Annotated in this window: 86 protein-coding genes, 1 tRNA gene and 1 pseudogene; 55 read left to right on the forward strand and 33 right to left on the reverse strand. The window is 70.1% G+C overall.

What is annotated here, in order from left to right; translation table 11 throughout:
• Positions 1-665: 665 nt before the first annotated feature.
• On the reverse strand, positions 666-1,472 hold the full coding sequence (locus GGQ63_RS20160; protein ID WP_183858424.1) for a putative PII-like signaling protein: 807 nt from the start codon (positions 1,470-1,472) through the stop codon (positions 666-668).
• Between the two features lie 144 nt (positions 1,473-1,616).
• Between GGQ63_RS20160 and fumC the strand changes: the two genes are divergently transcribed.
• The 10 genes from fumC to solA all read left to right on the forward strand — a co-directional run bounded on the left by fumC (position 1,617) and on the right by solA (position 9,403).
• Positions 1,617-3,008, forward strand: a complete 1,392-nt coding sequence (gene fumC / locus GGQ63_RS20165) for a class II fumarate hydratase (protein ID WP_183858425.1) — start codon at positions 1,617-1,619, stop codon at positions 3,006-3,008.
• Between the two features lie 113 nt (positions 3,009-3,121).
• The gene (locus tag GGQ63_RS20170) at positions 3,122-3,343 is read left to right on the forward strand and encodes a type II toxin-antitoxin system CcdA family antitoxin (protein WP_183858426.1); all 222 of its coding nucleotides are present in this window, start codon (positions 3,122-3,124) and stop codon (positions 3,341-3,343) included.
• Entirely contained in the window at positions 3,343-3,642 is a 300-nt protein-coding gene (locus GGQ63_RS20175; protein ID WP_183858427.1) for a CcdB family protein, read from the forward strand. Before GGQ63_RS20170 ends, GGQ63_RS20175 begins: the two co-directional genes overlap by 1 nt.
• A gap of 19 nt (positions 3,643-3,661) precedes the next feature.
• Entirely contained in the window at positions 3,662-3,865 is a 204-nt protein-coding gene (locus tag GGQ63_RS20180) for a DUF4169 family protein (protein ID WP_183858428.1), read from the forward strand.
• Complete coding sequence (locus GGQ63_RS20185) at positions 3,862-4,083, forward strand: ribbon-helix-helix domain-containing protein (RefSeq protein WP_183858429.1); 222 nt, start codon at positions 3,862-3,864, stop codon at positions 4,081-4,083. The genes GGQ63_RS20180 and GGQ63_RS20185 overlap by 4 nt, the downstream gene beginning before the upstream one ends.
• Positions 4,084-4,198: 115 nt before the next feature.
• On the forward strand, positions 4,199-5,332 hold the full coding sequence (gene hflK, locus GGQ63_RS20190; protein WP_183858430.1) for an FtsH protease activity modulator HflK: 1,134 nt from the start codon (positions 4,199-4,201) through the stop codon (positions 5,330-5,332).
• Positions 5,332-6,411: a protease modulator HflC gene (hflC, locus tag GGQ63_RS20195; protein WP_183858502.1), complete on the forward strand. Its 1,080-nt coding sequence runs from the start codon at positions 5,332-5,334 to the stop codon at positions 6,409-6,411. The genes hflK and hflC overlap by 1 nt, the downstream gene beginning before the upstream one ends.
• Positions 6,408-6,593: a DUF2065 family protein gene (locus GGQ63_RS20200; RefSeq protein ID WP_183858431.1), complete on the forward strand. Its 186-nt coding sequence runs from the start codon at positions 6,408-6,410 to the stop codon at positions 6,591-6,593. The genes hflC and GGQ63_RS20200 overlap by 4 nt, the downstream gene beginning before the upstream one ends.
• Positions 6,594-6,670: 77 nt before the next feature.
• Positions 6,671-8,146: a DegQ family serine endoprotease gene (locus GGQ63_RS20205; RefSeq protein WP_183858432.1), complete on the forward strand. Its 1,476-nt coding sequence runs from the start codon at positions 6,671-6,673 to the stop codon at positions 8,144-8,146.
• Between the two features lie 120 nt (positions 8,147-8,266).
• Positions 8,267-9,403: an N-methyl-L-tryptophan oxidase gene (gene solA / locus GGQ63_RS20210; RefSeq protein ID WP_183858433.1), complete on the forward strand. Its 1,137-nt coding sequence runs from the start codon at positions 8,267-8,269 to the stop codon at positions 9,401-9,403.
• A 473-nt stretch (positions 9,404-9,876) separates the two neighbouring features.
• Here the strand turns inward: solA and serB are convergent, their stop codons facing one another.
• Positions 9,877-10,788, reverse strand: a complete 912-nt coding sequence (gene serB, locus GGQ63_RS20215) for a phosphoserine phosphatase SerB (RefSeq protein WP_183858434.1) — start codon at positions 10,786-10,788, stop codon at positions 9,877-9,879.
• On the opposite strand from serB, the gene miaA reads away from it, so the two are divergent.
• The 7 genes from miaA (at position 10,787) to ilvC (ending at position 17,938) form a co-directional block, all read left to right on the forward strand.
• Positions 10,787-11,689, forward strand: coding sequence for a tRNA (adenosine(37)-N6)-dimethylallyltransferase MiaA (miaA, locus tag GGQ63_RS20220; RefSeq protein ID WP_183858435.1), 903 nt, complete (start codon positions 10,787-10,789; stop codon positions 11,687-11,689). The two genes, serB and miaA, sit on opposite strands and share 2 nt — an antisense overlap.
• Positions 11,690-11,817: 128 nt before the next feature.
• Complete coding sequence (locus GGQ63_RS20225; protein ID WP_183858503.1) at positions 11,818-13,320, forward strand: sensor domain-containing diguanylate cyclase; 1,503 nt, start codon at positions 11,818-11,820, stop codon at positions 13,318-13,320.
• Between the two features lie 271 nt (positions 13,321-13,591).
• Complete coding sequence (locus GGQ63_RS20230; RefSeq protein ID WP_183858436.1) at positions 13,592-15,358, forward strand: acetolactate synthase 3 large subunit; 1,767 nt, start codon at positions 13,592-13,594, stop codon at positions 15,356-15,358.
• Between the two features lie 196 nt (positions 15,359-15,554).
• Positions 15,555-16,094, forward strand: a complete 540-nt coding sequence (gene ilvN / locus GGQ63_RS20235; RefSeq protein WP_183858437.1) for an acetolactate synthase small subunit — start codon at positions 15,555-15,557, stop codon at positions 16,092-16,094.
• A 53-nt stretch (positions 16,095-16,147) separates the two neighbouring features.
• The gene (locus GGQ63_RS20240) at positions 16,148-16,495 is read left to right on the forward strand and encodes an AbrB/MazE/SpoVT family DNA-binding domain-containing protein (RefSeq protein WP_183858438.1); all 348 of its coding nucleotides are present in this window, start codon (positions 16,148-16,150) and stop codon (positions 16,493-16,495) included.
• Positions 16,458-16,820, forward strand: coding sequence for a type II toxin-antitoxin system PemK/MazF family toxin (locus tag GGQ63_RS20245; RefSeq protein ID WP_183858439.1), 363 nt, complete (start codon positions 16,458-16,460; stop codon positions 16,818-16,820). Before GGQ63_RS20240 ends, GGQ63_RS20245 begins: the two co-directional genes overlap by 38 nt.
• A 98-nt stretch (positions 16,821-16,918) precedes the next feature.
• Positions 16,919-17,938, forward strand: a complete 1,020-nt coding sequence (ilvC, locus tag GGQ63_RS20250; protein WP_183858440.1) for a ketol-acid reductoisomerase — start codon at positions 16,919-16,921, stop codon at positions 17,936-17,938.
• A 110-nt stretch (positions 17,939-18,048) separates the two neighbouring features.
• On the opposite strand, the gene GGQ63_RS20255 is transcribed toward ilvC, so the two are convergent.
• Positions 18,049-18,435 (reverse strand): BA14K family protein, encoded by a 387-nt coding sequence (locus tag GGQ63_RS20255; RefSeq protein WP_183858441.1) that lies wholly within the window; start codon positions 18,433-18,435, stop codon positions 18,049-18,051.
• A 173-nt stretch (positions 18,436-18,608) separates the two neighbouring features.
• Here GGQ63_RS20255 and GGQ63_RS20260 point away from each other — a divergent pair, with 173 nt between their 5' ends.
• The 4 genes and pseudogenes from GGQ63_RS20260 to GGQ63_RS20275 form a co-directional block, all read left to right on the forward strand.
• The gene (locus GGQ63_RS20260) at positions 18,609-19,514 is read left to right on the forward strand and encodes a PhzF family phenazine biosynthesis protein (RefSeq protein WP_183858442.1); all 906 of its coding nucleotides are present in this window, start codon (positions 18,609-18,611) and stop codon (positions 19,512-19,514) included.
• Between the two features lie 40 nt (positions 19,515-19,554).
• On the forward strand, positions 19,555-19,980 hold the full coding sequence (locus GGQ63_RS20265; RefSeq protein ID WP_183858443.1) for a hypothetical protein: 426 nt from the start codon (positions 19,555-19,557) through the stop codon (positions 19,978-19,980).
• A gap of 383 nt (positions 19,981-20,363) precedes the next feature.
• Positions 20,364-21,941 carry a 2-isopropylmalate synthase gene (locus tag GGQ63_RS20270; protein ID WP_183858444.1) on the forward strand — a complete coding sequence of 526 codons (1,578 nt, stop codon included), beginning with the start codon at positions 20,364-20,366 and terminating at the stop codon, positions 21,939-21,941.
• Between the two features lie 408 nt (positions 21,942-22,349).
• A pseudogene (locus tag GGQ63_RS20275) lies at positions 22,350-22,730 on the forward strand (endonuclease domain-containing protein); the annotation flags it as partial.
• A 139-nt stretch (positions 22,731-22,869) separates the two neighbouring features.
• Here GGQ63_RS20275 and GGQ63_RS20280 read toward each other — a convergent pair.
• Positions 22,870-24,477, reverse strand: a complete 1,608-nt coding sequence (locus tag GGQ63_RS20280; protein ID WP_183858445.1) for an OpgD/OpgG family glucan biosynthesis protein — start codon at positions 24,475-24,477, stop codon at positions 22,870-22,872.
• 266 nt (positions 24,478-24,743) lie between these two features.
• Positions 24,744-26,957 carry an esterase-like activity of phytase family protein gene (locus GGQ63_RS20285; RefSeq protein ID WP_183858446.1) on the reverse strand — a complete coding sequence of 738 codons (2,214 nt, stop codon included), beginning with the start codon at positions 26,955-26,957 and terminating at the stop codon, positions 24,744-24,746.
• Between the two features lie 387 nt (positions 26,958-27,344).
• Between GGQ63_RS20285 and GGQ63_RS20290 the strand changes: the two genes are divergently transcribed.
• From GGQ63_RS20290 to GGQ63_RS20310, 5 genes are all read left to right on the forward strand, one after another.
• Entirely contained in the window at positions 27,345-27,497 is a 153-nt protein-coding gene (locus GGQ63_RS20290) for a DUF3309 family protein (protein WP_183858447.1), read from the forward strand.
• 115 nt (positions 27,498-27,612) lie between these two features.
• Complete coding sequence (locus tag GGQ63_RS20295) at positions 27,613-29,094, forward strand: sensor histidine kinase (protein WP_183858448.1); 1,482 nt, start codon at positions 27,613-27,615, stop codon at positions 29,092-29,094.
• An 11-nt stretch (positions 29,095-29,105) separates the two neighbouring features.
• On the forward strand, positions 29,106-29,549 hold the full coding sequence (locus GGQ63_RS20300) for a response regulator (RefSeq protein WP_183858449.1): 444 nt from the start codon (positions 29,106-29,108) through the stop codon (positions 29,547-29,549).
• The gene (locus tag GGQ63_RS20305) at positions 29,550-30,626 is read left to right on the forward strand and encodes a sensor histidine kinase (RefSeq protein ID WP_183858450.1); all 1,077 of its coding nucleotides are present in this window, start codon (positions 29,550-29,552) and stop codon (positions 30,624-30,626) included. It begins immediately after the preceding gene.
• Positions 30,627-30,704: 78 nt separating this feature from the next.
• Positions 30,705-31,763 (forward strand): zinc-binding metallopeptidase family protein, encoded by a 1,059-nt coding sequence (locus tag GGQ63_RS20310; RefSeq protein ID WP_183858451.1) that lies wholly within the window; start codon positions 30,705-30,707, stop codon positions 31,761-31,763.
• A gap of 114 nt (positions 31,764-31,877) precedes the next feature.
• Here the strand turns inward: GGQ63_RS20310 and GGQ63_RS20315 are convergent, their stop codons facing one another.
• From GGQ63_RS20315 to GGQ63_RS20335, 5 genes are all read right to left on the reverse strand, one after another.
• Positions 31,878-32,141, reverse strand: a complete 264-nt coding sequence (locus GGQ63_RS20315; protein WP_183858452.1) for a hypothetical protein — start codon at positions 32,139-32,141, stop codon at positions 31,878-31,880.
• A 126-nt stretch (positions 32,142-32,267) separates the two neighbouring features.
• The gene (locus GGQ63_RS20320) at positions 32,268-32,483 is read right to left on the reverse strand and encodes a hypothetical protein (protein WP_183858453.1); all 216 of its coding nucleotides are present in this window, start codon (positions 32,481-32,483) and stop codon (positions 32,268-32,270) included.
• A 371-nt stretch (positions 32,484-32,854) separates the two neighbouring features.
• Positions 32,855-36,523, reverse strand: a complete 3,669-nt coding sequence (locus GGQ63_RS20325; protein WP_183858454.1) for a glycosyltransferase — start codon at positions 36,521-36,523, stop codon at positions 32,855-32,857.
• 596 nt (positions 36,524-37,119) lie between these two features.
• Positions 37,120-37,195: transfer RNA gene (locus tag GGQ63_RS20330), tRNA-Lys, on the reverse strand.
• Between the two features lie 106 nt (positions 37,196-37,301).
• Positions 37,302-40,772 carry an acyl-[ACP]--phospholipid O-acyltransferase gene (locus tag GGQ63_RS20335; protein ID WP_183858455.1) on the reverse strand — a complete coding sequence of 1,157 codons (3,471 nt, stop codon included), beginning with the start codon at positions 40,770-40,772 and terminating at the stop codon, positions 37,302-37,304.
• Between the two features lie 159 nt (positions 40,773-40,931).
• On the opposite strand from GGQ63_RS20335, the gene GGQ63_RS20340 reads away from it, so the two are divergent.
• The 3 genes from GGQ63_RS20340 (at position 40,932) to GGQ63_RS20350 (ending at position 43,410) form a co-directional block, all read left to right on the forward strand.
• Entirely contained in the window at positions 40,932-41,525 is a 594-nt protein-coding gene (locus GGQ63_RS20340) for a TetR/AcrR family transcriptional regulator (RefSeq protein ID WP_183858456.1), read from the forward strand.
• A gap of 83 nt (positions 41,526-41,608) precedes the next feature.
• A complete protein-coding gene (locus GGQ63_RS20345) occupies positions 41,609-42,715 on the forward strand; it encodes a nucleotidyltransferase family protein (RefSeq protein ID WP_183858457.1) in 1,107 nt (368 codons plus the stop codon).
• Positions 42,716-42,729: 14 nt separating this feature from the next.
• Entirely contained in the window at positions 42,730-43,410 is a 681-nt protein-coding gene (locus tag GGQ63_RS20350; RefSeq protein WP_183858458.1) for a cyclic nucleotide-binding domain-containing protein, read from the forward strand.
• Between the two features lie 7 nt (positions 43,411-43,417).
• Here the strand turns inward: GGQ63_RS20350 and GGQ63_RS20355 are convergent, their stop codons facing one another.
• Positions 43,418-44,020 carry a GNAT family N-acetyltransferase gene (locus GGQ63_RS20355; RefSeq protein ID WP_183858459.1) on the reverse strand — a complete coding sequence of 201 codons (603 nt, stop codon included), beginning with the start codon at positions 44,018-44,020 and terminating at the stop codon, positions 43,418-43,420.
• A 307-nt stretch (positions 44,021-44,327) separates the two neighbouring features.
• On the opposite strand from GGQ63_RS20355, the gene GGQ63_RS20360 reads away from it, so the two are divergent.
• Complete coding sequence (locus GGQ63_RS20360) at positions 44,328-44,741, forward strand: DUF2155 domain-containing protein (protein ID WP_183858505.1); 414 nt, start codon at positions 44,328-44,330, stop codon at positions 44,739-44,741.
• Here GGQ63_RS20360 and aat read toward each other — a convergent pair.
• The 6 genes from aat to GGQ63_RS20390 form a co-directional block, all read right to left on the reverse strand.
• Complete coding sequence (gene aat, locus GGQ63_RS20365; RefSeq protein ID WP_183858504.1) at positions 44,681-45,349, reverse strand: leucyl/phenylalanyl-tRNA--protein transferase; 669 nt, start codon at positions 45,347-45,349, stop codon at positions 44,681-44,683. The genes GGQ63_RS20360 and aat overlap by 61 nt on opposite strands.
• A 439-nt stretch (positions 45,350-45,788) precedes the next feature.
• Entirely contained in the window at positions 45,789-47,132 is a 1,344-nt protein-coding gene (accC, locus tag GGQ63_RS20370) for an acetyl-CoA carboxylase biotin carboxylase subunit (RefSeq protein WP_183858460.1), read from the reverse strand.
• Between the two features lie 14 nt (positions 47,133-47,146).
• A complete protein-coding gene (gene accB / locus GGQ63_RS20375) occupies positions 47,147-47,635 on the reverse strand; it encodes an acetyl-CoA carboxylase biotin carboxyl carrier protein (RefSeq protein WP_183858461.1) in 489 nt (162 codons plus the stop codon).
• 36 nt (positions 47,636-47,671) lie between these two features.
• Complete coding sequence (gene aroQ, locus GGQ63_RS20380; protein ID WP_183858462.1) at positions 47,672-48,112, reverse strand: type II 3-dehydroquinate dehydratase; 441 nt, start codon at positions 48,110-48,112, stop codon at positions 47,672-47,674.
• A gap of 126 nt (positions 48,113-48,238) precedes the next feature.
• Positions 48,239-48,997 (reverse strand): DsbA family protein, encoded by a 759-nt coding sequence (locus GGQ63_RS20385; protein WP_183858463.1) that lies wholly within the window; start codon positions 48,995-48,997, stop codon positions 48,239-48,241.
• A gap of 47 nt (positions 48,998-49,044) precedes the next feature.
• Positions 49,045-50,436 carry a M48 family metalloprotease gene (locus tag GGQ63_RS20390; protein ID WP_246429906.1) on the reverse strand — a complete coding sequence of 464 codons (1,392 nt, stop codon included), beginning with the start codon at positions 50,434-50,436 and terminating at the stop codon, positions 49,045-49,047.
• A 133-nt stretch (positions 50,437-50,569) separates the two neighbouring features.
• On the opposite strand from GGQ63_RS20390, the gene GGQ63_RS20395 reads away from it, so the two are divergent.
• Positions 50,570-51,727 (forward strand): aminotransferase class I/II-fold pyridoxal phosphate-dependent enzyme, encoded by a 1,158-nt coding sequence (locus GGQ63_RS20395; protein ID WP_183858465.1) that lies wholly within the window; start codon positions 50,570-50,572, stop codon positions 51,725-51,727.
• Between the two features lie 10 nt (positions 51,728-51,737).
• On the opposite strand, the gene GGQ63_RS20400 is transcribed toward GGQ63_RS20395, so the two are convergent.
• Positions 51,738-53,033, reverse strand: coding sequence for an ROK family protein (locus tag GGQ63_RS20400; RefSeq protein WP_183858466.1), 1,296 nt, complete (start codon positions 53,031-53,033; stop codon positions 51,738-51,740).
• Positions 53,034-53,239: 206 nt separating this feature from the next.
• On the opposite strand from GGQ63_RS20400, the gene pgi reads away from it, so the two are divergent.
• From pgi to thiD, 4 genes are all read left to right on the forward strand, one after another.
• Positions 53,240-54,895 (forward strand): glucose-6-phosphate isomerase, encoded by a 1,656-nt coding sequence (gene pgi, locus GGQ63_RS20405; protein WP_183858467.1) that lies wholly within the window; start codon positions 53,240-53,242, stop codon positions 54,893-54,895.
• A 154-nt stretch (positions 54,896-55,049) separates the two neighbouring features.
• Positions 55,050-57,371, forward strand: coding sequence for a xanthine dehydrogenase family protein molybdopterin-binding subunit (locus GGQ63_RS20410; RefSeq protein WP_246429907.1), 2,322 nt, complete (start codon positions 55,050-55,052; stop codon positions 57,369-57,371).
• Positions 57,372-57,447: 76 nt separating this feature from the next.
• The gene (locus GGQ63_RS20415; RefSeq protein ID WP_183858468.1) at positions 57,448-58,398 is read left to right on the forward strand and encodes a DMT family transporter; all 951 of its coding nucleotides are present in this window, start codon (positions 57,448-57,450) and stop codon (positions 58,396-58,398) included.
• A 10-nt stretch (positions 58,399-58,408) separates the two neighbouring features.
• Complete coding sequence (thiD, locus tag GGQ63_RS20420) at positions 58,409-59,206, forward strand: bifunctional hydroxymethylpyrimidine kinase/phosphomethylpyrimidine kinase (RefSeq protein ID WP_183858469.1); 798 nt, start codon at positions 58,409-58,411, stop codon at positions 59,204-59,206.
• Positions 59,207-59,869: 663 nt separating this feature from the next.
• Here the strand turns inward: thiD and GGQ63_RS20425 are convergent.
• Positions 59,870-60,718, reverse strand: coding sequence for a fumarylacetoacetate hydrolase family protein (locus tag GGQ63_RS20425; protein ID WP_183858470.1), 849 nt, complete (start codon positions 60,716-60,718; stop codon positions 59,870-59,872).
• 169 nt (positions 60,719-60,887) lie between these two features.
• Between GGQ63_RS20425 and GGQ63_RS20430 the strand changes: the two genes are divergently transcribed.
• Together GGQ63_RS20430 and GGQ63_RS20435 are read left to right on the forward strand one after the other, a co-directional pair.
• Positions 60,888-61,151 (forward strand): type II toxin-antitoxin system RelB/DinJ family antitoxin, encoded by a 264-nt coding sequence (locus tag GGQ63_RS20430; RefSeq protein ID WP_183858471.1) that lies wholly within the window; start codon positions 60,888-60,890, stop codon positions 61,149-61,151.
• The gene (locus tag GGQ63_RS20435) at positions 61,138-61,419 is read left to right on the forward strand and encodes a type II toxin-antitoxin system YafQ family toxin (protein WP_183858472.1); all 282 of its coding nucleotides are present in this window, start codon (positions 61,138-61,140) and stop codon (positions 61,417-61,419) included. The genes GGQ63_RS20430 and GGQ63_RS20435 overlap by 14 nt, the downstream gene beginning before the upstream one ends.
• Before the next feature lie 3 nt (positions 61,420-61,422).
• On the opposite strand, the gene GGQ63_RS20440 is transcribed toward GGQ63_RS20435, so the two are convergent.
• Positions 61,423-62,202, reverse strand: coding sequence for an SDR family oxidoreductase (locus tag GGQ63_RS20440; RefSeq protein WP_183858473.1), 780 nt, complete (start codon positions 62,200-62,202; stop codon positions 61,423-61,425).
• A 165-nt stretch (positions 62,203-62,367) separates the two neighbouring features.
• On the opposite strand from GGQ63_RS20440, the gene GGQ63_RS20445 reads away from it, so the two are divergent.
• From GGQ63_RS20445 to GGQ63_RS20460, 4 genes are all read left to right on the forward strand, one after another.
• Positions 62,368-62,961: a LysE family translocator gene (locus tag GGQ63_RS20445; protein ID WP_183858474.1), complete on the forward strand. Its 594-nt coding sequence runs from the start codon at positions 62,368-62,370 to the stop codon at positions 62,959-62,961.
• 115 nt (positions 62,962-63,076) lie between these two features.
• Positions 63,077-63,889 (forward strand): UDP-2,3-diacylglucosamine diphosphatase, encoded by an 813-nt coding sequence (locus GGQ63_RS20450; RefSeq protein ID WP_183858475.1) that lies wholly within the window; start codon positions 63,077-63,079, stop codon positions 63,887-63,889.
• Entirely contained in the window at positions 63,886-64,941 is a 1,056-nt protein-coding gene (locus GGQ63_RS20455; RefSeq protein WP_183858476.1) for a glycosyltransferase family 4 protein, read from the forward strand. Before GGQ63_RS20450 ends, GGQ63_RS20455 begins: the two co-directional genes overlap by 4 nt.
• 26 nt (positions 64,942-64,967) lie before the next feature.
• Positions 64,968-65,948, forward strand: a complete 981-nt coding sequence (locus tag GGQ63_RS20460) for a threonine ammonia-lyase (RefSeq protein WP_183858477.1) — start codon at positions 64,968-64,970, stop codon at positions 65,946-65,948.
• 79 nt (positions 65,949-66,027) lie between these two features.
• Here GGQ63_RS20460 and GGQ63_RS20465 read toward each other — a convergent pair whose 3' ends face one another.
• Complete coding sequence (locus tag GGQ63_RS20465) at positions 66,028-66,435, reverse strand: hypothetical protein (protein WP_183858478.1); 408 nt, start codon at positions 66,433-66,435, stop codon at positions 66,028-66,030.
• A gap of 87 nt (positions 66,436-66,522) precedes the next feature.
• On the opposite strand from GGQ63_RS20465, the gene GGQ63_RS20470 reads away from it, so the two are divergent.
• Complete coding sequence (locus GGQ63_RS20470) at positions 66,523-67,710, forward strand: MFS transporter (RefSeq protein ID WP_183858479.1); 1,188 nt, start codon at positions 66,523-66,525, stop codon at positions 67,708-67,710.
• On the opposite strand, the gene dgcA is transcribed toward GGQ63_RS20470, so the two are convergent.
• On the reverse strand, positions 67,679-68,665 hold the full coding sequence (gene dgcA, locus GGQ63_RS20475) for an N-acetyl-D-Glu racemase DgcA (protein ID WP_183858480.1): 987 nt from the start codon (positions 68,663-68,665) through the stop codon (positions 67,679-67,681). The genes GGQ63_RS20470 and dgcA overlap by 32 nt on opposite strands.
• A complete protein-coding gene (dgcN, locus tag GGQ63_RS20480; protein WP_183858481.1) occupies positions 68,662-69,687 on the reverse strand; it encodes an N-acetyltransferase DgcN in 1,026 nt (341 codons plus the stop codon). The genes dgcA and dgcN overlap by 4 nt, the downstream gene beginning before the upstream one ends.
• 205 nt (positions 69,688-69,892) lie before the next feature.
• On the opposite strand from dgcN, the gene GGQ63_RS20485 reads away from it, so the two are divergent.
• From GGQ63_RS20485 to GGQ63_RS20505, 5 genes are all read left to right on the forward strand, one after another.
• A complete protein-coding gene (locus tag GGQ63_RS20485) occupies positions 69,893-70,969 on the forward strand; it encodes an ABC transporter permease (RefSeq protein ID WP_343061235.1) in 1,077 nt (358 codons plus the stop codon).
• Positions 70,969-71,745, forward strand: a complete 777-nt coding sequence (locus tag GGQ63_RS20490; protein ID WP_183858483.1) for an ABC transporter ATP-binding protein — start codon at positions 70,969-70,971, stop codon at positions 71,743-71,745. Before GGQ63_RS20485 ends, GGQ63_RS20490 begins: the two co-directional genes overlap by 1 nt.
• Positions 71,746-71,751: 6 nt before the next feature.
• The gene (locus GGQ63_RS20495; protein ID WP_183858484.1) at positions 71,752-72,897 is read left to right on the forward strand and encodes an MlaD family protein; all 1,146 of its coding nucleotides are present in this window, start codon (positions 71,752-71,754) and stop codon (positions 72,895-72,897) included.
• 35 nt (positions 72,898-72,932) lie between these two features.
• Entirely contained in the window at positions 72,933-73,544 is a 612-nt protein-coding gene (locus GGQ63_RS20500) for an ABC-type transport auxiliary lipoprotein family protein (RefSeq protein ID WP_183858485.1), read from the forward strand.
• 204 nt (positions 73,545-73,748) lie between these two features.
• Complete coding sequence (locus tag GGQ63_RS20505; RefSeq protein ID WP_183858507.1) at positions 73,749-74,501, forward strand: carbonic anhydrase; 753 nt, start codon at positions 73,749-73,751, stop codon at positions 74,499-74,501.
• A 321-nt stretch (positions 74,502-74,822) separates the two neighbouring features.
• On the opposite strand, the gene GGQ63_RS20510 is transcribed toward GGQ63_RS20505, so the two are convergent.
• Positions 74,823-81,440 (reverse strand): apolipoprotein A-IV repeat region-like domain-containing protein, encoded by a 6,618-nt coding sequence (locus GGQ63_RS20510; RefSeq protein ID WP_183858486.1) that lies wholly within the window; start codon positions 81,438-81,440, stop codon positions 74,823-74,825.
• 559 nt (positions 81,441-81,999) lie between these two features.
• Between GGQ63_RS20510 and GGQ63_RS20515 the strand changes: the two genes are divergently transcribed.
• The 3 genes from GGQ63_RS20515 to GGQ63_RS20525 all read left to right on the forward strand — a co-directional run bounded on the left by GGQ63_RS20515 (position 82,000) and on the right by GGQ63_RS20525 (position 84,092).
• Positions 82,000-82,320 carry a 2Fe-2S iron-sulfur cluster-binding protein gene (locus GGQ63_RS20515; protein ID WP_183858487.1) on the forward strand — a complete coding sequence of 107 codons (321 nt, stop codon included), beginning with the start codon at positions 82,000-82,002 and terminating at the stop codon, positions 82,318-82,320.
• Between the two features lie 132 nt (positions 82,321-82,452).
• On the forward strand, positions 82,453-83,481 hold the full coding sequence (locus GGQ63_RS20520) for an NAD(P)/FAD-dependent oxidoreductase (protein WP_183858488.1): 1,029 nt from the start codon (positions 82,453-82,455) through the stop codon (positions 83,479-83,481).
• 80 nt (positions 83,482-83,561) lie between these two features.
• On the forward strand, positions 83,562-84,092 hold the full coding sequence (locus GGQ63_RS20525) for a cupin domain-containing protein (RefSeq protein WP_183858489.1): 531 nt from the start codon (positions 83,562-83,564) through the stop codon (positions 84,090-84,092).
• Here GGQ63_RS20525 and GGQ63_RS20530 read toward each other — a convergent pair.
• From GGQ63_RS20530 to GGQ63_RS20555, 6 genes are all read right to left on the reverse strand, one after another.
• Positions 84,085-84,576 carry a hypothetical protein gene (locus GGQ63_RS20530; RefSeq protein ID WP_183858490.1) on the reverse strand — a complete coding sequence of 164 codons (492 nt, stop codon included), beginning with the start codon at positions 84,574-84,576 and terminating at the stop codon, positions 84,085-84,087. The genes GGQ63_RS20525 and GGQ63_RS20530 overlap by 8 nt on opposite strands.
• A 69-nt stretch (positions 84,577-84,645) precedes the next feature.
• Complete coding sequence (locus GGQ63_RS20535) at positions 84,646-85,677, reverse strand: YcjF family protein (RefSeq protein ID WP_183858491.1); 1,032 nt, start codon at positions 85,675-85,677, stop codon at positions 84,646-84,648.
• On the reverse strand, positions 85,674-87,149 hold the full coding sequence (locus tag GGQ63_RS20540; RefSeq protein WP_183858492.1) for a YcjX family GTP-binding protein: 1,476 nt from the start codon (positions 87,147-87,149) through the stop codon (positions 85,674-85,676). The genes GGQ63_RS20535 and GGQ63_RS20540 overlap by 4 nt, the downstream gene beginning before the upstream one ends.
• A gap of 56 nt (positions 87,150-87,205) precedes the next feature.
• Positions 87,206-87,754, reverse strand: coding sequence for a SixA phosphatase family protein (locus GGQ63_RS20545; RefSeq protein ID WP_183858493.1), 549 nt, complete (start codon positions 87,752-87,754; stop codon positions 87,206-87,208).
• A 77-nt stretch (positions 87,755-87,831) separates the two neighbouring features.
• Positions 87,832-88,329 (reverse strand): BA14K family protein, encoded by a 498-nt coding sequence (locus GGQ63_RS22145; protein ID WP_246429908.1) that lies wholly within the window; start codon positions 88,327-88,329, stop codon positions 87,832-87,834.
• 115 nt (positions 88,330-88,444) lie between these two features.
• Positions 88,445-88,891, reverse strand: coding sequence for a hypothetical protein (locus tag GGQ63_RS20555; protein WP_183858494.1), 447 nt, complete (start codon positions 88,889-88,891; stop codon positions 88,445-88,447).
• Positions 88,892-89,285: 394 nt separating this feature from the next.
• On the opposite strand from GGQ63_RS20555, the gene dksA reads away from it, so the two are divergent.
• Entirely contained in the window at positions 89,286-89,702 is a 417-nt protein-coding gene (gene dksA / locus GGQ63_RS20560) for an RNA polymerase-binding protein DksA (protein ID WP_183858495.1), read from the forward strand.
• Positions 89,703-89,825: 123 nt separating this feature from the next.
• On the opposite strand, the gene GGQ63_RS20565 is transcribed toward dksA, so the two are convergent.
• Positions 89,826-91,232: a flagellar biosynthetic protein FliO gene (locus GGQ63_RS20565; protein ID WP_183858496.1), complete on the reverse strand. Its 1,407-nt coding sequence runs from the start codon at positions 91,230-91,232 to the stop codon at positions 89,826-89,828.
• 401 nt (positions 91,233-91,633) lie between these two features.
• Here GGQ63_RS20565 and cckA point away from each other — a divergent pair, with 401 nt between their 5' ends.
• The 3 genes from cckA (at position 91,634) to GGQ63_RS20580 (ending at position 95,950) form a co-directional block, all read left to right on the forward strand.
• Positions 91,634-94,240 carry a cell cycle histidine kinase CckA gene (gene cckA, locus GGQ63_RS20570; RefSeq protein ID WP_343061238.1) on the forward strand — a complete coding sequence of 869 codons (2,607 nt, stop codon included), beginning with the start codon at positions 91,634-91,636 and terminating at the stop codon, positions 94,238-94,240.
• Positions 94,237-95,487, forward strand: coding sequence for a cytochrome P450 (locus GGQ63_RS20575; RefSeq protein WP_183858497.1), 1,251 nt, complete (start codon positions 94,237-94,239; stop codon positions 95,485-95,487). Before cckA ends, GGQ63_RS20575 begins: the two co-directional genes overlap by 4 nt.
• A gap of 88 nt (positions 95,488-95,575) precedes the next feature.
• On the forward strand, positions 95,576-95,950 hold the full coding sequence (locus GGQ63_RS20580; protein WP_183858498.1) for a hypothetical protein: 375 nt from the start codon (positions 95,576-95,578) through the stop codon (positions 95,948-95,950).
• A 520-nt stretch (positions 95,951-96,470) separates the two neighbouring features.
• Here the strand turns inward: GGQ63_RS20580 and GGQ63_RS20585 are convergent.
• Together GGQ63_RS20585 and GGQ63_RS20590 are read right to left on the reverse strand one after the other, a co-directional pair.
• Positions 96,471-97,391 (reverse strand): pseudouridine-5'-phosphate glycosidase, encoded by a 921-nt coding sequence (locus GGQ63_RS20585; RefSeq protein ID WP_183858499.1) that lies wholly within the window; start codon positions 97,389-97,391, stop codon positions 96,471-96,473.
• Positions 97,392-97,567: 176 nt separating this feature from the next.
• Positions 97,568-98,020, reverse strand: a complete 453-nt coding sequence (locus GGQ63_RS20590; RefSeq protein ID WP_183858500.1) for an Lrp/AsnC family transcriptional regulator — start codon at positions 98,018-98,020, stop codon at positions 97,568-97,570.
• Between the two features lie 109 nt (positions 98,021-98,129).
• Between GGQ63_RS20590 and GGQ63_RS20595 the strand changes: the two genes are divergently transcribed.
• Positions 98,130-99,236: a saccharopine dehydrogenase family protein gene (locus GGQ63_RS20595; RefSeq protein ID WP_183858501.1), complete on the forward strand. Its 1,107-nt coding sequence runs from the start codon at positions 98,130-98,132 to the stop codon at positions 99,234-99,236.
• Positions 99,237-99,420: the final 184 nt, after the last annotated feature.

Genomic DNA, 99,420 nt, shown 5'->3' on the forward strand with positions numbered 1-99,420 from the left:
GTCGGCACCGTCGGTTCCGCCCCCTCTCCCGCTTGCGGGAGAGGGCTTCGCATCTTGGCGAGCGAAGCGAGGTTAGATGCGAAGGGTGAGGGTGCCTCTCTCTTCATCGATGAAGGGAAGAGCCCTCACCCCGGCCCTCTCCCGCGGAGCGGGAGAGGGGGGAACCCGGCGGTCGGGCTGGTCCCTCGACACATCGTCGGGCGCAGGTCCCGCGCAGCCGGTTCCGCCCCCTCTCCCGCCTGAGGGAGAGGGCTTCGCATCTTGGCGAGCGAAGCGAGGTTAGATGCGAAGGGTGAGGGTGCGCCTCTCGTCATCGATGAAGGGAAGAACCCTCACCCCGACCCTCTCCCGCGGAGCGGGAGAGGGGGGAGCCCGGCAGTCGGGCTGGTCCCCTGACAGATCGTCGGTCGCAGGTCTCCCCCATCCGCCCCGCGGCAGAGCGCTTCCGGCCCTGGCGTCGCCGGGCGTGCATGCGACGTGTGTCGCCTCTGATGCCCCTTCCGCCGATCCGGCCGAAGCGCTCGGCCGCTGGTCGATGGACCGTCGAATTCGAACCCCGTAGCGTCCTGCCGGCGCCGCTTCGCCCAGGCCGAGTCCCAAGAGGGCGCTGTCGGTCGCCGAGACGGCCACGGCATCGGGGCGGAGCCGGCGGACCCACGCCGAACCTAACTCTTCAGCGCGCCCCGCTTGGCGATGTCGAGGTCCGAGAGATAGCCGACGATGTCGTCCGAGGGCGCGCCGGTGGTGGTGACGAAGGCGTCGCGGCACGAACCGAGCGCGGTCGACCGCGCTTCCATCGCCTTGCGGACGGCCGCGAGCGTGGTGTTGGGCGCGACGTAGATCGCGGTGTCGTCGAGGATCGGCGCGATGGCAGGATCGCCGAGCAGGTCGGACAGCTTGATGTCAGCCGCCTGCGCGCCGGTCGCGGTCTTGCCGAGAACGAAGCGGTTGACGGTCGAATCGTGAATGACGCCGAGCCCCTTCCTGCCTTTCAGCACGATGACCCGGCTCAGCCCCTTGGCTTCGAACGTCTTGAGGATGTCGCCATAGAGCGGGCGGCCATCATCCTCGGGGGTCGACACGGTGAGCAATTTGTCGGCCGGGATCATCGCTTCTGCGGCCGCGATGCTGGTCAGGCGATCCGGCAGGGCCTCCTGAAGCAGAGCCTTGGTGTTCTGCGCCGCCGATTCGAAATTGTCGCGCGCGAAGTAAAACGCGATGACGGCACCGATCCAGGCACCGAGCAGAGGGAAAATCGCCGCAGAGAGCTTCTCGAGCTGTTCGAAGGCGGACTGGATGACGATCGTGTCGCTGCTCGGCCGGACGATCAGCCAGATCGTCGGACAGACCACCGCGCCGATCAGGATCCCGATCGCGACATAGCCGCCCCAGATGATCCGGTCGGCCACGCGTCCGCGTTCCACGGCGAGCGTTGCCTGGAGCGCGGCACCCGTCTGTCCGTCCTCTGCCATCGGCCCCTCCTCCGATGAGCGGAGGGTATATCATTCGGTTGGATTATCAAGAGTTGCGCCGAGGTCCGGCGCGGCCATGGACGCTTGCCCCTCGCGCGGCCGTGGCTAGAGTGGCGCGGCCTTTGACCTGCTTCGAGAGAGACGATGACGAAGACGCGCGTTGAAACGGACACGTTCGGCCCGATCGAGGTCGCGTCGGACCGCTATTGGGGCGCGCAGGCGCAGCGCTCGCTCGGCAATTTCAAGATCGGCTGGGAAAAGCAGCCGCTGCCCGTCGTCCGCGCGCTCGGCATCGTCAAGCGCGCCGCGGCCGAGGTCAATATGGCGCTCGGCCGGCTCGATCCGACGATCGGCGGCGCCATCGTCGCCGCGGCGCAGGAGGTGATCGAGGGCAAGCTCGACGATCATTTCCCGCTCGTCGTCTGGCAGACCGGCTCCGGCACCCAGTCGAACATGAACGCCAACGAGGTGATCTCGAACCGCGCGATCGAGATGCTCGGCGGCGCGATGGGCTCGAAGAAGCCGGTCCATCCGAACGACCACGTCAATATGAGCCAGTCGTCGAACGACACCTATCCGACCGCGATGCACGTCGCCTGCGCGGAGGAGATCGTCCACCGGCTGATCCCCGCCCTGCAGCAGCTGCGCAATGCGCTGAACGACAAGGCGCAGGCCTGGTCGACGATCATCAAGATCGGCCGCACCCACACCCAGGACGCCACGCCCCTGACGCTCGGCCAGGAGTTTTCCGGCTATACGCGGCAGGTCGAGAACGGCATCGCCCGCATCGAGCAGACCCTGCCGATGCTGATGCAGCTCGCCCAGGGCGGCACCGCGGTCGGCACCGGCCTCAACGCGCCGGTCGGCTTCGCCGAGATGGTGGCGGAGAAGATCGCCGCGATCACCGCGCTTCCCTTCACCTCCGCACCGAACAAGTTCGAGGCGCTCGCCGCGCACGACGCGATGGTGTTCAGCCACGGCGCGATCAACACGGTCGCCGCCTCGCTGTTCAAGATCGCCAACGACATCCGCTTCCTCGGCTCCGGCCCCCGTTCGGGCCTCGGCGAGCTCGCCCTGCCGGAGAACGAGCCCGGCTCCTCGATCATGCCGGGCAAGGTCAATCCGACCCAGTGCGAGGCACTCACGCAGGTCTGCGTGCAGATCTTCGGCAACCATGCCGCGCTCACCTTCGCCGGCAGCCAGGGCCATTTCGAACTCAACGTCTTCAACCCGGTGATGGCCTACAATTTCCTGCAGTCGGTGCGGCTGATGGCGGATGCCGCGGTGTCCTTCACCGAGAACTGCGTCGTCGGCATCGTGCCGCGCGAGGACAACATCAAGGCCGCGCTCGACCGGTCGCTGATGCTCGTCACCGCGCTCGCCCCCAAGATCGGCTATGACGCGGCGGCGAAGATCGCCAAGACCGCGCACAAGAACGGCACCACGCTGCGCGAGGAGGCGGTCGGCGGCGGCTATGTCAGCGACGCCGAGTTCGACGCGGTGGTCCGGCCGGAGGACATGATCGGGCCGAAGTGAACCTCCGATCCGACCGAAGACCCGGGCTCCAGGATGACGGGCCGATCTGATCGGCGGCGGGCTGTCCTCTCGCCTCTCGCGTGTTATCCTCGCGTCCGGCAAGGAGGTCCGCCATGACGGACATTCTCGACACCCGCGTCGACGAGCAACTGGTCGCCGAGGCGAAGCGCCTCGGCATCGATGTCGGCAGCGTGACCAATCGCGCGCTGCGGGACCAGATCGACAGGGTGCGCTTTCGCGAGGCGTGGCGCACGGCGAACCGCGAAGCGATCGCGGAGGCGAATGCCGAACTGGCGCGAAACGGCCTGTGGTCCGATGGGCTGCGGACGTTCTGATGCGGCAGTTCGACGTCTGCCGCCTGCGTCGAGACGACGAGACGCTCGTGGTGTTGTTGCAGCACGACGTGGCGGACGGACTGGACACGCGGATCGTCGCCCCGGTTTCCTTCCTGCCCTATCGGGACCTCGTTGGCGCGGTGCGGCTGGCGGTCGATGTCGCAGGCCGCACCGGCGTCGTGCTGGTCGACCGGCTCGCCGCCATCGAGTGCCGGAGCCTCGGGCCGGCCGTCGCCTCGATCGCCCATGAGCAAGACCGCCTGAAGCGGGCCATCGACCTGCTGTTCCTCGGTATCTGAGGCCGGAGCCTGACCCGCCATGACCGCCGACATCGTCAATCTGCGCGCCGCCCGCAAGGAGAAGGCGCGTGCGGCGCGGCGGGCCGAGGCGGCGCAGAACCGGGCGAAATTCGGCCGCTCGAAGGCGGAGCGCACGCTCGACGAGGCGCAACAGGAACGGGCGGCGCGGCGGCTCGACGGCCATAGCCTCCGGCCGGACGACAAGGGGGATGGCGGGGTGTGACGAAACGCTCGCTCTCGATCGCCGGGCACCGCACCTCGATCTCGCTCGAGGCGCCGTTCTGGGACGCGGCGAAGGCGATCGCGGCCGGGCACGGCCAGTCGCTCGCCGCCTTCGTCGCCGCGATCGATGCGGCGCGCGATCCGGCGGTCAACCTCTCCTCGGCCATCCGCATCGCCGTACTCGCGCATTATCGCGATTGCGCGGCTCCGGACCGTTGATCCGGAGCCCTCCGGTTCCCACTTTCCCAAGGCCGCGCATGGGCGCGGCTTTCGCTTGCCTCGCGGGCGGGGGGCCGCTACGCCTTCCGGGTCGCGCAAAGAACAAGGACGACAGATGCCCTGGAGCAACCAGACGGGCGGCGGTGGATGGAAGGGAGGCAATGGCGGCGGCCCATGGGGTCAAAGCCCGCGGGGCGGCGGAAGTTCCGGACCGCCCGACCTCGACGAAATCCTGCGCCGGAGCCAGGACCGTCTTCGCCGCGTGCTGCCGGGGGGCGGTGGCGGCACCAATCCCGCGCTCTTTGCGATCGTGGTGATCGCGATCGCCGCCTTCCTCGGCTACTCCTTCTTCACCTTCCGCGTCGAACCCGATGAGGTCGGCGTCGTGCTGCGCTTCGGCAAGGTCGAGCGCGAGCAGCCGCCGGGCCTCAACTGGCGTCTGCCCTATCCGATCGAGACGGTCGAGACGCCGAAGGTCACCCGCACCAATTCGGTGTCGGTCGGCATCGTCATGGTCGACGGCGCCGGCGGCGCGCAGGGCCGCGACGTCGAGGCGGAGAGCCTGATGCTGACCGGCGACGAGAACATCGTCGACATCGACTTCACCGTGTTCTGGCAGATCAAGGACGCGCGCGACTATCTCTTCAACATCCAGAATCCGGACGGCACCGTGAAGGCCGCCGCCGAGAGCGCGATGCGTGAAGTCGTCGGCCGCTCCGATATCCAGCCGATCCTCACCCAGGCCCGCCAGATCACCGAGACGCAGGTGCAGGATCTCCTGCAGGAGACGCTCGACGAATACGGCGCCGGCATCCAGATCAACCAGGTGCAGCTGCAGAAGGTCGATCCGCCCGCCGAGGTCATCGACGCCTTCCGCGACGTCCAGGCGGCCCGTGCCGACCAGGAACGCCTGCAGAACGAGGCGCAGACCTATGCCAACCGGGTGATCCCCGAGGCGCGCGGCCAGGCGGCGCAGATCGTCCAGGCGGCCAACGCCTATCGCGACCAGACGATCGCCGAGGCGCGCGGCCAGGCCGACCGCTTCGTCAAGGTGTTCGAATCCTATCGGGCGGCGCCCGACGTCACCCGCCGCCGCATCTATATGGAGACGATGGAGAAGGTGCTCGGCACCACGGAGAACGTGCTGATCGACGAGCGCGGCGCGGCCGAGAACGTCGTGCCCTATCTGCCGCTCGAGCCGCTCAACCGGACGCCCGCCGCGGCGCCGGCCACCGGAGGGCAGCCGTGATGCGTACCGTCTTCGGAACCGTCGGCGCGATCGTCGCCGCGGCGATCCTCATCGTGCTCTACCTTTCCTTCTTCATCGTCGACGTGCGGCAGCAGGCACTCGTCCTGCGCTTCGGCAATCCGGTCCGGGTCGTCACCGAGCCGGGTCTCGCCTTCAAGGTGCCGCTGATCGACAATGTCGTCTATATCGACAAGCGGGTGCTCGATCTCGACTCGCCGCCGCTCGAGGTGATCGCGTCGGATCAGAAGCGTCTCGTCGTCGACGCCTTCGGCCGCTTCCGCATCGTCGATCCGCTCTTGTTCTACCAGGCGGTCGGCACGGTGGACGTCGCCGAGACGCGGCTCTCCTCGGTGCTCAACTCCTCGGTCCGCCGGGTGCTCGGCGAGGTCACCTTCCAGGCCCTCGTGCGCGACCAGCGTGCGGCGCTGATGGACCGCATCACCCAGCAGGTGAATGGCGAGGCGCGCCGCTTCGGCATCTCGGTCGTCGACGTGAAGATCCGCCGCGCGGATCTGCCGGCGCAGAACAGCCAGGCGATCTTCCAGCGCATGCAGACCGAGCGTCAGCGCGAGGCGACGGAGATCCGCGCCGAAGGCGAGGAGGCGGCGCGCACCATCCGGGCGCAGGCCGACCGCCAGGCGACGGTGATCGTCGCCGAGGCGAACCGGCAGGCGGACGGGCTGCGCGGCGACGGCGAATCGCAGCGCAACACGATCTTCGCCGAGGCGTTCTCGCAGGACCCCGACTTCTTCGCCTTCTATCGTTCGATGGAAGCCTATTCGAAGGGGATCGGCACCGCCAAGACGCGCCTCGTGATCTCGCCGAAGTCGGAGTTCTTCCGCTACTTCGACAATCCGGCGGGCGGCGCTGCCGCGCTCGACCGGCCGGCGACGACATCGCAGGTGCCCGCGCGCGCCGCGGCAGGGGCCGGTTCGCCCGCTCCCGCCGAGGCGCCGTCGCCACCCGAGGCGCCGTCGCCGCCCGAGGCGTCGCCCGCTCCGGCTGAGGCACCGCCGGCCGAGCCCGCGCCCGTCGCGCCGCCGGCCGAAGGGCAGGCGGTGCCTGCGCCGGCCCAGTGAGCGAACTCGCCGTCGCGATCGGGCTGGTTCTGGCGATCGAGGGGACGCTCTATGCGGGCTTCCCCTCGGCCGCCAAGGCGATGATGCGCCAGGGCCTCGCGACGCCCGACGCGACCCTGCGCGCCGCCGGCCTCGCCGCGCTCGTTCTCGGCTTCGTCATCGTGCGGCTCGCCAAATGGTGACCGCATTGTCGGGAGAAGCTCGTGCCAGCCTCGCCGGCCGCGCTGCGGCCGGCGAAACCCTTGCGGAGGATTGGCTGATGGCCATGATGAAGACTGTGATCCGTCGGCTCGGGCTCGCCGCGGCGGCCGCCGGCGTGCTGGTGCTCGCCGCGCCGATCGCGCCGCCGGCGCTGGCGCGCGGTCCGGATTCCGTCGCCGACCTCGCCGAAGGGCTGATCGATTCGGTCGTCAACATCTCGACCTCGCAGACCGTCGCCGGCAGCCGCGGCGTGCCGCTGCCCGAGGTGCCGGACGGCTCGCCCTTCCAGGAATTCTTCGACGATTTCTTCAACCGGCAGCAGCAGCAGCCGGACAGCACGCCGCGCAAGGTCCAGTCGCTCGGTTCCGGCTTCGTCATCGACGCGTCGGGCATCATCATCACCAACAATCACGTGATCGAGGGCGCCGACGAGATCACCGCCAATTTCAACGACGGCACCAAGCTCAAGGCGACCGTGCTCGGCCATGACAGCAAGACCGATCTCGCCGTGCTGAAGGTCGAGCCGGCAAAGCCGCTCAAGGCGCTGAAGTTCGGCGATTCGGAGAAGCTGCGCGTCGGCGACTGGGTGATGGCGATCGGCAATCCGTTCGGCCTCGGCGGCACGGTGACGGTCGGCATCGTCTCGGCCCGCAACCGCGACATCAATTCCGGGCCGTATGACAATTTCATCCAGACCGACGCCGCGATCAATCGCGGCAATTCCGGCGGCCCGCTGTTCAACATGGACGGCGAGGTGATCGGCATCAACACGGCGATCATCTCGCCCTCCGGCGGCTCGATCGGCATCGGCTTCGCCGTGCCGTCCTCCTCGGCGATCAATGTCGTCGCGCAGCTGCGCGAATTCGGCGAGACGCGGCGCGGCTGGCTCGGCGTGCGCATCCAGCAGGTCACCGACGAGATCGCCGAGAGCCTCGGCCTCGGCCAGGCACGCGGCGCGCTCGTCGCCGGCGTCACCGAGGACGGCCCCGCGGCCGCCGCCGGCATCCAGCCGGGCGACGTCATCGTCTCCTTCGCCGGCCGGCCGGTCGTCCAGATGCGGGACCTGCCGCGCCTCGTCGCCGACGCCGAGATCGGCAAGGCGGTCGAGGTGGTGGTGGTGCGCAAGGGCGCCGAGGTGACGCTGAAGACGACGCCCGGGCGGCTCGAGGAGAATGACGAGGCCGCCGCAGCGGCGAGCTCGACGCCGCCGGCGGAGCCCGCCAAGCCGGCCGACCTCAAGGTGCTCGGCATGACCCTCGTCGACATGACGCCGGCGCTGCGCACCCAGTACGGCATCGCCCAGGCCGTGAACGGCGTCGTCGTCACGGCGGTCGAGCCGGGCTCGAGCGCCGCCGACAACGGCATCGAAGCCGGCAATGTGATCGTCGAGGTGGCGCAGGAGACCGTCGGCACGCTCGAGGACGTGCAGAAGCCGATCGAGGCGCGCCAGAAGGAGGGCGGCAAGCTCGTCCCGGTGCTCGTCGCCAACAAGGACGGCGACTTCCGCTACGTGGCGCTGCGCCTCGGCAACTGACCGGAACGGCGGCGCTGCGGCCTCATCCGAGGCTGCGGCGCCGCGCCGGCCCTCGTCGCGATTGACAAGGCGAGGCTTTCGCGCTGCACCATCCTTCCGGCTGAGAGAAGGACGGGCGGGATGGCGCAGCTTCATGACGTGATCGTCGTCGGCGTCGGCGGCATGGGTTCCGCCGCCTGCTGGCAGCTCGCCCGGCGCGGGCTGCGCGTGCTCGGCATCGAGCGCTTCGATATCGGCCATGCGATGGGCTCCTCGCACGGGCTCAACCGGATCATCCGCCTCGCCTATTTCGAGCACCCCTCCTATGTGCCGCTGCTGCGCCGCGCCTATGAGCTGTGGCGCGAGACCGAGCGGCTGCTCAGCCAGCGGCTCCTCTACGTCACCGGTTCGATCGATTCCGGCCCGGCCGGCAGCCGGGTGATCGAGGGCTCGCTCGCCTCCTGCCGCGAACACGACCTGCCGCACGAACTGCTCGATGCCGCCGAGACGGGGCGCCGTTTTCCCGGCTACCGCCTGCCCGAGGGTCATCTCGCCCTCCATCAGCCGGATGGCGGCTTCGTCGCTTCCGAGCGGGCGATTCTCGGCCATGTCGCGCTCGCGATCGGGGCGGGGGCGACCATTCACGGCCGCGAGAAGGTGCTCGCCGTCGAACCGAAATACGGCCGGGTGGAAGTCGTCACGGACCGCGCCCGCTACGAGGCGGGCCGCGTCGTCGTCGCGGCGGGCGGCTGGATCTCCGATCTGGTGCCGGAACTGCGCGACGGCCGCGCGGTGGCCGAGCGGCAGGTGCTCGGCTGGTTCCTGCCGAAGCGCCCGAGCCTCTTCACCATGGACCGCTTCCCGGTCTCCAATCTCGAGACCGAACTCGGCCATTTCTACCAGTTCCCGATCTGGGGCGTGCCGGGCTTCAAGATCGGGCTCTATCACCATCGCCATGAGACGGGCCATGCCGACGCGCTGTCGCGCGAGCCGACGCCGGCCGACGAGGCGCTGCTGCGCGCCGGGATCCGGCTCGCCTTCCCCGAGGCGGACGGCCCGACGCTGCGGCTTTCCGCCTGCCTCTTCACCAACACGCCGGACGAGCATTTCGTCGTCGACACGGCGCCCGGCGCACCGGAGATCGTCGTCGCCTCGCCCTGTTCGGGCCACGGCTTCAAATTCTCCTCGGTGATCGGCGAGATCATCGCCGACCTCGCCACCGGCCGCGACAGCCCGTTCGACCTGTCGCTGTTCCGGATGGGCCGGCTCGCGGCCTGAGGGCGCTCTTCGGGGGGAAGAAGAGCCCTCACCTTGGCGAAGGAAGGAAAGACCCTCACCCCGGCCCTCTCCCGCGGGGCGGGAGAGGGGGAACCCCAGCGTTGCGCTCGTTCTCCCCGCGCATGCTCGGTCGCAGGTCCGCGCAGCCGGCGCCGCTTCCCTCTCCCGCGGGGCGGGGAGAGGGGATCCCAAGCGTGGACCTCGCCTTTTCGACGCGTCTCGGCGTCAGGTCCGCGCAGCCGGCGCCGCCCCCTCTCCCGCTCGCGGGAGAGGGCTTCGCTTCTCGGCGAGCGAAGCGAGCCTAGACGCGAAGGGTGAGGGTCCTTTGGCTGGCCGGTTAAAGGCGGGAAGAAAGACCCTCACCCTACCCTCTCCCCACTCGGCTCGGCTGTTGCCGAGCCGAGCGCGGAAAAGGCGAAGTCGGCAACAGCCGACTTCGCCCGCGGGAGAGGGGATCCCGACCGTCGCATCGTCTATTCCGTCCAGGCGGCGCGGCGGTAGCCCTGGGCGTAGAGGAGGGCGGAGAGGTCGCCGCTCTTGATGCGGGCGGCCGCCTCGGCCGCCACTTTCGGCTTGGCGTGATAGGCGACGCCGAGGCCGGCGGCGCGGATCATCGCGAGATCGTTGGCGCCGTCGCCGATCGCGAGCGTCTCGGCGCGCGAAAGGCCGAGCCGGTTCGACAGTTCGATCAGGGCCGAAAGCTTCGCCTCCTGCCCGAGGATCGGTTCCTCGACCCGGCCGGCGAGCTTGCCGTCGGCATGGACGAGCACATTCGCCCGGTTCTCGTCGAAACCGATGCGCGCCGCGACCGGGCCGGTGAAGAGGGTGAAGCCGCCGGAGACGAGTGCCGTGTAGGCGCCGTGCGCCCGCATGGTGCGCACGAGCGCCGTGGCGCCCGGCGAGAGCGTGATCCGCTCGGCGAGCAGGGTGTCGATGACGCCGAGGGGAAGGCCGGCGAGCAGCGCCACCCGTTCGCGCAGCGCCGGCTCGAAGGCGATCTCGCCGCGCATCGCGCGCTCGGTGATCGCCGCGACATGCGGCTTCAGCCCGACCATGTCGGCGAGCTCGTCGATGCATTCCTGGCCGATCATGGTCGAATCCATGTCGGCGATCAGCAGCCGCTTGCGGCGGCTCGCGAGCGGCTGGACGATCACGTCGACCGGATCATCGGCGACGATCGCCTCGAGGAGGCCGGCGATCGCCGCGGCTTCCGCCGGCGCGGCCGTGAAGAGGAGGTCGACGGCGCGGCCCTCGTCGAGCGTCTCGGCGCGCAGGTCGGGACGGTCGGCGCGTGCCCGGCCGAGCGCCCCGGCGAGCGCCCCGGATGCGCCCGCGCGTGCTATCAGGGTCGCGACATGGGCGGCATCTTCGGCTTGGGACGGCATGAACTCGATCGACCTCGATGCGGCGCGGAGGGCGCGCGCGGTCCTGATAGCGGGGCCGACCGCGAGCGGCAAGTCGGCGCTGGCGCTCGAACTCGCCGAGCGGCTGGGCGGCACGGTGGTGAACGCCGATTCGATGCAGGTCTATGACGGCCTGCGCATCCTGACCGCGCGTCCGGGCCGAGAGGAGGAGGCGCGGGTGCCGCACGCGCTCTATGGCCATGTCGATCCGGCGCGCCGCTATTCGGTCGCGCAGTGGCGGGAGGACCTCGCCGCGCTGCTGCAGAGCCTTCGGACGGAGGGACGGCCCCCCGTCGTCGTCGGCGGCACCGGCCTCTATTTCATGGCGCTGACCGAGGGGCTCGCCGCCGTGCCGCCGATCGACCCGGCGATCCGCGATGCGGTCGCGGCGCGGGCGGCGGAGGAGCCGCTCGCCGCGCTCCATGCCGCGCTCGCCGCGCGGGATCCGGAGGGCGCGGCGCGCATCCGGCCGACCGACCGGACCCGTGTGCTGCGCGCCCTCGAAGTGGTCGAGGCGACCGGCCGGCCGCTCGCCGCCTGGCACGCCGAAGCCGGCGCGGCGCCGCTCGTCGCGCCGGCCGAGGCCTTCCGCCTCGTTCTCGATCCGCCGCGCGACCTCCTCTACCGCCGGATCGGCGACCGCTTCGCGGCGATGCTCGAGGCCGGCGCGCTCGGCGAGGTGGAGGCGTTCCTGGCGCGCGGGCTCGATGCCGAGCTGCCGGCGATGAAGGCCGTGGGCTTGCGCGAACTGGGGCTCGCGCTCGCCGGCGGGATCGGAATCGAGGAGGCGGCGGCGCGCGCCGCGATGGAAACCCGCCGCTATGCCAAGCGTCAGGGCACCTGGCTGCGCAATCGGATGGCGGATTGGCCGCGACTTCGGTAAAGATGACAGGGCTACGACGCGGCATCACCATCCCGAATCAGCAGAGTTGACGAGAGTCGGCGCGCTCGGGTGCGGGACGGCGAGGCCGCGGACGTCCCCGTCTGTCGCCCTCGAGTATCGCGATGCCCATGCTGCGGAGCCCGGAGAAGGCCCTGTACGTCGATCCCCCCGCCGCACCCGGTCTCGCGATCTTCGATCTCGCGCCGATGTCGCTCTGGCTGGAAGACTATAGCGGCGTCAAGGCCTTGCTCGATTTCTGGCGGGATGGCGGGGTGACCGATCTCGCCGCGCATCTGCGCGCCGACCCGGAACGGGTGAAGAGCTCCGCCCGCGAAATCCGGGTCGTCGACGTCAACCGGGCGACGCTCGAGCTCTATGAGGCGCCGGATCGCGACACGCTGGTGGCCCGGCTCGGCGACGTGCTGCGCGACGACATGCTCGGGACGCATGCCGAGGAGCTCGTGCAGCTCTGGAACGGCCGGCTCGATTTTATGAGCAACGCCGTCAACTATACATTGTCGGGCCGGCGGCTCGATACGCAGCTGAAGGGCCGCATTCTTCCGGGTTATGAGCACGACTGGAGCCGTGTTCTGGTGGCGATCGACGACGTTTCGGAGCGCGAGCGTTCCCGGCGCCGGCTGGCGGCGAGCGAGGCCTATGCGCGCGGCCTGTTCAGCCATTCGCCGGTCTCGCTCTGGGTCGAGGATTTTTCGGCCGTCAAGCGGCTGCTCGACGATGCCCGGGCGCGCGGCATCAGCGATCTGCGCGTCTTCACGGACGTCCATCCGGAATTCATCCAGCGCTGCATGAGCGAGATCCGTGTGCTCGACGTCAACCGGCACACGCTCGAGCTGTTCCGCGCGCCGGACCTGCAGACGCTCCTCTTGCGCCAGCGCGACATCTTCCGCGACGGCATGGAACAGCCCTTCCGCGAGCAGCTGATCGACCTGTGGAACGGCAAGCTGTTCCAGAGCCGCGAGGTGGTGAACTATTCGCTCGAGGGCGACGAACTCTATCTCCACCTGCAGTTCTCCGTCCTGCCGGACCATGAGACGGACTGGTCGCTCGTCCAGGTCGCGCTGACCGACATCACGGCGCGCAAGAAGGCGGAGGCCTATCTCGAATTCCTCGGCAAGCACGACGTGCTGACGAAGCTCCACAACCGCTCCTTCTATGTCGACGAACTGTCGCGGCTGGAGCGGAAGGGGCCTTGGCCGATCTCGGTGATCATCGCCGACCTCAACGGGCTCAAGGACACCAATGACCGGTTCGGCCACGCGTTCGGCGACGATCTGCTGCGGCGGGCGGGCGAGGTGCTCGGCAAGCTCGTCGAGGCGCCGCGCTATGCCGCGCGCATCGGCGGCGACGAGTTCGCCATCCTTCTGCCCGGTGCGGACGAGGCGGAGACGCGCAAGGTGATCGAGGATTTCGACCGGCTCCTCGATCTCAACAATCACTTCTATTCGGCGATCCCGCTCTCCTTCGCGGTCGGCGCGGCGACCGCGCACGGCCGCGGCGAGCGGCTCGAGGAGATCGTCAAGCGGGCCGACGCGCTGATGTACGAAAGGAAGCGGCTCCATCATGCGGAGCGCGAGCAGGGGGCGGCGCGGCGCGCTTCGACCCTCGACTAATTTCCGCAAATATGGGCTTTCCTTCGCGCAATTTTCTTCCCCGGGGCTTGACCCGGTGAAGGGCGTGGGACTATGGTCCCGCCAGTTCCAGAACAGAGGGCCGGACATGATCCGCCGCTTCATTCTCGTACTTAGAAGGCGCACGAACGCGATGGCATGAGCCGTCGACCCGATCGTGCGCTGAAATGGGCCCTTCGAGGGCCTTTTTTATTGGCCGTTTCAAAGGATTGCGGCGCGACCGGCAAGCCGGCCGCCGCGTGGAGTGAAGGCGATGACGCGACAGATGACGGGCGCGGAGATGGTCGTCCAGGCTCTGATCGATCAGGGCGTCGAGCATATTTTCGGCTATCCGGGCGGCGCCGTGCTGCCGATCTATGACGAGATCTTCCAGCAGGAGAAGGTCCAGCACATCCTCGTCCGCCACGAGCAGGGTGCCGGCCATGCGGCCGAGGGCTATGCCCGCTCGACCGGCAAGGTCGGCGTCGCGCTCGTCACCTCGGGGCCGGGGGCGACCAATATGGTGACCCCGCTCACCGACGCGCTGATGGATTCGATCCCGATGGTCTGCATCACCGGCCAGGTGGCGACCCATCTGATCGGTTCGGACGCCTTCCAGGAATGCGACACCGTCGGCATCACCCGGCCCTCGACCAAGCACAACTGGCTGGTCAAGGACGTCAACGATCTCGGCCGCATCCTGCACGAGGCCTTCTATGTCGCGCGGTCCGGCCGGCCCGGCCCGGTCGTCGTCGACATTCCGAAGGACGTCCAGTTCGCCACCGGCACCTATCACGGGCCGCAGAATGTCGAGCACAAGACCTATCATCCGCAGGTCCGCGGCGACATCGGCCGGATCCGCGCCGCGGTCGAACTGATGGCGCGCGCGAAGAAGCCGGTCTTCTATACCGGCGGCGGCGTCGTCAATTCCGGTCCCGAGGCGACGCGGCTGCTGCGCGAGCTGGTCGCCGCGACGGGCTTCCCGGTGACCTCGACGCTGATGGGGCTCGGCGCCTATCCGGCTTCGGGCGAGAACTGGCTCGGCATGCTCGGCATGCACGGCACCTATGAAGCGAACAACGCGATGCACGATTGCGACGTGATGATCGCGATCGGCGCGCGCTTCGACGACCGCATCACCGGCCGGCTCGACGCCTTCTCGCCGGGCTCGAAGAAGATCCACATCGACATCGACCCGTCCTCGATCAACAAGAACGTCCGTGTCGACATCGGCATTCTGGGCGATGTCGCCCATGTGCTCGAGGACATGCTGGCGATCTGGAAGGAGAGCGGCCACAAGGCGGACGAGAAGGCGCTCGCCGGCTGGTGGGGCGAGATCGACCGATGGCGCGCCCGCCGGAGCCTCGCCTACCGCCAGTCGGGCGAGACGATCATGCCGCAATACGCGATCCAGCGGCTCTACGAGAAGACCAGGGACCGCAAGACCTTCATCACCACGGAGGTCGGCCAGCACCAGATGTGGGCGGCGCAGTTCTACGGCTTCGAGGAGCCGAACCGCTGGATGACCTCGGGCGGCCTCGGCACGATGGGCTATGGCCTGCCGGCGGCGATCGGGGCGCAGACCGCGCATCGCGACGCGCTCGTCATCGACATCGCCGGCGATGCCTCGATCCTGATGAACATGCAGGAGATGTCGACCGCCGTGCAGCACGAGCTGCCGGTCAAGGTCTTCATCCTCAACAACCAGTATATGGGCATGGTCCGGCAGTGGCAGCAGCTCCTGCACGGCAACCGGCTGTCGCATTCCTATACCGAGGCGCTGCCCGACTTCGTCAAGCTCGCCGAGGCCTATGGCGGCATCGGCATCCGGGCGGAGAAGGCCTCCGAGCTCGACGACGCGATCGATGCGATGATCGCGGCGAAGGGGCCGGTGCTGTTCGACTGCCGCGTCGCCAATCTCGCCAACTGCTTCCCGATGATCCCCTCGGGCAAGGCGCACAACGAGATGCTGCTGCCGGAAGACGCGACCGACGCGGCGATCGCCGAGGCGATCGACGCGGAAGGCCGCGCCCTGGTGTAGGGAAAGGAAGGCGAGGCCCTCACCCCCGAGCGGGGGAGGCCCTCACCCTAACCCTCTCCCGCAAGCGGGAGAGGGGATTATGGTGCTCTGGTTCCGAGGCCCCGCGAAAGCGAAGAGCCTCCCTCTCCCGCTCGCGGGAGAGGGCCGGGGTGAGGGCCCGGAACGAAACGAACGGGAAGCTGGAGACGGAAAGACGATGCAGCCGGGGTCGGTCTACGCGATCAAGGAGGGCAAGGATCGAACCGAGCAGCACACGCTGTCGATCCTCGTCGACAATGAGCCCGGCATTCTCGCCCGGGTGATCGGCCTCTTCTCGGGCCGGGGCTACAATATCGAGAGCCTGACGGTTTCCGAGACCGAGCACGAGAAGCACCGCTCGCGCATCACCGTGGTGACGAACGGCTCGCCGGCGGTGATCGAGCAGATCAAGGCGCAGCTCGAGCGCATGGTCCTCGTCCACCGCGTCACCGATCTCACCGTGACCGGCCGCTCGATCGAGCGGGAACTCGCGCTCATCAAGGTGCGCGGCTCCGGCGACGCGCGCGTCGAGGCGCTGCGGCTCGCCGACGCCTTCCGTGCCCGGGTGATCGACGCGACGACCGAGAGCTTCGTCTTCGAACTGACCGGCCGGACCGACAAGATCGACCAGTTCCTCCTCCTGATGCAGCCGCTCGGCCTCGTCGAGGTGTCGCGCACCGGCGTCGCGGCGATCGCCCGCGGCCCGGAGGCGATGTAGCTGGCGGGGGAACCGCCCCGGATATACATCGTCTATCCGAAGGAGGGCCGATCATGCGCGTCAAGCTGGCGAAATGGGGCAACAGCCTCGCCGTGCGCATTCCGAAGAAGCTCGCCGAGCGGCTGGACCTGAAGGAAGGGACCGAGCTCGACGTCGACGTCGCGGGCCTGCGCGGCCTGCGGATGGCGGCGGTGGGCGGCGCGGCTCCGAAGACGCTCGACGAATTGTTCGCCGAGGCCGAGCGGACCGGGCCGCTCGAGCCCCCGGCGCTCGTCGACTGGGGTCCCGACCGGGGCAATGAGCGATGGCCGGACGAGGACTGGAGCGACATCGCGCCCACGGATGAGGAAATGAGAAGCCTCCATGCCAACGATCAACGGACGCGTTCCGGAAGCCGGTGATCTGATCTGGATCGACCTCGGCGCGCCCGTAGGTCACGAACAGGGCGGCCGCCGACCGGCCGTGGTGCTTACACCGGCGGCCTACAACGCGCGCTCCTCGGTCCTCGTCGTCTGTCCCATCTCGCGGACGGGTGGTCCTTGGCCGTTCAAGGTCGCATTCGCCATTCCCGGATCGGTGGCCGGATATGTCCTGTTCCACCAGCTTCGGGTCATCGATCCCGTGGCGCGGCCGTGTAAGCACTCCGGCCGGATTCCCGAGGATGCGTTCGCCGAGGTCCGTCGCGGACTGGTCGGCCTGTTCGAACTGGGTGAGGGACTGACCTGACGTTGCCAGCCCGTTCCTCTCCCGCTAGAAACGCCCCGGATTTTCGCCGTCACCGTCCCCAAAATCCCGAACCAAACATCGAAAAGGGAAGAACCCCCATGCGCGTCTATTACGATCGCGATGCCGATCTCAACCTCGTCAAGTCCCGCAAGGTCGCGATCATCGGCTATGGCAGCCAGGGTCGCGCGCATGCGCTCAACCTCAAGGACTCCGGCGTCCAGAACGTCGCGATCGCGCTGCGCCCGGGTTCGACCACCGCGCTGAAGGCCGAGGCCGACGGCTTCAAGGTGCTGTCGGTGGCCGAAGCCGCGGCCTGGGCCGATCTGATGATGATGGCGACGCCCGACGAGCTGCAGGCCGACATCTATCGCGACCACATCGCCGACCACATCCGCGACGGTGCGGCGATCGCCTTCGCGCACGGGCTCAACGTGCATTTCGGCCTGATCGAACCGAAGAAGACCGTCGACGTGATCATGATCGCGCCGAAGGGCCCGGGCCATACGGTGCGCGGCGAATACCAGAAGGGCGGCGGCGTGCCCTGCCTCGTCGCGATCCATCAGGACGCCTCGGGCAATGCGCTCGACATCGCGCTCTCCTATGCCTCGGGCGTCGGCGGCGGCCGGTCGGGCATCATCGAGACGAACTTCAAGGAAGAGTGCGAGACCGATCTGTTCGGCGAGCAGGTCGTGCTCTGCGGCGGCCTCGTCGAGCTGATCCGGGCCGGCTTCGAGACGCTCGTCGAGGCGGGCTATGCCCCCGAGATGGCCTATTTCGAGTGCCTCCACGAAGTGAAGCTGATCGTCGACCTCATCTATGAGGGCGGCATCGCCAACATGAACTACTCGATCTCCAACACCGCCGAGTGGGGCGAATACGTCACCGGCCCGCGCATCGTCACCGACGAGACGAAGGCGGAGATGAAGCGCGTGCTGAAGGACATCCAGACCGGCAAGTTCACCTCGGACTGGATGCAGGAATACAGGGCCGGCGCGGCGAAGTTCAAGGCGACCCGCCGCCTCAACGACGCGCACCAGATCGAAGAGGTCGGCGAGCGGCTGCGCGGCATGATGCCGTGGATCGCCAAGAACAAGCTGGTCGACAAGACCCGCAACTGAGGTCTGCGCGCGGCCGGCTCCTGCGAACGGAGCCGGCTGCCGAAGGCCGATCGAAAAAAGCCCCGCGGGAGCGATCCCGCGGGGCTTTTTGCCGGCTTGCGTCGTGCCGATCAATCGTAGGGGCTGATGCAGCGCCGCTCGTAACCGTCATAGCCGATGAAGGTGTCGCTGCGCGGATCGTAGCTGCGGTAGCGGTCGAGGCACCAGTCCACATGGTCCCGCCAGGCGGCGCGCGCATAACGCGGCGGCGGATAATCGCGGGCGTAGCGGGGCGGCGGCACCTCGCGGTCATAGCCGGGCGATGCGGCGAGGGCGCCGATGCCGAGGCCGAGAATGGCGCCGGCGGCGAGGCCGGCCGCGAGATCGCCGCCGCCATGGTGGCGATGATGATGGCGGTCGTGGCGCCAGTAGGGATCGGCCGAGGCCGAACCCGCCGTCGCGGCGATGGCGGACACTCCGATGAGGGCGGCGAGGGCCGCTGTGGCGATCTTCTTCATTTGCCTCTCCTGCGGGAGAACGAATGCTGATCTTTTACGTCCCGGAAGCTGAACGGCGGCTGAATGCATCCTGGCGCAGGCGTGGCGAAAACGCGGCGCCGGGTCGGGGGTGCCCTCGTGATCCCGCGCGGACGGCGTGTTAGAGGGAGGCCTTCAGCAATCCCGGAGGATCCATGAGCCGCCGCCGCTATGTCGTTCTCGACGTGTTCACCGACCGGCCGCTCGCCGGCAACGGCCTCGCCGTCGTGCTCGATGCGGAGGATCTCGACACGGCGCGCATGCAGGCGATCGCCGCCGAGTTCAACCTCGCCGAGACCGTCTTCGTCCTGCCGCCGGAACGGCCGCCGGTGCACGCCGCCAAGGTGCGGATCTTCACGCCGCAGCACGAAATGCCCTTTGCCGGGCATCCGACGGTCGGCACCGCCGTGCTCCTCGCGCTCGACGCCGCGCGGCCGGAGGCTGCGACCGGAGCGGCGGTGATCGTGCTCGAGGAGCCGGTCGGGCCGATCCGCTCGGCCGTCGCCGTCGAGGGGCAGGGGATCGGCTATGCCGTCTTCGACGTGCCGCGCGTGCCGGAACCGGTCGGCGCGGCGCTCGACCGCGAGGCGGTCGCCGCGGCGCTCGGCCTGCTGCCGGCCGAGATCGGCTTCGAGAACCACCGCCTGTCGTCGTTTTCGGCCGGCGCGCCCTATGTCTTCGTGCCGGTTCGCGACCGCGCGGCGCTGTCGCGCGCCATGCCGATCGGGCCGGCCTGGAAGCGCGCCTTCCCGACGGTTTCCTCCGCCTATCTCTACACCCGCGACACCGTCTCGGCGGAGAGCGCTTTCCACGCCCGCATGTTCTGGGGCGGCACGACCGAGGACCCGGCGACCGGCTCGGCGGCCGCGGCGCTCGCCGGTGTCGTCCACGCCTTCGACCGGCCGCCGGCGGGCACCCACCGCTATGTCATCGAGCAGGGCTTCGCGATGGGCCGGCCGAGCCTGATCACGCTCGAGATCGACATCGAGGGCGGCGCGATCGATGCGGCGCGGATCGGCGGGCGGGCGATCGTCGTGGCGCGGGGCGAACTGCTCCTTTGAACTCTTCCATGCTAGGGTCTCCTTGCGCACGGAGGGGGCCATGGCCGACGACATCCTGCTGATCCTGCATTTCGTCGGGCTCGCGCTCGGCTTCGCCGGCGGCATCGCCTCGGGCCTCTCGATGCGGCTCGCCCGCGCGGCGGAGCCGGAGGGTGCCGCGGCGCTCCGGCAGATCCCGCCGATCGCCGCGAAGATCTCGGCGGCCGGCCTCGTCCTCCTCTGGCTGACCGGGGTCATTCTGGTCTTCACGCGGTGGAACGGCTTCGGCGCGCTGCCGGTGCTGTTCTGGGTCAAGTTCGCCTTCGTGCTGGCGCTCACCGCGCTCGTCGGCGTCGTCGAGGCGACGCATGCGCGGCTGAAGCGGACGGGCGACGCGGCGCTGCGCGGTCGGCTCGCCAAGCTCGGGCCGCTCTCCGGCCTCGCAGCGCTCGGGGCGCTGATCTTCGCCGTCCTCGCCTTTCACTAGCGAGCGACTTCTCACGAGCGAGCGACTTCGCCTTTCGCGAGCGGCGTCGCACGAGCGGCTTGCGCCCGCGCCGCGCCTTCGCTTAAAAGATTTCCCGTCCGGCCTTTCGCGCCGGGCCAGTCAGTTCTCCGGCGGGTCTTCCGCCGATCCGACGATGCCGATGACCAGGACGGAACGCCCCTTCGCCGCCGCCGCCACGCCGACCCCGGTCGGCGCGCCGGCGTGCGCCTGCGTTCTCCTTTCCGGCCTTCTTCTCCTTACGAGCCCCTGAGCGCCGGCCGGCCGCATCTGCGGACGGGCGTTCAGGGGAGCGACGACGACGAACCCAGAGCTGCACGCCCGCGCTGAGCGACTCGCGACCGGGCGACCCGAGAGGAAGACCGATGACCACCGAAGCCGGCTCCGCCGAAACCTCGTCCGCGCGCGAGCGCATCTACATCTTCGACACCACGCTGCGCGACGGCGAACAGTGCCCCGGCGCCTCGATGACCTTCGAGGAGAAGCTCGAGGTCGCCGAACTGCTCGAGGAGATGGGCGTCGACATCATCGAGGCGGGTTTCCCGATCGCGAGCCAGGGCGATTTCGAGAGCGTGCTCGAGATCGCGAGGCGGGCCGGGGACGTGACGATCGCCGGCCTCGCCCGCGCCATTCCGGCCGATATCGCGCGCGCCGGCGAGGCGGTGAAGCCCGCCCGGCGCGGCCGCATCCACACCTTCGTCTCGACCTCGCCGATCCATCTGGCGCATCAGATGAAGAAGTCGGAGAGCGAGGTGCTCGAGATCATCGCCCGCACGGTGGCGCAGGCGCGCAACCTCGTCGAGGACGTCGAGTGGTCGGCGATGGACGCCACCCGCACGCCGGTCGAGTATCTGGTGCGCTGCGTCGACACCGCGATCCGCGCCGGCGCGACGACGATCAACCTGCCCGATACGGTCGGCTATGCCGTGCCGGAGGAATATGCCGCGATGTTCCGCGAGGTGCGCGAGCGCGTGGCCGATTCCGACAAGGCGATCTTCTCGGTGCACTGCCACGACGATCTGGGCCTCGCGGTCGCCAATTCGCTCGCCGGCATCGCCGGCGGCGCGCGGCAGGTCGAATGCACCATCAACGGCCTCGGCGAGCGCGCCGGCAATGCGGCGCTCGAGGAAGTGGTGATGGCGATCCGCACCCGCGGCGACGTGATGCCCTACGAGACCCGCGTCGAGACCCGCATGCTGACCCGCGCCTCGAAGCTCGTCTCGAACGTCTCCGCCTTCCCGGTCCAGTACAACAAGGCGATCGTCGGCCGGAACGCCTTCGCGCACGAGAGCGGCATCCACCAGGACGGCATGCTGAAGAACGCCTCGACCTACGAGATCATGACGCCCGAAACGGTCGGCGTGAAGGCGACCTCGCTCGTCATGGGCAAGCATTCCGGCCGCCACGCCTTCCGCGAGAAGCTGAAGGAGCTGGGTTACGAACTGGGCGACAACCAGCTCGAAGACGCCTTCAAGCGGTTCAAGGATCTCGCCGACCGCAAGAAGCACGTCTATGACGAGGACATCGAGGCGCTGGTCGGCGACGAGGTGGCGGTCGCGGCCGAGCGCGTCCGGGTGCTCGCGCTGACGGTCATCGCCGGCACGGGCGGACCGCAGAAGGCGATCATCACCCTCGACATCGAGGGCAACCACGTCACCAAGGAGGCGACCGGCAACGGCCCGGTCGACGCCACCTTCAACGCCATCAAGGCGATCGTGCCGCACGAGGCGAGGATGTCGCTCTATCAGGTGCACGCCGTCACCGAAGGCACGGACGCGCAGGCCGAGGTCTCGGTCCGGCTCGAGGAAGGCGACAAGGCGGTGACCGGCCGCGGCGCCGACCCCGACACCATGGTGTCCTCGGCGAAGGCCTATATCTCGGCGCTCAACAAGCTGACCGCCAAGCGCGGCCGCCAGCACGCCCAGGCCGCTGCGAGCGCCTGAGCGCCCTCAACCCAACCCTCTCCCCACTCGGCTCGGCTGTTGCCGAGCCGAGTGGGGAAAAGGCGAAGTCGGCAACAGCCGACTTCGCCGGCGGGAGAGGGGGCGGGTCGCTCTCCTGGGGCGCGCGTCGCTCTCCTTTCGCCGCTGATGAGTCACGGTCAGACGGCCGGGTTCCCCTCTCCCGCTTGCGGGAAAGGGCTTTCGGACTCGGCGCCGCAGGGCGCGCAAGCGGCCGAGATGCCTAGGGTGAGGGCCGCTCATTTCGCCCGGCGAAGGAAGGGCCCTCACCCCGACCCTCTCCCGCGGGGCGGGAGAGGGGGCGGGTCGCTCTCTTGGGGGCTCGTCGCTCTCCTAGGGGGCGCGTCGCTCTCCTTGGGGGCTTGCCGCTCTTGCCGCCACACTGCAAGAATGCCAGCGGGGGTTGCGATCCCTCTCCCGCTCCGCGGGAGAGGGCAGGGTGAGGGCTCTTCCTTGGACGCTGCGACGGAGCGGGCGAGGCGGTTGCGGAGGGATCAGACAGAGGCCGAGCGCCGGCTCTGGTACCGGCTGCGCGATCGGCGTCTGGGCGGCTGGAAGTTCCGGCGCCAGATCCCGGTCGACCGCTACATCCTCGACTTTCTCTGCAAGGAAGCGGCGCTTGCGGTCGAACTCGACGGCGGCCAGCATTCGGAATTTCGCGCGGCCTACGACCGGGAACGAACGGAGCGGCTCGAACGGCTCGGCCTTCGCGTCATGCGGTTCTGGAACGTCGATGTGCTCACCAACATGGACGGCGTGCTCGACGTGATCCTCATTGCCTGCGAGGAGGGTGCCCGGACCCTCGAGCGAAGCACGGAGGAGGGGGGAAGGAAGAGCCCTCACCCCCGCCCTCTCCCCACTCGGCTCGGCAACAGCCGAGCCGAGTGGGAAGAGGGTAGGGTGAGGACCCTCAGCCCATCCGGCGCTTCGCCGCCGCGCTCGGGGGCAGATCGGTCGGGTCGGGGTGGAACTGGAACAGCCAGGTCTCGCTCAGCGCCTGGTCGCCACGGCGCAGATACATGCGCAGGTCGACCGGCTGCGCGTCCTCCGGCTTCAGATCGAAGATCACCCGCCAGCGCGGCGTGCCGACGACCGGCAGGGCGTAGGTGTTGATGATGGTGCCCGAGCTCGCGCTCACCGAGGCGTCGACGCCGTCCTTCTGGCCGAGCGCGGCGATGCCGCCGCCTTCGAAATCGACGGCGAACTTCGTCACCCCCTTCGGACGGGGCTGGCCCGGAACGCCGCCCATGCCGGTGCGGGTGGCGACGACGCGCGCGGCCGTGGGCGGGAAGGGCTCCTCCGCCACCCAGTGCAGACGATAGTCGATCGCGAGCGCATCGCCCTTCTCGACCGGCTTCGCCGGCACCCAATAGGCGACGATGTTGTCGTGGATCTCGTCATCGGTCGGGATCTCGACGAGTTGCACGGCACCGGCACCCCAGCCGCCGCGCGGCTCGATCCACACCGAGGGGCGCTTGTCGTAGAACACGCCGTCGTCCTGGTAATGGTCGAAATTGCGGTCCCGCTGCAGGAGGCCGAAGCCGCGCGGATCGGAATCGACGAAGCTCGAGGTCATCACCCGCGGCGGATTGTTGAGCGGGCGCCACAGCCGCTCGCCGGCGCCGGTCCAGATCGCGAGGCCGTCGGCGTCGTGGATCTCCGGCCGCCAGTCCGGCGCCTTCTCCTTGTCGGTCTCGGAATACCAGAACATGCTCGTCAGCGCCGCGAGGCCGACCCGCGCGATCGCCCGCCGGGCGAAGAAGCGGGCGCTGATGTCCATCACCACCTTCTTGTCGCGCGACATGTCCATGCGCAGCGCCCCGGTGATGCTCTCGCCGTCCATCAGGCAGTAGACGACGAGCGTGCCGGTCTCCGAAGGCGCGAAGAAGAAGTCGGTGAAGCGGGGGAATTCCTCCGGCTGCGGCATGGCGCAGTTGATCGCCACCGCCCGGGCGGAGAGGCCGTACTGATCGAGCTCGCCCGAGGAGCGGAAATAGGCCGCGCCGAGGAAGGCGACCCAGTCGCGCTCCGGCTCGGCATCCGGATCCATGACGCGGAAGCCGGCAAAGCCGATATCGCCGGGAAGGAGCCGGGCCGGACTGTCCTTCGGGATGTCGAAGAAGTCCGGCCGATAGAGCAGGCTGCGGGACTCGCCGGCATCGACGAGATGGATGCCGACCGGCTGCTTGAAGAACTTGCCGAGGTGGAAGAAGCGGATCGGCGCCTTGCCGCCGGCGATCGTCAGCGTGTGATCGTTGCGGAAGCGGATCTTCCAGTGGTCTTCATAGTCGATCTTCTCGAGCACCGCCCCGTCGCGGACCGGCGTCGGCGCGTAGGGCGCGGCGGCCATGGTGCGGGCGCGTTCGACGAGCCCATCGAAGCTGAAGGGGGCCGCCGGTCCGAAGGTGAGCGGCGAGGCCGCGGCGCTGGCCTCGGCGGCATGGGCGACGAGCGGCAGTTCGAGGCCGAGCGCCGCGAGGCCGGCGAGGACGGTGCGGCGAGAGATGTCAGGCGTCATGAGACGGGATCCGAAGCATTCGTCGGTGAATTCGCGCAGAAGCGGATGTCAGCTAGCGGAAGACGCGACGTGACGCCAGATCGTCGTGATCGTCTCCCCTGCGTCACGAGGCGCCTTCGTCTGCGGCGGCCCCGTCCCTCGCGCGCCGGAGAATCCCCGGCACTTTCCGCGGCGCCCGCGGCGCCGCTCCGGCCAAGAAAAAGGCCGCACAGACAGTGCGGCCTCGTCTCCCGGGCGTCGCGCGGGGAACGTCCCCCGCACGAGGATCACATCGGCAGGGCGAGCTTGCCGAGCCGGATGAACTGCGTCTCGCCGGAATGGTCGTCGACGCCGTCATTGTCGGTGATGGCGAAGGCCTCGCCGGCCGCGTCGATCGCGAAACTCTCGAGCTTGTCGAGGACATAGCCGTTCGGCGCCTTCAGCTCCGGCAGGACGTCGTGGACGAGCTTCTTCTCGACCACCGGCAGCGTACCGCCGAGCGGAGCCGGGGTGACGCCTTCGAGCGACACGAAGGTCAGCTTCTTGACCTTCGCGGCCGCACCGATCTGGTTGTCGCGCTCGATCACCACGAGGCCGCCCGGGACCGCAGTGATCTCGGACAGGCCGATCCAGCCCTTCTCGACCTTGTCGAGCGGATAGTGCACCGCGCCCCATTCCTTGCTCGCCGGCTTGTAGGCGAGGAGCTTGGTCATGCCCTTCGGATCGTCCTTCCACTCGCGCTGGACGGCGAGCCAGACGGTCTCGTCCGCACCCGTGCCGGTGACCGCGACACCCTCGAAGCCGAAGCGGGTGGCGTTGGCGGCGAGCGCCTCGGGGAGGGCGATCTCCTCGAGGATCCCGCCCTCGGCGTCGACCTTGACGAGCGTCGACTGCGTCTTGTTCTTCTCGCGCTCCGGATTGCCCTCGGAGGCGAGCCAGAAGCCGCCGCCCCCGGCGAGCGCAATGCCCTCGAGGTCGAGGAGCTTCGCCGGTGCGCCGTCCTTCGTCACGGTCACGGCGCCGGTGATCACCGCCGGGCTCTTCGTCGCATCGATCGTCAGGATGCGGGCCTGCGAGAAGGCGCTGTCGGTGACGGCGTAGAGCTTGCCGGCGACGGTGGCGTCCGCCGCCGCGCCGGACAGCGCCGCCCAGGGCAGCGGCCGGCCGTCGGCATCATCGGCCGAGACGATGGTCGGATAGGCCGGCGCGCTCTCGGTCCGCGCGTAGATCGTCACGACGGAGCCGATCAGGCCGTCCTCGCGCAGGTCGGTCTCGCTCGCCGTGACGAACAGATTGCGCTGCGGGATGGCGAGCAGTCCCTCCGGACCGATGCCGCCGGGCAGCGCCTGCAGGAAGGTCGGTGCCTTGCCGGCACCCTCGTCCTTGAAGACGCCGACGAGCGAGGCGCGCTCGGAGGCGACGAAGATCAGGTGGTCGGAGCCGAAGGTCGCGACTTCCGCGCCTTCCGGCTCGTTGCCCTTCTTGTTGCGCTTCTCGGGATAGTGGCCGAGGCGGACGGTCTCATATTCGAAGCTGGTGCCGGAATCGTAGTCGACCGTGCCGTCCTTCCTGAAGATCGTGAAGCCGCGGCTGCCGCCCTTCCAGTCGCCTTCGTTCGCCGTGACGAAGCGCTCGTCGTCGATCCACTGGATGGTATCGGGCTCGCGGGCGACGCCCTTCATCGAGCCGGTCAGCGAAATCACTCCGTCCTTCTCGGTGTCGATGCCGTCGAGATCGACCGCGCCGGCGGAGAACTGGCTCTTGACGGTGCCGGTGGCGAGATCGACCACGACGATGTGGTTGTTCTCCTGCAGCGTCACCGCGACCTCGTCGAGGCCGTTGATGTCGACATATTCGGGTTCCGGATCGTCGCCGGCGACCGAGGCGATGCCGGTGAGGTCGATCACCGTCTTCGAGGCGCAATCGACCGCGCCGTCGGCGCCGAGCGTGAAGCTCGTCAGATTGCCGGCCGGCATCTGCGGGATGACGCCGTCGTTCACCTCCTCGTCGCGCTCGTTCTCGATCGCGATGGCGAGGAACTTGCCGTCCCGGCTCTTGATCACCGAATCGGGCTGGCCGCCGAGATCGCAGCTCGAAACGAGCGTCTTCTCGGCGAGGTCGACCACGCCGAGGAAGCCCGACGGATTGCTCTTCGATTCGGAGGTGTTGACCGCGACGAGGGCGAAGCCCTTCGACACGGTGACCGAGGTCGGCTCGCCTTCGAGGGCGACGGTGCCGGCGGCCTTCGGGGCGTGCGGATCCGTGATGTCGATCATCCCGATCCGCCGGCCGGGGCTGTCGGAATAGACGAGCGTCATGCCGTCATCGGTGACGGCGACGATCTCGGCCGCGGTGCTCTTCGCCGGATCGGCGCCTTCCGGCAGATTGTCGACGACGTTGAACGTGGCGGTGCGGTTGAAGTTGTCCGCCGCAGCAGCGGTCAGGGCGGTTCCGGCGAGGAAGGCTGCGGCAAGCGCTCCGGCAGCGATCGGATGTCTCATCTCGTCCCCCAACAAATGCGCCCGCGACGGGCTGCTTCCAGATATGAGGGGCGAGGTAACGATCGGCGATGACGGTGGAATGACACGAAACGGGCGCGGCTCTCGCCACGCCCGTTACAAAGATCACAATCTGCAGATTTTCTTCGATCAGCTCAGGACGCCGAACAGCCAGAGCAACAGAATGATCGGGAGCGGGATGCCGATCAGCCAGAGCAGCGCGCCACGGAACATGAGGTGTTCTCCACATTTCGAATTGTCGTCAAGAAATGCGCGGAAGGGTCGGTCGGTTCCGCAGCGCACGATTTCCGTCGCGCGGGACCGGGGAGCAACCAAATGCCGTGGCCGGCGTTGAGCGGGCGTTCTACTCGGATGAAAGGGCGGGCACTCATGAGCACCATTCTCCTCATCGTCATCGTCGTTCTGGTCATCGCGGCGCTGCCGACCTGGCCGTATTCGAGCGGCTGGGGCTATTATCCGTCCGGCGGTCTGGGTCTGATCCTCATCATTCTGCTGATCCTCCTGCTGATGGGGCGCCTCTAGCGCTTCGTCGGCCCATGGGGTCGAGACAGGCGGCTGCGCTCCGGCGCAGCCGCCTTCGTCCGTTGCGTGATGTCCGGAAGGCGGGGGTGGCGTGAGAAGAAGCAAGGGGCGTCCGATGAGCGGCTGGCTCAACCGGCCCAGCGGCCCGGTGGTGCTCGTCGGCCTCGGCCTCGTCGCCCTCGTCATGATGGGGGTGATCTCGGTTCTGCTCGTCCGCGCTTCCGAGCGGGCCGGCACCGCCGTCACCGAGACGCTCGAGGTTCAGAACCAGATCCTCACGCTGCAGCTGACGCTGCGCCGCGCGGAGAGCGGCCAGCGTGGCTATCTGCTGACGAGCGATCCGGACTATCTCGACACCTATGCCGCCGCGATCGACCTCGTCATGCCCCGCCTCGAGCGGCTGCGCATCCTGGTCTCGGGCAATGCCGTGCAGGCGCCGCTCGTCGAGAGACTGGGCCCCTTCGTCGAAGACAAGGTCCGCGAGCTGCGCGAGGTGGTGGCGCTCCATCAGGCCGGCCGGACCGACGATGCGCTCGCCGTCGTGCGCTCCGATCTCGGCCAGAACCTGATGACCAGTATCAGCGAGCTCGCCGGCCAGATCCGCAGCAACGAGGAGGCTGGTCTCGTCCGGCAGAACCAGCAGGCCGCGGGCACCAACCGGCTGCTGCTCTTCGTCAATCTCGCCGGCGCCGTCGCCATCGCCGTGCTCGCCGCGCTGTCGATCCTGCTCATCCGCCGGTTCGAGAAGCAGACCCTCGAGGCGCAGGCGGCGCTGCGGGAGGCGAACCTGCAGCTCGAGGAGAAGGTCGAGGAGCGCACGGCGGATCTCAGCGAGGCGAATGACGAGATCCAGCGCTTCGCCTATATCGTCAGCCACGACCTGCGCTCGCCGCTCGTCAACATCATGGGCTTCACGAGCGAGCTCGAGGCGATCCGCAACGACATGGCCGACCGCCTGCCGCCGCCGCCGCAGGGCGAGATCGATCCCTCCATCGAGGAGTTCGACGAGGCGCTCCGCTTCATCAAATCCTCGATCCGCAAGATGGACGGCCTGATCAACGCCATCCTCAACCTGTCGCGGGCCGGCCGCCGCGAGTTCGATCCGCAATGGCTGCCGCTCGGCGAGCTCGTCACCGGGCTCACCGGCGCGATGGCGCATCAGCTGCTCGAGGCCGATGCCCGCATCGAGGTCGAGCCGCTGCCGCAGGTCGAGACCGACCGGCTCGCGATCGGCCAGATCTTCTCGAATCTGCTCGACAATGCCGTGAAATATCTTCGTCCCGGCGTGCCGGGGCTGATAAGAGTCTCGGCTGTCGAGAAGGGGCGCTTCGTGCTGATCCGGGTCGAGGATAACGGCCGCGGCATCGAGGAGAAGGACCGCGAGCGCGTGTTCGAGCTGTTCCGCCGGGCGGGTCCGCAGGACCGGCCGGGCGAAGGGATCGGCCTCGCCCATGTCCGCACGCTGGTCCGCCGGCTCGGCGGGACCATCCGGCTCGAAAGCGAGGCCGGAAAAGGGTCGACTTTCACCGTCATTCTGCCCAAGGCTTGGCGGCCGCGTGAGGTGGAGAGGACGCGATCAACCGAGCGTGCCGCGTAGAGGACAGGACGATGCACAATCCCAATCCGGTCACCATCGTGATGATCGAGGACGATGAAGGGCACGCCCGCCTCATCGAGAAGAACATACGCCGCGCCGGGGTGACGAACGAGATCGTCGCCTTCCCGAACGGCACGGGCGGTCTCGACTATCTGCTGGGTCCGGATCGCTCAGGCCTGGTCAATCGCGGCCGGGCGCTGCTCGTGCTGCTCGACCTCAACCTGCCGGACATGACGGGCGTCGACATCCTCAAGCTCGTCAAGTCGAACGAGCATCTGAAGAATGCGCCGGTCGTGGTGCTCACCACCACCGACGACAAGGTCGAGATCCAGCGCTGCTACGAGCTCGGCTGCAATGTCTACATCACCAAGCCGGTCAATTATGAGAGCTTCGCGCATGCGATCCGCCAGCTCGGCCTGTTCTTCTCCGTGATCCAGGTGCCGGAGGCGGTCTGAATGGAGGAGCCCGCAGCGACCGTCCTTTATATCGACGACGATCCGGCGCTCGCCCGTCTCGTCGAGAAGGATCTGTCGCGCCACGGCTATCGCGTCGAGAAGGCGCTCGCCGGCGCCGAGGGGCTCGTCCGGCTGCGCGCCGGCGGTATCGACGTCGTCGCGCTCGACCACAACATGCCGGGCGAAACGGGCCTCGATCTCCTGCCGGCCATCCTCGCCGTGCCGGACCCGCCGCCGGTCGTCTATGTGACGGGCGAGCGCGAGAGCCGGATCGCCGTCGCCGCCCTCAAGGCGGGCGCCGTCGACTATGTGGTCAAGGAGGCCTATGAGGACTTCTACCCGTTGCTCCGGGCCGCGATCGCCGGGGCGCTCGAGGCGCGGGCGCTCAGGCGGGCGCGGGAGCGCGCCGAGGCGGAACTGCGCGCCTCGCGCGACCGGTTCCAGGCGCTCGCCGACGAGCGCGCGCTGCTCATTCACGAGATGAACCATCGCGTCGGCAATTCGCTGCAGCTCGTCGCCTCCCTCCTCAACATGCAGGCCTCGGCGAGCGAAGACCCCAAGGTGCGCACCGCGCTCGGCGAGGCGACCAGCCGGGTGATGGCGATCGCGCAGCTCCACCGCCGGCTGCACAGCCATGACGATGTGCGGCTGATCGCGCTCGATCAGTATCTCGCCTCGCTGATGGACGATCTCGCCCGCACCTTCGACAATGGCGCCGCCGCCGACCGGCTCGCCTTCGTCTCCGAGGCGGTGGAGGTGCGGGCCGACGAGGCGGTGTCGCTCGGCGTCATCGTGACGGAACTCGTCATCAACGCGCTCAAATACGCCTATCCGGGCGACCTCGGTCCGGTCCGCGTGTTCTGCCGCGCCCGGCCCGGCACGGTCGAGATCGTCGTCGAGGACGACGGCATCGGCGCCGATGTGACGGGCGGCAAGAAGGGCGGGCTCGGGCGCCGCATCATCGGCGCGCTGGCGGCGAAGCTCGGCGCCAATGTCGAGCAGGATCCCGCCCATGCCGGCACCCGCGTGATGATCCGCGTCGCCCGGACGAGCGAGCCCGCGGCCGACGCCGCCTGAGGTTCGAAGGCCCTCGGCCGGTGAACCGCGCGGGCGCCCGCGCGTTGGAGCGCGCCGGATCAATCGGGGCGATAGGTGATGAAACTCTTCGAATGCGGCGCCTGCGGCGCCTGGCTCGATTTCGAGAGCCGCGTCTGCGAGAATTGCGGCCGCTCGGTCGGCTATGCCGCCGAGCGCGGCCGGATGGTGGCGCTCGACACCACGGGCGAGGACGGCGTCTTCGCCGAACAGGGCGGGGAGGGGCGCTACCGCTTCTGCGCCAATGACGCGCACGGGGCGTGCAACTGGCTGATCGCGACGGACGAGCCGGACGTGCTCTGCCGTTGCTGCCGGACCAATCTGGTGATCCCCGATCTCGGCGATCCGGTTCACGTCGCGCGCTGGCAGGCGATCGAGCTCGCCAAGCATCGGCTCTTCTACAGCCTGATCCGTCTCGACCTGCCGGTGAAGACGAAGATCGAGGACGCGCAGGAGGGGCTCGGCTTCAAATTCCTCGCCGACTGGGCGGATGCCCGCGTGATGACCGGCCATGAGGACGGGCTGATCACCATCAACATCGCGGAAGCGGACGATGTGGAGCGCGAGATCGCCCGCAACGCCATGCAGGAGCCCTACCGGACGCTGCTCGGGCACTTCCGGCACGAGATCGGACACTACTACTGGGACCGGCTGGTCGACCATACCGACCGGCTCGACGGTTTCCGCACGCTGTTCGGCGACGAACGGGCCGATTATGCCGGCGCGCTCTCCACCCATTACGCGCAGGGCGCGCCGCCCGACTGGCGCGACCGTTTCGTCTCGGCCTATGCGAGCAGCCATGCCTGGGAGGATTTCGCCGAGACCTTCGCGCACTACCTGCACATGGTCGACACGCTCGAGACGGCCTATGCCTTCGGCCTGAGGCTCAGGCCGAAGACGCGGGAGACGCCGGTCGAGGTGACGACGATCGATTTCGACCCCTATCGGCCGACCGACTTCCATACGCTGCTCGACGCCTGGAAGCCGCTGACGCGGTCGATGAACGCGATCAACCGGTCGATGGGCCAGCAGGACGTCTATCCGTTCCAGATCGTCCCGGCGGTGGCGGAGAAGCTCGCCTTCATCGACGGCGTCGTGCGCGCCCCGCACGCGGCCTGACGGACAACGCGCTGTCGATCGCCCTTCGCGGCGGCGCGGCGCCGAAGCGACATCCGGCAAAAGAAAAGCCCGCCGCGGCTGCGGCGGGCTCTTTCGCGATCCGTGATCGAGCGATCAGTTGTCGCTCTGGACGCAGTGCGGAATACCATCCGGGCTCGGATTCCAGGTGCCGTTGGTGCCCGGAGCGCAGCCGCGGTCGTTGGTGTTGTAGCCGTAACGGTCGTCATAGCCGCGATGCTCGGGGCCGACATACCGGCCGTGGCGATAGTCGTCGCGGGGGCCATAGCCGTAGTCGTCGGCATATTGCGCGGCCGCGAACGAGGTGGCGCCGGCAAGGGTCGCGAGCGAGAGGGTGGCCATCTTGAGGAACGTGTTCATGGGTCGTCTCCTTCACAGGTTGGACGACGACCAATCATTCGGCAACCATACGGTTCCGTCCGCGCGACGGCGGATTCGCTCACAATCGATCACGCTGCCTTGAGCGTCTCCGATGCGTCGCCGGCGTCAGCAGCCCGCGGCGTTTCGATCGCAGCCGAGATGCAGGCCGGCCTTTTCGGTCACGCCCGCGCTGATCAGAAGGGCGACGATCTCGCGCATTTCCGGCGCATCGGCATAAAGATCGCCGATCCAGCGCGCCTCGCGCACGACATCGATGACACGGCCGTCCCGCTTCGCGCGGGACACGACGTGACGGGCACCAGCCTCCCAATATCTCTGCATCGCCGGCTCTCCAAGTCCGCCCCCGGCCAGAGCACACTCTACTGCGCAATTGTGACGGTGCGACTGCAAAGTGAAGGCGGCAGAGACTTTTTATAGCCGGGGGCACCGGCAAGCAGAGGCGGCGCTTGGAGAGACGTGCACCAAGGGGCCGCACGGCGCCCGACCGGCATTTCCGCGCCTGTTCCTCGCCTGTTCCTCGCACCTGCAGAACGAGACCGCCGGAGCGAGACGGGGGGGCGAGCGCAATGTCGGAGCTCGGGCCGGCACGGTCATCGGGAGGACGCGCATGTCGCGCCGCCGGGGTGCGCGGCAACATCCATCGGGATCGTGGCGATGAGAAGCGCCGGCCGAGCCGTCTATGTGCGAGCCGTCTATGTAAACGGCGATGCGTAGCTCGACTCGCTGATGATCTTCCGGTAGGCGCGCACCATGTATTCGTAGGAGGGCAAGGATCGGAGTTGCCGCCTGGAATAAGCGCGCATGTGCGAAACCTTCTCGCGGTTTCCGACCAGATCGCTCAGGTGGCCGTGCAGCGTTGCGGTGTCGCCGGGTTCAAAGAACACGGCATTCTTTCCTTCGCGCACCTGTTCGACGATGCCGAAGACGGGGGTGGTGACGATGGCGAGGCCCGCGCCCATGGCCTCGAGAATGACGGTCGGATAGCTCTCCATTCGCGACGCGCACACGAAGACATCGGCGGCCGTGAAGTAGGGCGCGACATCGCCCGTTTCACCGACCACGACGACTCGTTCTCGCAAGGGCGCCGGCAAGGCGGCGACCGCTGCGGCGAGCGCCTCGCTGTAAGGCCCCGGGCGATCGCCGACGATGTAGATCCGGAAAGGCAGCGCCGCCACCTCGTCGTCGGAAAAGCCGTACAGGGCCGAGATGATGTCGAGCTGCGATTTGCGCGCGCACACCGTGCCGACCGAGAGAAACACCAGAGCATCGTCGTCGATGCCAAGTCGAGCACGCGCCTCGGCACGGCTCAGTTGCGTCCCGCCCGGCGCGACATAACCATTCTTGATCGTCATCGTGACATTGTTGCGATCCAGGGTCGCGTAGGTCCGCGCGGTCGCATGCGCCACGAAGACGAGGCGGTAGACTTTGGAGAAACAGCTGCGCACCACATCCTTAAGAGTGTCGCTCCAGTCCGCGAAGTAGCTTTCGCCTTCGCCTTCATGGATATTCCAGATGCTGCCAAGGCCGATATTTCTGGCGGCGTCCACAGCAAAGAAGCAATGCAGTGTATTGGCGAATACGGTCGACAAACGCCGCGCGGAAAACTCCGCTTCAACGAGACGCAGCCAGCCCTGGTAGATCTCCCGCGTGCAGTTCCAGCCCGGCAGGGGAGGGAGAATCCTGACCATGATGCCATGGCTGGCAAGGGCCGTTGCCAGCGGGCCGCCGGCCAGCGAGAAGACCACCGGCTTGATCGCAGCGGAGCGGGAGAACTCGATGACCAGGTTGTAAAGATGACGCGATGCGCCTTCCCAGTTCATGTTGTGGGAGACGAATCCAACGATCAACGGCTCTGCGGACGGCGGTGCGACGACGGTGGGAATTGATTTGAAGGCGACGCCGGCGCGCGTGAAACCCGGATTGAAGTAAGGGTCTTGCCGCTCCCCGTGGCGCGCCAGATAGGCCGCGACCTCATCGGGATCGTCGCCAAAGCCGCGGGTGAAGCCTTCATGATGGATCAGTTCGGCATTGGGCGTGTAAACGCTGCGGAAGCCGCCGTCCTGCAGGCGAAAGCAAAAATCGGGATCGTTGAAGGCGACGGCGAAATTCTTCTCGTCCAGGCCGTCGAACCGAAGATAGAGACTACGCGCGACGAGCATACAGGCCGCGGTCACGGCAGAGCAGTTCCTGGCCGCCGCGATCAGGCTGCAATAGCCGAGGTCGTCGGGTCGGGCGAGCTTGAAGGCGTGATCGCACGCCCCCCCTTCCAGGCCCGACAGCACGCCCGCGTGCTGGACGCGGCCATCGGCATAACGCAGCAGCGCGCCGACCGGGCCGACGCCCGGCAGCAGGGCATAGCCGACCATGCTGCTCAGCCATCGGGGATTGATCACCTCGGTATCGTCGTTGAGCAGGAGAATAAAGGGGCTGTCGACCTGTGCCGCGGCCCAGTTCATTTTTCTCGAGAAACTGAAGGTCTTGTCTTGCGGATCCCACCAGATCACCCTCGCCCCGAGCGCGCCGAGCTCTGCCTCGACCTCCTCGCGAATCCATCCATCGCCGACAATGACGACTTCATAGTTTCGATAGGTGGTCTTCTTCAGTGAGGCCACGCAATTGCGCAGCACGGAGAGCGAGGCGTGGGTCGGAATGAGGATGCTGACGCGCGGACCGTCATCCGGAAAATCGATATGATAGAAGGCGTTGCCGCCGCGGACGGCGAAGTCCGGCCGGATGGCGACACCTGCCGAGCCGCGGCGCCCGAGCGCGTCCTGCACGGCCTTGCGTCCGGCCTCGAAGCTATAGGATTTCTGGGCGCCGCCTTCCGTCGGGGATGCGGTGGAGCCGGCATGCGAACGCCAGTGATACAGAATGCGGGGAATATGATGGACCTTCCGCGCGATCTCCGTCGCCCGCAATGCGAAGTCATGGTCCTGCGAGCCCTCATATCCAACCCGCAATCCGCCCAGGGCTTCCCAGATTCCCCGTCGCACGCTCAGGCACTGGCCGGCATACATATAGGTCAGAAGCAGTTCGGGAGACCAGTCCGGCTTGAAATGCGGATCGAATCGCTGCCCGTTCTCGTGCATCTTGTCGGAGTCGGAATAGACATAATCGACGGCTTCGTCTGTTGCGAAGGCCAGGGCGATCTCGGCGAGAGCGTCCCATGACAGCTCGTCGTCGGCGTCGAGCAGGACGATGACCTCCCCCGCGCTGAGCGCAAAGGCGTCATTGGTGTTGCGGCTGATATGACCGTTGTCGCGGCGGTAATGCGTCTTGATGCGGCGATCGCGCGCTCCGTAGGAGCGAAGGATATCGTGGACGCTCCCATCGGTCGACGCATCGTCCGAAATGCAGATCTCGAAATTCTGGTAGAGCTGAGAATAAAGAGATTCGATCGCCCTGATCAGGAAGGGGGCGGGCGTATTGTAAACCGGGATCAGCACAGAGATGAACGGCAACTGCGCCTGCGCCGTTTCGAGCCGCCGTCTCAGGGATGTTTCCTGCCTGAGGTTCCAGCGCGTCGCCTGGAGATAGGCTTCGTAACGATCGCCGCTGTTGGCGCTGCGCCAGGCGATCAGTCCTTCCTTCCGCCCGTGGGTGATGTAATGCCCGCAAGGTTCCATTCCTGACGCGGCAACATCCGGATTGTACTCGAGATAATGTCTGACGCTGAACGCGGGGCTCGGATCACGAAGTTCTTTCCAGCCGAACTGAATATAATGCTCCAATGGATTGACATTCGCTGATTTTACATCATTATAAGTGTCTAGGTACCAATTGACATCGAAGTGCGGGCTCGGATTGCGCCCTTCCTTCCAGCCGTGCTCCATGAAATGCAAATAGGGGTCCAATCCCGCATTTTGTAGGTCGGGATTTGTGGCGCGATACCAGTCCTCGTCGAAGAGTGGACCGGACCGGAGAGGGGGTTCCGCCGGAGGAGCCGGGTCCGGAACGACGAGATGCTCGGCGGCCGGGTCAAGGCCGGAGCCTGGACCGGGCGCGGCGGCGAACGCCGTCGCGGCGGGAGAGGAGGGAGGTGATGGCGCGGCGTCGTCCTCCCCCGATATCGGCCGTTTCATGCGGTGCTTGTTGCGGTAGTTGCGCCGCTTGGCGTGGTTGAGGGGGTGTCGGAAGGCGGCGCGGATCGCGAGCCGCGCGCCATCGGCCGAAACGAGGCGTCGCAGGGGATGGGTCGGCTCGAGCGTACCCACCTCCTGCTCCGTCGCGCCAACCGCTCTTTCAGCGTCCGGCCCCGTGCCGTCCCGGTCATGCTGCCCTTGCGCGATATCGCCGATGGAGCGGGCCAATTCTGCTCTCTCGTCCTTCGTCGCGTGCGATCCGCCGATTTCGATCAGCAAGAGGGGGTTTCCGCAGCTTCTTCGGCTGGCGGGCGGCGGCCGCTTCGGCTCCTGATCGCAGGCCCTATGGAGGGCGGCGAAAGTACAGAGCCACAAGCGGCTTCGGATATGCTGCGGGCATAGGCCTCGATGCCCTCAACGCAAGGGAGGCCGGGCAAGGCCCGATCCTCCCAGAACGCATCCCGACGTTCATCCGCACAGCGAATGGCCTCGAAACGATCGACCATGATGAATCGCCCCCTCGTGAGACGATCGTAGCGAGAGGCCTGGCGCGTCGCCAGCGTCAGGCAGCCGCGGCCGTGGCGGTCGCGTCGCCGGCCCGCATTGCCGTCGGGCCGGGGCGGCACCCGGGGGCCGCCCGCTCGATGACGGCGGAGCGTGGCAGCAGGTCGGCGACGCGACGCCTCGGCGCTCATCGGGCGGCGGCATCCAGAAGGGAGCGCCGACCAAGGCTCGACTGTGCAGCGTGAACGGGGGAGCGGGCAGGCTATGGCAGCCTGGCCGCAGTAGAGACGAAACGGGACGGCCCGTCAGCAAAGCCAGCGGCTCTGGTGTCAGAGCATCGACACCAGAGCCTGCCAAGCCCTTGAAAGGTTTGGTGGGCGATCACGGGCTCGAACCGTGGACCCGCTGATTAAGAGTCAGCTGCTCTACCAACTGAGCTAATCGCCCGCCGGCACCGGCGCGGCCGGTGCGGAACGGGCGGGTAATTAGCAAAGGCCTTCCGGTCTGTCCACCCCTTCGCGGTGCCGCATCACCGCTTTTACGAAACGGCGTTTCAGGCCCGTTCCGCCGCGGGTGCCGCCGCCTCGGCGAGAACCTGCTCCGAGAGCGCCCGGTGGTCGATCTTGCCGGTGCCGAGGAGGGGCAGCGCATCGACCGTGAGGATCGTGCGCGGCATAGCGAGTTCAGGCAGGCCGCGGGTTCGCGCGAGCCGGCGGAAGGTTTCCGCGTCGGTGCCCGGCCGTTCCGTGACGAGCACCACCTCTTCGCCTTTCCGCGCATGCGGCACGGCGAGGGCGGCGTGGCCGTGTTCCGGCCAGAGCTCGGCCGCCACCGCCTCGACCGCGGCGAGCGACACCATCTCGCCGCCGACCTTGGCGAATCGCCGCGCCCGGCCGGCGATGGTGACGAAGCCGTCCGAATCGATCGTCACGATGTCGCCGGTATCGTGGAAGCCGTCGGCCGGCGGCTCGAGCACGCCCGGCGCCGCGGCGCGCAGATAGCCGCGCATGACGTTCGGTCCGCGCACCATCAGCCTTCCGCCCTCGGCGAGCCCGTCCACCGGCGCGAGCCGCGCCTCGATGCCGGGCAGCAGCCGGCCGACCGAGCCGGGGCGATTCGCCATCGGCGTGTTGATGGCGATCACCGGCGCGGTCTCGGTCGTGCCGTAGCCCTCGAGAATGCGCAGGCCGAAGCGCTCCGACCACACGCGGCGGGTCTCGGGCCGGACCCGCTCGGCGCCGGCGAAGACATAGCGGATCGAATAGAAATCATAGGCGTGCGCCATCCGCGCATAGCCCGTCAGGAAGGTGTCGGTGCCGAGCAGGATGGTGGCGTTCACGCCATAGGCGATCTCCGGCACGATCCGGTAGTGCAGCGGCGAGGGGTAGAGCACCGTCTTCACCCCGGCGAAGAGCGGCAGCAGCGTGCCGATCGACAGGCCGAAGGCATGGAAGAGGGGAAGGGCGTTGAGGACGACATCCTCGCCGCCGAAATCGATCACCGCGCTCGCCTGAAAGCGGTTCGCCTGGATCGCCCGGTGCGACAGCGACACGCCCTTCGGCACGCCCTCCGAGCCGGAGGTGAAGAGCACCACCGCCTCGTCCCCGGCGTCGCGGCTCGCCCCGGCCCGCCGGGCGAAGAAGAGCGGCGCGCGGGCCGCGAGCGCCGCGGCGAGCCGGGCGCGCCGGCCGATCGCGTCGCGCAGGTCCTCGAGATAGACGACCCGCGCATCCCGTTCGAGCGCCGCCAGCAGCGTGCCGAGCCGCGCCTGTTCGACGAAGCGGCGCGAGGTGACGACGGTGCGGATCTCGGCCGCCGCGAGCGCCGCGGCAATGCCCGCCGCGCCGGCCGTGAAGTTGAGCATGGCCGGAACCCGGCCGGTCGCCTGCAGGGCGAAGAAGGCGACGACGGTCGGGATGGCGTTCGGCAGCAGGAGGCCGATCCGCTCGCCCCGCCGCGACAGGGCGGCGAGCGGCCGGCCGAGCGCGAAGGCGCCGGCGATCAGCCGTCGGTAGCCGACCGGCGCCGCGGCGATGTCATCGAGCACGGCGCGGCTGCCGGCGCGCTTCGCCGCGGCGACGAGCGAATCGAAGAGCGGCGTGTCGATCGGGCTGGTCGCGAACACCATCTCGACCATCAGCGCCTGCAGGCGACGGCCCGCTTCGGCGCGGCGGCGGCGGCCGACCAGCCCCTCGGCGAGCGCCATCGGCCGCGGCGGCAGCACGGTCAGCCGGATCGACGGAAAGAGCCGGCGGCGCACCTTGCCCTTCAGCCGCGAGACGATCGAATATTGCGCGCCCTCGATGCGGATGGGGATCACCGGCACGTCGGCGAGCGCGGCGATCAGCGCCGGGCCGTCATAGACCTTCATCAGCGCGCCGGTGACGGTGATCCGGCCCTCGGGGAAGATGACGAGGCGCTGGCCGGCCTGGACCCGTTTCACCATCGCGCGGATGGCGAAGGGGCTCGTCGGATCGACCGGCACGAGATCGAAGAACAGGAAGGCCGGGCGGACCCACCAGCGCTTCGCGATGTGGGTGTTGATGGCGAAGACGGGCCGGCCGGGCAGCAGGCAGCCGATCAGCACGGCGTCGAGGAAGGAGGTGTGGTTGGCGACGACGACGGCCGGGCCGTCGCCCTCGCCGTAATGCGCGAGGCCCTCCACCCGGGCGCGGAAGAGGAGCTTCAGGAGCCGCGCGCCGAGCCCCTTGATCGCCTCCTGCGGCATCAGCCGGAGGCAGATCAGCGCGACGATCACATTGGCGAGGCCGAGCAGGACGAGGAGCGCCGGCGTCGACAGCCCGACCGCGAGGCCGACCGCGGCGAGGATGGTGCCGCCGACCATCAGCGCGGCATTGAGGATGTTGTTGCCGGCGATCGCCGCGGAGAGTTCGTGTCGCTCGGCGCGGGTCTGCAGCAGCGCATAGAGCGGCACGGTGAAGAGGCCGCCGCCGAAGGCGACGAGCATCAGGTCGACGACGACGCGCCAGCCGGCGAGATGGCCGAGAAAGGCCGCCGCGCCGATCGGCCCGCCGGCGGAGAGGCCCGGAACATGACCGGCGGCGACCGCGAGATCGACCATGCCGATCGCCATCAGGAGCGCGCCGACGGGCGTGTGGCGGCCGGAGATCCGCCCGGCGAGGAGCTTTGCCGCGCCGGCCGAGCCCGCGCCGATGCCCACCACGAAGGCGCCGACGAGGATGTTGGCGACGATCTCGTCGACCTCGAGCGTCGTGCGGGCGAATTCCGGGAACACGCTCATCACGATCAGCCCGACCATCCAGAACCAGGAGATGCCGAGCGTGGCGAGGAAGGTAGTGCGGTTGCGGCGGACCGCGGCGAGCGCCGCGCCGCTCGTCTCGACGAAGGAGAAGGAGAGCGGCGGGGCGTCGGCGGCGGGCGGGGCCGGTGGCACGAGGAAGGCGGCGACCGTGCCGATCACGGCGACGACGATCAGGCCGGCGACGGCGACCGCCTCGCCGCCGAGCCCGATCGCGAGGCCGCCGAACAGCGTGCCGCAGAGCACGGCGACGAAGGTCGAACCTTCGAAGAGGGCGTTCGCGGCAATCAGCCGGTCCGGTCCGACGAGCCGCGGCAGCAGGGCGTATTTCGCCGGGCCGAAGAGGGTCGACTGCGTCGCATAGAGGAACAGGCCGAGCAAAGCGAGCGGCGCCGAGCCGATCAGCAGCGCCGTGCCCGAAAGGAGCGCGAGGCCGACCTCCGCGACGCGCGTCCAGCGCACCACCTTCGCCTTGTCGACCGCGTCGTTGAGCCGGCCGGAGAAGCCGGAGAACAGGAAATAGGGCAACATGAACACCGCGCCCGACAGCGTCACGCTCACCTGCGGCGAGAGGCCGAACAGGCTCGCGCCGCGATAGGCGACCATGAAGCCGAGCGCGCTCTTCAGAACGTTGTCGGCGAAGGCGCCGAAGAACTGCACGACGAACAGCGCGAGGAAGCCCGGCAGGCGGATCAGCGGGACGTCGGAGGGCGGCGAGGAGGCATCTGCGGCGATGTCGGCCATGGCGGATCCCGGGAGAGACCGGAAGCGTCGCGCCATTGCGGGGCGGAAGCAAGCCGGTGACAATTGATCGATGTTCAATTTCTCTCCTAGCAGAGTTTTGAACGGCGTTCAATATGTGCTACGACGCGCGTCGGGGCGCATTGCGGGGCGGGAGAGAGCATGGCGCGACGCAACGATCATTCGCCGGACGAGCTGCGCCGGCTGGCGCTCGATGCGGCACGCCGCCTCGTCGCCGAGGAGGGGCTGCGCGGCCTCACGGTACGCCGTGTCGCGGAGCGCATCGGCTATGCCCCCGGCACGCTCTACAATCTTTTCGCCAATCTCGACGAACTGGTGCTGCGGCTGAACGCCGAGACCCTCGACCGCATGGCCGAAGCGCTCGCCGCGGCTGCGGCCTGTCCACCCATGGAGCGGGCGGCGGCACTGGTCGAGGCCTATTTCGACCGGATCGAGGCCGAGCCCTTCGCCTGGGGGGTGCTCTTCGAGCACCGGCTGCCGGCCGGCACGGCGCTGCCGGACTGGTACGGCGCGCGGCTCGACCGGCTGATCGGCATCGCGGTCGCCGCGCTCGAGCCCTTGATGACGGCCTGGCCGGTGCTCGAGCGGCGCCGTGCCATCGTCGCCATGTGGGCCGGGCTGCACGGCATCTCGACGCTCGCCGTCGGCTCGAAGCTCGCGCTCGTCGGTCCCGGCGATCCGCGCGCGCTCGGCCGCCTGCTCGTGTCGCGCGTCATCGCCGCGGGGCCGCCCTGAGGCGCGCCGCCGTCTTTGCGCCGCCGTCTTGCGTCGTGCCGGCGCTTGGCGCAGGGTCGCGCCGGGCCGGCGGAGCGACGGGCATGGCGGCGGATCGGGCGATGCAAGGGGCGACGGGCGGGGCGACGGCCGAGAGCGCCGCCACCTTGCCGCGATCGCGCTTTCTGCAGCTGGCGCGGCTCGCCGATCCGGCCGTTCCCGCCGGTGGCGGCGTGCTGGCGCCGCTCGGACCGGATGATCTCGCCGATCTGCTCGCCCGGGCCGATGCGCATGGCGTTGCGCCCCTGGTGCTGCGCCATCTCGCGGCGCGCCGTGAGCCGGAGGTCGTCGCCCTCTGCGCGCCGTTGCGGGCGCAGGCGGCCGAAGCGGCGGAGCGTGCGGCACGGCTGCGCAAGCACGCCGGCATCCTCGTCGCGCGCCTGCGCGCCCACCGGCTGCCGGCCGTGCCGGTCGGCGGCACGGTGTTCGCCCGCCGCCTCTATGCGGACCCGGTGCTGCGGCCGCACGACGAAATCCGCCTTCTCCTGCCGAAGGGCGTGATCAAGGCGGTCGAGCACGAGCTCTCCGATCTCGGCTTCGGCATCGCGCCCTATCAGAAGGGATGGGAGCGGCTCGATCGCTTCTGGACGCACGCGGCCGAACCCTCGGTCGGCGTCCGCCTGCTCGGCGACCTGGTGCCCTCGCCGCGGCTGCGCCGGCACGTGACGCTCGACTATGCGGCGATCGCCGGCGAGGAGGGGCCGACCGCGGCGGAACGGCCGGCGCGCCTGCTCGCGGTCGCGGCGGTGACCGCGACCGTCGATGGTCCGTTCGGGCGGCTGATCCAGCTCGTCGACGTGCTGCAGGCCGCCCGCGGCGTGCGCAGCGCCCTCGAGGAACTGGCGCTCGACCGGCTCGCCGAGAAGACGGGCGCCCGCACCGCGATCGTCGCCGCGCTCGACCTTTCGGCCCGCGTCTTCGGCGATCGCCAGCCCGCCGCGCTCGCCGCGGCGCTCGGCCACAGCCGCTACACCCAGCTCGCGCGGCGGCTGCTCGATCCCGGCGCGATCGCCGAGCCGGCGGCCGAGGATGCCGCGGCGCCCGGCTGGCGGCGCGCGGCGTTCCGCTTCCTGCTGACGCGCACGCCGCGCCGCCCTGCCGTCTCGCCTTCGAGCCCCGGCAATGCTATCGCTTCGAAGCGGACAGTCTGAACGAGGGGCGCGGCGTGCAGACGGCGGATATCGCGGCGGCGCTCGCGCGGACGAGTTTCTTCGGCGGGCTCGACAAGGCGGACCTTCATCGGCTCGCGCAGATCACGCGCGTCTCGAGCTATCCGGCCGAGCACATCCTGTTCCATCAGGGTGACGAGTCGGACGGGCTCTATTGCGTCGTCGACGGCATCATCCGCATCTTCCTCACCGCCGATGACGGCCGGGAGATCACCATCCAGCTGTTCGAGGAGGGCGAGATCATCGGCGAGATCGCGCTGCTCGACGGGCTGCCGCGCAGCGCCGGCGCCGCCACATTGACCGCCGCGACGGTCGTCTTCGTGCCGCGCCAGCCCTTCCTCAACCTGCTCGATTCCTCCTCCGGCATCCAGATGGAGATCATCCTCAGCCTCTGCGAGCGACTGCGGCAGACCAATGAGCAGGTCAACCGCGCGGTGTTCCAGGATCTGCGGCAGCGGTTGCTCGTGCTGCTGCGCCAGCTCGCGCTGATCCATGGCCGGATCGAGAAGGACATGGCGGTGGTCGAGCTCGATCTGACCCAGGGCACGCTGGCGCAGTTGCTCGGCGCCAGCCGCGAGGCGGTCAACAAGCAGATCCGCGCCCTCATCAAGGAGGGCAAGCTGTCGGTCGACGGCCATCGCCTGCTCGTCCACCGCTCGGCGGTCCGCGAGGCCTGAGCCGGCCTCACAGCGTCTTGTTGAGCGCGACGAGGTCGATCGTCGTGCCCTGGCCGAGATCGACCGGCGTGACGATGCCGCTCCGCCATCCGGCCTTCTGGAACAGCCGCGCCGCGTCGCGGGGCGCGAAGGCGGCGAGCGAGCCGACCGCGGCGTGATGCGCCGTCGCCTCGGCGACGGCGAGGAGGCTGCGGCCGAAGCCGCGCTTCTGCTGCTCCGGCGCGACGAAGAAGCCGACCGCGCAGGGCAGCGCGCCGGTGCCGACCCGCGTCCAGCCGCCCGAGGCGACGAGCCGCTCGCCGATCTCGGCGACGAAGAAATTGCGCTGCCGGCAGAGCGCGAAGGTCTGCCGCAGATAGCGCTCGACATAGCGCTTGATGGTGAGCGCCCCGAGCGTCTCGCGGCTCGCGCCGAGCAGGGCGCGCACCTGCAGCGTCGCGAGTTCGGGAAAATCGGCGGGCGTCACGTTGCGGATGCGGGCCTCGGGAAGGCCGTAATAGACGAGGACGGTCCGGCTGTAGTGGACGGGGTCGAAATCGTCCGACCAGTCGCCGTCATAGCGGGTGCCCGGCATGGCGGTCCTGAAGATCGAGGCGGCGACGGTGGTCATCGGCGGCCTCCATGGCGGGGAAGACGGGTGAGTGCGGGCCGGCCGGTCCGAATGCCGGCGGCGCCGAAGAGAAGAAGCGCGCACAGGGCCGCGCCGGCGGCGAAGGCGACGAGATGAGCGAGGGCGGCGAGGGTCATCGGGGGGATCCGGGCTCGTTGCGGATCGAGCTTAGGCCGCCCCGCCGGGCCGGGCAGTGAACGGCGTCACAGCGGCGACCGCACACGCGCCTCCGGCTCCGCCTTTCCGGCGCCGGAATCGCGTGTTAGACAGCGCCATCCTGCCTTCCGGGGAATACCAGCGGTTCGAGATGAAGTTTGCGAAACGCCTGCGGCTCGTCGGGGCCGCCGCGACGGCGGTCCTCGCCGCCGCCCTCTCGCCGGCTGCCGCCGAGCGGATCGCCAATCCGGTCGCCGTCTTCGCCGGCCTCGACAAGATCACCGGCCGGATCATCACCTTCGACGTCTATATCGACGAGACGGTGCAGTTCGGCGCGCTGCAGGTGACGCCGCGGGTCTGCTATTCGCGCCCGCCTTCCGAGCCGCCGCGCACCGACGCCTTCGTCGAGGTCGACGAGATCACGCTCAACCGCAAGGTCAGGCAGATCTTCAACGGCTGGATGTTCGCCGACAGCCCCGGCCTCAACGCCGTCGACCATCCCGTCTATGACGTGTGGCTGACCAACTGCAAGAGCTCGTCGACGGTCGCACCGCCCAAGCGGTAGAAGTCGCCCTCGACCCGCAGCGCCTGGTCGAGCCGGCGCTGATATTCCCGCCGGGACAGGTCGATCGCGCCGAATCGCTTCAGATGCTCGGTGGTGAACTGGGTGTCGAGGAGGCGGAAGCCGCCTGCCTTCAGCCGGGCGACGAGATGGACGAGCGCCACCTTCGAGGCATCGCGGGCGGTCGAGAACATGCTCTCGCCGAAGAACGCCCCGCCGAGCCGCACGCCATAGAGACCGCCGACCAGGCGGCCGTCCTGCCAGCATTCGACCGTGTGGCAGTGGCCGAGCGCGAAGAGCTCGCCATAGACCTTGCGGATGCGGGCGTTGATCCAGGTCTTCGGCCGCTCCGGGCCGCCGCCGGCGCAGCCGTCGATGACGCCCGCGAAATCGCTGTCGATGCGGATCTCGAAGGGTTCCGCGCGTACCGTGCGGGCGAGCCGGCGCGGCAGGTGGAACTGATCGAGCGGCAGCACGCCCCGGCTCTCCGGCTCGATCCAGTAGAGCCCCGGATCCTCGGCCGATTCGGCCATGGGGAAGATGCCCACCGCATAGGCCTTGAGGAGAACCTGCGGGGTGATGTCGAAATCGCGTTCGTCGCGGCGGCCCATGCCCGACGATGGCACGCCCGCTTCCGCCGGGGAAGAGGGCGCGCGGCCGCGGTAGCACGCCGGCCGGGACCCTCTCCCGCGCCGCGGGAGAGGGTGCGGCGCCGGCTGTGCGCCGTTGCCAGGCGGAAGGCGGTCGGTGGAAGAACCCGGCGCCACGGACGGCGTTCCCCCTCTCCCGCGCCGCGGGAGAGGGCCGGGGTGAGGGCCTTCTCTTGGTTGCCGCAGAGCACCCTCACCCTTCCGGCCTACGCGTCTCGGACGTCTTCGGCGTCCTGCGACGCCAAGGCCGGAAGCCCTCTCCCGCCAGCGGGAGAGGGAGGGGGCGGCGCCGTCTGTGCGCCGTTGCCAGGCGGAAGGCGGTCGGTGGAAGAACCCGGCACGCCGGCCGGGACCCTCTCCCGCGCCGCGGGAGAGGGCAGGGTGAGGGCTCTTTCTTCCCTCACGCCGGGGCGGCGAGCTTCTTTTCCAGCCAGTGGATGTCGTAGCGGCCGTCGGCGATGTCGGGGTCGTCGACGAGCTGGCGGAACAGCGGAATCGTCGTCTTGATGCCGTCGACGATGAACTCGTCGAGCGCGCGGCGCAGCCGCATCATGCATTCGACGCGGTTGCGGCCGTGCACGATCAGCTTGCCGATCAGGCTGTCGTAATAGGGCGGGATCCGATAGCCCTGATAGACGCCGGAATCGATCCGCACGCCGAGGCCGCCCGGCGGATGGTAATAGGAAATGGTGCCCGGCGAGGGCGCGAAGGTGCGCGGGTCCTCGGCATTGATGCGGCACTCGATGGCGTGGCCCTGGAAGCGGACGTCCTTCTGGGTGAAGGAGAGGCCGCTGCCGGCGGCGACGCGGATCTGCTCGTTGACGAGATCGATGCCGGTGATCGCCTCGGTCACCGGATGCTCGACCTGCAGGCGGGTGTTCATCTCGATGAAGTAGAACTCGCCGTTCTCGTAGAGGAACTCGATCGTCCCCGCGCCCGAATAGCCCATCTCCGCCATCGCCTTGGCGACCACGCCGCCGATCCGGTCGCGCTCCTCGGCGTTGAGGGCGGGCGAGCCCGCCTCCTCCCAGACCTTCTGGTGGCGGCGCTGCAGCGAGCAGTCGCGCTCGCCGAGATGGACGGCATTGCCCTTGCCGTCGCCGAGCACCTGGATCTCGATATGGCGCGGCTTCTGCAGGTATTTCTCGATATAGACGGCGTCGTCGCCGAAGGCGGCCTTCGCCTCGGAGCGAGCGGTGGCGAGCGCCACCGACAGCTCGTCGCCGTTCCGCGCCACCTTCATGCCACGGCCGCCGCCGCCGGCGGAGGCCTTGATGATCACCGGGAAGCCGATCTCCGCGGCGATCCGGTGCGCGTCCGCATCGTTCGAGACACCGCCTTCCGAGCCCGGCACGACCGGGATGCCGAGCCGCTGCGCGGTGCGCTTCGCCTCGATCTTGTCGCCCATGGTGCGGATATGCTCGGCCTTCGGGCCGATGAAGGTCACGCCGTGCGCTTCGAGGATTTCGGCGAAGCGGGCGTTCTCCGACAGGAAGCCATAGCCCGGATGGACGGCCTCGGCGCCGGTGATCTCGCAGGCGGCGAGGAGCTGCGGGATGTTGAGATAGCTGTCGCGTGCCGGCGGCGGGCCGATGCAGACGCTCTCGTCGGCGAGCCGGACGTGCATGGCGTCGGCGTCCGCCGTCGAATGCACCGCGACGGTCTGGATGCCGAGCTCCTTGCAGGCCCGCAGCACCCGCAGCGCGATCTCGCCGCGATTGGCGATCAGGATCTTGTTGAACATCGGCGCCGGACCGCTCACTCGACGATGGCGAGCGTCTCGCCATATTCGACCGGCTGGCCGTCCTCGATCAGCAGCGCCTTCACCGTGCCGGCGCGCGGCGAGGGAATCTGGTTCATCGTCTTCATCGCCTCGACGATGAGGAGGGTCTGCCCCTCGCGCACCACCTGGCCGATCTCGACGAAGGGCCGTGCGCCGGGCTCGGGGGCGCGATAGGCGGTGCCGACCATCGGCGAGGGGACGGCGCCCGGATGGCCGGCGCCATAGGCGGGAGCGGCGGGAGGGGCCGGGGCGGCGGCGGCCGCTGCCACCGGTGCGGCGGCGGCGACCGGCGCCGCGACATGGACGGCGGCCGGGGCGATGGTGACGTTGCGCGCTACGCGGATGCGCAGATCCTGGTGTTCGACCTCGATTTCGGTGAGATCGGTCTCGGCGAGAAGCAGCGCGAGCTCCCGGATCAGCTCCTGGTCGATCGAGGATTTCTCACCGTTCTTCTTGGTCGTCATTCGGTCCGTTCTTTCCTGTCGTCCGCTCCGGCGCCGTCAGGACGCGACGAGCGGGCGGATCGCCTCGAGCGCGAGGACATAGCCGCGCGGCCCGAAGCCGCAGATGACGCCCGTCGCCGCCGGCGACACGTAGGAATGGTGCCGGAAGGCTTCGCGGGCAAATACGTTCGAAAGATGGAGTTCGATCGTCGGCAGCGCCACGGCGCGCAGCGCGTCGTGCAGCGCGATCGAGGTGTGGGTGTAGGCGCCGGGATTGATCACGATGCCCTTCGCCGCCTCGAAGGCCTCGTGGATCCAGTCGACCAGCTGGCCCTCGTGATTCGACTGCCGGAAGTCGACCGAAAGGCCGAGCCGCTCGCCCGCCTCGCGCGCCTGCGCACCGATCTCGGCGAGCGTGCTGGTGCCATAGATGCCCGGCTCGCGGCGGCCGAGCATGTTGAGATTGGGACCGTTGAGGACGAAGACCGGGATCGACATGCGTAAGGCCGGCTCTGGCTCCGGAGAGCGCTGCGACGATCGAAAAAGTCGGCCGGTTATAAGTGCTCGCCCCGGAAAGGGGAAGCCCCGCGGCGCGGGCGCGGCTTCCCTTCGGGAATCTCCGCCTCAGCAGGTGGTGGAGCCGCAGGCCCGCACGGAGTCGATCCGCTTCTTCAACTGGTCGTAGCCGACGGCGCCGACCACCACCTCGTCGCCCACCACATAGGAGGGCGTGCCGTTGATGCCGAGCCGCTCGGCGAGGCCGTAGACCTCGGTGAGCGTGTCGTTGACGAGGGCGGTCTGCATCGCCTTGCGGACGTCCGCCTCGTCGAGGCCGACGCTCTTCGCGGCCGCCAGCGCCCGGGCACCGTCGGCCTGACCACGGCCGGTGATCAGCGCATCGTGGAACGCGCCGTATTTCTCCGGCGCGATCTCGTTGACGGCCACGGCGACCTGCGCCGCCTCGCCCGAGCCCGGTCCGAGCACCGGGAATTCCTTGAGCACGACGCGCAGCTTCGGATCCTCGTCCATCAGCCGGCGCAGGTCGGAATAGGCGTGGCGGCAATAGCCGCAATTGTAGTCGAAGAACTCGACCAGCGTGACGTCGCCCTTCGGGTTGCCGAGCACGACCTGGCGCGGCGAGTCGAAGATCGCCTTGGCGTTCTGGTCGATGCCGGACTTGCGCTCGGCCTGCTCGGCCGCGACGCGGCGCTTGTCGAGCTCGGCCATCGCCTGCTGGATGATCTCCGGGTTCTGCAGGATGTAGTCGCGGACGATCGCCTCGACCTCCTGCTTGTCGGTCCCGCTCAGCGCAAGGGAGGGCGCGGCGGCGAGCGCGAGCGGAACGAAGGCGGCGAGGGCCGCCACAAAGCGCAGTCTCGACATGGCGGGTTCGGGCTCCTTCGTTCGTCCGGCGGCGTTGAGTCGGGCGCCTACCGGGTCTTCGGCGGCGGCTGATAGGTCAGGATGTCGTCGGCACGCAACCAGCCGGGCGAACCGCGCTTCAGGCCGTTCTGGGCGCGCTGGGCGTGCATCTTGGCGTCCTTGATCTCGCCCTCGACGAAATCGCCCTGCGCGGTGGCGAGCTCGGCGAGCGCCGTGTCGCCGCGCATCGCATAGGCCCGCGCCAGCTGGCGATAGCCGATCGAGAAATTCGGATCCGCCTGCAGGCCGACGGTGAGGTTCTTCACCGCCTCGTCGACATTCTTCGGGTCGCCGGTCTCGACGAGGGCGTGGCCGAGCAGGACCTTGAGCAGGCCGGAGGAGGAGGCGAGCGAGACGGCCTTGCGCAGCGGCGGCACGGCCTCGCGCGGCCGGCCGGTCTCGAGCAGGATCTGGCCCTTCAGCTCGTGGAAATAGGGGAAGTTCGGCGAGGCCTTGATCAGCCCGTCGACCTGGCGCAGCGCATCCGCCGCATTGCCGAGCCGATAGGCGACGACGGCGCGGGCGTAGCGGGCGGGCAGGCTGCGGTCGGTCATCGGATAGCGCCGCATGGCGAGCTGCGGCTGCTCGGTGAAGCCGACGAGCTTTGCCCGCACGAGATCGTGGCGGGCGATCAGCTGCGCCGAATCCCTGGCGCCCCAGCTCGGGCTCGCCTTAGCGGCCGCCTCGATCTGGTCGATGCGCTCGGTCGGCATCGGATGGCTCTGCGCATAGGGGTCGACCCGCCGCGACAGGAACATCGTGTCCTCGGCGAAGCGGCGGAAGGTGGTGAGCATGCCGGCGGCGGACTGGCCCGTGGCGGCGAGATACTGGAGCGCCGACTGGTCGGCGGCATATTCCTCGGAGCGGGCATAGGCGAGGAGATTGCGCCGGGCGATCTCGCCGACGCCGGCGCCGAGCCCCATGCCGGCACGCGCCGTGTCGGCCGAGCCGCCGATCGCCCCGCCGACCGACACCGCCATGCCGGCGAGCCCGCCGATGAGGGCGAGCGTCTTCGCCCGCTCGAGCTGTTCGCGCAGCCGGGCGAGATGGCCGCCGGCGAGATGGCCGGTTTCGTGCGCGAGCACGCCGATCAGCTCGTTCGGCACCTTCGAATCGATGATCGCGCCGGTATTGACGAACATCTGGCGGCCGTTCGCCACGAAGGCGTTGAAGGACGGGTCGGGGATCAGGAGCACCTCGACCGAGCCGGAGCGGATGCCGGCGGCCTTGAAGATCGGCCGCAGGTAATCCTGCAGCAGCGCCTCGGTCTCGGCGTCGCGCACGATCGAGCGGCCGGCCTGCTGGGCGAGCGCGGCCGTCCCGGCCGAGGCGGCGAGCGCCCCGGCGACGAGCGCCGTCAGCGCGGCGCGGCCGATCCTTCGACAGGCGGAACGGAGCAAACCTCTCCCCCTCGCACTTCCCGCCGGCTCCCCTCGCGGGTAGAAGCGGCGGCACGTTCCCGCGCTTCCTTGCCGGGGAATTGGGGCGGCCGCAAGACCGGCCGCGGTCACAACTCGCTGAAGGGACAAGGTCATGGTGAAGCCCGGAGCCTCGCGGCGGAGCGCGATCGACCCCTTCATCGTGATGGACGTGATGACCGCCGCGGCGGATCGCGAGGCGGCCGGCGCCCGCGTCGTGCACATGGAAGTGGGCGAGCCGGGTGCGGCGCCGCCGTTCGCGGTGCGCGAGGCGGCACGGGCGGCGCTCGGGGGCGGCCGGATCGGCTATACCGAGGCGCTCGGCGCGCGGCCGCTGCGGCAGCGGATCGCCCGCTATTATGCGGAAACGCACGGCGTCGAGGTGCCGATCGGCCGGATCGCGGTGACGACCGGCTCGTCGGGCGCCTTCAACCTCTCCTTCCTCGCCGCCTTCGATGCGGGCGACCGCGTCGCGCTCACCGCGCCCGGCTATCCCGCCTATCGCAACATCCTGAAGGCGCTCGGCCTCGTGCCGGTCGAGATCGAGACCCATGCGGCGGACCGGCACGCGCTGACGCCCGAGATGCTCGCCGCGGCGCATCGCGCGGCGCCGCTCGCCGGCGTGATCATCGCGAGCCCGGCCAATCCGACCGGGACGATGATGACGCCGGAGGCGCTCGCCGCGCTCGTCGCCGCGGCCGACGATCTCGGCATCCGCTTCGTCTCGGACGAGATCTATCACGGCCTCGTCTATGACGGCGTGGCGGAGACGGCCCTGAAGCTGTCGCCGCAGGCGATCGTCATCAACTCGTTCTCGAAATATTACTGCATGACCGGCTGGCGCGTCGGCTGGATGGTGCTGCCCGACGATCTGGTGCGGCCGGTCGAGCGGCTCGCCCAGAACTTCTACATCTCCGCGCCCGACCTCTCGCAGCGTGCGGCGATCGCCGCCTTCGACGCCACCGAGGAACTGGAGGCGATCAAGGCGAGCTACGCCGCCAACCGGCTGGTGCTGATCGACCGGCTGCCCTCGATCGGCTTCGAGGACATCTTCCCGGTCGACGGCGCCTTCTATGTCTACGCCTCGGTGCGGCGCTTCTCGAACGATTCGGCCGAATTCGCCCGCCGCATGCTCGCGGAAGCCGGCGTCGCCGCGACGCCGGGGCTCGATTTCGACCAGAAGCGCGGCCATGCCTTCATCCGCTTCTCCTTCGCCGGCACCACCGCCGACATGGTCGAGGCGATGGACCGGATCGAGACCTGGCTGCGCTGAAGGGCGCGGCTCAGCGGCCGACCAGCGTCGGCGCGGCGGGCCGCAGCGGCCAGCCGCTCCGGCGCGACGGTTTCGGCACCGGCCGGTGGTCCGAGGCGGCGAACACCTCGCGGTCGAGCCGCTGCAGCGCGCTCGCCAGAATCCCGACATCGACGAGATCGAAATCGGCCGGCATCATCTCGATCCGCGTCAGCCGGCGCAGATCCGGCACGAGGCCCTCCTCGAGGCCGACATTGAAGCCGTCTTCCATCAGCCCGAAGGCGCCGAGGCCGCTGCCGGTCAACACCACCCGCTCCGGATTGATGATCGCGATCAGCCGCGCGAGACCGTAGCCGAGCGCGAGGCCCGCCTGGCGGTAGGCGAGGCGGGCGCGCTCGTCGCCGGCCTTGGCCCGCTCCTCGAAGCGGCGCATCGCCTCCGGCTCCGGATTGATCTCGGTCGGCGGCAGGTCGGGCGGCAGGTTCTCGAGCGTGCGGTAGATCGCATAGTCGGCGACATAGGCCTCGAGACAGCCGTGCCGGCCGCAGCGGCAGAGCGCGCCGCCGGGGATGTGGTTGACATGGCCGAACTCGGCGCCGGCGCCGAACGCGCCGCCGAACGGCTTGCCCTCGATGAACATGCCCATGCCGACGCCGTGCGCGATGAAGATCACCGCGAAGGTGCCGCCGAATCGCTTCGGGTCCTGCCAGTTGAGCGCCTGCGCGACCCGGTCGACATCGTTCGATATGGTCGAGGGGATGCCGAGCGCCTCGCTCACCGGGCCGGAGACCGGCACGTCGCCCTGCGCGAAGGCGGGGCTCCACAGGATCCGGCCGGTGCTCGCATCGATCACGCCCTGGGCGGCGATCGAGACCTCGGCGATCCGCTCGCGCTCGACGCCCTGGACGGCGAGATAGCTGCGCAGCGCCTCGCCGAGCGTCGGGCCGAACGCCTCGCGGTCGGCGTGATAGGTGTCGATCGTCAGCTGGGTGCGGTCGCGGGCGCGGCCGGCGAAATCGGCGAGCACGAGCGTGACGTGGTTGTGCACGATGTTGACGCCGAGCACATAGGCGGCCTCGGGATTGAGCGCGAGCGCGACGCGAGGCCGGCCGCGGCCGGCGCTCCGCGGACTGCGCTCCTCGCCTTCGGCGGTGACGACGACGTGCTCGGCGATCAGGTCGCCGGTGATCGCCGAGATCGTCGCCGGGCTGAGCCCGGTCTCCTCGCCGAGTTCGACGCGCGCGAGCGGTCCCGAGCGGCGCAGTGCGGCGAGCACCAACCCCCGATTCTGCCGGCGTACGAGCTCGGTGTCGGCTTTGTTCTGCACGCGGTTCTCTCCCTTGCAGCACGCTTAGCAAGGGGCGGCCCGCTTCCCAAGACATTTCATCGGACTAAACGGTAAGCGGTTGCATCCGTAAGGCGTTTTCGCCCGTTGGCCGGGCCTTGCGGGCGGCCCCGCCCTTGTCTCGCCGGCCGCGGCGGCGTATCGCTGACGGGATCCGGCCGATCTCGATGAGAAGCGAGGAAAGCGTCATGACCGTCGCCAGGACCGCCGAGCGCGCGATCGCCGTCGCGGCCGCCTTCGAAAAGCTCGCCGCGCATCGGACCCGGCTCGAGGCCGAGACGATGCGGGCGATGTTCGCGGCCGATCCCGGCCGCTTCGGCCGCTTCTCCGTGTCCTTCGAGGACCTCATCTTCGACTATTCGAAGAACCGCATCGACGCCGCCGCGCTCGTCGCGCTGCTCGATCTCGCCCGCGTCGCCGGCGTCGAGGAGCGGCGCGCCGCGATGTTCGCCGGCGAGCGGATCAACGTCACCGAGAACCGCCCCGTGCTGCACGTCGCGCTTCGTGCCGCGGCGGACGAGACCTATCTCGTCGACGGAAAGAACGTCGTCGAGGATGTCGCGGCCGTGCTCGCCGCGATGAGCGACTTCGCCGAGGGGGTCCGCTCCGGAGCGATCGCCGGCACCGGCGGGCGCTTCACCGACGTGGTCAATATCGGCATCGGCGGCTCCGATCTCGGCCCGGCCATGGTCACGCGGGCGCTGAGCCCCTATCGCGACGGGCCGCGGCTGCATTTCGTCTCGAATGTCGACGGCGCCCATATCGCCGACACGCTCGCCGGGCTCGATCCGGCCCGCACGCTGTTCCTCGTCGCCTCGAAGACCTTCACCACGATCGAGACGATGACGAACGCCCGCACCGCGCGGGCCTGGATCGTCGAGGCGGTCGGCGAGGCGGCGGTCGGCGATCATTTCGCGGCGATGTCGACGGCGCTCGACAAGGTCGCCGCCTTCGGCATCGACACCCGCCGCGCCTTCGGCTTCTGGGACTGGGTGGGGGGGCGCTATTCGGTCTGGTCGGCGATCGGCCTGCCGGTGATGATCGCGATCGGCGCCGAGCGCTTCCGGTCCTTCCTCGCCGGCGCCCGCGCGATCGACCATCATTTCCGTGACGCCCCGCTCGACCGCAACATCCCGGTCCTGATGGCGCTCGTCGGGATCTGGTACCGCAACGTGCTCGGCTTCCCCGCCCATGCGGTGCTGCCCTACGACCAGAGGCTCGAGCGCTTCGCGGCCTATCTGCAGCAGCTCGACATGGAATCGAACGGCAAGCGGGTGACGCTCGACGGCCGTCCGGTTCCGACCGCCACCGGGCCGCTCGTCTGGGGCGAGCCGGGGACCAATGGCCAGCACGCTTTCTACCAGCTCCTGCATCAGGGCACCGACGTCATCCCGGCCGATTTCCTCGTCGCCGCGCACGGCCACGAGGCCGATCCGACCCATCACGACCTGCTCGTCGCCAACTGCCTCGCGCAGGCCGAGGCGCTGATGCGCGGCCGCACCACCGAGGAGGCGCGCGCCCAGCTCGCCTCGAGCGGCAAGGCGCCCGGCGAGGTCGAGCGGCTGGCGCTGCACAAGACCTTCCCCGGCAACCGGCCGTCCAATCTCTTCCTCTACGACAGGCTGGACCCCTATGCGCTCGGCCGGCTGATCGCGCTCTACGAACATAAAGTGCTCGTCCAGGGCGCGATCTGGGGCGTCAATTCCTACGATCAGTGGGGCGTCGAGCTCGGCAAGGAGCTCGCCATCGAATTGCTGCCGATGGTGGAGGGGAAGGCCGATGCGGCCGGCCGCGACGCCTCGACCGCCGGTCTCGTCGCCGCGATCCGCGCGCGGAAGGGCTGACAACCCGCCGGATGCGGTTGCCGAGGCATCCTTTAGCGCCCTATAATCGTTTCAATTCCGCTTTCGGCGCCTCCCGACCCGCCTTTCGCGCGGTCCCGGCGCCGCCCCATACCGTCATCCGATCGAGGAGGCGGCCCGCAAGGGCCGGACCGGCATGAACGACATGACCCCGCTTCGCGAGAACGCTCCGCGGAAATACGGCCTCGGGGCCAGCGTCAAGCGCAAGGAAGACCTGCCGCTGATCACCGGTCACGGCTTCTATACCGGCGACTACACCCCCGCCGGCACGCTGCACGCCTTCGTGCTCCGCTCCTCGATGGCGCATGCCCGGATCGCGCTCTCCGGGCTCGACGAGGCCCGTGCGGCGGAAGGCGTCCGCCTCGTGCTGACCGGCGCGGATGTCGCCGACTATGCCGGCCCGCCGGCGAAGGTGGTGCCGACGAGCGCCGACGGCACGCCGGCCAGGGTGCCGGCCCGTCCGCTCCTCTGCCGCGACACGGTCCGCCATGTCGGCGATCCGATCGCCTTCATCGTCGCCGAGACGCTCGATGCCGCGAAGGCCGCCGCCGAGCTGATCGGCGTCGATTACGACGCGCTGCCGGCGGTCACCGATGGCCGGGCCGCGCTCGGCCCCGATGCGCCGATCGTCCATCCCGAACTCGGCACCAATCTCGCCTTCACCCACAAGCTCGGCGATGCCGCCGCGACCGACGCCGCCTTCGCGCGCGCCGCGCGCGTGGTGTCGATCGACATCGTCAACCAACGCCTCGTCGCCAATTACATGGAGACGCGCGGCGTCGTGGCGGAATACGACGCCGGCACGGGCCGCTGGACGCTCACCATGGGCACGCAGGGCGGCCATGGCATGCGCGACATCATCGCGAAGAGCATCCTGAAGGTCGATCCGAAGCGGATCCGCGTCGTGACGCCGGAAGTGGGCGGCGGCTTCGGCACCAAGGCCTTCGTCTACCAGGAGTATCCGCTCGCCGCGATCGCCGCGGAGAAGATCGGCGCGCCGGTGAAATGGCTCGCCGACCGCTCCGAGCACTATCAGGTCGACGCGCACGGCCGCGACAATCTGACGAAGGCGGAGATCGCCCTCGATGCCGACGGCCGCTTCCTCGCCATCCGCGTCGATCTCGTCTCCAATCTCGGCGCCTACATGTCGCAGTTCGGCGGCGACATCGCGATCGGCGGCGTCACCATGACGACCGGCCTCTACGACATCCCGGCGATGGATGTGACGGTGCGCGGCGTCTATACGACGACGGTTCCCGTCGACGCCTATCGCGGCGCCGGCCGGCCGGAGGCCGCCTATCTGATCGAGCGGCTGGCCGACAAATGCGGCCGCGAGACCGGCCTCGGCCCGGTCGAGATCCGCAAGCGCAACTTCATCCGCCCCGAGCAGCTGCCCTACACGACGCAGGGCGGCCGGATGTACGACACCGGCGACTTCGCCGGCCATCTCGCGCGCAATCTCGAGAAGGTCGATTATGACGGCTTCCCGGCCCGCTTCGAGGCGGCGCGCGCCGCCGGCAAGATCCGCGGCCTCGGCATCGCCACCTATGTCGAGGCCTGCGCCTTCCCGGGCTCGGAGCCGGCGACCGTCACGCTCAACGCGAACGGCTCGGTGACGCTGCTGATCGGCACGCAGACCAACGGCCAGGGCCACGCGACCGCCTATTCGCAGTTCATCGCCGGCACGCTCGGCATCGAGATCGAGCAGATCGAGGTGATCCAGGGCGACACCGACAAGGTGCCGACCGGCGAGGGCACCGGCGGCTCGCGCTCGATCCCGCTCGGCGCCGTCTCGGTCGACCGGGCGGCGAAGACGCTCGCCGAGCAGCTGAAGGAGCTCGCGTCCGAGGAGCTCGAGGCGGCGATCGCCGATCTCGAACTGTCGGGCGGCGCGGTCCGCGTCGCCGGCACGGATCAGTCGGTCCCGCTCGCCGCGCTCGCCGAGAAGGCGGCCGACAAGGCGAAGCTGACGGCGGTCGGCGAGTTCGTGCAGGACGAGTGCACCTATCCGAACGGCACCCACATCGCCGAGATCGAGATCGATCCCGAGACCGGCGAGACGAAGATTGTCGACTATTCGGTGGTCGACGATTTCGGCGTCACGGTGAACCCGATCCTGCTCGCCGGCCAGCTGCATGGCGGCGTGGCGCAGGGCATCGGCCAGGCGCTGCTCGAGGAGACGGTCTACGATCCGGACGGCCAGCTCCTGACGGCGACCTTCCTCGACTATTGCGTGCCGCGCGCCGACAACCTGCCGCCCTTCCGCTTCGAGACCCGCAACGTGCCCTCGACGACCAATGCGATGGGCATCAAGGGCGCGGGCGAGGCGGGCACGATCGGCGCCACGCCGGCGGTGATGAACGCCGTCGTCGACGCTCTGATCCGCGCCGGCTATACCGGCCACTTCGACATGCCGGCGACGCCGCAGAAGGTCTGGGCGGCGCTCAACGGGGCCTGAGGCGGCTGCCGCCCGGCGGCCGCGCACGACAAGCGAGCGAAGACGCCGGACGTCGCGATGCGTCCGGCGAGACATGATGGACATGACCGTGAGCGGCCGGCCCTTCACCGGGGTCGCGCTGAAGATCATCTCGACCGTCGCCTTCGCCGGCATGGCGACGCTCATCAAATATGTGGCCGACCGCTATCCGGCGGGTGAGGTCGCCTTCTTCCGCTCCGCCTTCGCGCTCATTCCCGTCCTGATCTGGGCCGCCTGGCTCGGCGATTTCCCGACCGTCTTCCGCACCCCCCGGCTCGGCGGCCATCTCTTGCGCTCGATCGCCGGCGGCGCGTCGATGTTCTTCGGCTTCACAGCGCTCGCGCTGCTGCCGCTCTCCGACGCCACGGCGATCGGCTATGCCTCGCCGCTGCTCACCGTCGTCTTCGCCGCCCTGCTGCTCGGCGAGCGGATCTGGATCTATCGCTGGTCGGCGGTGATCGTCGGCCTCCTCGGCGTGATGGTCATCCTCTCCGACTATATCGCGCCGACGCCCGGCGCCCCGCCGCGCAGCCTCGTCGGCGCCGGCGCCTCGCTCGTCGGGGCTCTCCTCGGCGCGCTCGCCGCGACGCAGACCCGGCGGCTGACCCGGATCGAGCCGACCGATACGATCGTCGTCTATTTCTCGCTCTTCACCGCGCTCTTCATGCTCGCCACCAGCCCCTTCGGCTGGGTGATGCCGGCGCCGGTCGACTGGCTGTTCCTCGTCGGCTGCGGCATATGCGGCGGGCTCGGCCAGGTGCTCCTCACGCTCAGCTATCGCTATGGCGACGCCTCGCTGATCGCCCCCTTCGAATATGTCTCGATGATCTGGGCGGTGATCATCAGCGTCTTCCTCTTCGATTACGTGCCGACGCTCACCGTGCTGATCGGCTCGGCGATCGTCATTGCCGCGGGCCTGTTCGTGATCTATCGCGAACACAGGCTCGGCATCGAGCGGCGCAAGTCGAAGCAGGCGCAGACGCCGACGAGCGGCCTCGGCCCGCAATAGGAGGGTTCCCGTGACGCCCATCGCCCTCACCATCGCCGGCACCGACCCCTCGGGCGGCGCCGGCATCCAGGCGGACCTGAAGACCTTCGCCGCGCTCGGCGTCTACGGCGCCTCGGTGATCACCGCGCTCGTCGCGCAGAACACGCGAGGCGTGCGCGCCATCCACGACGTGCCGCCCGATTTCATCGCCGCCGAGATCGATTCGGTGTTCGACGATCTGACCGTCGCCGCGGTGAAGATCGGCATGCTGTCGCGTCCCGCGGTGATCGCCACCGTGGTCGACGGCCTCGCCCGGCACGGTGCGACGAAGATCGTCGTCGATCCGGTGATGGTGGCGCAGTCGGGCGACCGGCTGCTGGTGCCCGAGGCGGTCGAGGCGCTCCGCACGCTCCTGCTGCCGCGGGCGACGGTGATCACGCCGAACCTCCCCGAGGCGGCGGTGTTGCTCGATGCGGCGCCGGCCGAGAGCGAGGCGGAGATGCGGGCGCAGGGCGAGCGGCTGCTCGCGCTCGGGCCGCAGGCCGTGCTCGTCAAGGGCGGCCACGGCACGGGCGCGGAGAGCGTCGACCTCCTCGTCACGGCGTCGGGCGTGCACCGCTTCACGGCGCCCCGCATCGCGACGAGAAACACGCACGGCACCGGCTGCACGCTCTCCTCGGCGATCGCCGCCGGCCTCGCGCGGGGCCTCGATCTCGACACGGCGGTCGGCGCGGCGAAGGACTATCTGACGGCCGCCCTTTCTGCCGCCGACCGCCTGACGATCGGCAAGGGCCACGGCCCGGTGCACCACAATTTCGCGCAGTGGTGAGGCCCCCTCTCCCGCCATGCGGGAGAGGGCTTCCGGCCTTGGCGTCGCAGGGAGCGCAAGCGACCGAGACGGTTAGGCCGGAAGGGTGAGGGTGCTCTGCGGCAACCAAGAGAAGGCCCTCACCCCGACCCTCTCCCGCGGAGCGGGAGAGGGGGAACCCTGCCGTGGCGCTGGCTCCTTCCGCCGTCCGCCGTCCGCGCGACGGCTGGGAGCGCCGGCCACCTTCCGTCGACCAACTTCCGCCCAACGGCGCCGCCCCCTCTCCCGCTCGCGGGAGAGGGCTTCCGGCCTTGGCGTCGCAGGGAGCGCAAGCGACCGAGACGGTTAGGCCGGAAGGGTGAGGGTGCTCTTCTGCGGCGACCAAGAGAAGGCCCTCACCCCGGCCCTCTCCCGCGGGGCGGGAGAGGGGGAGCCCCGGCGGTGCGCTCGTTCTCCCCGCGCATGCTCGGTCGCAGGTCTGCGCGGCGGGTGCCGCCCCCCTCTCCCGCGAGCGAAGTCGGCTGTTGCCGACTTCGCCTTTGCCGCAATCGGCTCGGCAACAGCCGAGCCGAGGCGGGAGAGGGGGAACCCGGCCGTCGCGCTCCTCGCGCGCACCGGCTCCCCCCGAAAACAAACGGCGGAGCCAGGAGGCCCCGCCGTGAGAAACCCCGCGGCCGTGACGGCTCAGCCGCTATAGGCGACGAAGTTCTGCTGCTGGTCGCCGAGGCCGGCGATGCCGAGCTTCACGACCTCGCCGCCCTTCAGATAGCGCGGCGGCTTCATGCCCATGCCGACGCCCGGCGGCGTGCCGGTGGTGATCACGTCGCCCGGATCGAGCCGCATGAAATGGCTCGTATAGGAGACGAGCTGCGCCACGTCGAAGATCATCGTCTTCGTATTGCCGGTCTGGCAGCGGACGCCGTCGACATCGAGATACATGTCGAGGTTCTGCACGTCGGCGATCTCGTCGCGGGTGACGAGCCAGGGGCCGAGCGGGCCGAAGGTCGGGCAGCCCTTGCCCTTCGTCCACTGGCCGCCGCGCTCGGTCTGGAAATGCCGCTCGGAGACGTCGTTGCAGACCGCATAGCCGGCGACATAGTCGAGCGCCTCGTGCGCCGCGACATAGCTCGCCGGCTTGCCGATGACGACGGCGAGCTCGACTTCCCAGTCCGTCTTCGCCGAGCCCTTCGGGATGACCACGGTGTCATAGGGGCCGTGCAGGCAGTTCGGCGCCTTGTTGAAGATGATCGGCTCGGCCGGGATCGGCGAGCCGGTCTCGTGCGCGTGGTCGACATAATTGAGGCCGATGGCGATGAAATTGCCGACGCGCTTCAGGATCGGGCCGATGCGCACGCCGGCCTCGACCGCCGGCAGGCTCGACGGGTCGATGCCGGCGACGGTCTCGATCGCCCCGGCGGCGAGCGTCTCGGGCGTGAAATCGGCGATGACGCCGGAGAGATCGCGGATCGTGCCGTCCTTGTCGAGCATGCCCGGCTTCTCGGCGCCCGGCGCGCCGAAGCGCAAGAGCTTCATTATAATAGTCTCCCGTTATTGGCCGGCGGATATTGGTCGAGCGACCGCGCCTTCGCAAGCACGGACCGCCGCCGACTTTCGCCGGTCCGGCAACGCTGTCGTGCGATCGCCGAGGCGGTGGCCGGATTGCGCCGGATGGGCTACATTGTAGCCCAAAAGGAGAAGTCCTATGGCTGCCAACGCCGTGGTGCGCGCGCGGGTGAACGAACAGATCCGGGATGACGCCGCCGCCATTCTCGAGGCGGCGGGTCTGACCGTGTCGGACGCCGTGCGGATGATGCTCGTCCGGACGGTCGCGGAAGGGGCGTTGCCGTTCGATCCGCTGGTGCCGAACAAGGAGACGGTCGAAGCGATGAAGGCGGCGCGGCGGGGCGACGTGAAGACCGTCGGCGGGCCCGCTGGGCTGCTGGCCGACCTCGATGCGGACGATTAGGCGCACCGCGCGCTTCAAGAAGGACTACCGGCGCGAGCGCCGCGGCCGTTACGCCGCGACGCTCGATGAAGACCTCGTTGCCGTCGTCACGATTCTCGTGTCGGATCAGCCCCTGCCGGCGCGTTGTCGCGACCACGCGCTCTCGGGGGAGTGGCGCGATCACCGCGACTGCCACATCCATCCCGACCTCGTGCTGATCTACCGGAAGCCCGATTCCGAGTTTCTCGATCTCGTCCGGCTGGGCTCGCACAGCGCCCTCAGCCTTTGAGCCTCAGAAATTGGTCCGGATCAGGCCGCCGTCGAGCAGGAAGGACTGGCCGGTGATGTAGGCTGCGTGGACCGAGCAGAGGAAGGCGCAGACCTTGCCGAACTCCTCGGGCGTGCCGAGCCGGCCGGCCGGGATCGCCGCGATCTCGCGCCGCTTCGCTTCCTCGACCGAGACGCCGGCCTCCTTGGCGGCGCGGGCGAAGCCGCCCACCAGCCGGTCGGTGTCGAACTTGCCGGGCAGCAGATGGTTGATCGTCACGCCCTTCTGCGCGACGTCGCGGGCGACGCCGCCGAGAAAGGCGGTGAGGCCGGCGCGGGCGCCCGAGGAGAGGTCGAGGCCCGAGATCGGCGCCTTCACCGAGCTCGACGTGATGTTGACGATGCGGCCGAAGCCCCGTTCGCTCATCGGCCCGATCACCTTCTGGATCAGCTCGATCGGCGTGATCATGTTGCCGACGACGCCGGCGATCATCGCGGCGCGGTCGAGCTGGTCGTAGTCCTTGCGCGGCGGCCCGCCATTGTTGTTGACGAGGATGTCGGGGTCGGGGCAGGCGGCGAGGAGCGTCGCCTGGCCTTCCGGGGTCGAGACGTCGGCGACCACCGGCGTCACCGTGACGCCGAACCGCCTGGCGAGATCGGCCGCCGTCGCCTCGAGCACGTGCACGTCGCGGCCATTGATCACCAGATCGCAGCCGGCTTCGGCGAGCGCCTCGGCACAGCCCCTGCCGAGCCCGCGGCTCGACGCGCAGATGATGGCCTTGCGGCCGGCGATCCCGAGATCCATGCGACTCTCCTCGAAGGGGGGAGCGCGACCCTAGCGCCCGCCCGCCCGGCTGAGAACCCGTCGAGGGCGATTCGTTTCCGCGGCGGGTCCGCCGAAAAATTACGTCAACCTCATTGACCTATTCATCGGTTGCGCCATGATGCGGCCGTCTCACCGGAGGCGGCCATGGAAACCTTCCTGTCGATGCTCGGCTTCGCCCTCGTGACGACGGCCACGCCCGGCCCGAACAACATGATGGTGATGATCTCGGGAGCCAATTTCGGTCTCCGGCGATCGGTGCCGCACATTCTCGGCATCGCGGTCGGCTTTCCCGTGATGCTGCTCGGCGTCGGGCTCGGGCTCGGCGCGGTGTTCACGGCCTTTCCGCTGCTCCATGCCGTGCTCAAATATGTCGCCTTCGCCTGGCTGCTCTACCTCGCCTGGAAGCTCGCCCGTGCCGGCCGGCCGGACGTTTCCGGCGCCGCGGCGGCGAAGCCGCTCTCCTTCCTCGCGGCGGCCGGTTTCCAATGGGTCAACCCGAAGGCCTGGATGATGGGCCTTTCCGCCGCGACGCTCTATCTGCCGGAAGGGCAGGACCCGCTGCTGCCGCTCGCCGTCCTCGTCGGCCTCTTCATCCTCGCGACCGCGCCGATCTGCACCGTGTGGTGTCTGTTCGGCACGGCGATCGCCCGCCTGCTCGGAACGCCCGGCCGCATCGCGGCGTTCAACTGGACGATGGCGGCGCTCCTCGTCGTCTCGATGATCCCGACGCTCTTCTGAGCCGTTCGCCCGGCGCCTGTCCGCGCCCGGCCACCTGCCGCTGCTGTCACAAATCCGTTGCGCGGCTCAGTTAAGCGAGAGTTCCATCGAAATGCGGGCCTCGCGAATCAAGCCCATGTCCAGCGACAGTGAATCTCGCCACGTCCGCACGCTTTTCCTGTCGGACATCCATCTCGGAACACGCGGCTCGCAGGCCGAGCTGCTGCTCGACTTCCTGCGCGTCTATGATTGCGAGACGATCTATCTGGTCGGAGACATTGTCGACGGCTGGCGGCTGAAGCGCGGCTGGTACTGGCCGCAGGCCCATAACGACGTCGTCCAGAAGCTGCTCCGCAAGGCGCGCAAGGGCGCGCACGTCTATTACATCCCCGGCAATCACGACGAGTTCCTGCGCGATTTCCTCGGCACCCATCTCGGCGGCATCGAGGTGCTCGACCGGGTCGTGCATACCACGGCCGACGGCAAGCGCATGCTGGTCATCCATGGCGACCAGTTCGACGTCGTGGTGCGCCATGCCCGCTGGCTCGCCTTCCTCGGCGACTGGGCCTACAATCTCGCCCTCGCGCTCAACACGCTGGTCAGCCGGGTCCGCCGCCGGCTGGGCTTCGAATACTGGTCGCTGTCGGCCTGGGCGAAGATGAAGGTGAAGAACGCCGTCAATTTCATCGGCGCCTTCGAACAGGCGCTCGCCACCGAGGCGAAGCGCGTCGGCGCCGACGGGGTGATCTGCGGCCACATCCACCATGCGGCGATGCACGACATGCACGGCATCCGCTACGTCAATACGGGCGACTGGGTCGAGAGCTGCACCGCGCTCGTCGAGCATCATGACGGCCGGCTGGAGATCGTCCGCTGGGCCGAGCTGAAGCGCGCCCGGGCGCTCAAGGCCTCGCTGCCGCCGCCGGCGGCCGACCAGGTCGCGGCATGACGCGGCTCCTGATCGCGACCGACGCCTGGCATCCGCAGATCAACGGCGTCGTCCGCACCCTCGAGACGCTCGCCCAGAACCTGCCGGCCTTCGGCATAGAGCCGTCCTTCGTCACGCCGCAGGCCTTTCACACCCTGCCGTGCCCGACCTACCCGGAAATCCGCCTCGCCATCACGGCGCCGGGTGCGATCGCCCGCAAGGCGGCCGAGGCGCGGCCCGACCACGTCCACATCGCGACCGAAGGGCCGATCGGCAGCGCCGTGCGGCGCTGGTGCCGGCGCGAACGGGTGATGTTCACGACGAGCTATCACACCCGGTTCCCGGAATATCTGCATGCCCGGCTGCCGGTGCCGACCGCCTGGACCTATGCGTGGCTGCGCCGCTTCCACAATGCCGGCTCCGGCTGCATGGTCGCGACCGCCTCGCTCGAGGCGGAGCTGAAGAGCCGCGGCTTCGAGAACCTGATGCGCTGGTCGCGCGGCGTCGATGCCGAGCTCTTCCGGCCGCGCGCGACGGCGCCCGATCTCGGCCTGCCGAGGCCGATCTTCCTCTATGTCGGCCGCGTCTCGGTCGAGAAGAACATCGGCGCCTTCCTGTCGCTCGACCTGCCGGGCTCGAAGGTGGTGGTCGGCGACGGCCCGGCGCTCGACAGCCTGAAGCGCGCCCATCCCGACGTCGCCTTTCTCGGCGCGCGGGTCGGCGAGGCGCTCGCCGAGACCTATGCGGCGGCCGACTGTTTCGTCTTCCCGAGCCGCACCGATACGTTCGGCGTCGTGCTCCTGGAGGCGCTCGCCTCCGGCCTGCCGGTCGCGGCCTATCCGGTGGTCGGTCCGCAGGACGTGATCGGCGGCACGGGCGCCGGCGTGCTGTCGGAGGATCTGCGCGCTGCCGCGCTCGCCGCGCTCGACATTTCCCGCGACCATTGCCGGGCGGTGGCGCTCGAGCATTCGTGGCAGGCGGCGACGCGGCAGTTCGTCGGCAATGTCGCCCGCGTCCATCGCCACGCCGGCCACGATCTGCAAGGCTTGCAATCGATCGACGCCACGGACTAGCGTTCCTCCGCCAGGAGGCGCGCACGATGGCCGATGCCGTGACGATCGACGATATCCGGACGGCCGCGGGCCGCATCGCGGCGACCGCGCTCGCGACGCCGCTCCTCTCCCATCCGGAGCTCGACGCCCGCGTCGGCGGCCGGGTGTTCCTCAAATGCGAGAACCTGCAGCGCACCGGCTCCTTCAAGTTCCGCGGCGCGATGAACGCGGTCAGCGCGGTCGAGCCCGGGGCGCGGGCGCGCGGCATCGTCGCCTGCTCGTCCGGCAATCACGCGCAGGGCATCGCCGAGGCGGCGCGGCTCTTCGGCGTGCCGGCGACCATCGTCATGCCGGCCGACGCGCCGGCGCCGAAGCGCGAGGGCACCGCGCGGCGCGGCGCCACCGTACGGCTCTACGACCGCACCGGCGAGGACCGCGACGCGATCGCCGCCGAGCTCGTCGCCGAATCGGGGGCCACCCTCGTCCACCCCTTCAACCATCCGCACGTCATCGCCGGTCAGGGCACGATCGGCCTCGAGATCGCCGCGGAATGCGCGCGGCGCGACCTCGCGCCCGACGCGATCCTGGTGCCCTGTTCGGGCGGCGGGCTCGCGGCGGGGATCGGCGTCGCCGCGGCGGCGCTGCTGCCCTCGGCCGCCGTCTTCGTCGCCGAGCCGGCGGGCTTCGACGATTACGGCCGCTCGCTCGCGGCGGACGCGATCGAGAGCAATGCGGCGCTCGGCGGCTCGGTCTGCGATGCGCTGCTCGCGCCGCGGCCGGGTCCGATCGGTTTCGCGCTCAACCGGCGCAATCTCGCCGGTGGCGTCGCTGCGGACGATGACGAGGCGCTCGCCGCGGTCGCCTTCGCCTTCGAGACGTTGCGGATGGTGGTCGAGCCCGGCGGCGCGGTCGGCCTCGCCGCTCTGCTCGCCGGCCGGATCGACGCTGCGGGGAAGACGATCGTCGTCGTGCTTTCGGGCGGCAATATCGATCCGCCGGTGCTCGACCGGGCGCTCGGCCGCGCCTGAGCCTCCGGAAGGGCCTGCGCCGAGGAGGCCGCGCGACGCGGGCTTCCGCGGCGAGAGGCGGTCCGGGACTGGACGGACCTCAGGAGAAGAGGGCGAACCGCGCCTCGGCGCTCATGCCGCGGGTCGGGTCGGGCTCGGCGCCGCGGTCGTGCGCGACCGTGAGCCGTGCCGCGGCGGGGGAGGGAGCCGGCGCCGCCTCCGACCGCGCCGAGCCGAGCGCCGCGAGCTCGGTGCGGGCCGCTTCGAGAGAGGCTGCGAGGGCGGCGATCTCGCGGCCCATCGCTTCGAGGGCCGTCTCCTGCCGCGGTTCGGCGAGCCGGGATTCGAGCCGCGCCAGCGCCTCGAGCACGGCGGCCGTATCGGCCGCGCGGCGCCGGCGGGTGAATTCGGCGAGGAACCAGCGGCCGCGCGCGGTCTCCATCACCGCGGCCTCCAGCGCCTCGTAATCGCCCTCGCGCGCCTCTTCGGGCGCCGTGCCGCTCGTCATCGTCCGCTCGTGATTCTATATCCTGCGGGTGGCGCGCTGCGAATCGGTGCCACCCTCGATTTCCCCGACGTTAGAAGACCCCCCGCCATGCAGGCAATGACGGCCGCGGCCCCGCCGCATTTCGCCTCGCGCATGGCGATCTACTATTTCTTCTTCTTCGTCGTCGGCGGGGTGCATCTTCCCTTCCTGCCGGTGTGGTTCGCCGCGGTCGGCCTCTCGCCGGCCGAGATCGGCACCTGCCTCGCCGTGCCGATGGCGGCGCGCATCCTCATCATGCCGTTCGGCAGCTGGCTCGCCGACCGGCTGCCGAGCCGGCGGGCTGCCGCGCTCGGCTTCAGCGCCGCCGCGATGCTCCTCTTTCTGCCGGCCGCGCTCGCGCCCGGCTATTGGACGATCCTCGTCTTCGCCTCGCTCGCCAATGTCATGGTGGCGATGGCGCAGCCGCCCGGCGAGGCGCTGGCGCTCGCCGGCGTGCGCCGCTTCGGCATGGATTACGGCCGGGTCCGCAGTCTCGGCTCGGTCGGCTTCATCTGCGCCAATCTGGCGAGCGGCGCGCTCTATTCGGCCTTCGCGGGCGGCATCGTGCTGCCGATGCTGTTCGCGGCGCTCGCCATCTCGGCCGCTGCGGCGCTCATCCTGCCGGGACTGCCCGGCAGCGGCGGGGCGGGTCCCGCCTCGCGCCGCGTCGCGGGCTGGCGCAGCCTCCTCAATCCGGAGATCGGCCTCATCATCGGCGCCGGCGCGATGATTCAGGCGAGCCACGCGCAGCTCTACGGCTTCGGGACGCTCTACTGGCAGGAGCGCGGTTTCTCCGGCAATGCGATCGGCGTGCTCTGGGCCTCCGGCGTCGTCGCCGAAGTGGTGCTGCTCTTCCTGTCCGGCCGCATCCTCGGACGCATCCGGCCGGTCACGCTCGTCGGCATCGGCGCCGCCGCGGCGGTCTTCCGCTGGCTGGTCTTTCCCTTCGTCGACCACCTCGCGGCCTTCGTCGCCTTGCAGGCGCTGCACGCGCTCACCTTCGGCGGCACGCTCGCCGGCATCCAGCACGCGATCGCCAAGCGCGTGCCCGATGCGCGCACCGCCTCGGCGCAGGGCCTCTATCTGATGGCCTCGGGCCTCACCATGGCGGTGGCGACCCAGGCAGCCGGTCCGCTCTATGCCTGGCTCGGCGTGCATTCCTTCCTGGCCATGGCCCCGATCGCCGCCCTCGGCCTCGTCCTCATCGTCGTGCTGCGGCTGTTCTTCACCCCCAGAGGGCCGGATCCGGGGGCATGACGAGGCTGCCGCGATAGACGAGGCCGGGCGTCCGGTCGGCGGCGAGCAGCAGCGGCCCGTCGAGATCGACATAGCGCGCCTTCTGGGCCGCGAGCACCGCCGGCGCCATGGCGAGCGACGAGCCGAGCATGCAGCCGACCATCACGTCGAAGCCCGCCTCGACCGCCGCGTCGATCAGCACGAGCGCCTCCGTCAGCCCGCCCGCCTTGTCGAGCTTGACGTTGACCGCATCGTAGCGGCCGGCGAGCCCGCCGAGATCGCCCCCGACATGCAGGCTCTCATCGGCGCAGACCGGCACCGGGCGGGCGAGATCGGCGAGCGCGGCATCCTCGGCCGCCGGCAGCGGCTGCTCGATCAGCTCGACATCGGCGGCCGCGCAGGCCGCCATGTTCTGCGCGAAGTCGGCGATCGTCCACGCCTCGTTCGCATCGGCGATCAGCCGCGCCTTCGGCGCGCCGCGCCGCACCGCCCGGATCCGCTCCGGATCGCCCGCGCCGCCGAGCTTCACCTTGAGGAGCGGCCGGTCGGCGGCGGCGAGCGCGGCCGTCTCCATCGCCTCCGGCGTATCGAGGCTCAGCGTATAGGCGGTGACGAGCGGGCGGGGCGGGGCGATGCCGGCGATCTCGGCGGCCGGCCGGCCGCTCGTCTTCGCCTCGAGATCGAAGAGCGCGCAATCGATCGCGTTCCGCGCCGCGCCGGGCGGCATGACACGGCGCAGCGTCTCCCGGTCGAGCCCCGCCGCGAGCCCTTCGGTCTCTGCGAGAATCGCCGCGGCGACGCCCTCGACGCTTTCGCCGTAGCGCGCATAGGGCACGCATTCGCCGCGGCCCGTCACCCCGTCCGCCTCGATCGTCGCGACCACCACCACCGCCTCGGTGCGCGAGCCGCGCGCGATGGTGAACCGCCCGGCGATCGGGAAGCGCTCGATCGTGACGCTCACCCGCCGCGTCGTCACCGGCGGGATTCCGGGCGGCCGAACTCCTCGGCGATCCGCTCGACGAGCGGCGCCACGCCGGTGCGGATCGGGTCGACCGCCGGCAGGCCGTGCGCCGCGCCGGTCTCGGCGAGCAGCGCCTGCGCCTCCCCATCGCCGAGCGCCGCGGTGTTGATCGCGAGGCCGACGCAGCGGATCGCCGGATTGGTCAGCCGGCCGCAGGCGATCGTCAGCTCGATCACCTCGGCGATGGTCGGCAGGGGGTGCGCGACGCCGCGCATCGTCCGCCGCGTCGGCTCGTGGCAGACGACGAAGGCGTCCGGCTGCGCGCCGTGCAGCAGGCCGAGCGAGACGCCGGCGAAGGAGGGGTGGAACAGCGAGCCCTGGCCCTCGACGAGGTCCCAATGGTCGGGTGCCGCTGCCGGCGCCAGCCATTCGACCGCGCCGGAGATGAAATCCGCGACCACCGCATCGATCGCGACGCCGCGGCCGGAGATGAACACGCCGGTCTGGCCCGTCGCCCGGAAGTCGGCGTCGAAGCCCGCCTCCCGCATCGCCCGCTCGAGCGCGAGCGCGGTGTATTTCTTGCCGATCGAGCAGTCGGTGCCGACCGTCAGCAGCCGCTTGCCCTCCCGCTTGGTGCCTTTGCCGGTGGCAAAACGCATCGTGCTGTGGCGGACGTCGTGCAACTGCCGGCCGTTCCGCTCCGCCGCGGCGCGGATCGCCGGATGGTCGCCGAGCCGCGTGTGCAGCCCGCTCGCGACGTCCATGCCGGCATCGAGCGCGGCGACGATCGAATCGGCCCAGTGGTCGGGCAGCACGCCGCCGGCATTGACCGCGCCGACGATCATCGTGCGGGCGCCCTTTGCCGCAGCTTCGGCGGGCGCCATCTCGGCGAGGCCGGCGTCGGCCTTGCAGCCCGGCAGCCGGAACTGGCCGATGCACCAGTCGCGCCGCCAGTCGACGATGCCGAGCCCGGTCTTCGCCGCGAGCGCGTCGGGAACGTCACCCAGGAACAACAGATAGGGTCTTTCGATCTCCATGCGACATCCTTTTCGGCCCCCTGCCTTGCCCGCGGCGGGCCGGCATGTCATGCGTTGGGTCGACCTTGTGAAGGTAGAGGCCCGCATCGCGCCTCTCAAGGCCGCAAGGCCGGGCGACGGTCGGGGGAGTCAGAGCGCGCGTGTGTCGGTAACCGAGACGGGGGGTCAGCTCAGTCGTTCGAGCACTGGCGGCGTTGCGCGGCTGGTGGCGGGCGGAGTCTGGACCATCGCGACGGCCGACCGGCTCGAACCCTCGATCGACGAGGCGGTGAACACGCTGCGCGGCACGGTCGAGATCGATCTCGGCTCGATCGTCCAGATCGACACCGCCGGTGCCTGGCTGATCACCCGGCTGGAGCGCGAGCTGTCGGCCCGCGGCGTTTCCGTTTCGCTCGTTTCCGCCTCCGAGAACGCCCGCCGCCTGCTCGAGGCGCTCGCACCCGCCGAGCGCGACGTTCCGCCGCCTCCCGAGACGATCGGCGTCGTGCAGGAGCTGCTCGAGGCGGTCGGCCGCACCATGGTGCGATCCTGGGAGGACCTGAAGTCCGGCCTCGGCATTCTCGGCGGCGTGGTGCGCGGTCTCTCGATCGGCCTGCGCCATCCGCGCCGGATGCGCTTCACCTCGATCATCTTCCATATGGAGCAGACCGGGCTCCGCGCGGTGCCGATCATCGCGCTGATGTCCTTCCTGATCGGCGCCATCATCGCGCAGCAGAGCGCCTATCAGCTCGCCTATTTCGGCGCCGACATCTTCGTCGTCGATCTCGTCGGCATCCTCGTCCTGCGCGAGCTCGGCGTGCTCCTGACCGCGATCATGGTCGCCGGCCGGTCGGGCAGCGCCTTCACGGCCGAGATCGGCTCGATGAAAATGCGCGAGGAGATCGACGCGCTCTCCGTCATCGGGCTCGATCCGCTCCATGTGCTGATCCTGCCGCGGCTGATCGCGCTCATCCTCGTCCTGCCGCTCCTCACCTTCATCGCCGATGTCTGCGCGCTCGCCGGCGGCGGAATGATGAGCTGGGCCTATCTCGGCCTGCCGCCCGACACCTTCATCACGCGGCTGCGCGACGCGGTGGCGCTCAACACGCTGTTCGTCGGCCTGATCAAGGCGCCCTTCATGGCGCTGATCATCGGCATCGTCGCCGCCGCGGAGGGCCTGCGCGTCGCCGGCAGCGCCGAATCGCTCGGCACGCACACCACCTCCTCGGTGGTGAAGTCGATCTTCATGGTGATCGTCGTCGACGGCATCTTCGCCATGTATTTCGCCGCGGTGCGTTACTGATGCGGGGCGCCGGCAAAAATCCCGAGGAGGTCATCCGCGGCCGTGGCATCACGGTCGGCTTCGGGGACCGGCTGATCCTCGACAATCTCGACATCGACGTCTATCGCGGCGAGATCCTCGGCGTGGTCGGCGCATCCGGCACCGGCAAGTCGGTGCTCCTGCGCACCATTCTCGGCCTGCAGCCGATGCGGGCCGGGGAGGTGGAGGTGCTCGGCGTGCCCTATAGCGACGCCGCGCCGGCGGCGCGCTCGGCGGTCGACCGGCGGCTCGGCGTGCTCTTCCAGCACGGCGCGCTGTTCTCCTCGCTCACCGTGCTGCAGAACGTCCAGGTGCCGATGCGCGAGCATCTGCGCCTGTCGCCGCGGCTGATGGACGAGCTCGCCCGGCTGAAGATCGAGCTGGTCGGCCTCGCGCCCGATGCCGCCGACAAGATGCCCTCGGAGCTCTCCGGCGGCATGATCAAGCGCGCCGGCCTCGCGCGGGCGCTCGCGCTCGATCCCGACATCGTCTTCCTCGACGAGCCGACCTCGGGCCTCGATCCGATCGGCGCGGCCGATTTCGACGCGCTGATCGAGACGCTGCGCGACACTTTGGGCCTCACCGTGTTCATGGTAACCCACGACCTCGACAGCCTTTACACGGCCTGCGACCGGATCGCCGTCCTCGGCGACCGGCGCGTGTTGATCGAGGGCACGATGGGAGACATGATGGCCTTCAACCATCCCTGGGTGCAGCAATATTTCCGCGGCACGCGGGCCAGACGGCTGGGAGCCTGAGCGTCGATGGAAACCCGCGCCAATTATGCGACCATCGGGCTGTTCACGCTCGCCGTGGTCGCGATGTGCTTCGGCTTCGTCTACTGGCTCGCCCGCTATGACGAGAGCGGCGCGCGCCGCGAGATCCGCGTCCTCATCCCCGGCTCCGTCACCGGTCTCGCGGTCGGCGGCCAGGTCCTTTTCAACGGCATCCGGATCGGCGAGGTGTCGCGGCTCCGGGTCAATCCCGACAATCCCGCCGAGGTCGAGGCGATCGCGAGCGTCGTCCCCGACGCGCCGGTCAAGGAGGATACCCAGGCGACGCTCGGCGCGCAGGGTCTGACCGGCCTCGCCTATATCGAGTTCCGCGGCGGCTCGGCCGACGAGCCGAACCTGCTCGCCTCGCCCGAGACGCCGACCATCGTCGCCGACGGCTCGGGCCTGCAGGACCTGATCCAGCAGGCGCAGGAGGTGGTGAAGAAGGTCGACGATGCGGTCGGCCGCGTCGACAGCCTGCTCGACACCGCAGCGCCCACCGTCCAGCAATCGCTCGAGAACGTGCGCACCTTCACCGGCGCGCTCGCCGAGAATGCCGACGGCGTCTCGACGCTGATGGACAATATCGGCAATCTCTCGAAGGAGGTCGGTGCGATGTCCGGCCGGCTCTCCGGCGCCGTCGACCGGGCGAACGCCATTCTCGACGCGGTCGATCCGGCGACCGTGCGCGATGCCGTCGCCGATGCCCGCTCGACGATCGGCAATGCCAACACCTTCATGGCCAATCTGACCGAGAAGAAGGGCGACATCGACGACATCGTCGCCAATGCCCGCGACATCGCCCAGAAGGTCAATGCCGCGACCACGCGGCTCGACGGACTGCTCGGCAAGGCGGACGATTTCCTCGGCTCCGAGGACGGCAAGAATTTCTTCCAGGAGGCCGCCGCGGCGGCCCGTTCGGTCCGCCACACGGCCGAGATCTTCGAGGGCCGCGCGCAGGAGATCGTCGACAATCTCGCCGGCTTCACCGGCAAGGGGCTCGCCGACCTGCAGACCCTTCTCGCCCAACTCAGCCGCTCGGCGAGTGGCTTCGACCGGGCGGTCCGCTCGATCGAGAGCAATCCGCAGGGCATCATCTTTGGCAATCCGCAATATCGCGAGTACAATCGCCGTTGAGGCGATCGGTGTTCGGCGATGCGTAGGAGGCGTCCGTGACCAAGCGAATGTGGGGCCGCATCGGCTTGGCCGGAATGCTCGTGGCCACGGCGGCGCTGTCGGGCTGCGTCTCGTCGCTGTTCGCCGGCGCGCCGCCGGAGACCTATGATCTCGCTGCCCCGGCGGTGACGCCGCAGCTGAAGCGGTCGAGCTCGGCGCAGCTCCTGGTGCCCGATCCGGCGGCACTGAAGATCCTCGACAGCCAGCGGATCGTCGTTTCGGACGGGCAGAAGGTCTCGTATTACCCCTCCGCGCAGTGGCCCGACACGCTGCCGCGCGTCGTCCAGGCCCGCACCATCGAGGCCTTCGAGAAGACCGGCCGCACCAAGGCGATCGGCCGTCCGGGAGACGGTCTGTCGATCGACTATCAGATCCTGCTCGAGATCCGGAAGTTCGAGTTCGCCGTCACGCCGCAGGGTCGCGCCGCGCAGATCGAGTTGTCGGTCCGTGTCATGAACGACCGCACCGGCAAGATCGTCGGCCAGAAGACCTTCGACGCCACCGTTCCGGTGGCGCAGGACAGCGCCCCCGCCGCCGTCGCCGGCCTCAACGCGGCGCTCGAAGAGGTGCTCGTCGAACTCGTCGGCTGGGTCAGCGCCCGCGTCTGACGGGCGGCCGGACGTGCCGCCGCGGCTCCGCGGCGGGCTTCGCCCTTCGCCGCGACCCGGCCCTTCCCGGCGCCCTCGCGCATCCCCGATCGAGCTTCCGCCGGGCGGGCACGACAGCCTCGCGCAAGCTCTTGACAGCACGCTCCCCCTTCTTGCCACGATGGCGTGTGCGTCGATCCCGACGCGACGAAGGGGGGAATGACCATGGAAAGACGGAGCTTCCTGAGAGGCTTGGCGCTCATCGCCGCCTGCCCGCTCTGCACCGGCATCGGCCATGCGGCCGAAGGCGCGCACTGGTCCTATGAGGGCGAGGCGGGTCCCGACAAATGGGGCGCGCTCGAAGCCGAATACGGCGCCTGCTCGGCCGGCTCGCAGCAATCGCCGATCGACATCACCGGCGTCGTCAAAGCGGAGCTTCCCGATCTCGGCATCGCCTGGAAGCCGGGCGGCGAGATGGTGAACAACGGCCACACGATCCAGGTGAACGCCGCCCCCGGGGGAGCGCTCACCCGCGGCGACCGCCGCTACGATCTCGTCCAGTACCATTTCCATGCGCCGAGCGAGCATCTCCTCGACGGCCATCACTTCCCGATGGAAGTGCATTTCGTCCACAAGAACGCCGCGACGGGCGGCCTCGGCGTGCTCGGCGTGTTCCTGAAGGCCGGCGCTTCGAATGCCGACTTCGCCGCGCTCGCCGCCGCCTTCCCGGCGAAGGCCAAGCAGACCGCGCCCGTCGCCGCGGTCGATCCGACCGGGCTCCTGCCGGCCTCGCGCGGCTACTGGGCCTATGAGGGCTCGCTCACCACGCCGCCCTGCAGCGAGATCGTCGACTGGATGGTGGCGCAGGAGCCGATCGAGGTCGCGCAGGCCGACATCGACAAGTTCACGGCGATCTATTCGATGAACGCCCGGCCCGCGCTCGCGATCAACCGGCGTTTCGTGCTCGGCTCGAAATAGCCCGCGGAGGCCGGGTGGGGGGAGGGCAGACCGCCCCACAAACGAAAAGGGGGCGCGGCGCGTGAACGCCGCGCCCCTTTTTTATTGCCGCGCGACCGAAACGAGCCGGAACGGCGGCCCCGGTGCGGCGCACGCCATCGCGCGCCGGCCGGCCGCGAGCGCGATCGCTTCCCTCGAGCGTGTCGGCGGCCGCGATGACCGCGCTGGCGTGCTCCGGCGCGGCCTCGAAGGCGCGTGTCGAGGGGAGGGTGGACCCTGCCGGAAACAAAAAAGGGCGCGGCGTTCACACGCCGCGCCCTTCGTCGTTACCGGCGGGCCGCCTCAGTCGAAGCGGCCGCTCGCATGGGCGAGCATCGTGTAGACCCGGCCGGTGTCGGAGATCAGATAGGCGTTCGCCGTGCTCGGATCGGCATTGGTGCGGCCGATCTCCTTGAGGAGCCGTTCGAAATCCGCGACGTAGCGATCGACGGCGGTGCGGAACTCCGGCTCGCGCTGATACTTCTTGCGCACCTCGTCGAAGGTCTGCTGCCCCTGGAGCGTGTAGAGCCGGCGGGTGAAGGCCTGCCGGTCGCCGCGCCGCCAGCGATCCCAGATCTCGACCGCCGCTGCGGCGTCGATCGCGCGGGCGATCTCCGTCGAGAGCGAACCGAGCTCGTTGCCGGATCCGGCGGGGCGGGCGGCCGGCGCGCCGGAGCCCTTCTCCTCGTCGCGCGAGGCGCGGCGGAGCAGATCGGACACCCAGCCGGGCTCGCCCTGCGCCGGCGCGGCGACCGCCGCGGCCTTCGCAGCGGCAGGCGCCGGAGCGGCGGCGGGCTTGGCGCTCGCCGCCGGGGCGGGCGCCGGGGCCGGCGCCGATTTCGCCGGCGCGGACTGGACGGGCGCCGCAGCGGCGGGCGCCGGAGCCTTCGGAGCCGGGGCCGGCGCGGCCGTCGTCGCAGCGGGCGTCGAAGCCGTCGCCTTCGCCTTCGCCTTGTCGTTCCCCGTCGGACGGGCCGGCACGGGCGCCGGGGCCGCAGCGGCCGGCGCCGGCGTCGGCGCCGGAGCGGGGGCCGGACGTGCCGCGGCCGAGGGCTGCGGCCGCGGTGCGCTCGCTTCCGGCGCGCGCGGCGTCTCCGGGCTCGACACGTCGAGCGCGCGACCGTGCTTGTTGATGATCTCCGACAGTTCGGAGAGCGCCTTCAGCTGGTCGGTGACGACGCGCCGCATCGCCTCGGTGGTCTCGCGCGTCTCGCTCGGCAGTTCGAGCACGCCGCGCTTGATCTCGGCGCGCATCGCGTCGAGATCGCGCTGCATCTCGCCGGCGGCGGTGCGCATCTGCGCCGTCGCCTCGGCGAAACGGCCGGTCGCGCCGCTGATCGCGGCGGTCATCTCCTCGACCAGCGTCTTGTTGGCGTTCCTCACCGTCTCCGCCGCCTTGCCGCTCTCGGTGGTGGCGGCCGCGTGCAGGCCCTCGATGTGGGAGATCACGCCCTTCGCCGCCGCGGCGCTCGACTGGGCGAGCGTGCGGGCGATCTCGGCGGCGCGCTCCTCGGCCGACTTGAGCGTGCCGGCGATCAGGTCGGTGAACGACTTCATCGTGCGCTCGAACGCGCCCGAGCGCTCGGCGAGCGAAGCGGCGAGCTGCTCGAGCGCCGCGCGGCGCTCGTCCACCGTCGTCTCGACCGTCGCATTGGTGCGGCCGAGCGCCTGGATGGCGCTGTCGAGGGCACGCCCCTGCGCCTCGATCCGCTCGGCGATCGCGCCGGCATTGGCCGTCACATCGCCCGACACCGCGCGGAGCGCCCCGACCTGCTCGGCGAGCAGGGCCGCCGCCGACTGGGTGCCGCCGACCGCTCCCTCGATCGTCTGCGCGAACTCGCCGGAGCGGGCCGCGAGGTTCTGCTCGATCTCGGCGAGGTTCTGCGACGTCCTGCCGAGCAGGTCGTGCAGCATGTCGTTCGACTGGGCGAGCCGCTCGACGATCCCCGAAACATCGGTGCGCAGCCGCTCATTGGTGACCGCGAAGCTGCGCGAGACCGCTTCGCCGCTCTCGATCAGCGCGCGCGCCGCCTCGTCGGTGCGGGAGACCACCATCGAGACGATGTCGCCCCCCTTGTTCGACAGCAGTTCGACGACGCCGTCGCCGGCCGAGACGATCCGGGCCGCCAGCTCGCTGCCGCGGGCGTCGAGCGTGGTGACGAGCCGGTTCCCCTCGCCGTCGATGAGGCTCGACAGTTCGGCCGAACGCTCGCCGAGCACGGTGTTGAGCGCCAGCGTCCGCGCCTCGAGCGCCTCGGCGGCGGTGAGGGCACGGCTGCCGAGCGTCTCGTCGACTTCGGCCGCCAGGCGCCGCAGCGCCTCGCCGACCTCGTCGACGGACGCGGAGAGGCGGGCGGTCGTCTCTTCCGCCGCCCCGGCGAGCACGTTGCGCGCCTCGCCGGCGGAAGAGACGATCCGCGTGGCGGTGTTCTCGCTGACGTCGGAGAGGGCGTGCCGCACCTCGGAGATCGAGGCGAGAATCTGCGCCGAGGTGGAATCGACCGCGTCGGCGAGCACGGTGCGCGCCTCGCCGGCCGAGACCGCGAGCCGGATCGCCGTCGTTTCGGCGAGGTCGGACAGCACCGCCTGCGCATCGCCGGCCGAAGCCGTCAGCTTCAGCGCTGTCGCATCGGCGACCTGCTCGAGCAGCGTGCGGGCGTCGCCGGCCGAAGCCGCGAGCTTCGCGGCGGTCGCGTCGGCGACGTCCTCGAGCAGGGTGCGCGCATCGCCCGCCGACCCGGCGAGTCGCTGCGCGGTCGCCTCGGCGACTTCGGCGAGCAGGGCGCGCGCCTCGTCGGCCGAGATCGACAGCCGCTGCGCGGTCGAGTCCGCCACCTGGTCGAGCACGGCCCGCGCCTCGTCGGCCGAGGTGACGAGCTTGCCGGCCGTCGCCTCGATGACCGCGGCGAGCACGGCCTGCGCCTCGGAGGCCGAGCTGACCAGGCGGCCGGCGGTGACCTCGGCGACCGAGGACAGCAGCTCGCGCGTCTCGTTCGCCGTGCCGAGCAGGCGGGACGAGGCGGTATCGGCGACGCGGGCGATGACCTCTTCGGTCTCGCCGGCCGACTGGCGCAGCGTCGCGGCGAGCCCGGCGGCGGATTCGCGCAGCGTCTCCGCCGTCGTGCCGGTGATGTGGTTGAGCACCGCGGTCGCCTCGTCGGCGGAGCGGCGCATCGTGTCGCTCGTCGCGTCGGAGGCGGCGACCATCTTGTCGGTCGCTTCCGAGACCGAGCCGACGATCTTCTCCGCGGCGCGGACCGATTCGCGGCCGAGCGTCGCGGTGATGTCGCCGAGCCGGGCGGAGAGGATCTGGTCCATCTGCTGCGCCCGCGCGTCGAAGCTCTGCGCCGCCTCGATCGCCCGTTCGCCGAGCGTCTCGTTGATGGTGACGATCCGCTCCGACAGCATGTCGGAGAGCCGCTGCGTGCGGTCGCCGAGCCGGGTGGTGACGTCGGCGAGCCGGCCGTCGACGATTCCCGTGATCTCGGTCTGGCCGGTCGCGAAGGCCTCGGCGATCTGCCGCGTCCGCTCGATCAGGCTCTGGTTGATCTGGCGGGAGCGGGCGTCGAGCGCCTCGTCGATGCGCAGCGTGTTGGTCTCGAGCGTCTCCGAGACCTGACCGATCTTCGCCTCGATCGTGTCGCCGAAGGCCTGCAGCCGGTCGGCGAGCGTCGCGTCCATGACCTCGGCCCGTTCCGCGAAGCGGTCGACCAGTTCGGGGCCGCGCACCTCGATGACGTCGCGCAGCGCCGCATAGCGCTCGTCGAGGCCCTGGACGACCTCCTCGCTGCGCGATCCGATCAGTTCGCCGAGCTGCGAATAGGTCTGCAGCAGCCGGTCGTTGACGAAGGCGCCGCGGTTCTCGATCGCGTCGGCGAGGTCGGTGCCGGAGGCGACGATGCGGTCGTAGATCGCCGTCGCCCGGTTCTCGATGCCGTCGGCGACATCCGTGCCGCCGCGCAGGATCCGCTGGTGCAGCGCATCGGCCCGGTTCTCGATCGTCTCGGCGAGCCGGGTGCCCGATTCGACGATGCGGCGGTGGACGGTCTCGGCGCGGCTCTCGATCGTGTCGGCGAGTTCGCTGCCCGAGCCGAGGATGCGCTGGTTGAGCGCATCCGCCCGGTTCTCGATCGCCTCGCTGAGATCGGTGCCGGAAGCGAGAATGCGCTGGTGGACGAGGTCGGCGCGGCTCTCGATCGTGTCGGCGAGTTCGCCGCCCGAGGCCAGAATGCGCTGGTTGAGCGCCTCGGCGCGGCTCTCGATCGCCTCGGCGAGTTCGGTGCCCGAGCCGATGATGCGCTGGTTGAGCGCCTCGGCCCGCCCCTCGATCGTGTCGACGATCTCGGTGCCCGAGCCGAGAATGCGCTGGTTGAGGGCCTCGGCGCGGCTCTCGATCGTGTCGACGATCTCGTTACCGGAGCCGACGATGCGCTGGTGCAGCGCCTCCGCCCGGCTCTCGATCGCGTCGGCGAGTTCGGTGCCGGAGCCGATGATGCGCTGGTGCAGCGCCTCGGCGCGGTTCTCGATCGTCTCGACGATCTCGCTGCCGGAGCCGAGAATGCGCTGGTTGAGCGCCTCCGCCCGGCTCTCGATCGCGTCGGCGAGTTCGGTGCCGGAGCCGATGATGCGCTGGTGCACCGCCTCGGCGCGGCTCTCGATCGCCTCGGCGAGTTCGCCGCCCGAAGTCAGGATCCGCTCGTGCAGGGCACCGGCGCGGCTCTCGAAGGCCTCGGTCAGTGCGCTGCCCGAGGTGAGGATACGGTCGTGCAGCGCCTCGGTGCGGCTGGCGATCGCCTCGGCGAGCTCGTTGCCGGAGGTGAGCAGGCGCTGATGCGCCGCGTCCGCCCGGTTCTCGATCGCGTCGGCGAGGTCCGTGCCCGAGGCGACGATCCGGTCGTAGAGCGTCGTGGCGCGGCTCTCGATCGCCTCGGCGAGCTCCCCGCCGGAGGTGACGATGCGGCTGTGCACTTCGCTGCCGCCCCGCTCGATCGTCTCGGCGAGCGCCCGGGTCGAGCCGGCGAGCAGTTCCTGCAGGCTGCCGGTGCGGCCTTCGATCTCGTTGGTGATGCGGTCCGCCGCCTCGACGATCCGCTCGTGCGCCAGCGTGGCGCGCGAGGCGATCGTGTCGGCGAGCTCATTGCCCGAAGCGACGATCGTGTCGTTGATCTTCAGGCCGCGCACGGCGATCGCCTTCGCGACCTCGCCGCCGACGGTGGCGAGCCGCTCGGTCAGCTCCGAGGCGCGGGCGTCGAAGGTCTCGTTGACCGCCATGGTGGCGTTGTCGACCGCCTCGCGCAGCGCGCCGGTGCGGCTCGCGATCAGCTCGGCGATCTCCGAGCCGGTCTCGCTCAGCTTCGCCGTCAGCGCTTCGCCGTCGCCCGAGATCGCCTCGTAGATGCGGTCGCCGGTCGCCGACAGCCGGTCGGCGAGCGCGCCGCCGCGCGAGGTGATCGTGTCGGCGATGCGCAGGCCCGTCTCGTCGAGCTTCTCGTTGATCTCCTGGCCGCGCAGCGCGAGGTCGACGATCAGGCTGTCGGAGTTCGACTTCAGCGCCGCGTTCACCTCGCGGGCGTGCAGCGAGATGGTCTCCGCGACCTGGTTGCCGGTGATCGAGATCGAGCGGGTGATGTCCTCGGTGCGGCGGTCGAGGCCGAGCGTCAGCTCCTCGGTGACGCGGGCGAGGGTGTCGTTCACCTCCTGGCCGCGCAGCGCGACGGTCTCGGCCATGGTCCGGCCGGTGGTGGCGAGCGTCTCGTTGATCTCGCCGGAGCGGCTGAGCAGCACCTCGGTGATGTCGTAGCCGGTCTGCGACAGCGAGGTGGTGACGTCCGACACCGTCGAGGACAGGCGGGTGATCAGGTCCTCGCCGCGGATCGACAGCTTGTTGATCATCGATTCGCCGGCCGTGCCGAGCGCGATGGTGATCTGCTCGCCGCGGTCGGCGAGCGCCGAGGTGATCCGGTTGCCCGAATTGATCACGTTCTCCGCGATCTGCTCGCTCGCGTCGTTGAGGTCCTTCGAGAGCGATTCCTGCGCCGAGATGATCGAGGAGCGGACGCGGTCGGAATTGATCACGATCGCCTCGCGCTGGTTGGCGAGATCGTCGATCAGGCCGCGCATGCGCGTCTCGTTGTCGGCATAGGAGCGCTCGAGCGCGGCGACCTCGTTGTGGACGAGGAGCTCGAGCTCGCTCGCGCGGGCGAGCGCCCGCTCGATGCCGTCGCCCATCGCCGCGACCTCGCGGCGGATCGCCTGGCTGACGCTGATCACCGATTCGGCGGCGGCGTTCTCGGGCTCGGAGAGCCGCGCCGCGACCTCGCTGATCGAGCGGGCCGCCACGCGGATGTCATGGGCACGCGCCAGCATGGCGGCGACCGCGAAGGCGATGCCGACCGGCACCACGAAGGCGAGCGCGAGGTTGAAGAACTGCGTCGTCGTCGTCTCGCCGCCGCCGCCCAGTCCGGTGGCGTTCATGTAGAGCGCGATCACGCCCGCCCAGGCGGCGGAGAGCACGAGCGCGAGGAAATAGGGGAAGCGCGACGGGCGCCGCGCCGGCGGCAGGGTGCCGAAGCGCCGGTCGTCGTTCGCCGGGGCGCGGCCGCGGGCGGCGGCGCGCGGCTTCGGTGGCGCGGTCGTGGCGGCCTGCGGCTGCGGCTCGGGGTCGGGCTTGCGCTGCGGCGGGGCGGCGGCGGCCGGCTCGGCCGGCTTGGTGCGCGGCGCTTCGAGCCGGCGTGGCGCGTCCATCTTGCGGGTCGCCTCGCGGCCCTGGTCGACGGGGCGCGGCGGTGGCGTTTCGATCCGGCGCGGCGTGCCTCCCGCCGCGGCCTTCTTGCCGTCGGAAGCGAGGTCGATCCGCAGCGCCTCTTCCACCGCGGAAAGGGCGGCATCGGCCGCATCCTTGGACTTCGGAGTATTCGCCATGTCCACGCCTCGCGTCCGTACTCGATACTTCTTCGGCCGCCCCGCAGACCGGTGCGAGGTCTTGCGGATGCACGAGAATGCTTCGGAACCCGGCGCTCCGGCGAGCGCCTTCCGGTTTCGATCCGTCGATCCGACCGTGCCGATCGCCGCCGAGAGCGACGGCCCCGGCTCAAACGCCCCCGCTCCAATCCAATGGTAATCGCACATTGTCGCCCGAGCGACAAGAAAGTCCGCCGGTTGGCGCCGATCTTTCAACAAGCGGCGCAACGGGGGGCGACGCCCGGGCGGCCCGTCCGCACCCCGCCCGGACGGCCCCCGCCGGCTCCTTCCCGACCGGGGCCGCCCGGCGCCGACCGGCTCGGCGGGCCTCGAAGTATTCGCCGCGCTCACCTTGCCGGACCGCGGCGGACGACTTGCCGCACACGGGCCTCGCGGACGACGTGCCGCAGCCGCTCCGCCGACCGCCGGCATGGCCGTTCGCTTGGCTTTCGGGCCGGAAATCGTTAGAGGGAACGATCGTGTCCCCGCGCTTCGCGCGCCTTTCCGGTCCGAGAATCCGATGCCGAAGATCACCTATATCGCCTTCGACGGTACCCCCTATGTCGTGGAGGCGCGCGAAGGTACGACGGTGATGGAGAACGCGATCCGCAATTCGGTGCCCGGCATCGAGGCGGAATGCGGCGGCGCCTGCGCCTGCGCGACCTGCCACGTCTATGTCGACGAGGCCTGGCGGGCGGCGACCGGCGAGCCCGAGCCGATGGAGGAGGACATGCTCGACTTCGCCTTCGACCTCAGGCCGAATTCGCGCCTGTCCTGCCAGATCCGCGTCAGCGCCGCGCTCGACGGTCTCGTCGTGCGGATCCCCGAGCGGCAGGGCTGAAGAGAAACGCTTTCTAGCGGAGGGGCTTGCAGCGCATCGTTCTTGCTTTGCAAGCCGGCGCGCAGCCGCTAAAGCACGGCCCGTCACCGCGCCGCCCTCTTGTCCATGGTTTCCTGGAGCCCGTTTCCGTCCATGAGCGAAGTCATCGAAGCCGATGCCGTCATCGTCGGCGCGGGCCCGGTCGGGCTTTTCGCGGTGTTCGAGCTCGGCCTGCTCGACGTCCGTTGCCATCTCGTCGACATCCTCGACAAGCCGGGTGGGCAGTGCGCCGAGCTCTATCCCGAGAAGCCGATCTACGACATTCCGGGCTTCCCGATCATCACCGGCCAGGGCCTCACCGAGAACCTCCTCGCCCAGATCAGGCCCTTCGAGCCGACCTTCCATTTCGGCCAGATGGTGACGGCGCTCACCCGCCGGCCGGACGGCCGGTTCGACGTCGAGACCGACGCCGAGACGCACTTCATCGCCAAGGCGGTGATCATCGCGGCCGGCGGCGGCTCGTTCCAGCCGAAGCGGCCGCCCGTTCCCGGCATCGAGGCCTATGAGGGCAAGTCGGTCTTCTACTCGGTCCGCAAGATGGAAGCCTTCCGCGGCGAGGAGGTGCTGATCGTCGGCGGCGGCGATTCCGCGCTCGACTGGACGCTCAACCTGCAGCCGCTCGCCAAGCGCCTGACGCTGCTCCACCGCCGCGACGCCTTCCGCGCCGCGCCCGACACCGTCAACAAGATGCGCGCGCTCGTCGCCGAGGGGGCGATGGACCTGTTGTTCGGCCAGGTCACCGGCCTCGAAGGCGCGGACGGCCAGGTCGGCGCGGCGATCGTCACCGACAATGAGGACCGCGAGCACCGCATTCCGGCGACCCGCATCCTGCCCTTCTTCGGTCTGACGATGAAGCTCGGCCCGATCGCCGACTGGGGCCTCAATCTGCACGAGAACCTGATCCCGGTCGATACCGAGAAATTCGAGACCTCCGAGCCGGGCATCTTCTCGATCGGCGACATCAACTGGTATCCGGGCAAGCTGAAGCTGATCCTGTCCGGCTTCCACGAGGCGGCGCTGATGGCGCAGGTCGTGTCGCGGATCGTCTATCCGAACAAGAAGATCCTCTTCCAGTACACCACCTCCTCGACCAGCCTGCAGAAGAAGCTCGGCGTCGCCTGAGTCCTTACCCGATCGGACGGGGCGGAACCGGCGGCCCGGCTCCGCCGTTCCCGGGCTTCGAGCAGCCCCGGGAGGAGCCGATGGAGATCGCGAGCTGGGCCTTCGACGAGGATGAGGGCGTGCCGAACAATCCGGCCCTGCCGCTCCTCCTCTATCGCGGCGCGATCGACCCGGCCGCCGAGGAGGATCTCGCCACCGCCTTCGAGACCCGCTTCAAGCGGGCGGGCTGGGGTGCCGGCTGGCGGAACGGCATCTATGCCTTCCACCATTATCACTCGACCGCGCACGAGGTGCTCGGCATCGCCCGCGGCCGCGCCACCGTGCGGTTCGGCGGCGAGACCGGCGAGACGGTGAGCGTGAAGGCCGGCGACGCGGTCGTCATCCCGGCGGGCGTCGGTCACAAGCGGCTCGCGGCGAGCGACGATCTGCTGGTCGTCGGCGCCTATCCGGCCGGACAGCCGGTCGACCTCTTGCGCGCCGGGGAAGGGGACCGCGCCGCGATCCTCGCCCGCATCGGCGCGCTGTCGCTGCCGAACACCGATCCGCTCACCGGCGTCTCCGAGCCGCTCGTCGCGCTCTGGCAGCGCGCTGCCGGCACCGGGCCTAGTTGAGCGGCGCGCCGGTCTCGCCGGCGGCGGCGACCACCGGGTCCTCGGCCGCGGCGCGGGCGAGCGTGTAGATGCGGCCGGCGAAGGCGAACACCGCCCGGTCGGGGCCGATGCGGTAGAGCACGATCTCCGCGGCACAGCCGGTGGCGAGCGCCGGCACGATCGAGCCCGGGGCGACGCCGAGCGCCAGCGCCTGCCGGCCCGGATCGTCGAGCGCCCCGTCGAAGAGGCTCTCCGCCCCGCCGAGGCCCTGCCGGGCGGGCGCGCCGCCGCATCCGAAGAGCTCCGGCCCGCGCACCCCGTCCGCCGCGATGGCGACCGTGCGGCCGAGGAGCGCCGCGTCGAAGGGCGAGGGGCCGGTCTCCGCCGCCCATGGCGCCGCCTCGGCGGCCGCGATGGTCCAGCTTCCCTCGAAGCCGTCGCCGGCGAGGGCCGCGGATGCGGGGAGCGCGAAGGCGGCAAAAGCGGCAAGGAGCCGGCGGGTCATGGCGGCCTCGAGGGGGCGAGCGGGATGCCCCGTTCTAGCCCGGAAGCGATGACCGCGCGGTGAACGGCGTCACGCCTCCGGCGGCGGCCCGTCCGGCCGGCGGGCGCCGAGCTTCATCAGTTCCGCCATCACGTCGGAGAGTGCCGGCGGCCGGCCGGCGATGAAGGGCAGCGGCCGGCAGACCTCGATCGCGGCGATGCCGACCCGCGCGGTCAGGATACCGTTGACGACGCCTTCGCCGAGCCGGGCCGACAGCCGCGCCGCGACGCCGTGGCCGACGATCTGCTGGACGATCGAATCGCCGGCCGCCATGCCGCCGGTCACCGCGAGATGGCCGAGCACGGCACGGGCGAGCCTGAGGAAGCCGAGCGTGCCGGGCCGGCCGCCATAGAGCCGGCCGAGCCGGCGCACGAGGCCGAGAATGGTGACGAGCACGAACATCAGGTCGACGACGGCGCGCGGCGAGATCGCGGTGACGAGCGTCACCCGCTTGGCGGCGGACAGCACCATCGCCCGCGCCGCCGCGTCGAGCGGGGCGAGCAGCTCGCGCTCGCCGAGGCCGATCAGGTCCCGGCCGTCGATGATCTCGTCCATGTGGCCGGCGAGCGCCTTGCGCGCCCGCGCCGTCTCCGGCCGGTCGGCATAGAGCGGCACGAGCGATTTCAGCACGGTGCGTGCCGCGCTCCGGTCGTCGGTGGCGGCGGCGGCCTCCGCCGCGTCGCGCAGATCGCCGATCCGCGACAGGCGCAACAGGCCGGCGAGCTCGCGCACGAGGATCGCCAGCAGTGCGAAGACGAACAGCGCGGTGAAGGCGAGGCCGAGCCAGCCGAGCCATTCCGTGCGGGCGAACAGGTCGCGCACCAGAGTGTCGATGGCGAGGCCGAGGCCGAGCGCGACGAGCCCGCTCGCCGCTGCGCCGAGCAGGCCTGCGAACCGGAACGGGCGGCGCGGCCGGACCGGCGCGGGGAGCGCTTCCGCGGAGGGCGGCTCGGCGAGCACGACCGGCCGTCCCGCCGGCCGGCGCGGCGCCGCATCGGGGTCGGTGACGAGCTCGACCTCGTCGAGCCGGAAGGCGGTCGGGCGGCGCGGCGTTTCGGTCATGCGAGGCGGTCCCCGATCAGGAACTGGAGCGCCCGGTCGAGCCGGATGTGCGGCAGCGACAGCGTCGCGCCTTCGGCCGTGCGCTCGAGCCGCGGCGGCCGGAAACGGACGAAGCGCAGCGCCGGATCGGGCCGCGCCGCCGCGCCGTCTTGAGACTCTGATTCAAGGGCCTGCCAAAATGAGTCCGGGTCGTCCGGCAAGTCCCCGGGAAACAACGCGATTTCCGTGTTTCCATCGAAGCTCTGGCCGTCGACGCGCTCGCCCTTCATCGGCGTGCCGATGATCGAGGGCAGCCGCTCACCGCGCTCGACGACGACGCCCTCGCGGGTCGCCCGGACCGAGGCGAGCGCCGCGATCTCGACGAGCGCGCCCGCCGCCCGCGCCCGTTCGAGCGAGGGGGCGAGCAGCCGGCCGAGCAGCGCCTCGAGCCGGTCGTGGTCGGTATGGTGGAGGTGGTCCGCCTTGGTGGCGGCGATCAGCACCCGGTCGATGCGGCGCGACAGCACCGCCGACAGCCAGCTGTTCCGCCCCGGCCGGAACGAGCCGAGAATACCCGACAGCGCCTCGGCGAGATCGGCGACCGCCTCCGGCCCGGCATTCAGCGCATGGAGCGCGTCGATCAGCACGATCTGCCGGTCGAGCCGGGCGAAATGGTCGCGGAAGAACGGCTTCACCACCACCGCCTTATAGGCCTCGAAGCGGCGCGCCATCATGCGGGCGAGCGAGCCGGGCGGCGGGGTGCCCTCGAAGGCGAGCGGCGAGAAGGTGAGCGCCGGCGAGCCGGCGAGATCGCCCGGCATCAGGAAGCGGCCGGGCGGCAGGGTCGACAGCGCGGTGTCGTCGGCGCGGCAGGCCTTCAGATAGTCCGTGAAGAGGGCGGCGAGCTCGCGCGCGACGCTCTCCTCGGCCGGGGCGGCCGGATCGACGGTCGCGAGCCGCGCGAGCCATTTCGCGGCGAGCGGTCCGCGGCTCGGTTTGCGAGTCATCTGAATCGCTTCGGCCGACCAGTTCGCAAAGTCCTTCGAGAGGAGAGGCAGGTCGAGCAGCCATTCGCCGGGATAGTCGACGATGTCGAGATTGAGCGTGCCGCGGCCGAGCCGGCGGCCGAGAAAGGTCGCCGATTCATAGGCGATGGCGAGCCGCAGCTCGCTGATCTGGCGGGTCGAATCCGGCCAGATCCGGTCGCCGACCAGCGCCCGGACATGGTCCTCGTAGTCGAAGCGCGGCACCGCGTCGTCCGGCTGCGGCTCGAGCGCGGCGCCCGCGAGCCGGCCTTCCGCGAGCGGCCGCAGGAGCGGCAGCCGGCCGCCATGGACGAGATTATGGACGAGCGCGGTGATGAACACCGTCTTGCCGGCCCGGGCTAGCCCGGTGACGCCGAGCCTGAGCGTCGGCGCGACGAGGTCCGAGGCCCGGTCGGCGAGGGTGGCGAGGGCGAGGCGGGCCTCGTCGGTCAGCGCGGTGAGCTTCAATCCTGTCCTCCGGCGGCGGCCTTCGATGTAGGAACGGCCGGCGGCGGAAAACAGGCCTATTCGTCGTCGGCGGGGGGCTCGGTGCCGACCAGCTCGAGGTCGCGCGGCCGGAAGAAGGCGACGACGCGGCCCGCGCGCGGCTCGATCCGCGTCCAGTCGGCTTGCGCGAAATCGATCACGGCGAGGCCGGCGGTCGGGAACTTGGCGCCGATCTCCTCGGAAAGCGCCGGATTGCCGGAGCCGATCAGCATCATGGCGGCATCCTGGATCGCCGGGTTATGGCCGATCAGCATCAGGGTGCGGGCCGCTGCGCCGTCGCGCCGGATCGCGTCGATATAGGATCCCGCCGGCCGGTCGTAGAGCGCCTGGGTCAGCCGGATGTCGATCTCGCGGTCGAGATGGGGCAGCAGCGCGGCGAGGGTCTCGCGCGTGCGCCGGGCGTTCGAGCAGAGGATGCGGTCGGGCATCAGCCGGTGCGTGGCGAGGTGCTCGCCCATCAGGCCGGCCGCCCTTCGGCCGCGCGGCGCGAGCGGACGGTCGAAATCGGCGAGCCCCGCAATGTCCCAGGAGGATTTGGCGTGGCGCAACAGAAGCAGGCGGGGCATTCACGGCACTCGGATGGAAGGGCGGCCCGACAATCGCTGCCGGGCCGCCGCTTGTCGAGATCGTCAGCGTCGGCGGATCAGCGGCAGAAGCGCCGGCCGCCGCCCTGCACCCGGTAATAGCCGGTATCGGGATCGAAGGAGCGGTAGCGGGCCGAGCAGTAGTCGTACCACTCATCGGTCCAGGGCTCCGGCGCGCCGCGCACCACCGGCCGTTCGCGCAGCACCGGACGCTGCTGGCGCACCTGCTGCGCCATGCAGTCGTCATAGGCCTGGTCGTAGCGGCGCTGCCATTCCCGCGTGCCCTGCGCCCCGCCGGCGAGCGCACCGGCCGTGCCGCCGATCGCGGCTCCCGCCCCGGCGCCGCGGCCGCCCTTGATGATGCCGCCGAGGATCGCGCCGCCGACCGCGCCGACCACCGCGCCGCCGACCGCATTGCCGGTCGGGTTCGCATAGCTGTCGGCATAATCGCGGGCATAGGAATCGCAGCGGCCCGACTGCGCGGCAGCGGCCGTCGCGAGCAGACCGAGCGCGCCGATCCCGGCGACGAAGGAGATGACGAGACGGTTCAGGATCATGATCTTCATTCCCCCATGACGGGGCGCCGATCTCTTCGCGGCGCCGGCCCGGGATCGTTCTAGCAAAGATCTCGGGACGGAAATGTGATCGGGATCACCGGTCCGCCGCCGGCTTTCAGCCCGCGGCGCGCAGCGAGACCGGCCGCGTCGGCGCCGGCCGCGGCGGGGCGGCGGCGGGCGCGCGCGGCGTGCCGATGGCCGCGCGCGCGGTGGCGAGCGCCGTCATGTGGATCTGGAGGAGCGCGCGGAATTCCTCGTGCAGGCCGCGCAGCATCGAGAGCGCCTCCGGCGCGTGCTGGCGCAGCTGCGGCCCGACGATGCGCAGCAGGTCGAGCCCGTTCAGATAGAGCTTCGCATAGGCGCTCTTGCGCGGCTCGAGCTCGCCCGCCGCGACGAGCTTGCCGGCCCGCACCAGCGTCGTCTCCGCCTCGATCAGCTCGAGCAGGATCTGCATGGTCTGCGCGAGCGAGGAGCAGAGCGCCTCGGCCTCGGCCGGCCCCGAAATCTGCGGCGCGTCGCCCCGCGCCCCGGCGGTCGCGCCGCCCGGCCCTTCCGTCGTCATGATCGACCTCCTGCCGCTCCGGGTGTCCGGCCGTCCGGCCGGCGTCCGCGCATCAGCCCGGGGGATCCGCCCTCCGGTCCGCCGGGCGCGGCGCCGGACCGGCAGAGCATGGCGAAAGGGTCTTAGGAAGACGTTAACCGTAACGGCGCCGCCGCCGCCCGCTCCGCCGCCGCCTCCCTTGCCGCGACTCGCCCCGGACAATGCGCCCGCGGACCGGGGCGGCGCCCTCCGTGCTTTCCCGCCTAAATTCGCTGCAAAGGGTCCGAAACCGAGGCCCGCCGCGGCTTTGCGGGCGACCACGGAGCGGGCATCGTGCCTCTCCCTTATCGTATTGAGAACGTTGGGATGCATCGCTATATTCCGCGCCGCGACGGCACCCATTCGAGGGTTCTTCATGACGTTGGAAATGGTCGAAGAGTATCGTCCCACCGACTCCGAGCCATTCATGAACGAGCGGCAGAGAGAGTATTTCAGGCTGAAACTCCTCACCTGGAAAGACGAGATCCTCAAGGAATCGCGCGAGACGCTGCAGCACCTGCAGGACGAGAACCAGAACCACCCCGATCTCGCCGATCGGGCCTCTTCCGAGACCGACCGTGCGATCGAGCTGCGCGCCCGGGACCGTCAGCGCAAGCTGATCGCCAAGATCGATGCCGCCCTGCAGCGGATCGAGGACGGCTCCTACGGCTATTGCGAGGAGACCGGCGAGCCGATCAGCCTGAAGCGGCTGGACGCCCGCCCGATCGCCACGCTGTCGATCGAGGCGCAGGAGCGGCACGAGCGGCGCGAGCGCGTCTACCGCGACGACTGAGCGGCCGCGGCGGGCCGCAAAAGGTAAGGGCGCGGGAACGGCATCGTTCTCGCGCCCTTTTTGTTCGCCGCTCGACGATCGGGGGGGAAGGCGCCGTATGGCGCCATGCCCCCGCGCTTCGGTTCAGCGCGGCCGCGAGTTGGAGATCTCGCCGAGCAGGCGCGCCATCTCGCGCTCGAGATCGCCGATCGGCGAGGCGGGCTTCTCGCCCGGCGGCGGCGCGGCTTCCGGCTCGTCCTCGGGCTGCGGCGCGACCGTTTCGGGCTCCCGCGGGGCAGGGGCCTGCACCGGCGGAGCGGCCGGCCGCGGCTCGGCGCGGCGCGCGCCGAATACCGGCTCCTCCTCGATCGCCCCGCCCGGAATGTCCGAGAGGCCGTGCTCGTCGTCGAGTTCGTCGTCGTCGAACACCGGCTCCAGCCGGCTCAGCCGGCCTTCCGGCGGCTTCGGCCGCGGCTGCGGCTGCGGCTGCGGCGGGGCGACGGTCGGCGTCGCCAGCGGCGCGCGGCGCCGGGCCGGCTCGGCCTGGGGCGCCGGTTCCTCGGCCGGAGGCGCGGCCACCACGGGCGGCGCGACGACCGGCGGCGGCTCGATCGGGGCGCGCGACGGCGCCGGCTGTGCGACGACGCGCTCCGGGCGATAGGGCCGCACCGGCACGGCGACCGGCAGTTCGGGCAAGGGCGCCGGCTCGGCGGCGGCGGGGCGCGGCGGACGAGGCCCGCGTTCCGCGGCGCGCGGCTCGGCCTGTGGCGGCGGCTGTGGCGGGGCCGGCTGCGCCGCCGCGTCGCGGGCGCGGCGATTGAGCAGGAAGGGCGGAACGAGCCGGCCGCGCAGCGGACGGTCGTCCTCTTCCTCGTCGGCCGGAGGCGCCGGCGGCGCGGGTACGGGCTGCGGCTCGGCCGCGGCGGGCGCCTCGACCTCCGGCTCGTCGGAGAGGATCGGCCGGGCGACCGGCCGGCGGCGCGACGGCTCGTCGATGCCGGAGGTCTCGGCTTCGATCGCGAATTCGGGCAGCACCGGCGCGACGGGCGGCATCGACGTCGCGGGCGGCGGCTCGATCTCGGCCGCGGCGACGACCGGCGGGCGGCGGGTCTCGGGCGCCCGTGGCGGCTCCGCCGCGCGCGGCGGTTCGGGCGCGCGGGGCGTCGGCGCGGCGGCGGGACGCGGCGGTTCGGCGCGCGCCGGCTCGATCCGGCCCGTCTCGGGGCGCGCAGTCTGGTCGGGCCGCGGCCGCGGCACGCGGTGGATGCCGGGCTCGACGACCAGATCGCTCGGTCCGCCGATCAGGATCAGATGCTCGGTCTGGTCGCGCCGGACGAGCACCAGCCGGCGGCGGCCGTCGATCGAGAGAGCGTCGACCACCGAGAGCCGCGGTTGGCGCCCGCGTCCCGCCCCGCCGAGCCGGCCGGCCGAGAAGGACCGGATCAGCCAGACGGCGATCAGGATCAGGACGAGGACGATGGCGAGCGTCACGACGAACTGCACGATCAGCGCGCCCGTGTCGCCGAACATCGGTTGCAGGAACTCACGCATCAACCTCTCCTGGCCCGCCGCCCGTGCCCGATGCCCGCTCGTCGCCCCGGCCTCGGGAAGACGATGGAGGGGCGGGCTGCACGAGGTCCGGCATGCATTCTGTGGTTTTCCGCCGGGAACTCGGCCTTTTCAAGCCCTTGCACGGCAAAACCGGTTGAGAAAGCGCAAACGGACGCGCTGTGTCTCGCGGACGCATCGCCGCGGCGGTCGTCCCACCCCGCCGGCGACCGGTCCGATGCCGCTCCCGTGCGGCGATCCCCGGGCGATCCCGTTGAATTCGCGTGACGTCCTCGGCCATTCTGGCCAAGGATCGGACGGGCGCGATTCGAAGGCGGAGCGCCCGGACGAGGAGTGGCGGGCGCGGTGGCGCCCCGACAGGCACGAGCCCGGAGCCGAACGACGTGCAGCGTGCCGAAGGCCGCGAGGCGATCAACGACAGCAGCGACGGTTCCGCGGGCATCGCGCATCCCGAGGCAGCCGTCGATCGCTTCGATGCGGCGCGCGGCATCGGCCGGCTGCTCGTGCTCGCCGCGGTGCTCGTCGGAGCGGTGATCGCCTTCGCCTTCCTGCCCGCCGCCGCGGCGCAGCCCTTCGTGCTCGCGCTGCTCGGCCTGCTCTCCGTCGTCGGCGTCTTCACCCTCTTCGCCGCGGCGATCGGTCTTCTGCGCTTCGGCAGCCGCCGCGAGGGCGAGACGATCGCCCGCGCCTTTCTCGACGGCATGTCGGACGGGCTGGTGCTCGCCGATGCGGAGGGCCGGCTCGTCTATGCGAACGCCGCCTATGCCCGGCTGACCGGCGCCGAGGGCGAGCGCGACCTCAGATCCGTCGAGCGCGCCTTCGGCGGCGATCCGGTCGGCAGCGACGCCGTCTTCCGCCTGTCGCGCGCGCTCCGCGAGGGCCGCATGGCGGTCGAGGAGGTGCGGCTCACCCGTCCGCTCGCCGTCCCCGCGATCGCCGGGGCGCGCTGGTATCGCATCGCGGTGCGGCCGCTCGCGCTCGGCGACGGCTCCGGCCGCGGCGCCGTTTCGCGCCTCTTCGCCGGGGATCGCCGCACGCTCGCCGTCTGGCAGATCGCCGACATCACCGCCGATCGCGAGCAGCAGGAGACGGCTTTCCAGGAACTGCAGCACGCGATCGACTATCTCGACCACGCCCCGGCCGGCTTTCTCTCCGCCGAGCCCGACGGCCGCATCGTCTATCTCAACGCGACGCTCGCCGACTGGCTCGGCATCGATCTCGCCCGTTTCGAGCCCGGCGGGCTCCGGCTGCGCGACATCATCCGCGGCGACGGCGCGGCGCTTCTCGCCGCCGCCGAAGGGACGGGCGAGAGCCGTACCGAGATCGTCGATCTCGACCTCCTGAAGCGGAACGGCCAGAGCCTGCCGGTCCGCCTGCTGCACCGCGTGCCCTATGCCGACGGGGCGCCCGGCGCCACCCGCACCATCGTGCTCAACCGCAGCCGCGGCGGCGACGTCGAGGACGATCTGCGCGCCGTCGAGGTGCGCTTCAACCGGTTCTTCAATCACACGCCCTTCGCCATCGCGACGATCGACCGGCGCGGCCGCATCGGCCGCACCAATGCGCCCTTCCTGCGCCTGTTCGGGCCGCAGCCGGGCGACGGCCGCCGCCGCTTCGTCGATCTCGTCGTCGAGGGCGACCGCTCGAGCCTCGAAACCGCGCTCGAATACGCTTTCGCCGGCCGCAGCGACATGCCGCCGGTCGATGCCACCGTCGCCGCCGACGGCGCGCGCAGCGTCCGCTTCTACATCTCGCCGATCGCCGACGCCTCGGAGGACGAGGACGAGATGGCGACCGCCTATGCGCTCGACATGACGGACCAGCGGGCGCTCGAGCTGCAGCTGCGCCAGGCGCAGAAGATGGAGGCGGTCGGCCAGCTCGCCGGCGGCATCGCGCACGATTTCAACAATGTGCTGACCGCCATCATCGGCTTCTCCGATCTCCTCCTCACCAATCACAAGGCGAGCGACCCGTCCTTCCAGGACATCATGAACATCAAGCAGAACGCCAACCGCGCGGCCGGCCTCGTCCGCCAGCTCCTGGCGTTCTCGCGCAAGCAGACCATGCTGCCGCAGGTGATCGCGGTCGGCGACCTGCTGTCGGACGTCTCCGTCCTCCTCGAGCGGCTGGTCGGCGAGAAGGTCAAGCTCGCCTTCGTGCACGGCCGCGACCTGTGGCCGATCCGTGCCGACGCCAACCAGCTCGAGCAGGTCGTCATCAACCTCGCCGTCAATGCGCGCGACGCGATGCCGAAAGGCGGCACGCTCACCATCCGCACCCGCAACGTCGCCGCCGACGAGGTGGCGGGCTTCCCCTACAAGTCGCTGCCGGCCGCCGACTATGTCCTGCTCGAGGTCGAGGACACCGGCACCGGCATCCCGCCCGAGATCCAGGGTCGCATCTTCGAGCCCTTCTTCTCGACCAAGGAGGTCGGCAAGGGCACCGGCCTCGGCCTCGCCACCGTCTATGGCATCGTCCGCCAGACCGGCGGCCACATCCATTTCACCACCGAGGCCGGCCGCGGCACGGTGTTCCACATCTTCGTGCCGCGCCACGTCCAGGCGGTGCCGGCAAAGCCGAAGCGCGCGCCCGACAAGCCGCCGGAGCACGCCGACCTGACCGGCAGCGCCTCGATCCTGATCGTCGAGGACCAGGAGGCGATCCGCATCGTCGCCGCCCGGGCGCTCGCCTCGCGCGGCTACAGCGTGCACGAGGCGGCGTCGGGCCTCGAGGCGCTCGATTTCATCCGCACGAGCGGCATCCCGGTCGATCTCGTCGTCTCCGACGTCGTCATGCCCGAACTCGACGGTCCCTCGCTGCTGCGCGAGCTGCGCAAGGATCACCCCAATCTCAAGATCATCTTCGTCTCGGGCTATGCCGAGGACGCCTTCGCGCGCAACCTGCCGCCCGGCGAGGTGTTCGGCTTCCTCCCCAAGCCCTTCACGATCAAGGAGCTCGTCACCGCGGTGAAGGAGACGCTCGGCCAATGAGCGGCGCGCTGCCCGCCTCCTTCGCGATCGATGCGGCGACCGCCCGCGTCCGGCTCGACCAGCACGATCCGGCCTTCGTCGCCGACCCTTACGTCGCCTTCGCCGCGACGCGGGCGCTCGGCCCGGCCTTCTTCTGGGAGGATCACCGGCTGTGGTGCTTCACCGAGGCCGAGGCGGTCAACGCGCTGTTGCGCGACCGCCGGCTCGGCCGCGAGATCCTGCACGTCGCGACGCGCGAGGAGCTCGGCATGCCCGAGGAACCGGCGCACACGCGGCCCTTCTACGATCTCGACCGGCTGACCATGCTGTCGCGCGAGCCGCCGGCCCACACCCGGCTGCGCACCCTCGTCAACCGGGCCTTCGTCTCCCGCCAGATCGAGCGGCTGCGGCCGCGCATCGCCACGCTCTGCCATAGGCTGATCGACGGCTTCGAGGCGGCCGGCTCGGTCGACCTCATCGCCGCTTTCGCGACGCCGATCCCGGTGACGATCATCGCCGAGATGATGGGCGTGCCGGTCGACATGGCGCCGCAATTGCTCGACTGGTCGCACCGCATGGTGGCGATGTACCAGTTCGGCCGTTCGACCGAGACGGAGCTGTCGGCCGTCGCGGCGACCGAGGCCTTCGTCGGGTTTCTCCGCGGCTATGTCGCCGAGCGGCGCGGCGCCCCGGCCGACGATCTGATCAGCGTGCTGATCGCGGCGGAGGCGGATGGCGAGCGGCTCTCCGAGGACGAGCTGATCGCCTCCTGCATCCTGCTCCTGAACGCCGGCCACGAGGCGACCGTGCATTCGATCGGCAATGCGGTGAAGGCGATCCTCGAATCGGGGCTCGACACGGCCGGCTGGTTCGCCCGCCCCGGCGGGCCGGAGGCCGTCGCCGAGGAGGCGCTGCGCTTCGATCCGCCGCTCCATCTCTTCCAGCGCTATGTGCTCGAACCCTGCGAGATCGCCGGCATCGCCTTCTCGAAGGGCGACAGCCTCGGCCTGCTGCTCGGCGCGGCGAACCGCGACGCGGCGCGTTTTGCCGATCCCGACCGGTTCGATCCGGCCCGCCCGGTGCGGCCGCATCTCGCCTTCGGCGCCGGCATCCATTTCTGCATCGGCGCGCCGCTCGCCCGGCTCGAGCTCGAAGTCGCGCTGCCGATCCTCTTCGAGCGCCTGCCGCGGCTCGCCCTCGCGGGCGCGCCCCGCTATCGCGACAGCTGGCATTTTCACGGCCTCGAACGGCTCGACGTCGCCTGGTGAGCGGGCGCGCCCCGTCGCCGGCCGGCCACGAAAAAGGCCCAATCCCGGCGCCTGTCGGCCGGGCGGAAAAGAGCCTCGGGAGGACCTGTTGAAGAAAGCCGCCGCGTTGATCTCGATCCTCGCCTTTTCGGCGCCGGCCGCGGCGCAGCAGGTGGTCGACGGCACCGACAGCGGGCTCGATCCCGCGGTGGTCCGGTCGATCGGTGCGCTCGCCACCCGCGATTTCGCCGCCCCGGCCGATGCGCGCCTGCGCAATCTCAAGAAGTCGCTCGCCCGCAACGGCCACGGCTATTGCGGCGAGGTGAGCCCCGGCGGCGCCGGCGCCTTCGTGCCCTTCCACGCGATCGTCGAGGAGAACGGCGATACCTCGCTCCTCCTCCTCTCCGACTTCACGCGCCCCGGCGCGACCGGCCATCTCGACATCGCGCAGCGCCTCCTGAAGAATTTCGGCTGCACGCCCTGAGCGAGACCGGCTGCGCCCGAGGCAGCGGGGCGCGGCACCGGCTGTGCAGCACGGCCGCGATGCGCCGACTGCGATGCGTCGAAAGGACGAGCACAACGCCTGGCTCCCCCTCTCCCGCCGCGCGAAGTCGGCTGCAGCCGACTTCGCCTTTTTCACGCTCGGCTCGGCAACAGCCGAGCCGAGTGGGAGAGGGCCGGGGTGAGGGCTCTTTCTTTCTCTTCGGCTGGCACCGCAAGACACCCTCACCCTTCCGGCCTAACCGTCTCGGTCGCTGTCGCTCCCTGCGACGCCAAGGCCGGAAGCCCTCTCCCGCAAGCGGGAGAGGGGGAACCCGGCCGTGCGGCACGGTCGCGATGCGTCGACCGAACGAGCACAACGCCTGGCTCCCCCTCTCCCGCCGCGCGAAGTCGGCTGCAGCCGACTTCGCCTTTTTCGCGCTCGGCTCGGCAACAGCCGAGCCGAGTGGGAGAGGGCCGGGGTGAGGGCCTTCCCTTTCTTCTCCGGGCGCGCAGAGCCCCCCTCAGCCGGCGAGCGCCACCGCGATCTCCGCCGCCAGCCGGGCGTTGTTCTTCACGAGCGCGATGTTGGTCGCGAGGCTGCGGCCTGCCGTGATCTCGAACAGGTGCTGCAGCACGAAGGGCGTCACCGCCTTCGCCCGCACGCCGCGGCGTTCGGCCTCGGCGATCGCGGCCGCGATGAAGACCTCCATCTCGGCGGCCGGGATCTCGGCTTCGGCCGGCACCGGATTGGCGACGAGCATCCCGCCCGCGAGCCCGAGCCGGCGCCGCGCCGCGGCGAAGGCGGCGATGCCGGCGGCGTCGTCGATGCGCAGCGGCGAGGGCAGGCCGCTCTCGCGCGACCAGAAGGCCGGAAAGCCGTCCTGCCCGACCGTCACCACCGGCACGCCCTCGGTCTCGAGCACTTCGAGCGTCTTCGGAATGTCGAGCAGCGCCTTCGCGCCGGCGCAGACGACGACGACGCCGGTCTTGCCGAGTTCCGGCAGGTCGGCGGAAATGTCGAAGCTCGTCTCCGCGCCGCGATGCACGCCGCCGATGCCGCCGGTCGCGAACACCGCGATGCCGGCCCGCTCGGCGGCGATCATCGTCGCCGCGACGGTGGTCGAGCCCGGCCGGCCGGTGGCGAGCGCATAGGCGAGATCGGCGCGCGACAGTTTCATCACGCCCTCCGCCTTGGCGAGCGCGACGAGGTCCTCGTCCGACAGGCCGACCCGGATCCGGCCCTCCCAGATGGCGATCGTCGCCGGCACCGCGCCGGCCGCGCGCACCACGTCCTCGACGGCGCGGGCGGTCTCGACATTCTGCGGCCAGGGCATGCCGTGCGTGACGATGGTCGATTCGAGCGCGACGAGCGGCCGGCCGGCGGCGCGCGCGGCCGCGGCCTCGGCACCGAAGAGGACGAGATCGTCGGAAAGGGCGGTCATGGGCGAATCACTCGCGATCGGAGCGCAGGGGCGGCGCCGGGGGAGGGGCCACGGGCGGCCGAGCCGGCCCGGGAGGTCGGACGACCATGGACGAGCGGCGCGCCGGGCTCAAGTCTTCGCCGGGCTCGAGCCTTCGCCGGGCTCGAGTCTCGCCCGCCTTTCTCCCCCGCGGCCTCTCAGCGCTCGATCTTGGTGGCGAGGACGATGGAGGAATTGGTCCGCTCCACCCCCTCGATCGCCGCGATCGTGTCGATCAGTCCGTCGAGCGCCGCGAGATCGGCCGCCTCGACGATGCCGATCAGATCGTATTCCCCGCTGATCGCGTGCAGCGTCACCACTTCGGGAATGGCGGCGAGCCGCGCCTCGATCCGGCTGCCGAGCCGGCCGGCGATCTTGATCAGCACATGGGCGCGCACTCGGCCGGCGGCGAAGGCGGTGCCGAGGCGCACCGTATAACCGGCGATCACGCCGCGCCGCTCGAGCCGCTCGAGCCGGGCATAGACGCTCGCCCGCGACAGGCCGGCCGCCCGGCCGAGCTCGACGATCGAGCGGCGCGCATTCTCGCGCAGCAGGGCGAGCAGCGTGCGGTCCGTCGGATCGAGCGTCAGATCGTCGGCAGAGATAGACATTCTGTCGGAAATCTACCGCCGTTCCGTCCAGTCTGCAATCTTCCGTCCGGACGCGCCGCCCCGCTACCGTTGCCCCGGAAGAGGGATCGGACGGACGAGGGGAAAGATCATGACGAACCGGGCGGTGGCGAAGACCATCCTCATCATCGGCGCCGGCAAGATCGGCGAGACGATCACCGCGCTGCTCGCCGCGACGGGCGATTACCGCGTCCTCGTCGTCGATCGCGCCGAAGCGCCGCTCGCGCGCCTTCCCGCCCATCCGGCTGTTGCCACCCGCGTGCTCGACGTCGCCGACGAGGCGGCGCTCGCCGCCACGATGACGGGCGCCTTCGCCGTGCTCTCGGCGGCGCCCTATCACGTCACCCGCCATGTCGCGCAGGCCGCGCGGGCGGCCGGCATCCATTATCTCGACCTCACCGAGGACGTCGCGACGACGCGGCTCGCCAAGGCGCTCGCCGCCGGGGCGCAGAGCGCCTTCATCCCGCAATGCGGCCTCGCACCGGGCTTCGTCTCGATCGTCGCGAGCGACCTGATCCGCCGCTTCGACACGCTCGACAGCGTCCGCATGCGGGTCGGCGCGCTGCCGCTCTTCCCCTCCAACGCGCTCGGCTACAATCTCACCTGGTCGACCGAGGGCGTGATCAACGAGTATGACGAGCCCTGCGAGGCGATCGTCGCCGGCCGCCGCTGCGAGGTGCCGCCGCTCGAGGAGCGCGAGGAGTTCGCGCTCGACGGCGTCCGCTACGAGGCGTTCAACACCTCGGGCGGCCTCGGCACGCTGTGCGAGACGCTCGAGGGGCGCGTGCGCACGCTCGATTACAAGACGGTGCGCTATCCCGGCCATTGCGCGGTGATGAAGACGCTGATCCAGGACCTGCGGCTCGGCGAGCGGCGCGCGCTTCTGAAGGACATCCTCGAATTCGCCCTGCCGGCGACGATGCAGGATGTCGTCCTCGTCTTCGTCACGGTCGCCGGAGAGCGCGGCGGCCGTCTGCTCCAGGAGAGCTTCGTGCGCAAGATCTATGGCCGGCCGGAGCGGAGCGCGATCCAGACGACCACCGCCGCCGGCATCTGCGCCGTGCTCGATCTCCTCGCCGGGGGCCGGCTGCCGCAGCAGGGCTTCGTCCGCCAGGAGGACATCCCGCTCGACGCCTTCCTCGCCAACCGCTTCGGCGCCGCCTATGCCGAGCCGGGGCTCGCCCGCGCCGCCGCCTGAGCGCTGCCGGCCGCGAGGGCGAGGGTGTCTCGCCGTGATCGGCCGAGGAGGAGGAAAGAGCCCTCACCCTGCCGGCGAAGCCGGCTGTTGCCGACTTCGCCTTTTCCGCGCTCGGCTCGGCAACAGCCGAGCCGAGGGGGGAGAGGGCTTCCGGCCTCGGCGTCGCAGGCCGCGGCAGCGGCCG

The sequence above is a fragment of the Prosthecomicrobium pneumaticum genome (assembly GCF_014199915.1).
Classification (GTDB): domain Bacteria; phylum Pseudomonadota; class Alphaproteobacteria; order Rhizobiales; family Kaistiaceae; genus Prosthecomicrobium; species Prosthecomicrobium pneumaticum.

What these genes read in the sequence shown, in the direction of transcription:
- GGQ63_RS20355 (WP_183858459.1), bottom strand. Translation starts at nt 44,020, where the DNA reads ATGACCACCGTCGCCGCCTCGATCTTCAGGACCGCCATGCCGGGCACC.
- GGQ63_RS20415 (WP_183858468.1), top strand. Translation starts at nt 57,448, where the DNA reads ATGGACATGACCGTGAGCGGCCGGCCCTTCACCGGGGTCGCGCTGAAG.
- GGQ63_RS20575 (WP_183858497.1), top strand. Translation starts at nt 94,237, where the DNA reads ATGAGCGGCGCGCTGCCCGCCTCCTTCGCGATCGATGCGGCGACCGCC.
- GGQ63_RS20315 (WP_183858452.1), bottom strand. Translation starts at nt 32,141, where the DNA reads ATGAACACGTTCCTCAAGATGGCCACCCTCTCGCTCGCGACCCTTGCC.
- GGQ63_RS20440 (WP_183858473.1), bottom strand. Translation starts at nt 62,202, where the DNA reads ATGGATCTCGGGATCGCCGGCCGCAAGGCCATCATCTGCGCGTCGAGC.
- accC (WP_183858460.1), bottom strand. Translation starts at nt 47,132, where the DNA reads ATGTTCAACAAGATCCTGATCGCCAATCGCGGCGAGATCGCGCTGCGG.
- GGQ63_RS20590 (WP_183858500.1), bottom strand. Translation starts at nt 98,020, where the DNA reads ATGTCTATCTCTGCCGACGATCTGACGCTCGATCCGACGGACCGCACG.
- GGQ63_RS20510 (WP_183858486.1), bottom strand. Translation starts at nt 81,440, where the DNA reads ATGGCGAATACTCCGAAGTCCAAGGATGCGGCCGATGCCGCCCTTTCC.
- GGQ63_RS20525 (WP_183858489.1), top strand. Translation starts at nt 83,562, where the DNA reads ATGGAGATCGCGAGCTGGGCCTTCGACGAGGATGAGGGCGTGCCGAAC.
- GGQ63_RS20360 (WP_183858505.1), top strand. Translation starts at nt 44,328, where the DNA reads ATGAAGTTTGCGAAACGCCTGCGGCTCGTCGGGGCCGCCGCGACGGCG.
- hflK (WP_183858430.1), top strand. Translation starts at nt 4,199, where the DNA reads ATGCCCTGGAGCAACCAGACGGGCGGCGGTGGATGGAAGGGAGGCAAT.
- ilvN (WP_183858437.1), top strand. Translation starts at nt 15,555, where the DNA reads ATGCAGCCGGGGTCGGTCTACGCGATCAAGGAGGGCAAGGATCGAACC.
- GGQ63_RS20180 (WP_183858428.1), top strand. Translation starts at nt 3,662, where the DNA reads ATGACCGCCGACATCGTCAATCTGCGCGCCGCCCGCAAGGAGAAGGCG.
- serB (WP_183858434.1), bottom strand. Translation starts at nt 10,788, where the DNA reads ATGCCGTCCCAAGCCGAAGATGCCGCCCATGTCGCGACCCTGATAGCA.
- GGQ63_RS20395 (WP_183858465.1), top strand. Translation starts at nt 50,570, where the DNA reads ATGGTGAAGCCCGGAGCCTCGCGGCGGAGCGCGATCGACCCCTTCATC.
- GGQ63_RS20305 (WP_183858450.1), top strand. Translation starts at nt 29,550, where the DNA reads ATGGAGGAGCCCGCAGCGACCGTCCTTTATATCGACGACGATCCGGCG.
- GGQ63_RS20175 (WP_183858427.1), top strand. Translation starts at nt 3,343, where the DNA reads ATGCGGCAGTTCGACGTCTGCCGCCTGCGTCGAGACGACGAGACGCTC.
- GGQ63_RS20285 (WP_183858446.1), bottom strand. Translation starts at nt 26,957, where the DNA reads ATGAGACATCCGATCGCTGCCGGAGCGCTTGCCGCAGCCTTCCTCGCC.
- GGQ63_RS20425 (WP_183858470.1), bottom strand. Translation starts at nt 60,718, where the DNA reads ATGAAGCTCTTGCGCTTCGGCGCGCCGGGCGCCGAGAAGCCGGGCATG.
- GGQ63_RS20545 (WP_183858493.1), bottom strand. Translation starts at nt 87,754, where the DNA reads ATGCCCCGCCTGCTTCTGTTGCGCCACGCCAAATCCTCCTGGGACATT.
- GGQ63_RS20565 (WP_183858496.1), bottom strand. Translation starts at nt 91,232, where the DNA reads ATGCGTGAGTTCCTGCAACCGATGTTCGGCGACACGGGCGCGCTGATC.
- GGQ63_RS20530 (WP_183858490.1), bottom strand. Translation starts at nt 84,576, where the DNA reads ATGACCCGCCGGCTCCTTGCCGCTTTTGCCGCCTTCGCGCTCCCCGCA.
- GGQ63_RS20495 (WP_183858484.1), top strand. Translation starts at nt 71,752, where the DNA reads ATGGAAACCCGCGCCAATTATGCGACCATCGGGCTGTTCACGCTCGCC.
- GGQ63_RS20205 (WP_183858432.1), top strand. Translation starts at nt 6,671, where the DNA reads ATGGCCATGATGAAGACTGTGATCCGTCGGCTCGGGCTCGCCGCGGCG.
- GGQ63_RS20280 (WP_183858445.1), bottom strand. Translation starts at nt 24,477, where the DNA reads ATGACGCCTGACATCTCTCGCCGCACCGTCCTCGCCGGCCTCGCGGCG.
- GGQ63_RS20170 (WP_183858426.1), top strand. Translation starts at nt 3,122, where the DNA reads ATGACGGACATTCTCGACACCCGCGTCGACGAGCAACTGGTCGCCGAG.
- GGQ63_RS22145 (WP_246429908.1), bottom strand. Translation starts at nt 88,329, where the DNA reads ATGATCCTGAACCGTCTCGTCATCTCCTTCGTCGCCGGGATCGGCGCG.
- GGQ63_RS20385 (WP_183858463.1), bottom strand. Translation starts at nt 48,997, where the DNA reads ATGTCGAGACTGCGCTTTGTGGCGGCCCTCGCCGCCTTCGTTCCGCTC.
- GGQ63_RS20335 (WP_183858455.1), bottom strand. Translation starts at nt 40,772, where the DNA reads ATGGCCGACATCGCCGCAGATGCCTCCTCGCCGCCCTCCGACGTCCCG.
- GGQ63_RS20535 (WP_183858491.1), bottom strand. Translation starts at nt 85,677, where the DNA reads ATGACCGAAACGCCGCGCCGCCCGACCGCCTTCCGGCTCGACGAGGTC.
- GGQ63_RS20240 (WP_183858438.1), top strand. Translation starts at nt 16,148, where the DNA reads ATGCGCGTCAAGCTGGCGAAATGGGGCAACAGCCTCGCCGTGCGCATT.
- GGQ63_RS20410 (WP_246429907.1), top strand. Translation starts at nt 55,050, where the DNA reads ATGAACGACATGACCCCGCTTCGCGAGAACGCTCCGCGGAAATACGGC.
- GGQ63_RS20470 (WP_183858479.1), top strand. Translation starts at nt 66,523, where the DNA reads ATGCAGGCAATGACGGCCGCGGCCCCGCCGCATTTCGCCTCGCGCATG.
- GGQ63_RS20505 (WP_183858507.1), top strand. Translation starts at nt 73,749, where the DNA reads ATGGAAAGACGGAGCTTCCTGAGAGGCTTGGCGCTCATCGCCGCCTGC.
- GGQ63_RS20310 (WP_183858451.1), top strand. Translation starts at nt 30,705, where the DNA reads ATGAAACTCTTCGAATGCGGCGCCTGCGGCGCCTGGCTCGATTTCGAG.
- hflC (WP_183858502.1), top strand. Translation starts at nt 5,332, where the DNA reads ATGCGTACCGTCTTCGGAACCGTCGGCGCGATCGTCGCCGCGGCGATC.
- GGQ63_RS20490 (WP_183858483.1), top strand. Translation starts at nt 70,969, where the DNA reads ATGCGGGGCGCCGGCAAAAATCCCGAGGAGGTCATCCGCGGCCGTGGC.
- dgcN (WP_183858481.1), bottom strand. Translation starts at nt 69,687, where the DNA reads ATGGAGATCGAAAGACCCTATCTGTTGTTCCTGGGTGACGTTCCCGAC.
- GGQ63_RS20255 (WP_183858441.1), bottom strand. Translation starts at nt 18,435, where the DNA reads ATGAAGAAGATCGCCACAGCGGCCCTCGCCGCCCTCATCGGAGTGTCC.
- GGQ63_RS20340 (WP_183858456.1), top strand. Translation starts at nt 40,932, where the DNA reads ATGGCGCGACGCAACGATCATTCGCCGGACGAGCTGCGCCGGCTGGCG.
- GGQ63_RS20445 (WP_183858474.1), top strand. Translation starts at nt 62,368, where the DNA reads ATGGAAACCTTCCTGTCGATGCTCGGCTTCGCCCTCGTGACGACGGCC.
- GGQ63_RS20265 (WP_183858443.1), top strand. Translation starts at nt 19,555, where the DNA reads ATGGCCGACGACATCCTGCTGATCCTGCATTTCGTCGGGCTCGCGCTC.
- GGQ63_RS20520 (WP_183858488.1), top strand. Translation starts at nt 82,453, where the DNA reads ATGAGCGAAGTCATCGAAGCCGATGCCGTCATCGTCGGCGCGGGCCCG.
- GGQ63_RS20430 (WP_183858471.1), top strand. Translation starts at nt 60,888, where the DNA reads ATGGCTGCCAACGCCGTGGTGCGCGCGCGGGTGAACGAACAGATCCGG.
- GGQ63_RS20245 (WP_183858439.1), top strand. Translation starts at nt 16,458, where the DNA reads ATGCCAACGATCAACGGACGCGTTCCGGAAGCCGGTGATCTGATCTGG.
- GGQ63_RS20515 (WP_183858487.1), top strand. Translation starts at nt 82,000, where the DNA reads ATGCCGAAGATCACCTATATCGCCTTCGACGGTACCCCCTATGTCGTG.
- GGQ63_RS20160 (WP_183858424.1), bottom strand. Translation starts at nt 1,472, where the DNA reads ATGGCAGAGGACGGACAGACGGGTGCCGCGCTCCAGGCAACGCTCGCC.
- GGQ63_RS20295 (WP_183858448.1), top strand. Translation starts at nt 27,613, where the DNA reads ATGAGCGGCTGGCTCAACCGGCCCAGCGGCCCGGTGGTGCTCGTCGGC.
- GGQ63_RS20465 (WP_183858478.1), bottom strand. Translation starts at nt 66,435, where the DNA reads ATGACGAGCGGCACGGCGCCCGAAGAGGCGCGCGAGGGCGATTACGAG.
- GGQ63_RS20260 (WP_183858442.1), top strand. Translation starts at nt 18,609, where the DNA reads ATGAGCCGCCGCCGCTATGTCGTTCTCGACGTGTTCACCGACCGGCCG.
- GGQ63_RS20595 (WP_183858501.1), top strand. Translation starts at nt 98,130, where the DNA reads ATGACGAACCGGGCGGTGGCGAAGACCATCCTCATCATCGGCGCCGGC.
- dksA (WP_183858495.1), top strand. Translation starts at nt 89,286, where the DNA reads ATGACGTTGGAAATGGTCGAAGAGTATCGTCCCACCGACTCCGAGCCA.
- GGQ63_RS20225 (WP_183858503.1), top strand. Translation starts at nt 11,818, where the DNA reads ATGCTGCGGAGCCCGGAGAAGGCCCTGTACGTCGATCCCCCCGCCGCA.
- GGQ63_RS20555 (WP_183858494.1), bottom strand. Translation starts at nt 88,891, where the DNA reads ATGACGACGGAAGGGCCGGGCGGCGCGACCGCCGGGGCGCGGGGCGAC.
- GGQ63_RS20450 (WP_183858475.1), top strand. Translation starts at nt 63,077, where the DNA reads ATGTCCAGCGACAGTGAATCTCGCCACGTCCGCACGCTTTTCCTGTCG.
- GGQ63_RS20435 (WP_183858472.1), top strand. Translation starts at nt 61,138, where the DNA reads ATGCGGACGATTAGGCGCACCGCGCGCTTCAAGAAGGACTACCGGCGC.
- GGQ63_RS20320 (WP_183858453.1), bottom strand. Translation starts at nt 32,483, where the DNA reads ATGCAGAGATATTGGGAGGCTGGTGCCCGTCACGTCGTGTCCCGCGCG.
- solA (WP_183858433.1), top strand. Translation starts at nt 8,267, where the DNA reads ATGGCGCAGCTTCATGACGTGATCGTCGTCGGCGTCGGCGGCATGGGT.
- GGQ63_RS20230 (WP_183858436.1), top strand. Translation starts at nt 13,592, where the DNA reads ATGACGCGACAGATGACGGGCGCGGAGATGGTCGTCCAGGCTCTGATC.
- GGQ63_RS20460 (WP_183858477.1), top strand. Translation starts at nt 64,968, where the DNA reads ATGGCCGATGCCGTGACGATCGACGATATCCGGACGGCCGCGGGCCGC.
- GGQ63_RS20585 (WP_183858499.1), bottom strand. Translation starts at nt 97,391, where the DNA reads ATGACCGCCCTTTCCGACGATCTCGTCCTCTTCGGTGCCGAGGCCGCG.
- aroQ (WP_183858462.1), bottom strand. Translation starts at nt 48,112, where the DNA reads ATGTCGATCCCGGTCTTCGTCCTCAACGGTCCCAATCTCAACATGCTC.
- GGQ63_RS20290 (WP_183858447.1), top strand. Translation starts at nt 27,345, where the DNA reads ATGAGCACCATTCTCCTCATCGTCATCGTCGTTCTGGTCATCGCGGCG.
- GGQ63_RS20455 (WP_183858476.1), top strand. Translation starts at nt 63,886, where the DNA reads ATGACGCGGCTCCTGATCGCGACCGACGCCTGGCATCCGCAGATCAAC.
- accB (WP_183858461.1), bottom strand. Translation starts at nt 47,635, where the DNA reads ATGACGACCAAGAAGAACGGTGAGAAATCCTCGATCGACCAGGAGCTG.
- pgi (WP_183858467.1), top strand. Translation starts at nt 53,240, where the DNA reads ATGACCGTCGCCAGGACCGCCGAGCGCGCGATCGCCGTCGCGGCCGCC.
- GGQ63_RS20270 (WP_183858444.1), top strand. Translation starts at nt 20,364, where the DNA reads ATGACCACCGAAGCCGGCTCCGCCGAAACCTCGTCCGCGCGCGAGCGC.
- aat (WP_183858504.1), bottom strand. Translation starts at nt 45,349, where the DNA reads ATGGGCCGCCGCGACGAACGCGATTTCGACATCACCCCGCAGGTTCTC.
- fumC (WP_183858425.1), top strand. Translation starts at nt 1,617, where the DNA reads ATGACGAAGACGCGCGTTGAAACGGACACGTTCGGCCCGATCGAGGTC.
- ilvC (WP_183858440.1), top strand. Translation starts at nt 16,919, where the DNA reads ATGCGCGTCTATTACGATCGCGATGCCGATCTCAACCTCGTCAAGTCC.
- miaA (WP_183858435.1), top strand. Translation starts at nt 10,787, where the DNA reads ATGAACTCGATCGACCTCGATGCGGCGCGGAGGGCGCGCGCGGTCCTG.
- GGQ63_RS20300 (WP_183858449.1), top strand. Translation starts at nt 29,106, where the DNA reads ATGCACAATCCCAATCCGGTCACCATCGTGATGATCGAGGACGATGAA.
- GGQ63_RS20345 (WP_183858457.1), top strand. Translation starts at nt 41,609, where the DNA reads ATGGCGGCGGATCGGGCGATGCAAGGGGCGACGGGCGGGGCGACGGCC.